At 60.2% G+C, this 95613-nt stretch carries 93 protein-coding genes, 1 pseudogene and 1 riboswitch (1 of these 95 cut by a window edge); of the genes and pseudogenes, 49 read left to right on the top strand and 45 right to left on the bottom strand.

Annotation, left to right across the window (positions count from 1 at the left end):
- Positions 1 to 144: 144 nt before the first annotated feature.
- The 4 genes from AC2LD7_RS07580 to AC2LD7_RS07565 all read right to left on the bottom strand — a co-directional run bounded on the left by AC2LD7_RS07580 (position 145) and on the right by AC2LD7_RS07565 (position 4338).
- Positions 145 to 921, bottom strand: a complete 777-nt coding sequence (locus AC2LD7_RS07580) for an amino acid ABC transporter ATP-binding protein (protein ID WP_484597143.1) — start codon at positions 919 to 921, stop codon at positions 145 to 147.
- An 8-nt stretch (positions 922 to 929) separates the two neighbouring features.
- Complete coding sequence (locus AC2LD7_RS07575; RefSeq protein ID WP_484597142.1) at positions 930 to 2027, bottom strand: amino acid ABC transporter permease; 1098 nt, start codon at positions 2025 to 2027, stop codon at positions 930 to 932.
- A 10-nt stretch (positions 2028 to 2037) separates the two neighbouring features.
- On the bottom strand, positions 2038 to 3222 hold the full coding sequence (locus AC2LD7_RS07570; RefSeq protein ID WP_484597141.1) for an amino acid ABC transporter permease: 1185 nt from the start codon (positions 3220 to 3222) through the stop codon (positions 2038 to 2040).
- An 87-nt stretch (positions 3223 to 3309) separates the two neighbouring features.
- On the bottom strand, positions 3310 to 4338 hold the full coding sequence (locus AC2LD7_RS07565) for an amino acid ABC transporter substrate-binding protein (RefSeq protein WP_484597140.1): 1029 nt from the start codon (positions 4336 to 4338) through the stop codon (positions 3310 to 3312).
- A gap of 348 nt (positions 4339 to 4686) precedes the next feature.
- On the opposite strand from AC2LD7_RS07565, the gene AC2LD7_RS07560 reads away from it, so the two are divergent.
- The 4 genes from AC2LD7_RS07560 to AC2LD7_RS07545 all read left to right on the top strand — a co-directional run bounded on the left by AC2LD7_RS07560 (position 4687) and on the right by AC2LD7_RS07545 (position 8363).
- Positions 4687 to 5343, top strand: a complete 657-nt coding sequence (locus tag AC2LD7_RS07560; protein ID WP_484597139.1) for an alpha/beta hydrolase — start codon at positions 4687 to 4689, stop codon at positions 5341 to 5343.
- Positions 5344 to 5559: 216 nt separating this feature from the next.
- Positions 5560 to 6495, top strand: coding sequence for a GGDEF domain-containing protein (locus tag AC2LD7_RS07555; protein WP_484597138.1), 936 nt, complete (start codon positions 5560 to 5562; stop codon positions 6493 to 6495).
- Between the two features lie 123 nt (positions 6496 to 6618).
- Positions 6619 to 8037, top strand: a complete 1419-nt coding sequence (gene rhlB, locus AC2LD7_RS07550; protein WP_484597137.1) for an ATP-dependent RNA helicase RhlB — start codon at positions 6619 to 6621, stop codon at positions 8035 to 8037.
- Positions 8038 to 8198: 161 nt separating this feature from the next.
- Positions 8199 to 8363 (top strand): hypothetical protein, encoded by a 165-nt coding sequence (locus AC2LD7_RS07545; RefSeq protein WP_484597136.1) that lies wholly within the window; start codon positions 8199 to 8201, stop codon positions 8361 to 8363.
- 5 nt (positions 8364 to 8368) lie between these two features.
- Here the strand turns inward: AC2LD7_RS07545 and moaE are convergent, their stop codons facing one another.
- The 5 genes from moaE to dmeF all read right to left on the bottom strand — a co-directional run bounded on the left by moaE (position 8369) and on the right by dmeF (position 12263).
- Positions 8369 to 8824: a molybdopterin synthase catalytic subunit MoaE gene (gene moaE / locus AC2LD7_RS07540; RefSeq protein WP_484597135.1), complete on the bottom strand. Its 456-nt coding sequence runs from the start codon at positions 8822 to 8824 to the stop codon at positions 8369 to 8371.
- A gap of 2 nt (positions 8825 to 8826) precedes the next feature.
- Positions 8827 to 9075, bottom strand: a complete 249-nt coding sequence (locus tag AC2LD7_RS07535) for a MoaD/ThiS family protein (protein ID WP_484597134.1) — start codon at positions 9073 to 9075, stop codon at positions 8827 to 8829.
- A complete protein-coding gene (gene moaC / locus AC2LD7_RS07530) occupies positions 9072 to 9542 on the bottom strand; it encodes a cyclic pyranopterin monophosphate synthase MoaC (protein WP_484597133.1) in 471 nt (156 codons plus the stop codon). The genes AC2LD7_RS07535 and moaC overlap by 4 nt, the downstream gene beginning before the upstream one ends.
- 121 nt (positions 9543 to 9663) lie before the next feature.
- Positions 9664 to 11049, bottom strand: coding sequence for a PhoH family protein (locus tag AC2LD7_RS07525; RefSeq protein WP_484597132.1), 1386 nt, complete (start codon positions 11047 to 11049; stop codon positions 9664 to 9666).
- Between the two features lie 275 nt (positions 11050 to 11324).
- Entirely contained in the window at positions 11325 to 12263 is a 939-nt protein-coding gene (dmeF, locus tag AC2LD7_RS07520) for a CDF family Co(II)/Ni(II) efflux transporter DmeF (protein WP_484597131.1), read from the bottom strand.
- Between the two features lie 134 nt (positions 12264 to 12397).
- On the opposite strand from dmeF, the gene yaaA reads away from it, so the two are divergent.
- From yaaA to AC2LD7_RS07500, 4 genes are all read left to right on the top strand, one after another.
- Positions 12398 to 13174 carry a peroxide stress protein YaaA gene (gene yaaA / locus AC2LD7_RS07515; protein WP_484597130.1) on the top strand — a complete coding sequence of 259 codons (777 nt, stop codon included), beginning with the start codon at positions 12398 to 12400 and terminating at the stop codon, positions 13172 to 13174.
- 267 nt (positions 13175 to 13441) lie between these two features.
- Positions 13442 to 13882, top strand: a complete 441-nt coding sequence (locus tag AC2LD7_RS07510) for a hypothetical protein (protein ID WP_484597129.1) — start codon at positions 13442 to 13444, stop codon at positions 13880 to 13882.
- Positions 13879 to 15324 carry a mannose-1-phosphate guanylyltransferase/mannose-6-phosphate isomerase gene (locus AC2LD7_RS07505; RefSeq protein ID WP_484597128.1) on the top strand — a complete coding sequence of 482 codons (1446 nt, stop codon included), beginning with the start codon at positions 13879 to 13881 and terminating at the stop codon, positions 15322 to 15324. Before AC2LD7_RS07510 ends, AC2LD7_RS07505 begins: the two co-directional genes overlap by 4 nt.
- A gap of 290 nt (positions 15325 to 15614) precedes the next feature.
- Entirely contained in the window at positions 15615 to 15824 is a 210-nt protein-coding gene (locus AC2LD7_RS07500) for a hypothetical protein (RefSeq protein WP_484597127.1), read from the top strand.
- Between the two features lie 80 nt (positions 15825 to 15904).
- Here AC2LD7_RS07500 and AC2LD7_RS07495 read toward each other — a convergent pair whose 3' ends face one another.
- Genes AC2LD7_RS07495 through purU form a run of 3 tightly spaced genes read right to left on the bottom strand, consistent with a single transcriptional unit; the run spans position 15905 to position 18521 of the window.
- Complete coding sequence (locus tag AC2LD7_RS07495) at positions 15905 to 17371, bottom strand: helicase HerA-like domain-containing protein (RefSeq protein ID WP_484597126.1); 1467 nt, start codon at positions 17369 to 17371, stop codon at positions 15905 to 15907.
- Between the two features lie 43 nt (positions 17372 to 17414).
- On the bottom strand, positions 17415 to 17642 hold the full coding sequence (locus AC2LD7_RS07490) for a hypothetical protein (protein WP_484597125.1): 228 nt from the start codon (positions 17640 to 17642) through the stop codon (positions 17415 to 17417).
- 27 nt (positions 17643 to 17669) lie between these two features.
- Positions 17670 to 18521 carry a formyltetrahydrofolate deformylase gene (gene purU / locus AC2LD7_RS07485; RefSeq protein ID WP_255981310.1) on the bottom strand — a complete coding sequence of 284 codons (852 nt, stop codon included), beginning with the start codon at positions 18519 to 18521 and terminating at the stop codon, positions 17670 to 17672.
- A gap of 473 nt (positions 18522 to 18994) precedes the next feature.
- Between purU and mvaT the strand changes: the two genes are divergently transcribed.
- Complete coding sequence (mvaT, locus tag AC2LD7_RS07480) at positions 18995 to 19372, top strand: histone-like nucleoid-structuring protein MvaT (protein ID WP_484597124.1); 378 nt, start codon at positions 18995 to 18997, stop codon at positions 19370 to 19372.
- An 87-nt stretch (positions 19373 to 19459) separates the two neighbouring features.
- On the opposite strand, the gene sbcB is transcribed toward mvaT, so the two are convergent.
- Complete coding sequence (sbcB, locus tag AC2LD7_RS07475) at positions 19460 to 20887, bottom strand: exodeoxyribonuclease I (RefSeq protein ID WP_484597123.1); 1428 nt, start codon at positions 20885 to 20887, stop codon at positions 19460 to 19462.
- Between the two features lie 275 nt (positions 20888 to 21162).
- Here sbcB and AC2LD7_RS07470 point away from each other — a divergent pair, with 275 nt between their 5' ends.
- Genes AC2LD7_RS07470 through AC2LD7_RS07445 form a run of 6 tightly spaced genes read left to right on the top strand, consistent with a single transcriptional unit; the run spans position 21163 to position 27902 of the window.
- Positions 21163 to 21840 carry an RDD family protein gene (locus AC2LD7_RS07470; protein ID WP_484597122.1) on the top strand — a complete coding sequence of 226 codons (678 nt, stop codon included), beginning with the start codon at positions 21163 to 21165 and terminating at the stop codon, positions 21838 to 21840.
- Positions 21837 to 22820 carry a stage II sporulation protein M gene (locus AC2LD7_RS07465; protein WP_484597121.1) on the top strand — a complete coding sequence of 328 codons (984 nt, stop codon included), beginning with the start codon at positions 21837 to 21839 and terminating at the stop codon, positions 22818 to 22820. The genes AC2LD7_RS07470 and AC2LD7_RS07465 overlap by 4 nt, the downstream gene beginning before the upstream one ends.
- Positions 22807 to 24369 carry a DUF4129 domain-containing protein gene (locus tag AC2LD7_RS07460; RefSeq protein ID WP_484597120.1) on the top strand — a complete coding sequence of 521 codons (1563 nt, stop codon included), beginning with the start codon at positions 22807 to 22809 and terminating at the stop codon, positions 24367 to 24369. The genes AC2LD7_RS07465 and AC2LD7_RS07460 overlap by 14 nt, the downstream gene beginning before the upstream one ends.
- On the top strand, positions 24366 to 25535 hold the full coding sequence (locus tag AC2LD7_RS07455; protein ID WP_484597119.1) for a DUF4350 domain-containing protein: 1170 nt from the start codon (positions 24366 to 24368) through the stop codon (positions 25533 to 25535). Before AC2LD7_RS07460 ends, AC2LD7_RS07455 begins: the two co-directional genes overlap by 4 nt.
- Complete coding sequence (locus tag AC2LD7_RS07450; protein WP_484597118.1) at positions 25532 to 26545, top strand: AAA family ATPase; 1014 nt, start codon at positions 25532 to 25534, stop codon at positions 26543 to 26545. The genes AC2LD7_RS07455 and AC2LD7_RS07450 overlap by 4 nt, the downstream gene beginning before the upstream one ends.
- Positions 26546 to 26570: 25 nt before the next feature.
- Positions 26571 to 27902, top strand: a complete 1332-nt coding sequence (locus tag AC2LD7_RS07445; RefSeq protein WP_484597117.1) for a DUF58 domain-containing protein — start codon at positions 26571 to 26573, stop codon at positions 27900 to 27902.
- 79 nt (positions 27903 to 27981) lie between these two features.
- Here the strand turns inward: AC2LD7_RS07445 and AC2LD7_RS07440 are convergent, their stop codons facing one another.
- Genes AC2LD7_RS07440 through AC2LD7_RS07430 form a run of 3 tightly spaced genes read right to left on the bottom strand, consistent with a single transcriptional unit; the run spans position 27982 to position 29311 of the window.
- Complete coding sequence (locus AC2LD7_RS07440) at positions 27982 to 28416, bottom strand: PilZ domain-containing protein (protein WP_484597116.1); 435 nt, start codon at positions 28414 to 28416, stop codon at positions 27982 to 27984.
- 50 nt (positions 28417 to 28466) lie between these two features.
- Complete coding sequence (locus AC2LD7_RS07435) at positions 28467 to 28895, bottom strand: DUF4124 domain-containing protein (RefSeq protein WP_484597115.1); 429 nt, start codon at positions 28893 to 28895, stop codon at positions 28467 to 28469.
- 38 nt (positions 28896 to 28933) lie between these two features.
- Positions 28934 to 29311, bottom strand: coding sequence for a tetratricopeptide repeat protein (locus tag AC2LD7_RS07430; protein ID WP_484597114.1), 378 nt, complete (start codon positions 29309 to 29311; stop codon positions 28934 to 28936).
- A gap of 177 nt (positions 29312 to 29488) precedes the next feature.
- Here AC2LD7_RS07430 and pyk point away from each other — a divergent pair, with 177 nt between their 5' ends.
- Positions 29489 to 30940 (top strand): pyruvate kinase, encoded by a 1452-nt coding sequence (gene pyk / locus AC2LD7_RS07425; protein WP_484597113.1) that lies wholly within the window; start codon positions 29489 to 29491, stop codon positions 30938 to 30940.
- A gap of 118 nt (positions 30941 to 31058) precedes the next feature.
- Here pyk and AC2LD7_RS07420 read toward each other — a convergent pair whose 3' ends face one another.
- Together AC2LD7_RS07420 and AC2LD7_RS07415 are read right to left on the bottom strand one after the other, a co-directional pair.
- Complete coding sequence (locus AC2LD7_RS07420; protein WP_484597112.1) at positions 31059 to 31994, bottom strand: iron-sulfur-binding ferredoxin reductase; 936 nt, start codon at positions 31992 to 31994, stop codon at positions 31059 to 31061.
- A complete protein-coding gene (locus tag AC2LD7_RS07415) occupies positions 31987 to 33117 on the bottom strand; it encodes a GGDEF domain-containing protein (protein WP_484597111.1) in 1131 nt (376 codons plus the stop codon). Before AC2LD7_RS07415 ends, AC2LD7_RS07420 begins: the two co-directional genes overlap by 8 nt.
- A 298-nt stretch (positions 33118 to 33415) precedes the next feature.
- On the opposite strand from AC2LD7_RS07415, the gene AC2LD7_RS07410 reads away from it, so the two are divergent.
- Positions 33416 to 34939: a fumarate hydratase gene (locus AC2LD7_RS07410; protein WP_484597110.1), complete on the top strand. Its 1524-nt coding sequence runs from the start codon at positions 33416 to 33418 to the stop codon at positions 34937 to 34939.
- Between the two features lie 211 nt (positions 34940 to 35150).
- Here AC2LD7_RS07410 and AC2LD7_RS07405 read toward each other — a convergent pair whose 3' ends face one another.
- From AC2LD7_RS07405 to AC2LD7_RS07390, 4 genes are all read right to left on the bottom strand, one after another.
- The gene (locus AC2LD7_RS07405; RefSeq protein WP_484597109.1) at positions 35151 to 35366 is read right to left on the bottom strand and encodes a VF530 family protein; all 216 of its coding nucleotides are present in this window, start codon (positions 35364 to 35366) and stop codon (positions 35151 to 35153) included.
- 82 nt (positions 35367 to 35448) lie between these two features.
- On the bottom strand, positions 35449 to 36030 hold the full coding sequence (locus AC2LD7_RS07400; protein WP_484597108.1) for a DJ-1/PfpI family protein: 582 nt from the start codon (positions 36028 to 36030) through the stop codon (positions 35449 to 35451).
- A gap of 51 nt (positions 36031 to 36081) precedes the next feature.
- On the bottom strand, positions 36082 to 37242 hold the full coding sequence (locus tag AC2LD7_RS07395) for a phospholipase D-like domain-containing protein (protein WP_484597149.1): 1161 nt from the start codon (positions 37240 to 37242) through the stop codon (positions 36082 to 36084).
- Between the two features lie 234 nt (positions 37243 to 37476).
- A complete protein-coding gene (locus tag AC2LD7_RS07390) occupies positions 37477 to 38367 on the bottom strand; it encodes an acyl-CoA dehydrogenase middle domain-containing protein (RefSeq protein ID WP_484597107.1) in 891 nt (296 codons plus the stop codon).
- A 193-nt stretch (positions 38368 to 38560) separates the two neighbouring features.
- Here AC2LD7_RS07390 and olsB point away from each other — a divergent pair, with 193 nt between their 5' ends.
- From olsB to AC2LD7_RS07375, 3 genes are read left to right on the top strand one after another with little or no spacing between them, the layout of a single operon-like run.
- The gene (gene olsB / locus AC2LD7_RS07385) at positions 38561 to 39307 is read left to right on the top strand and encodes an L-ornithine N(alpha)-acyltransferase (protein WP_484597106.1); all 747 of its coding nucleotides are present in this window, start codon (positions 38561 to 38563) and stop codon (positions 39305 to 39307) included.
- On the top strand, positions 39307 to 40074 hold the full coding sequence (locus AC2LD7_RS07380; protein WP_484597105.1) for a lysophospholipid acyltransferase family protein: 768 nt from the start codon (positions 39307 to 39309) through the stop codon (positions 40072 to 40074). Before olsB ends, AC2LD7_RS07380 begins: the two co-directional genes overlap by 1 nt.
- 39 nt (positions 40075 to 40113) lie before the next feature.
- A complete protein-coding gene (locus AC2LD7_RS07375; protein WP_484597104.1) occupies positions 40114 to 40716 on the top strand; it encodes an acyl carrier protein phosphodiesterase in 603 nt (200 codons plus the stop codon).
- On the opposite strand, the gene AC2LD7_RS07370 is transcribed toward AC2LD7_RS07375, so the two are convergent.
- Positions 40704 to 41480, bottom strand: coding sequence for a class II aldolase/adducin family protein (locus AC2LD7_RS07370; RefSeq protein WP_484597103.1), 777 nt, complete (start codon positions 41478 to 41480; stop codon positions 40704 to 40706). The genes AC2LD7_RS07375 and AC2LD7_RS07370 overlap by 13 nt on opposite strands.
- A gap of 103 nt (positions 41481 to 41583) precedes the next feature.
- Complete coding sequence (locus AC2LD7_RS07365; RefSeq protein WP_484597102.1) at positions 41584 to 42036, bottom strand: flavodoxin; 453 nt, start codon at positions 42034 to 42036, stop codon at positions 41584 to 41586.
- Positions 42037 to 42295: 259 nt separating this feature from the next.
- On the opposite strand from AC2LD7_RS07365, the gene AC2LD7_RS07360 reads away from it, so the two are divergent.
- From AC2LD7_RS07360 to folX, 3 genes are all read left to right on the top strand, one after another.
- On the top strand, positions 42296 to 42943 hold the full coding sequence (locus tag AC2LD7_RS07360) for a PilZ domain-containing protein (RefSeq protein WP_484597101.1): 648 nt from the start codon (positions 42296 to 42298) through the stop codon (positions 42941 to 42943).
- A 133-nt stretch (positions 42944 to 43076) separates the two neighbouring features.
- Positions 43077 to 43787 (top strand): dihydromonapterin reductase, encoded by a 711-nt coding sequence (gene folM, locus AC2LD7_RS07355; RefSeq protein ID WP_484597100.1) that lies wholly within the window; start codon positions 43077 to 43079, stop codon positions 43785 to 43787.
- A gap of 16 nt (positions 43788 to 43803) precedes the next feature.
- Positions 43804 to 44178 carry a dihydroneopterin triphosphate 2'-epimerase gene (folX, locus tag AC2LD7_RS07350; protein WP_484597099.1) on the top strand — a complete coding sequence of 125 codons (375 nt, stop codon included), beginning with the start codon at positions 43804 to 43806 and terminating at the stop codon, positions 44176 to 44178.
- 13 nt (positions 44179 to 44191) lie between these two features.
- Here folX and AC2LD7_RS07345 read toward each other — a convergent pair whose 3' ends face one another.
- Positions 44192 to 44563: a sensory rhodopsin transducer gene (locus AC2LD7_RS07345; protein WP_484597098.1), complete on the bottom strand. Its 372-nt coding sequence runs from the start codon at positions 44561 to 44563 to the stop codon at positions 44192 to 44194.
- A 148-nt stretch (positions 44564 to 44711) separates the two neighbouring features.
- Between AC2LD7_RS07345 and AC2LD7_RS07340 the strand changes: the two genes are divergently transcribed.
- The 4 genes from AC2LD7_RS07340 to AC2LD7_RS07325 all read left to right on the top strand — a co-directional run bounded on the left by AC2LD7_RS07340 (position 44712) and on the right by AC2LD7_RS07325 (position 46990).
- Positions 44712 to 45005: a DUF1244 domain-containing protein gene (locus tag AC2LD7_RS07340; RefSeq protein WP_484597097.1), complete on the top strand. Its 294-nt coding sequence runs from the start codon at positions 44712 to 44714 to the stop codon at positions 45003 to 45005.
- Positions 45002 to 45361, top strand: coding sequence for a HopJ type III effector protein (locus AC2LD7_RS07335; protein ID WP_484597096.1), 360 nt, complete (start codon positions 45002 to 45004; stop codon positions 45359 to 45361). The genes AC2LD7_RS07340 and AC2LD7_RS07335 overlap by 4 nt, the downstream gene beginning before the upstream one ends.
- 204 nt (positions 45362 to 45565) lie before the next feature.
- On the top strand, positions 45566 to 46324 hold the full coding sequence (gene cysZ / locus AC2LD7_RS07330) for a sulfate transporter CysZ (protein ID WP_484597095.1): 759 nt from the start codon (positions 45566 to 45568) through the stop codon (positions 46322 to 46324).
- 54 nt (positions 46325 to 46378) lie between these two features.
- On the top strand, positions 46379 to 46990 hold the full coding sequence (locus tag AC2LD7_RS07325; protein ID WP_484597094.1) for a flavodoxin family protein: 612 nt from the start codon (positions 46379 to 46381) through the stop codon (positions 46988 to 46990).
- Between the two features lie 164 nt (positions 46991 to 47154).
- Here AC2LD7_RS07325 and AC2LD7_RS07320 read toward each other — a convergent pair whose 3' ends face one another.
- The 4 genes from AC2LD7_RS07320 to AC2LD7_RS07305 all read right to left on the bottom strand — a co-directional run bounded on the left by AC2LD7_RS07320 (position 47155) and on the right by AC2LD7_RS07305 (position 50159).
- The gene (locus AC2LD7_RS07320) at positions 47155 to 48264 is read right to left on the bottom strand and encodes an NADH:flavin oxidoreductase (RefSeq protein WP_484597093.1); all 1110 of its coding nucleotides are present in this window, start codon (positions 48262 to 48264) and stop codon (positions 47155 to 47157) included.
- A 60-nt stretch (positions 48265 to 48324) separates the two neighbouring features.
- Positions 48325 to 48921, bottom strand: a complete 597-nt coding sequence (locus tag AC2LD7_RS07315) for a TetR/AcrR family transcriptional regulator (protein ID WP_484597092.1) — start codon at positions 48919 to 48921, stop codon at positions 48325 to 48327.
- 146 nt (positions 48922 to 49067) lie between these two features.
- Positions 49068 to 49550: a glutathione peroxidase gene (locus AC2LD7_RS07310; RefSeq protein WP_484597091.1), complete on the bottom strand. Its 483-nt coding sequence runs from the start codon at positions 49548 to 49550 to the stop codon at positions 49068 to 49070.
- 123 nt (positions 49551 to 49673) lie between these two features.
- Positions 49674 to 50159 carry an FKBP-type peptidyl-prolyl cis-trans isomerase gene (locus AC2LD7_RS07305; RefSeq protein ID WP_484597090.1) on the bottom strand — a complete coding sequence of 162 codons (486 nt, stop codon included), beginning with the start codon at positions 50157 to 50159 and terminating at the stop codon, positions 49674 to 49676.
- Positions 50160 to 50397: 238 nt separating this feature from the next.
- Here AC2LD7_RS07305 and AC2LD7_RS07300 point away from each other — a divergent pair, with 238 nt between their 5' ends.
- The 3 genes from AC2LD7_RS07300 to AC2LD7_RS07290 all read left to right on the top strand — a co-directional run bounded on the left by AC2LD7_RS07300 (position 50398) and on the right by AC2LD7_RS07290 (position 54889).
- Complete coding sequence (locus AC2LD7_RS07300; protein WP_484597089.1) at positions 50398 to 51585, top strand: acetate kinase; 1188 nt, start codon at positions 50398 to 50400, stop codon at positions 51583 to 51585.
- Positions 51586 to 51675: 90 nt separating this feature from the next.
- On the top strand, positions 51676 to 53772 hold the full coding sequence (gene pta, locus AC2LD7_RS07295; protein ID WP_484597088.1) for a phosphate acetyltransferase: 2097 nt from the start codon (positions 51676 to 51678) through the stop codon (positions 53770 to 53772).
- A 208-nt stretch (positions 53773 to 53980) separates the two neighbouring features.
- Entirely contained in the window at positions 53981 to 54889 is a 909-nt protein-coding gene (locus tag AC2LD7_RS07290; protein WP_484597087.1) for an acyltransferase, read from the top strand.
- A 25-nt stretch (positions 54890 to 54914) separates the two neighbouring features.
- On the opposite strand, the gene AC2LD7_RS07285 is transcribed toward AC2LD7_RS07290, so the two are convergent.
- From AC2LD7_RS07285 to AC2LD7_RS07275, 3 genes are all read right to left on the bottom strand, one after another.
- Positions 54915 to 57056 carry a putative bifunctional diguanylate cyclase/phosphodiesterase gene (locus AC2LD7_RS07285; protein WP_484597086.1) on the bottom strand — a complete coding sequence of 714 codons (2142 nt, stop codon included), beginning with the start codon at positions 57054 to 57056 and terminating at the stop codon, positions 54915 to 54917.
- A 98-nt stretch (positions 57057 to 57154) separates the two neighbouring features.
- On the bottom strand, positions 57155 to 60862 hold the full coding sequence (locus tag AC2LD7_RS07280; protein WP_484597085.1) for a CHASE domain-containing protein: 3708 nt from the start codon (positions 60860 to 60862) through the stop codon (positions 57155 to 57157).
- A gap of 155 nt (positions 60863 to 61017) precedes the next feature.
- Positions 61018 to 61674 (bottom strand): YiaD family glycine zipper/OmpA-like lipoprotein, encoded by a 657-nt coding sequence (locus AC2LD7_RS07275; RefSeq protein ID WP_484597084.1) that lies wholly within the window; start codon positions 61672 to 61674, stop codon positions 61018 to 61020.
- A gap of 363 nt (positions 61675 to 62037) precedes the next feature.
- Between AC2LD7_RS07275 and AC2LD7_RS07270 the strand changes: the two genes are divergently transcribed.
- Positions 62038 to 64083: an ATP-binding protein gene (locus tag AC2LD7_RS07270; protein WP_484597083.1), complete on the top strand. Its 2046-nt coding sequence runs from the start codon at positions 62038 to 62040 to the stop codon at positions 64081 to 64083.
- On the opposite strand, the gene AC2LD7_RS07265 is transcribed toward AC2LD7_RS07270, so the two are convergent.
- Complete coding sequence (locus tag AC2LD7_RS07265; RefSeq protein WP_484597082.1) at positions 64080 to 65762, bottom strand: fatty acid--CoA ligase; 1683 nt, start codon at positions 65760 to 65762, stop codon at positions 64080 to 64082. The two genes, AC2LD7_RS07270 and AC2LD7_RS07265, sit on opposite strands and share 4 nt — an antisense overlap.
- 202 nt (positions 65763 to 65964) lie before the next feature.
- Positions 65965 to 66583: pseudogene (locus tag AC2LD7_RS07260) on the bottom strand (LysE family translocator).
- Between the two features lie 60 nt (positions 66584 to 66643).
- On the opposite strand from AC2LD7_RS07260, the gene AC2LD7_RS07255 reads away from it, so the two are divergent.
- From AC2LD7_RS07255 to AC2LD7_RS07240, 4 genes are all read left to right on the top strand, one after another.
- Positions 66644 to 67606, top strand: a complete 963-nt coding sequence (locus tag AC2LD7_RS07255; protein WP_484597081.1) for a 2-hydroxyacid dehydrogenase — start codon at positions 66644 to 66646, stop codon at positions 67604 to 67606.
- Positions 67607 to 67668: 62 nt separating this feature from the next.
- A complete protein-coding gene (locus AC2LD7_RS07250; RefSeq protein ID WP_484597080.1) occupies positions 67669 to 68667 on the top strand; it encodes a methyltransferase in 999 nt (332 codons plus the stop codon).
- Between the two features lie 39 nt (positions 68668 to 68706).
- Positions 68707 to 68912, top strand: a riboswitch (yybP-ykoY riboswitch).
- Positions 68913 to 68930: 18 nt separating this feature from the next.
- On the top strand, positions 68931 to 69518 hold the full coding sequence (locus AC2LD7_RS07245) for a TMEM165/GDT1 family protein (protein WP_484597148.1): 588 nt from the start codon (positions 68931 to 68933) through the stop codon (positions 69516 to 69518).
- Between the two features lie 85 nt (positions 69519 to 69603).
- Positions 69604 to 70047 (top strand): ester cyclase, encoded by a 444-nt coding sequence (locus tag AC2LD7_RS07240; protein WP_484597079.1) that lies wholly within the window; start codon positions 69604 to 69606, stop codon positions 70045 to 70047.
- Positions 70048 to 70069: 22 nt separating this feature from the next.
- Here the strand turns inward: AC2LD7_RS07240 and AC2LD7_RS07235 are convergent, their stop codons facing one another.
- The 4 genes from AC2LD7_RS07235 to AC2LD7_RS07220 all read right to left on the bottom strand — a co-directional run bounded on the left by AC2LD7_RS07235 (position 70070) and on the right by AC2LD7_RS07220 (position 72232).
- Entirely contained in the window at positions 70070 to 70879 is an 810-nt protein-coding gene (locus AC2LD7_RS07235) for a M48 family metallopeptidase (RefSeq protein ID WP_484597078.1), read from the bottom strand.
- Between the two features lie 209 nt (positions 70880 to 71088).
- Positions 71089 to 71709 carry an SOS response-associated peptidase gene (locus AC2LD7_RS07230; RefSeq protein WP_484597077.1) on the bottom strand — a complete coding sequence of 207 codons (621 nt, stop codon included), beginning with the start codon at positions 71707 to 71709 and terminating at the stop codon, positions 71089 to 71091.
- Positions 71710 to 71789: 80 nt separating this feature from the next.
- Complete coding sequence (locus AC2LD7_RS07225; protein ID WP_484597147.1) at positions 71790 to 72050, bottom strand: putative signal transducing protein; 261 nt, start codon at positions 72048 to 72050, stop codon at positions 71790 to 71792.
- Positions 72050 to 72232 carry a CPXCG motif-containing cysteine-rich protein gene (locus tag AC2LD7_RS07220; RefSeq protein WP_484597076.1) on the bottom strand — a complete coding sequence of 61 codons (183 nt, stop codon included), beginning with the start codon at positions 72230 to 72232 and terminating at the stop codon, positions 72050 to 72052. The genes AC2LD7_RS07225 and AC2LD7_RS07220 overlap by 1 nt, the downstream gene beginning before the upstream one ends.
- A gap of 95 nt (positions 72233 to 72327) precedes the next feature.
- Here AC2LD7_RS07220 and AC2LD7_RS07215 point away from each other — a divergent pair, with 95 nt between their 5' ends.
- Positions 72328 to 73491: a 1-acyl-sn-glycerol-3-phosphate acyltransferase gene (locus AC2LD7_RS07215; protein WP_484597075.1), complete on the top strand. Its 1164-nt coding sequence runs from the start codon at positions 72328 to 72330 to the stop codon at positions 73489 to 73491.
- 19 nt (positions 73492 to 73510) lie between these two features.
- Here the strand turns inward: AC2LD7_RS07215 and AC2LD7_RS07210 are convergent, their stop codons facing one another.
- Positions 73511 to 73789: a hypothetical protein gene (locus AC2LD7_RS07210; RefSeq protein ID WP_484597074.1), complete on the bottom strand. Its 279-nt coding sequence runs from the start codon at positions 73787 to 73789 to the stop codon at positions 73511 to 73513.
- Positions 73790 to 74221: 432 nt separating this feature from the next.
- Between AC2LD7_RS07210 and AC2LD7_RS07205 the strand changes: the two genes are divergently transcribed.
- Positions 74222 to 75598, top strand: coding sequence for a DUF1329 domain-containing protein (locus tag AC2LD7_RS07205; RefSeq protein ID WP_484597073.1), 1377 nt, complete (start codon positions 74222 to 74224; stop codon positions 75596 to 75598).
- 234 nt (positions 75599 to 75832) lie between these two features.
- On the opposite strand, the gene AC2LD7_RS07200 is transcribed toward AC2LD7_RS07205, so the two are convergent.
- From AC2LD7_RS07200 to AC2LD7_RS07185, 4 genes are all read right to left on the bottom strand, one after another.
- Complete coding sequence (locus AC2LD7_RS07200; protein WP_484597072.1) at positions 75833 to 76417, bottom strand: YajG family lipoprotein; 585 nt, start codon at positions 76415 to 76417, stop codon at positions 75833 to 75835.
- 441 nt (positions 76418 to 76858) lie between these two features.
- Positions 76859 to 78370, bottom strand: a complete 1512-nt coding sequence (mqo, locus tag AC2LD7_RS07195) for a malate dehydrogenase (quinone) (protein WP_484597071.1) — start codon at positions 78368 to 78370, stop codon at positions 76859 to 76861.
- Positions 78371 to 78682: 312 nt separating this feature from the next.
- The gene (locus AC2LD7_RS07190; RefSeq protein ID WP_484597070.1) at positions 78683 to 78970 is read right to left on the bottom strand and encodes a PA4642 family protein; all 288 of its coding nucleotides are present in this window, start codon (positions 78968 to 78970) and stop codon (positions 78683 to 78685) included.
- Positions 78971 to 79323: 353 nt separating this feature from the next.
- A complete protein-coding gene (locus AC2LD7_RS07185) occupies positions 79324 to 80235 on the bottom strand; it encodes an SDR family oxidoreductase (RefSeq protein WP_484597069.1) in 912 nt (303 codons plus the stop codon).
- A gap of 735 nt (positions 80236 to 80970) precedes the next feature.
- On the opposite strand from AC2LD7_RS07185, the gene AC2LD7_RS07180 reads away from it, so the two are divergent.
- The 6 genes from AC2LD7_RS07180 to AC2LD7_RS07155 all read left to right on the top strand — a co-directional run bounded on the left by AC2LD7_RS07180 (position 80971) and on the right by AC2LD7_RS07155 (position 86214).
- Positions 80971 to 81558: a cytokinin riboside 5'-monophosphate phosphoribohydrolase gene (locus tag AC2LD7_RS07180; protein ID WP_484597068.1), complete on the top strand. Its 588-nt coding sequence runs from the start codon at positions 80971 to 80973 to the stop codon at positions 81556 to 81558.
- 517 nt (positions 81559 to 82075) lie between these two features.
- On the top strand, positions 82076 to 82561 hold the full coding sequence (locus AC2LD7_RS07175; RefSeq protein WP_484597067.1) for a DUF2726 domain-containing protein: 486 nt from the start codon (positions 82076 to 82078) through the stop codon (positions 82559 to 82561).
- Positions 82562 to 82687: 126 nt separating this feature from the next.
- Positions 82688 to 83194, top strand: coding sequence for a thioesterase family protein (locus AC2LD7_RS07170; protein ID WP_484597066.1), 507 nt, complete (start codon positions 82688 to 82690; stop codon positions 83192 to 83194).
- Between the two features lie 36 nt (positions 83195 to 83230).
- Entirely contained in the window at positions 83231 to 84253 is a 1023-nt protein-coding gene (locus tag AC2LD7_RS07165; RefSeq protein ID WP_484597065.1) for a DUF5924 family protein, read from the top strand.
- 65 nt (positions 84254 to 84318) lie between these two features.
- Positions 84319 to 84846: an MgtC/SapB family protein gene (locus AC2LD7_RS07160; RefSeq protein WP_484597064.1), complete on the top strand. Its 528-nt coding sequence runs from the start codon at positions 84319 to 84321 to the stop codon at positions 84844 to 84846.
- Positions 84847 to 84891: 45 nt separating this feature from the next.
- Entirely contained in the window at positions 84892 to 86214 is a 1323-nt protein-coding gene (locus AC2LD7_RS07155) for a PQQ-dependent sugar dehydrogenase (protein WP_484597063.1), read from the top strand.
- Positions 86215 to 86324: 110 nt separating this feature from the next.
- On the opposite strand, the gene sfsA is transcribed toward AC2LD7_RS07155, so the two are convergent.
- Complete coding sequence (gene sfsA, locus AC2LD7_RS07150; protein WP_484597062.1) at positions 86325 to 87032, bottom strand: DNA/RNA nuclease SfsA; 708 nt, start codon at positions 87030 to 87032, stop codon at positions 86325 to 86327.
- Complete coding sequence (locus AC2LD7_RS07145; protein ID WP_484597061.1) at positions 87032 to 88204, bottom strand: pyridoxal phosphate-dependent aminotransferase; 1173 nt, start codon at positions 88202 to 88204, stop codon at positions 87032 to 87034. The genes sfsA and AC2LD7_RS07145 overlap by 1 nt, the downstream gene beginning before the upstream one ends.
- Positions 88205 to 88396: 192 nt before the next feature.
- Between AC2LD7_RS07145 and dksA the strand changes: the two genes are divergently transcribed.
- From dksA to AC2LD7_RS07115, 6 genes are all read left to right on the top strand, one after another.
- Complete coding sequence (gene dksA / locus AC2LD7_RS07140) at positions 88397 to 88840, top strand: RNA polymerase-binding protein DksA (RefSeq protein WP_019342101.1); 444 nt, start codon at positions 88397 to 88399, stop codon at positions 88838 to 88840.
- Between the two features lie 92 nt (positions 88841 to 88932).
- A complete protein-coding gene (gene gluQRS, locus AC2LD7_RS07135) occupies positions 88933 to 89835 on the top strand; it encodes a tRNA glutamyl-Q(34) synthetase GluQRS (RefSeq protein WP_484597060.1) in 903 nt (300 codons plus the stop codon).
- Between the two features lie 170 nt (positions 89836 to 90005).
- Positions 90006 to 90182 carry a hypothetical protein gene (locus AC2LD7_RS07130; protein WP_003095129.1) on the top strand — a complete coding sequence of 59 codons (177 nt, stop codon included), beginning with the start codon at positions 90006 to 90008 and terminating at the stop codon, positions 90180 to 90182.
- Complete coding sequence (locus AC2LD7_RS07125) at positions 90166 to 93120, top strand: sensor histidine kinase (RefSeq protein WP_484597059.1); 2955 nt, start codon at positions 90166 to 90168, stop codon at positions 93118 to 93120. The genes AC2LD7_RS07130 and AC2LD7_RS07125 overlap by 17 nt, the downstream gene beginning before the upstream one ends.
- Positions 93121 to 93283: 163 nt before the next feature.
- Entirely contained in the window at positions 93284 to 94711 is a 1428-nt protein-coding gene (locus AC2LD7_RS07120) for a sigma-54-dependent transcriptional regulator (protein WP_484597058.1), read from the top strand.
- 655 nt (positions 94712 to 95366) lie between these two features.
- On the top strand, positions 95367 to 95613 hold the start of the coding sequence (locus AC2LD7_RS07115) for a polynucleotide adenylyltransferase PcnB (RefSeq protein WP_484597057.1). It continues 1151 nt past the right edge of the window; only the first 247 of its 1398 coding nucleotides appear in the window; the start codon lies at positions 95367 to 95369; its stop codon lies beyond the right edge, outside the window.

The following is a 95613-nucleotide window of genomic DNA, read 5'->3' as shown; positions in this document are numbered from 1 at the left end:
CAAGCTGCAAGCTGCAAGCTGCAAGCTGCAAGCTGCAAGCTGCAAGCTGCAAGCGAATCAGTATCGGGGCTGTCGCTCAAATGCGGTCAAGCTTTTCTTGCTCTTCGGCTGTTACTTACCGCTTGTGGCTTGGGGCTGCCTTTATCAGTGCAATATCTGACTCAGGAACAGCTTGGTGCGCTCGTTGCTCGGATGGGTGAAGAAGGTTTCCGGATCGGCCTCTTCGACAATTTCGCCCTTGTCCATGAAGATCACCCGATCGGCCACCGTGCGGGCGAAGCCCATCTCGTGGGTCACGCAGAGCATGGTCATTCCGCTCTCAGCGAGCCCCACCATCGTGTCGAGCACTTCTTTGACCATTTCCGGATCCAGCGCCGAGGTCGGCTCGTCGAACAGCATGATCTTCGGCTTCATGCATAGCGCCCGAGCGATGGCGACCCGCTGCTGCTGACCGCCCGAGAGTTGGCCTGGAAACTTGTCGGCCTGTTCAGGAATGCGCACACGCTCCAGATAATGCATGGCAATCTCCTCGGCCTGACGCCGCGGCAGCTTGCGCACCCACATCGGTGCCAGCGTGCAGTTCTGCAGCACGGTGAGATGCGGAAACAGATTGAAGTGCTGGAAGACCATGCCGACCTCGCTGCGGATCGCCTCGATCTGCTTGAGATCGTTGGTCAGCTCGACACCATTGATCACGATGCGGCCTTGCTGATGCTCTTCCAATCTATTGAGGCAGCGAATGGTGGTCGATTTTCCCGACCCGGACGGCCCGCACAACACGATGCGCTCGCCTTGGGTGACATTCAGGTTGATGTCCTTGAGCACGTGAAACTGGCCGAACCATTTGTGCACGCCGTGCATTTGGATGACCGGCTCGCCGACCCGTTCAGGTTGTTCGGGTTGCAGAGATGTATCGTTCATGTGTTCTCCTAATTCCGATGGCCGGTGTCGAGCTTGCGTTCCAGGTGCATGGAATAGCGCGACATGCCAAAACAGAAAATCCAGTAGACCAGCGCTGCGAATACGTAGCCCTCGGTCGACATGCCCAGCCAGGCAGGGTCGGCAGTGGCACGTTTGATGCTGTTGAGGAAATCGAACAAGCCGATAATGATCACCAGACTGGTGTCTTTGAATAAGGCGATAAACGTGTTGACGATGCCAGGAATGACCATCTTCAACGCCTGCGGCAGGATCACCAGGATCATGCTGCGCCAATAGCCCAGCCCCATCGCGGCAGCCGCCTCGTACTGGCCCTTGGGTATCGCTTGTAGCCCGCCGCGCACCACTTCGGCGATATAGGCGGCCTCGAAGAAAATCACCATCACCATGGCCCGCATCAGCTTGTCGAGGTTCATTTCTTCGGGCAGGAATAGCGGCAACATGACCGATGACATGAACAGCACGGTGATCAGTGGCACGCCGCGCCAAAACTCGATGAAGGTCACGCAAAGCACCCGGATCGCCGGCATGTCCGAACGCCGGCCAAGCGCTAGCAGAATACCCAGTGGCAGTGCACCTGCGATGCCCACAGCGGCGATGACGATAGTCAGCATCAATCCGCCCCAACGGCTGGTCGGCACCGTTTCGAGGCCGAGGAAGCCGCCGTGCAACAGCCAGTAGGCAAGCAGCGGATATACCAGCAGATAGGCAATGCCGTAGCGCACCTTGTGCCGCATTTGTTGGAGGAAAAGCGGCGCCGCGCCAATGATCGCGAGCCAGGCCGTCGCGTCCACGCGCCAGCGCAACTCTGATGGATAGAAACCGTACATGAACTGGCTGAAACGCGTTTGAATGAACACCCAGCACGCGCCTTCCCGCGTGCAGTCGGCCCGCGTCTCGCCGGTCCAGTCGGCCTTGATGATTGCCCATTCGATGAGGGGAGGTACGATCAGCCAGATCAGGTAGAGACCGACCAGCGTCAGCAACGTATTGATCCAACTGGAGAACAGATTGGCCCGCATCCAGCCGATCACACCGATGTTGGTGGAAGGTGCCGGCAGGTCCGGTTTGAAAGTATGGGTCGTCATGCGCTCGTCCTTACCGCTCGATCAGCGCAATGCGCTTGTTATACCCGTTCATCAGCAGCGAAATGCTGATACTGATGGCAAGGTAAACGCTCATGGTGATGGCCATGGTTTCAATGGCCTGACCGGTTTGATTGAGCACCGTGCCGGCAAATAGCGACACCATGTCCGGATAGCCGATGGCGGCCGCCAGCGAGGAGTTTTTAGCAAGGTTGAGGTACTGGCTGGTCAGCGGCGGAATGATCACGCGCATTGCTTGGGGGATGATGACCAGGCGCAACACCCGTCCCGGGCGAAGGCCCAACGAAGCAGCGGCTTCGGTCTGACCGTGGCTGACCGACTGGATCCCGGCGCGTACGGTTTCGCCGATAAAGGCAGCGGTATAGATAGACAGCGCCAGCACGATCGACACCAGCTCGGGTATTACCACCCAACCGCCACGGATGTTGAAACGCTGCAGCTCAGGGATTTCCCACAGAAACGGCGTGCCAAGCAGCAGCGAGCAGAGCCCCGGGATCCCGATGAACAGCGCCAGACTTACCCAGAACACCGGAAAGGCCTGCCCGGTGGCGTGGCGCCGCGCGCGCGCCCAGCGATTGAGCATGACGATGGCCGCCAATGCCAAAAACATCGCGATCCAGAACGGCCAGAAGCCTGCCCCGGCGCTGGGCGAAGGCATCTGCACCCCGCGATTATTGACGAAGATGACGTCCCACAAGCTCAGACTGTCTCGCGGGCCGGGCAAAGGACCGAGCACAGCGAAGTAGACGAAGAAAATTTGCAGCAGCGGCGGAATGTTGCGAAAGGTCTCTATATAAACCGTGGCGATCTGACGGATCAGCCAGTTCGGCGATAGCCGCGCCACCCCGAGAATGAACCCGATGATGGTCGCCAGGATGATGCCGATGACACTGACCAGAAGCGTGTTAAGCAAGCCGATCCAGAACACCCGCCCATAGGAGTCGCTTTCGCTGTAGTCGATCAGATGTTGGGAAATGCCGAAGCCGGCAGCATTGTCGAGAAAGCCGAATCCCGACGTGATGCCTCGATGGGCGAGATTGGTCTGGGTGTTATGGAACAGAAACCAGCCGATTCCTACGACCGTTATTACGGCGACAACTTGGAACAACCAGGCACGCGCCTGCGGATCCGTAAGCAGCGAGCCGCGAGCTGCTCCCGTTTTGGCGATGGTTCGCATCAAGAAACCTCATACGACGTTGCCGGTGCAAGGGCACCAGCAACGCTCATCCTTGAAACAAGGCCAGCGTTCGCTGGCCCGGTTCGGTCAACGCACAGGTGGTGCGTACTGCAGGCCTCCGTTGGTCCAGAGCGCATTCAGACCGCGTTCGATCTTCAGGTCGCTACCAGACCCAATGTTGCGCTCGAACACTTCGCCATAGTTGCCGACCTGCTTGACGATCTGCACCGCCCAGTCTTTCGGCAGATTCAGATCCTTGCCGTATTCCCCCTCTGCGCCGAGCAGACGCGCGACGTCGGGATTCTTGGTGGACTTGGCTGTCTCTTCGACATTAGCCGCGGTTATCCCCAGCTCCTCGGCGTTGATCATCGCCAGCAGCGACCAGCGCACGATGTCGAACCACTCTTCGTCGCCCTGACGCACGGCAGGGCCGAGTGGCTCCTTGGAGATGACCTCAGGCAGCACGATGTAGTCGTCCGGCTTGGCCAGCTTTATGCGTTGCGCGTATAGCTGGGACTGATCGGATGTGAGCACGTCGCAACGACCAGATTCCAGCGACTTGGCGCTTTCGTCGGAGGTGTCGTAGGTGATCGGGGTGTACTTGAGGTTGTTGGCGCGAAAGTAGTCAGAGAGGTTCAGCTCCGTCGTGGTACCAGCCTGGATACAGACCGTGGCGCCATCGAGCTCCTTGGCGCTGGATACGCCGACTGACTTGTTTACCAGGAAGCCCTGGCCGTCGTAGTAGGTAACGCCGGTGAAATTCAGCCCCATCGCCGCGTCACGCGAGCTGGTCCAAGTGGTGTTTCGCGACAGCACATCGACTTCACCTGATTGCAACGCGGTGAAGCGCTCCTTGGCAGTCAGCGGGCTGAACTTGACCTTGCTAGCGTCGCCAAATACTGCCGCCGCTACTGCGCGGCATACATCCACATCGATTCCCTTGTACTCGCCCTTGGCGTCGGTGTAAGAGAAACCCGGCAGCCCGTCGCTGACGCCGCACTGCACGAAGCCTTTGCTCTTCACCGCATCCAGGGTCGCCCCTGCCTGCACCAAGCCGCTGGTGCCCAAAAGTGTCGCGGCACCAAGCACGGCCAGTGTGGATTTAACCCTTATCATCGAAACCTCCAGTTTGCTTTTATTCTTACGGGGTCGGGGCCTTCTACCTGCATCACAGGTTGCCAATCGACACGCATCAACCGGCACGACAGAAGTACCTGACCTGAGTCTAGTCGCCGATGGGTTATCGGCAACTCCTCCCTATGCGCTCGTCTGCAGGAGCACTGACGACATCGGCGCATTAGGTACCAGCGGCAAAGCAAGCGGCGTACCAGATCGCAACAGCGTCTCCTGGCGCTGCCGCGCGCTTCATTGCCAGGCTGTATGCAGGTACCCTCGCTGCATATTGCTGCAATTTTTTTCTGCGCTCGCCCCAACTTGGCGCGAACCGCCCGAATGGAGCCTGACATGAGCGACCCTCTGATCATCGAACCCGCAACAACCGCCGATTCCTGTGTTATCTGGCTGCATGGCCTCGGCGCTGATCGCTACGACTTCCTCCCGGTGGCCGAAGCCTTGCAGCAGAGTCTATTGAGCACCCGCTTCGTACTGCCTCAGGCACCGACCCGAGCGGTAACGATCAATGGCGGCTGGGCGATGCCGAGCTGGTACGACATTCTGGCCATGAGCCCTGCGCGCGCGATCGATCAGGCGCAGCTCGAGCAATCGACGCAGAGTGTGATCGAACTGATCGAAGCGCAGCGCGATAGCGGCATCGACCCCAAACGAATTTTCCTGGCCGGATTTTCTCAAGGTGGCGCGGTGGTCTATCACACCGCATTTCTGCGCTGGCCCGGCCCGCTGGGTGGAGTCCTGGCGTTATCCACCTATGCGCCGACTTTCAATGCCGATTTGAGACTGTCACCGCTGCAAACCGGCCTGCCGGTGCTTTGTTTGCACGGTTCGAGGGATGACGTTGTACTGCCCTCAATGGGGCGCGCCGCCCATGAATGTCTGGTACAGAACCAGGTGCAAGCGGCCTGGAAGGATTATTCGATGGGCCATGAAGTGGTACCGGACGAGATCCGCGATATCGGCGAATGGCTAGCGGCCCGGCTGGGTTGAACTGCGTTTGGACAGCAGCCCACCGACAAGGAAAATTTGTGACGCTGCGCGCCTGTCCGAATGAGCAAATAAAGCTACGCTTGGCATGGGTAGAACAAAACTTGATGCGCCTGCAATTGTAGCGCTCATCGCGGCCAGACGAAGCCGACCAGCCAGCAGTTACGGGGCGCTAGCGATAGCCATGCCAGAGACGCCATCCAACCGGATGTTGCAGTCATGAAGCTTGCCGAATGGCGGGCCGAAATGCAGCACCTGAAACAGGCGCGATTGCTAGATCATGTCGACGAGCCCTGCCTGCGTCTGCTGCAGGAGTTTTTCGAGCCGTGCCTGATCGAGGCTGGCGAGGCCCTGCTTTCACCACTCGAACACAATTACTACCTTTATCTGGTCCTAGACGGCGAGCTGTCCGTTCACCTGGATTCGCTCGACAGCCATCAAGTGCGCACTATCGGCCCGGGCGATTGCGCCGGCGAAATCAGCTTCATGGATGACCTGCCGCCATCAGCCTACGTCGTCGCACTCGAGCCTTCGGTACTGCTGCGCCTGCATCGCCGTTCGATGCCACTGCTTACCCGCTCACCCAAGCTGATGCAAAACCTTGCCGAGCTGCTCTGCCAGCGCGTTCGCTTGAGCGATCGGCTGATCATCAACAGCGAACAGAACGCCAACATCGACACCCTCACCGGCTCATTCAACCGCCGCTGGCTGGAACATATTTATAGTCGCGAGAGCACCCGCTGCGCCTTCAGCGGGCAACCACTATCAATCCTTATGCTCGATGTAGACCGCTTCAAGGATTACAACGACAGGCACGGCCATCTGGCAGGCGATCATGCGTTGTGCCTCGTCGTCGACACACTCGGCAAGCTGCTGCGCCCCGCAGACAGCCTGGTGCGCTACGGCGGCGAGGAGTTCGTGATCTTGCTTCCCGACATGTCACTCGAAGATGCCCGCAACGTTGGCGAACGCCTGCGCCAGAGTCTCGAAGAGATAACCTCGTTCCGCTCACCGATAGGCATTCTGCCTGGCGTGACGATTTCTATCGGCGTCGCACCGATGCAACCGAAGGACGACTTGAAAACGCTAATTCACGTCGCCGATCAAGCGCTTTATCAGGCCAAGGAGCGGGGGCGAAACCGCATTTGCGGTTGAGCGACCACCGCGCAGACAGTTTGCGCCAAGCCAACTCCATGCCAGTTCCGAGCAAGTCTTCGCCGTACCTGCTTCTTGCATTACACTGGCGAACGAACCTTTATAGACACAGACGAGAAGACCGTGCTCGAAGCACTCAAGAAAATGTTTGGCAAAGGCTCGACCGAGCTACCTGCCGCCCTGCCCGCCAGCAACACCGCGAAAAATACCGATAGCCCTCGCTCTGCGCGTCCCGAAGCGCACACTACGCAACCGGGCAATGCGCAAGAGGCGGCAACCAAGCCGCGCCGCGAACGTTCGCGCAAACCCTCCCCGCCGCCAGCACCGGCCTGGAAACTGGAAGATTTCCAGGTCGAGCCGGCTGAAGGTAAGACACGCTTCCATGACTTCAAGCTCGCCCCGGAGCTGATGCATGCCATTCACGACCTGGGCTTTCCTTACTGCACGCCGATCCAGGCCCAAGTGCTGGGATTTACGCTCAAGGGGCGTGACGCTATTGGTCGCGCTCAGACTGGCACCGGCAAGACCGCAGCGTTTCTGATTTCCACCATTACCCAGCTATTGCAGACCCCACCGCCCAGCGACCGCTACATGGGCGAGCCACGCGCGCTGATCATCGCGCCAACGCGGGAATTGGTGGTACAGATTGCCAACGATGCACTGGACCTGACCAAGTACACCGGCCTGAATGTAATGAGCTTCGTCGGCGGCATGGACTTCGACAAGCAGCTCAAGGCGCTCGAATCCCGCTATTGCGACATCCTCGTGGCTACACCGGGGCGTCTGCTGGACTTCAATCAGCGCGGCGAGGTGCACTTGGACATGGTCGAAGTACTGGTCCTTGACGAAGCGGATCGCATGCTCGACATGGGCTTCATTCCGCAGGTCCGCCAGATCATCCGCCAGACCCCACCGAAGAGCGAACGCCAGACGCTGCTGTTCTCCGCGACGTTTACCGAAGACGTGATGAATCTGGCCAAGCAGTGGACAACGGACCCGGCAATCGTCGAGATCGAAGCGGTGAACGTTGCGAGCGACACCGTCGAACAACATGTCTACGCCGTGGCGGGAAGCGACAAATACAAGCTGCTGTACAACCTCATCACCCAGAATGACTGGACCCGCGTGATGGTCTTCGCCAATCGCAAGGACGAGGTGCGCCGCATCGAGGAACGCCTCACTCGCGACGGTATAAGCGCCGTCCAGATGTCCGGTGACGTCCCGCAGCACAAGCGTATTCGTGCACTGGAAGGCTTCCGCGAAGGTAAGATTCGCGTAATGGTGGCGACCGACGTGGCGGGCCGCGGTATCCACGTCGATGGCATCAGCCACGTGATTAATTTCACTCTGCCGGAAGTCCCCGATGATTACGTGCATCGCATAGGCCGCACCGGCCGGGCCGGTGCCAGTGGCACCTCGATCAGCTTTGCCGGGGAAGATGATGCCTTTGCCCTGCCGGCGATCGAAGCGCTGCTGGGGCGCAAGATCAGTTGCGAAATGCCTCCCGCCGAACTGCTGGCTGCGGTTCCGGCCAAGCACTGAACTACCGGCAATGAAAAAAGGCGAGGCCAGTAGTGCTTCGCCTTTTTCATTCCTGATGCCATGGCCTGCCACGCGCCCGAATACATTCCGCTGATACAGGCCAGCCGCCGATCCGAGAAGCACCTAAGGTGAATAAAGCCATTCACGACAGGAGTCGCCTCATGGATCGCCTTAACTTGATGTTACTGCTGATCATCACGAGCTTTATGTTGATGGGTGCCGGCTTTAACTTTCGAGAGCAAAGATGGGGCCTCGCGCTGCTTACGCTAGGCATTCTGTCGATGCTCTCCACGTTGTTCTACAAGTTGCAGATCACCTTTGGCTGACTCCGCTACCCCTGCCGCCACTGCTCTGCTGCGGCTTGATCGCTACCACGCCCCTCAACCCAGCGCGGGCCTGACGGAGTGTCTTCCTTTTTCCAAAACGGCGCGCGGGTTTTCAGATAATCCATGACGAACCGGCAACCGTCGAACGCGGCCTCACGGTGTGCGCTGGCGGCGCCGACGAAGACGATCGGCTCGCCCGGTTCGAGCCGACCGACCCGGTGCAGGATTTCCAGATTGAGCAATGGCCAGCGTACTGCCGCCTCCTCGATGATCTTCTGCAGCGCCTTTTCCGTCATTCCCGGCGCGTGCTCGAGAAACATCCCAGCGACATCATGCCCATCGTTGAAGTCGCGGACGTAGCCGACAAAACCGGTTACCGCGCCGATGCCAAGATTGGCCGCATGCAGGGCATTAAGCTCGGCGCCTGGGTCGAACGGGGTCTGTTGGACGCGCACACTCATGTTCAGCCTCCGGTCACGGTGGGAAAGAATGCTACTTCGTCCCCGTCGGCCAGCGGCTCGTCGAGGCCGCACAACTCTTGATTGCGCGCGCACATCAGGTTCTGCTCGCCCAGCACCGTCCATTCGTTGCCACGCGCCAGTAGCTTCAGCCTAAGAGCATCGACCTGCCGAAGTGACGGGTCCCACTCCAGCTGTTCGGTATCGAGGCCAAGCGCTTCACGATAACGCGCGAAATATTGCACCTGGATCATGCTGGCACCTGCCAATGACCGCTTTTCCCGCCCAGCTTCTCTAGCAGCCGGACACTCTCCACGACCATGCCCTTGTCGACCGCCTTGCACATGTCATAGATCGTCAATGCCGCGATGCTCGCCGCGGTCAGCGCTTCCATTTCCACACCGGTCTGACCGGCCAGCTTGCAGCGTGCCTGAATCCGCACGCAGTCGTCCCCTTCCGGTTGCAGTTCCACCTTGATGCTGGTCAACAGCAATGGGTGGCAGAGCGGAATCAGTTCATGAGTCTTCTTCGCCGCCTGGATGCCGGCGATACGGGCGACTGCGAACACATCGCCCTTGGGATGGCCGCCCTGCTGGATCAATTGCAGGGTTTCAGGGCGCATGCGGACCTTCGCCTCCGCCACCGCTTCACGTGCCGTAACGGCCTTGGCGGTGACGTCGACCATGTTGGCGCGCCCCTGGGAATCGAGATGGGTGAGCATTACTAAACTTCGTCGTTAATGGGACAGGCCGCAGTTTAACCGATGGAGGCTGGAGGCCGGACGAAATGAAGAATGGTCATCGTCCAGCTTTCCAGCGTCGTTATCGGCTTTCCGGTCTTTGTTACATATGCGCCTCGGCGTATTCCGCCAGTACCGAGCGAGGGACGCCTTGCAAGGTTATGTGCATGCCGTGCGGGAAGTCTTTGAAGCGCTCCGTAAGATAGGTTAATCCCGAACTGGTGGCGGACAGGTAAGGCGTGTCGATCTGAGCTAGATTGCCCAAGCAAACCACCTTCGACCCGCTGCCGGCCCGAGTGATGATGGTTTTCATCTGATGCGGTGTGAGGTTCTGGCATTCATCGATCAAAATCAGGCTCTGCTGGAAGCTGCGGCCGCGAATGTAATTGAGGGATTTGAACTGCAACGGCACCTTTTGCAGGATGTAGTCCACGCTGCCATGAGTGCTTTCGTCATCCATATGTAGCGCTTCGAGGTTATCGGTGATTGCGCCGAGCCAGGGCTCCATCTTTTCCGCTTCGGTGCCCGGCAAAAAGCCAATGTCCTCATCCAGGCCCTGCACGCTACGCGTCGCGATTATTCGGCGGTAGCGCTTGCTCACCACGGTCTGCTCAATGGCAGCGGCCAACGCCAGGATGGTCTTGCCGGAGCCAGCGGCACCCGACAGATTGACCAGATGAATGTCCGGATCGAGTAAAGCGAATAGCGCCAGCGCCTGATGAATGTCCCGTGGGCGCAGCCCCCAGGCTTCCTGATGCAGCAGAGGTTCCTGGTGCATGTCGAGTAGCAGTAGCTCGTCAGCCTTGATGCCCTTGATCCAGCCGACAAAGCCCTGCTCATCGAGGATGAATTCGTTTACATGCACAGCCGGAAGATTATCGATCAGTTGAACTCGATGCCAGGTCCGCCCGTGTCCTTGATGAGTATCGACCTTGCTGACACGATCCCAGAACGACCCACTCAGGCTGTGATAACCGCGCGACAGCTGGCCTACGTCGTCCACCAGCTTGTCGGTGTGGTAATCCTCCGAGGCAACGCCGCAGGCACGTGCCTTCAGGCGCATGTTGATGTCGTTGGTGACCAGCACCACAGGCACGGTGCTGCGCCGCTGCAGATCCACGACCTGATTGATGATCTTGTTGTCGTTGAGATCCTCTGGAAGCGCACTGGAATCGGCGCCTTTGCTCATCAAGATCGACAAGCTGCCACAGGACCCGCTCTTCTCGCGCTGGATCGGTACGCCCAGCTCGACTTCCTCAGGGGTGGCGTCACCGAGCACCTTGTCGATCAGGCGGATGGCTTGTCGGCACTCGGCCGCCACGCTGTGCTTGCCGGCTTTGAGCTGATCCAGTTCCTCCAGCACGGTCATCGGTATGGCGACCTGATGCTCCTGGAAATTCAATAATGCGTTGGGATCGTGAATCAGAACGTTGGTATCAAGAACGTAGAGGGTGGGCTGAGTTGCGCGGGGCCTGCCATAGTCATCCATACGCGATCACCTTTTCGGAGCCGGACGACGGAGGGCCGAATGCGCTCCGCCGTAGAGAAAACCACCGTGCGCAAGGTGAGCGGACTTGGGTGGCAGGGGTCTGGGGCCACCCAGAGGCCGCCACCTGTGAGTGCAGGTTTCGGCGGTCTTGATAAAGGTAATACCGCAAAATGGATGACAGTAAAAAGTCTTTTTCTGCCAGACGACATTTTTTTATCGGAACGACGAAGTGCGCTTGGCGGGCTCCAGATGGACAGCTAGGCTCAACGGTCAATCTATGCGTTTTCGCCGCATTGATTCACCTCCGCCGTGATGTGTACCAGCTCTGAGAAACCCTTCAGCTCGGCCTTGTAGTGGTCTGCCGAGCGCGTCTGGTGGGTAACGATGCTGACGATGCAGCTGTATTGCGCCCGACCGACTCTCCATAGATGCAGATCGGTCACCTCGGTGTCCGGCACGGCCTCCAGCTGCTCTCGGACACGCTGCACCAGCGGATCGTCCATTTCTCGGTCTAGCAACGCTTTCGCGGTATCGCGCAGCAGGCTCTTGGCCCATATCAGGATGACGATCGCACCGACGATGCCCATCAGCGGGTCCAACCAGTTCCAGCCGAAATACTTACCTCCCAGCAAGGCAGCGATGGCGGCAATCGAAGTCAGCCCGTCGGTTAGCACGTGAATGAAGGCGGCATGGCGATTGAGATCACGCCCGGGCGCTGCGGTGTCCAAGTGGTCATGGCCGTGACCGTGGTCATGGCCATGCTGATCACGCAGTAGCCAAGCCGATAGCAGGTTCACCGACAGCCCAATCACCGCCACCCATAGCGCTTCATCGAATCCAATTTGCGCAGGCGACCAGAAGCGCGACAGCGACTCGCCGATCATCATCAGCGCTACCACTACCAGCAGCACCGCACTAGCGAAGCCCGCCAGCACCTCGATCTTCCAGGTTCCGAATGCGAAGCGCCGATCGTGGGCGTAGCGGCGAGCCAGAAGATAGGCAATCGCCGCCATGCCGATAGCCACCATATGCGATGCCATATGCCAGCCATCGGCCAGAAGCGCCATGGAGTTGAACAGGTAGCCGGCGAATATCTCGGCCACCATGGTCAACCCGGTCAGCACCACGACAGCCCAGGTCTGCCGCTCCGCGCCTTGCTCGAGCGGCCGGTAATCATGGGAGGGTTCCCAGTGCGAATGATTGCAATCGTTCATAAGCGCTCCTTTCGATAAAGCAAGCTTGCTCCTTTACACCGGGGCAAGGTCAACCTGCCGGCTAATCGAAGTCATAGGTGGAGCCCAGGCCGGCATACCGCCTAGAATCAGCCCACATCAAAGGAGACCGATGCATGCTGATGGTGATTTCGCCGGCCAAGACTCTGGATTACGACACCCCACCGACGACCAAACGCTTCACCCAACCCGAACATCTCGACCACACCCAGCAACTGATCGATCAATTACGCGACCTGTCGCCCCAGCAGGTGAGCGAATTGATGCACCTTTCGGACAAGCTCGCCGCGCTGAACGTCGCTCGCTACGGCAGCTGGACAGCGGACTTCACCCCAGACAATGCCAAGCAGGCGCTGCTTGCGTTCAAGGGAGACGTTTATACCGGGCTGAACGCCAGCGATTTTTCCGAGCAGGACCTCGATTTCGCTCAGAAACACCTGCGGATGCTGTCCGGGCTTTACGGCATCCTGCGCCCACTCGACCTGATGCAGCCCTACCGGCTGGAAATGGGAACCAAACTAGCCAATGCACGCGGCAAGGATCTCTATGCATTCTGGGGCGAACGTATCAGCGGCTGGCTTAACGAAGCGCTGGAAGCGCAAGGCGACGACGTGCTGCTCAATCTGGCATCCAACGAATACTTCGGCGCAGTCAAACGCAAGGCCCTGAACGCGCGGATAATCGATGTCGACTTCAAGGACTTGAAGAACGGTCAGTACAAGATCATCAGTTTCTACGCCAAGAAAGCGCGCGGCCTGATGAGCCGCTACGTGATCAAGGAGCGCATCGAGCACCCCGAGCAGTTGAAAGACTTCGCTTGCGACGGCTATCGCTACAGCCCGGATGATTCATCGACCGATCACTTGGTGTTCCTGCGCGACACTCAGTCCTAAAGCGCATCGCCCTTACCCGCTTCGCTCTACGGCAAGCAGGCGGGGGCGCCCTTCTCCTTCGTTGCGTCACCGCATCGAGGCATACGTCATTCATCATCGAAACGCCGTGGCGGCAGCCGCCGTTGCCGTCTGTAACGCGGCCTGACGGGCACCACTCCCCGATATCGAAAAACTCTCCGATCAGCGGCACCCCTGCAGGGAACTATACGAAGGCACCGGCAATCATAAGCGCGTACCGGCAATTCCAGATGGAAAAGGACGTCGCACATGAACGTGCAGTGGAATTCAAAACCATACTTTCAAGCTGTCAGCCGTGATCGCTCTTCAGGGTTATCAGGCGAGACAAATCGAGGCCAAACCGGCCGAACCAAGACAGTGTCGGTAATCACCGCACGGTGCCAAACGCGCCAAAATCAGTTAGGCAGCGTGCGCCAGTTCGATAGAGAGCATCTAGCCACTCATTTCAGAACGGTGATCGGTACCGCGACTTCAAATCTGGCTGCGATCAACAACCAGGCAACACCCCCACATTCAGGCTCGGAGCGCGCAGTTCGCCCCGACGGTAGTTTTCTTGCGAGAAAACATAGCTTGACGGCGCGCGGCATCCTGAAGGCCGGGCCAAGAAGCATACGGCGAGCACAAGCCTCTGGCCGCCTATATGGACAAGAAGAACTCCCCCTTCTCAACGATTCAGGAGAAACAACATGATCCCGGTCATCCTCTCAGGCGGCAGCGGTTCCCGGCTCTGGCCACTTTCTCGCAAGATGTTTCCCAAACAATTCCTCGCTCTGACAGCTGAGCAGACGCTGTTCCAGCAGACTATCGAGCGTCTCGCCTTCGACGGCATGCAGCCGCCCCTACTGGTCTGCAACAAGGAGCATCGCTTCATCGTCAAAGAGCAATTGGCGGCACGCAAACTGGGCATTCAAGGCCTTATGCTCGAGCCATTCGGTCGCAACACCGCGCCTGCGATCGCCATCGCGGCGATGAAGTTGCTCGAGGATGGCCGTGACGAGCTGTTGCTGGTCCTGCCAGCGGATCATGTGATCGAAGACCACAAGGCCTTCCAGCGCTCGCTGGCGCTAGCCACGAATGCAGCTGAAAACGGTGAGATGGTGCTGTTCGGCATCCCCGCGACCAGCCCGGAGATCGGTTACGGCTATATCAAGTGCGACCACAACGAGCGCAATGGCCTGCCGGAAGGCGTCAACCGCGTCACTAACTTCGTCGAGAAACCTGATGAAGCGCGTGCCCAGCAATACGTCGATTCAGGCGACTATTATTGGAACAGCGGCATGTTTCTGTTCCGCGCCAGCGTGTTCCTGGAAGAACTGAAGAAGCATGACCCGGACATCTACGACACCTGCATGGCCGCGCTGGAGCGCAGCGCCAAAAACGGTGACGAAGTATTGATCGATCCGGAAACATTCGCCTGCTGCCCGGACAACTCGATCGACTATGCGGTAATGGAAAAGACCGAACTGGCCTGCGTGGTGCCCATGTCGGCAGGCTGGAGCGATGTTGGCTCCTGGTCCTCGCTCTGGGACGTGCTGGAAAAAGACGAAAACGGCAACGTAACCCGAGGGGATGTGATCGTCGAAGACAGCCGTAATTGCCTGGTTCACGGCAACGGCAAGCTGGTGACCGTGGTCGGCCTGGACAATATCGTTGTGGTCGAAACCAAGGACGCGACCATGATTGCGCACAAGGACAAAGTCCAGGACGTCAAAAAGCTGGTAAACAAGCTCGATGCCATGAAGCGCTCCGAAACGCAGAACCACTGCGCGGTCTATCGCCCCTGGGGCTGGTACGACTCAGTAGATATGGGCGGCCGCTTCCAGGTCAAAAGGATCTGCGTCAATCCGGGCGCGCAGCTCTCGCTGCAGATGCATCACCATCGCGCCGAGCATTGGATCGTTGTTTCGGGCACTGCCCAGGTCACATGCAACGACAAGACGTTCCTGCTTACCGAGAACCAGTCGACCTATATCCCGGTGACCTCCATCCACCGTTTGGCTAACCCCGGCAAGATCCCGCTGGAAATCATCGAAGTGCAATCGGGCAGCTATCTCGGTGAAGACGACATCGAGCGGCTGGATGACGTCTACGGTCGCGCCCACGATAATGTGGCGAGGCAAGCAGCACGCTGAACGGATGTAACATGAAAACCGCGCCTAGTTCAGGCGCGGTTTTTTCATTCTGGAAGCGTCAGAAATAACCGACTGACCGACGCAGGTCTTAAGCGGATTAATAGCGGTTGCTACAAGAATCACTCAATTTCCGCAAACACTTTTTCGCCGTCCACTTGCAATAGCGTCAGCCAACCCATTAAATAAACCAACCGCCGAGCCAGACCCCGCATCTGCCGACCTACTGCTTCCGGCGCCTCAGCTTGCTTGCAGGTTGATATTTGAATTATCGAAAAAGGACAGATCAAGAAGTGACAAAAGAAGAACTACGCGCCGAACTGGAACGGCAGGCCAACCGCTTCCAGGCCGTATACGGAGGCGAGATAACCACTTACGCTGCGCAACCCGATCCTGAACGAAAGCCCTGGCGCAAAAAGCCAACAATTCACGATCAGGTTTTTAAGGAAGAATTGAAAAAGATTGAAAAAGAGCTGTCGCAACAGCCTTCTCAGTCCAAATAAAAGCGACCTCTAAGACTTACACTGCCATGCCACGCCACAACGAGCGGGACGAGTGACCAACGCAGCATTGCCGTCCCGAATCAGCGTTTGCCACCGAGTAGCGAGCCCATCAACCCTCGCACCAATTGCCGGCCTAGCTGGGTGGCCGCCTGACGCACAGCGCTCTTGAACACTCGCCCGGCGAGATCACCGAAAGCATCGCCTACATTATTTTTCGACGTCGCCGCTTTCGCTTGCGGTTCGGCATCTGTCGCCTGTTTGGCCCGTTCGATCAAGATTTCGTAGGCGGATTCGCGATCGCTCGCTTTATCGTAGCGAGCTCGTAACGGCGAGCTGACGATCAGTGCGCGTCTTTCATGATCATCGAGCGGCCCTACACGCGACTGCGGCGGCGCGATAGCCACGCGTTGCACCATGGCAGGCGTACCCTTGTCCTCGAGCCCGCCGACCAGGGCTTCGCCAATTCCCAGGTCGACCAGCGAATCCAGCGTAGAGAATGCAGGATTGGCTCGGAACCCTTCTGCCACCGCACGCAAGGCCTTCTGTTCCTTGATCGTATAAGCACGTAAGCCGTGCTGAATGCGCAGGCCCAACTGAGCCAACACTTCATCCGGCAAATCTGACGGCGACTGGGTGACGAAATAGACGCCAACGCCTTTCGAGCGAATCAATCGAACGACCTGTACCAGTCTGTCCTGCAAAGCTTTCGGGGTGTCGTTGAACAGCAGGTGCGCCTCGTCGAAGAACAGCGCCAGCAGTGGACGATCCGCATCGCCGCGCTCGGGTAACTGCTCGAATAACTCAGCCAGCAACCACAACAGGAACGTCGCGTACACCTTGGGCGCCTGGTGCACGAGCTGACTGGCGTCTAGCAGATGAATCCGGCCGCGGCCGTCGTGATCAAGCTGCAGCACATCTTCCAAAGCCAATGCCGGTTCGCCGAACAGCGCCTCTGCGCCCTGCTGTTCCAGTGTCGCCAACCGCCGTAACAGCGCCTGTGACGAGGCGTTGGTCAGCAAGGCGGCGTCGTCACCCAGCACCTCGGGATTCTGCTTGAGGTAGGCGAGCAACGCTTTGAGGTCCTTCAGGTCCAGAAGCAATAGTGACTCACGATCGGCCACCTTGAACGCGGCGTAGAGAGCCGCTTGCTGGCTATCCGTCAGCTCGAGCAAATTGCCCAGCAAAAGCGGCCCCATCTCGGTCAAGGTGGTGCGCAACGGGTGACCGCTCACACCGTGTACGTCCCACAAGGTGACGGGGTAAGCCTGCGGCTGATGCTTGAGCCAGGGCATGCTGGCGATACGCTCGGCGATCTTTCCTTGTGGTACCCCAGCGGCGCCCAGCCCACACAAGTCGCCTTTGATATCTGCCGCAAACACCGCGATACCTGCATCGCTGAATTGCTCTGCGAGCCGCTGCAAGGTAACGGTCTTGCCAGTGCCCGTCGCGCCAGCGATCAAACCGTGACGGTTGGCCAGGCGTAGCGGGTGCATATTGGGATCGCCTGTAGCATCAGCGCCCAACACCAAGCGATCGTTGTGGTCCATCTGGCGTCTCCAGAACGGGAAGCTGCGGATGGACGAGGCAGCGCTAGCGCTGCCTCGTCGATGTTTTGGCCCGATCGCTATCCGGGACAGTGGAAGCAATGCCAACAACAGCCACTTCGGCATCGAGTTGGTGACGCTTCCACAGCGCTTCGGCACCGGGAAAATCGGTGCCGAGTTCCAGCCCGAGGTGTTCGGGATCGTAGCGCTGCGTACAACCGCTACCGATGATCGGTGGTGCTGTTGCGCCTGCTTTTTTCAATGGATCGGTCATGCACGCTCCCGCGCCGATGACGACGGGTCAGTTGAAAACCATAGTCTTGTTGCTATGGACCAGCACGCGTTCCTGCAAGTGATAGCGCAGACCGCGCGATAGCACCATTTTTTCTACGTCTTTACCCAGACGAACCATGTCTTCAACACTGTCGCGGTGGCTGATGCGCACCACGTCTTGCTCGATTATCGGGCCGGCGTCCAGTTCTTCGGTAACGTAATGACAAGTCGCACCAATCAGCTTGACGCCCCGCAGCGATGCCTGATGGTACGGTTTGGCCCCGACGAACGAGGGCAGGAAACTGTGGTGAATATTGATCACGCGTTGAGCGAACTCTTCGCACAACTCGGACGGCAGAATCTGCATATAACGCGCAAGCACAATCACATCGGCCTGCTGCTCACGCACCAGACGCGACACCTCGGCAAACGCTTGCTCCTTGCGCCCCGGTTCGACGGGCACGTGGAAGTAAGGGATGCCATGCCACTCGACCATGCTGCGCAAGTCGTTGTGATTGGAGATGACGCAAGGAATTTCACAATCCAGCTCACCGCTATGCCAGCGGTGCAACAGATCGGCGAGGCAATGCGATTCCCGACTGGCCATCAACACGACTCGCTTACGCTGTTCCGAGTCGGTAATACGCCATTCCATAGAAAATTCGCGCGCTATAGGGGCAAATGCCTGACGGAAACCTTCAAGATCGAAAGGCAGCGAGTCGGCGCGAATTTCATGGCGCATGAAAAACCAGCCACTCTGATGGTCGGAGTGGTGATTGGCTTCCGTGATCCAGCCATTGTAAGTAGCCAGGAAATTGCTGACCTTGGCGACAATGCCAACGCCATCGGGGCAGGCAATAACCAGCCTGAATGTGCGCATTAAAAATAACTCCGGCTTAAAAAGGTCCGCATTCTAGCGCAGCGAAGAAAACTGCAACCACATTATCGAGCAGGTGCAGCGCACCAGCACCCGCTACTTGAGTGTTAGGTGATATTGCTCGGATATGCGGCAGCAAGCGGCTCAATCCCTTGGTAAAAATGGAAAATTACTTTGGCCCTGCGTCAAAGCCGAACACTGCGTTGTGCCAACTATGCGAACGGCTTCGCAGAGGTATGGCGATGCACCGCCTCTATTGCAGAAAACCTGCTGTCGATAACAACAGTGCGCTCGTTCAAGCGCTATTTTTTGTGACAAGTTCTATCTATGACCCGCGCAAACTAACTGAACGCGCTTGGCAACCGCAGCAAATCCAGGGGTAACGCGGCTAACTTTATTCAAAGAATATTTACTTGTGCATTGCAGCTGTCTATGATTACCAACACTTGCGTTCAAACCTATACCAAGGAAGTGACATGTCGCTGATCAACGAATACCGCGCCACTGAAGAAGCTATCAAGGAACTTCAGGAACGCCTGAAGTCTCTTTCTGCAGACGACAAGCTGAAAAAGGAGCTTGAGTTCGAAGGCAAATTGCGTGAGCTGATGGGCGAGTACCAAAAATCGCTTCGCGATATCATCGCCCTGCTCGATCCGGACGCCAGAAGCAGCAAGGCACAGCGCGCAGCCAAAGCACCGGCTACAGCCAAACGTGCCCGCCGAGTAAAGCAATATAAGAACCCGCATAACGGCGAAGTGATTGAAACCAAAGGTGGCAATCACAAGACCTTGAAAGAGTGGAAAGCACAGTGGGGCTCCAACGAAGTTGAAGGCTGGGCCACCCTGCTCGGTTAATCGGCGCGTTACGCCTAAAAGCCATCTGACGCTTCATGCCGGGCATGCTGCGTCAGATGGCTTTTTTGTACCTGTCGTTAGCCGAAATCAGCGAATGTAACGCTCACGCAAGCCGTCAGCATGCAGTGTCCACTGGCGTAGCAACTGCGCTTGTTCCGGGCTCGCTGATGCTAGCAGTGCCTGAAGGCATGTTTCGAACTGCGCTAAGGTATTGGGCGCTCCAAACTCGGGAGCGGTTAAGCGTTGCCGGCAAAATTCTTCCCATTGCAGTTTTTCTGTTGCCGAAAGGCACTCGGGAAAGTTACGGGCACGATAACGAAAATGCAGTTCAGGCAAACGGGCATCGTCAAATGGGAACACCCCGCCCGAACTTTGCGACGGCACCAGACTTCTGACTTGATCGCACAGCCGTCGGTCTCGCTCGCCTAGGAAGCCATCGTACAGTTGCTGTTCCGGATCCGCCGAACCTGCGAAAGCCTCTTCCTGATAGATGTCGGCGAGCTTCGCGTCCCAGTCTGCCTTTCTGCTGCGCAGATCGCGTGCTCTGGACTCGTAACATTGCAGATCCAGCCCCAAGCGATCGATATCGGACTCACGCAGCACATTCATTGGTGCAAGCACCGGGCACCGATTCACATGCACCAGCTTCAGCGGAGTCGGAAGTTTCTCGCCAAGATCTTCACGACGCGTATAAAGCCGTGCACGAAGATCCTCGGCTGTTTCTTCCCACAAGGGTGCGCACTCGGCATTTAGATCGCAAACGATCAGTGCATTGCGATTGCGTGGATGCCAGGCGAGCGGCAATACCACCGACAAGTAATGCCGAGCAGCAGAGAAGCGCCCAGAAACATGCACCATCGGCTTCAGAAGTTCGATCTGCTCGACCACCGCATTCTTTCGGCGCAGCTTGTATAAATAGTCGTAGAGCCTCGGTTGACGCTCACGTATCAACCGCGCCAGGGCGATGGTTGCACGCACATCCGACAAGGCATCGTGCGCCTGCAAATGCTCGAGCCCATTGGCCACGCTCAGCCGCTCCAGCTTGAGCGTCACGCGGCCGTCTTCTTCCGGCCAGACCAGCCCTTCCGGACGCAGCGCATAAGCCGTGCGGACCAGATCGATCAGATCCCAACGGCTGTTACCGCCCTGCCACTCGCGCGCATAAGGGTCGAAGAAATTGCGGTACAGGCTGTAGCGCAGCACTTCGTCATCGAAACGCAAACTGTTGTAACCCGATCCGCAAGTGCCTGGCAGCGCCAGTTGCTGATGCAGCCGACCAATGAATTCGGCTTCGCATAGTCCCTTCTCCGCCAACGTCGCCGGGGTTATGCCGGTCACCAGACATGCAGCGGGATGCGGCAGGATGTCATCGCTGAGACGGCAATAGATGTTCAGCGGCTCGCCAATTTCCTCCAACGCCTCGTTGGTCCGGATCCCGGCGACCTGGAGAGGCCGGTCGCAACGCGGAGAAATACCGGTGGTTTCAAAGTCGTACCAGAAGATGCTGGATGTCACGGGAGATTCCTTCTCGGTCGTCTGGCGCCAAGTCTAGCGCGCCCGAGTACGCGACGGGCTGCTCACAATGGCGCCGCAGTCGTATATAGGTACTAGATCCAAAATTCTCCGCGGACCTCTGGTCGAACGATCCGTTCGATGCTTTCATGCCTGCCACAACCGCTGCTCCAGCCCTAAGTTCGATCAATTGTTCAAACCACGATGGCCGCGTCAGGTCCACCGATACCGTTAAACGAGCAAAGTCATTGCCTCCCGCCTCAACATCCGAAGCGCCGTTGGACAACACACACCGGGTCGAAACGCCGGAAGGTATCGACTTGCTGCTCCGTCCAGCCGGCCTGGTGCCGCGAGCGCTGGCGTTTGCGCTGGATCTGCTGATTCGCGGTGCCGTACTGGCTCTGCTGGGAACGGGTTTTGCGCTGTTGGGCAAATTCGGTATGGGCGTCGGCGCGTTGCTGCTGTTCCTGGTGCAATGGTGGTACATGGTGCTGTTCGAAGTGCTCAATCAAGGCAGGACGCCGGGCAAATACTGGCTGGGCCTGAAGGTGGTCCACGATGACGGCACGCCGATTGGCTGGGCGTCGTCACTGACGCGCAATTTGCTGCGTTTCGTCGACATGCTGCCTTTCGGCTATTTCCTCGGGGCGCTCTGCTGCCTCTGGCACCCGTCATTCAAACGGCTTGGCGATTTGGCCGCCGGCACGCTGGTGGTCTATCGCGAGCGGAGCATTCCTGCACCGACGCTTCCAGCAGTCGAAGCCATCGCAGCGCCCTTCCCGCTGGAACTGCCCGAACAGCGTGCACTGATCAGCTTCGCCGAACGCCAATCGAGCCTATCGCCGGAACGGTGTCAGGAGCTGGCTGCAATTCTCGCCACGCCACTGCAAATCCCTCAAGAGCAGGCGCAAGCGCACATTTCCGGCATTGCCCGCGGCCTGGTAGGCCCTGTATGAAACAGAGCCAATTTGAAAGCCGGCACCAGGTCGAATGGCGAACGTTCAGCGAAACGCTCGATGCGTTCGAACGCGGCAAGAAGCCCTCGCCTACCTTAAGCGCTGAGTTTCCGGCGGCCTATCGGCGACTCTGCCAGCAGCTCGCATTGGCTCAGGCGCGTGGTTACAGCACCCATACGATCGATAACCTGCAGTTGCTGGTGCAGCGCGGGCACCAACAGCTATACCGCCATCGCAGCCCGCTGGCGGGTCGTGTGCTCGGTTTTTTCCTGGGTGGCTTCGGCAGGCTGGTTCGCGAGGAATGGCGCTACGTGGCGGTCGCAAGCCTGCTGTTCTATATCAGCCTGCTGGGCATGGGCGTGCTGGTGCTGGCGTTCCCTGATCTGGTCTACAGTTTGATCACCCCGGAACAAGTCGCCCAGATGGAAGCGATGTACGACCCCGACGCCAGCCGCCTTGGCCGCTTCGGCGAGCGTGGGTCCGGTGACGACTGGGTGATGTTCGGCTACTACGTCATGCATAACATCGGGATCGCATTCCAGACGTTTGCCGGCGGCTTGCTGTTCGGCCTCGGCAGTCTGTTCTACCTGCTTTTCAACGGACTGACGATAGGAGCTGTCGCGGGACACCTGACCGGGATTGGCTATCATCAGCCGTTCTGGTCGTTCGTCATTGGTCACGGTGCCTTCGAGCTGACAGCCATCACGCTGGCCGGCGCAGCTGGGTTGAAACTGGGCGCCGCGCTCATTGCGCCCGGTCGCCTCACACGCGGCGAGGCGTTGCGGCTGGCCGCGGCCACGGCGGTGCGATTGATAGCCGGCGCCACTGTGCTGTTGCTGATCGCCGCGTTCATCGAAGCCTACTGGTCGTCGATGACCTACCCTTCCGCGCCGATAAAATATGCTGTGGGGACATTACTTTGGCTGCTGGTCGGCCTGTATTTCGTGTTGAGCGGCAGGAGCACCCATGCGCCTGACTGACGCAAGCATGGAAATTCGCCCACGCAGCGCCTGGGAAGCGCTGGACCTCGGCATTCTACTGGCGCGCCGACAAGCCGGATTGCTGATGCTCAGTTGGGCGCTGCTGACGCTGCCGCTGTTCGGGCTATTCAGTGTGTTGTTCTGGCAGCACCCTACCCTTTCGTTGTTCCTGTTCTGGTGGTTCAAGCCGCTCTACGAACGCTTGCCGCTTTTCATCGTCTCCCGCTCGCTGTTCGGCGACATCCCGACAGTGCGCCGCAGCTTCCAGGCGCTACCTGGATTGCTGCGCTCGCAGTGGTTTTCCAGCATCACCTGGCGCCGCTTCAGCCTGACCCGCAGTTTCGACCTGCCGGTACTGCAGCTCGAAGAGCTGTCCGGCTCCGCCCGCCGGCAACGGCTGGACGTATTGAAACAACGTGACACCCGTGCAGCACGCTGGTTGACCATTGTCGGCGTACATCTAGAGAGTGGCTTGTGGCTGGGAGCGCTGGCATTGCTCTACATGTTGATACCGGCGCAACTGTTGGCCGACTGGACCTGGCAGGACCTGCTGAAACTGGACGGTGACTGGCTCTGGTTCGAGCACCTGTCCAACCTGCTATACGTCTTGGCACTGGTAATCTGGGAGCCGATTTACGTCGCCAGCGGTTTCAGCCTTTATCTCAACCGACGCACCATACTCGAGGCCTGGGATATAGAGTTGAGCTTCCGTCGATTGCAGGCACGCCTGAAATCCGTACTACCGGCACTTTTGCTCGGCCTGAGCCTGCTGCTAGTCCCGCCAGTCAATGACGCCCAGGCAGCGCCTCCTGTTGCTCAAGCTGAGCAGAAGGCAACCGAGCCGAGCCCGGAAAGCAGCCGATTGCTCAACCAGCCATTGACCAGTCAGGCCGCCAGCGAGCGGATCGCCGAGTTGCTGGACCAACCGCCGTTCAGAAACCGCGAAACGGTTACTCGCTGGCGCTTTGGTGAGGAGCAGACCGATACGGAGCCTGGCTGGCTGGCGCGTTTTCTCGAGCGGTTGCTGCACGGCAATTTACAACGCGGTTTCGAACATGTCGCAACGGGCATCGAGGTTCTGCTCTGGGCCGCTCTGTTCGGTCTGATCGTGTTTGGGCTTTGGCGGTATCGGGAGTGGATCAGACTCTACGTCGGACGACTCCGCCCGCCATCCGACAATCCTCGCCCGCCAGAGCCGGCCATGTTGTTCGGTCTCGACGTGCTGCCCGAAAGCCTTCCGCAGGACGTTGTCGGCGAAGTGGAACGACTGTGGGACAAACAGCCACGGGAGGCCCTCGGTTTGCTCTACCGAGCCTTCCTCAGCCGATTGCTGCACGAGCGCAACCTGCCGTTGAAGAGCGCCCACACCGAAGGCGAAGTGCTAGAACTGCTGCGCCAGGACCAGCAACCGGGGCTTATGCGCTATGCCGAAATGCTCACCGGCCATTGGCTGAGTCTTGCCTATGGACATCGCTTGCCGCCGGATGCCGCCAGGCACGAGCTATGCGCTCAGTGGCGCGAGCTATTCGGGACAGGGGCCCGCGCATGATCCACCGTCGCGCGATCTGTTGGGCGTTGGCAGCCGTGCTACTCGTTGCCTTGCTGTTGTTCGCGGCGAGCAAGGCGACGCCCTACGAAGAAGTCATCGAGCACGGGCCCGCACCGCAGGTCCGCAGCAACCCTTATCTGGCAGCCGAGCACTTCCTCACCGACCAAGGCAGAGCGGTTACCCACGCGGAAAGCGTCACGGGGTTAGGTGGACTGCAACCGGATCAGCAGGTTCTGCTGCTGTTGGGTGATCGCAGCGAGATGACGCCGCGCCAGTCAAGACACTTTCTTGAGTGGGTCGCAGAAGGTGGCCACCTGGTGTTCGTCGCCGAGCGTCTCTGGAATGAACGCACAGCCAAAAGCGGCGATCTGCTACTGGATGCCTTGAATCTGCAGCAGTACGAAACTACCGAGGGCGGCAACAACGATGCTGCCGACCAGATAGCCAGCGCCGAGAAGCATCCATCGCTGACCAGGCTTTATCTGGAGAATGAAGACGCACCGGCCTACCTCGCCTTCGATACCAACTATCACCTCTACGACGCCGGGAAAAAATCACATGCCTGGGCCAACAGCGCCGGTGCCACGCATATGCTGCAGCTACAGCACGGCAGCGGCCTGATCACCGCGCTTACCGACAGCTGGATCTGGCAGAACGACAACATCGCCAGGTATGACCACGCGTGGCTGCTGTGGTATCTCACCCAAGACCGCGACGTGACGCTGGCTTATCGCACCGAGCACGACAGCCTGCTGCAACAACTGCTGCGTTATTTCCCCGAAGCGCTGGTCGCCCTGCTACTGACGCTGCTGTTCGCAACCTGGCACCTGGCCCAGCGGCAGGGCCCGCTGTTCGAGCCAACCGAGCGCGGCCGCCGGCAGTTGCAGGAACACCTGCGTGGCAGCGCTGATTTTCTCTATCGGCACGCGGGGCAGCGCCACCTGCTGAGCAATCTGCAACGCGACATACAGCGCCAGGCGCGCCGCCGCCATCCCGGTTTCGAAACGCTGGAGCACGCCGAACGATGTCAGATACTGGCGAAACTCAGTGGCATTCCCAGCGATTTGATCGATCAGGCACTACGCTCACCTGCCGCAAAGCCTGCCAGCACCGCCGAATTCACCACCCAGGTTGCCCGCCTTCAAAGCCTCAGGAATGCCTTATGAGCGACGCCACAAGCGAACCGAACAATGCCGCGCCCGCTGCTGGCGCGAGTACCCAACGGCAGCGCGCCAGCCAGCTGGCACAAGCGCTGCGCCAGGAACTGCACAAGGCCGTCATTGGCCAACAGGAAGTTGTCGATGGCGTACTCACCGCACTGATCGCCGGTGGCCACGTACTGGTCGAGGGTGTTCCGGGCTTGGGCAAGACGCTGCTGGTGCGCGCGCTGGCACGCTGCTTCGGCGGGGAGTTTTCACGTATCCAGTTCACGCCCGACCTGATGCCTAGCGATATTACCGGCCACGCCGTCTACGACCTTGCCAGCGAACAGTTCAAGTTGCGCAAGGGCCCGGTGTTCACCAACCTGCTGCTCGCCGATGAGATCAACCGCGCGCCAGCCAAAACTCAGGCAGCGCTGCTGGAAGTCATGCAGGAGCGTCAGGTCACGCTCGAAGGACGTGCGCTGGCAGCCCCGCTGCCTTTCCTTGTGATGGCCACGCAAAATCCGATCGAGCAGGAAGGCACCTATCCGCTACCGGAAGCCGAGCTGGACCGCTTCATGCTGATGCTGCGCATGGACTATCCGCAGGCCGACGAAGAGCTGGAATTGGTCCGCCAGGTCACTCGCTCGGCTCGCACCGATATTCTCGACGTCAGCGGGCTGCGAGTTCTGCTGCAAGCGAAGGACGTCCAGGCCCTGCAAAAAATTGCCAGCGACATGCCGCTCGACGAGCAGGTACTCGACTATGCGGTGCGTCTGGCTCGCTCGACGCGTCATTGGCCGGGTCTGGCACTAGGCGCAGGTCCACGTGCTTCTATCGCCCTGGTTCGCTGCGCGCGCGCGCGTGCCTTGTTACGCGGCGGTGAGTTCGTCACCCCGGACGATGTAAAAGGGTGCGTGCTGGCCGTTTTACGGCACCGTGTCAGGCTCTCGCCCGAACTGGATATCGAAGGCATTTCGGTGGATCAGCTGCTGCAACAGCTGCTCGACCAAGTCGCGGCGCCGCGCCAGTGACCCAGCCCAACGCGTTGGACCTTCGATGAATCCATCACGACGGCTGATCTACGCGCTGGTTGCTTTGCTCGGCCTAGCACTACCGCTGGGGATATCGCCTGCGCTCGACGTCGCCCTGCCCGAAGCAATGCACACGGCCTGGTGGGGATTGCTGCTGTGCCTGGGCCTGCTGTCGGCATTCGACGCGTTGTCCCTGCACCGCCTGCCCTCACCAGATCTGCGACGCGACCTCACCGGCAATCTGGCGCTGGGCCGCTGGCATGACGTGCAGCTTCAGGTTCGACATTCACTGAACCGGCCCTTGCGCCTGGAAATCTTCGACCATGCGCCTGCAGGTATGGAGCTCGAGCACCTGCCCCGTTCGTTGATCATTACACCAGGCCAGCACTGCGATTTCACCTACCGAGTGCGCGCGGAGCGCCGTGGCGATTTCCGATTCAATCAATGCGAGATCCGCCTGCACAGCCCGCTGGGGCTGTGGCGCGAGCGCCGCCTGCTGCCGCTGGAATCGCAAACACGCGTCTATCCGGACTTCACTCGCCTGCACGGCGCGCCGCTGATGGCCGTCGACAGCTGGTTGAGCCGCCTGGGTGTGCGTCAGCAGCCCCGCCGCGGGTTGGGCCTGGATTTTCACCAACTGCGCGAATTCCGCGAAGGCGACACCCTGCGACAGATCGACTGGAAGGCCACGGCGCGCAAGCGCATGCCCATCGCTCGTGAGTATCAGGATGACCGTGATCAGCAGATCCTGCTGATGCTCGATTGCGGCCGGCGGATGCGTAGCAAGGATGGCGCGCTCTCGCATTTCGACCATGCACTCAACGCAAGCCTGCTGCTGGGTTATGTCGCCTTGCGCCAGGGCGATGCGCTGGGACTCTACACGTTCGCCACCGAACAACGCCGCTTCTTCGCGCCTGCCAAAGGCCAGGTACAGCTGAACGCATTGCTTAACGGCGTCTATGACCTGGTCAATACCCAGCAGCCGGCCGACTTCGCGCTGGCTACGAGCGATGTTCTGGCGCTGCAGAAACGTCGGGCACTGGTGATCGTCCTGAGCAACCTGCGCGACGAGGACGACGCGGATCTGCTCAGCGCGGTCCGTCGCCTCTCGCGCCGACATCGAGTATTGGTGGTGAGCTTGCGCGAGCAGGTGCTCGATGATCTGCGCCAGCAACCGGTGAGCAGTTTCCAGAATGCGCTGGCCTACTGCGGCACTCTGGACTACCTGAACGCGCGCAGCAGCCTGCATGAGCGGCTGCTGGCTCACGGCGTGCCGGTACTCGATGCGCGGCCGCACGAACTCGGGCCGGCGTTGATCAGCCGCTATCTAACCTGGAAGAAAGCTGGCGTGCTATAGCGGAAGCGGACCGGCGTCGTAGCGAGGCATATAAGCGCGACTGAGCGGGGCCGAATAAGTTTTTCCGATGCCGGGCCGCTCAGGTTCCGTGGCAACGATCCTGGTCGGTGGCCTTACTGGATGTCGCATCGGCGCCTAACAGACGAGCAGGTGGAAAATGCAGCGTGGGGCGGAAGCTGAAGTAGTGATGCAGCGCGTCGATCATGTCCCTGATCTCGCTGGGTGGCGAGATCAGGACGAAGCCCGAATCGAAGCTGCCAGGTGTGACATCTTCACGCGACCAGCGACAGATCGCGCTGAAATCGATGTACCGCAACTGGCCGTGCTGGCCAGGTATCTTCAAGCGCATATCGAAGCGCGCATCCGTCATCATCGGGTAAGGACTGATAAGCATCAGGCCCGATTCTGACAAGTTGCCGATGAAGCCCAAGGGCTTCTCAGTGAAGCGGTTGAACACGTTGAGGTAGTACGGCAACTGGTGCCGCTCGATGCTGCGTTGATTGAGCATGTTCATCGGTTCCGGGCCTGCCGCCAAGTTTGGTCGCTGCCGCCGTTACCGGCGGCTCAGCTGCAGTTTTGACTGATACGACTGGCCAACTGCCGCCGCGCCGCCCCTATTTCTTCATCACTGTAGTAGACCCGCTCACCCTTTGCATCGGCACGAAAGTAGCGCCCGCCACGGGAAAGGCGCGACAGCTCCTCACGCAACTGACGGCACTCCTGATCGCGCCGCGCATACCGCTCGCTGGCGGCCTGATCGGCTGCCAGCTGCTCTTGCCGGCGAGCCTCGAAGAACCGTTCGGTCCGCGCTTCACGCTCGCGGGTCGCTTCGTCTCGCTCGACGATTTGCGGCCTGACTTCGACCTGCTCGGCGCCGGGACGCGATCGTTCATCGAAATGTACATTTCCCTGCGGATCGACCCAACGGTAAATCTCGGCAGTCGCCAACGGCGAAAACAACAAGGCGACAAACACGATCGTTACAACGCGCATGGGTTCCTTCCCGGCCGGTCACTGATACCAGCTTCGCTTCACGGTTTGACGGCGTGGATGACCAGCCGCTCCTCCGGCTGATAGTGCCCCAACTGGCGCAACGTCTCCAGCCTGGCGCGACCACGAAAGGCATATTCGCTGGCCGGATAACGAGCCTGAATGAAGCGATAGGTTTCTACCGCATCGACAAACAATCCCTGCCTCTCAAGACATTGACCACGCAGCAGCGAGATTTCCGGCTGAACATTGTCGCGCGGGCGGCTGCGGCGTTCAGCCTGGGAGAGTTCTAGCATCACCTTGTCGCAATCGCCGCTTTCGTATTGCCTGTAAGCATCGTCAAGATGCCGATCGAGTGCGTTTCTGCTGCTGCAGCCTACGCTGAGGGTTGCCAGAAAAAGAATGAAAAGGGTGCGCATGGGTAAATCCTCCGATGCTGGCTTATCGACCACGGCGAAAAAAACTGCAGCCCTGTTCAACGGCCGAACCGGCGCCTTCTAAATGCGCGCGGCCCGTCCAAAGAGTAGTGCACCCCAACGATGACTACAGCCGCACGGCATAGTAGCCTCCTGACCATTCTGAAAAAGGAGCATTGAATGATCTCGCGCCGTACCAAAATCGTCGCCACCCTGGGCCCGGCTAGCAGTTCACCGGAAGTGCTGGAAAAAATGATCGTGGCCGGACTCGATGTCGCGCGCCTGAACTTCTCCCACGGCACTCCGGACGAGCACCGCGCCCGGGCCCAACTGGTACGGGACATCGCCGCGCGACATGGCCGCTTCGTCGCGCTGCTCGGCGATCTTCAAGGACCGAAGATCCGCATCGCCAAGTTCACCAACAAGCGCATCGAGCTAGCCGAAGGCGACAGCTTCCGCTTCTCTGTCACCCATCCACGCGATGCAGGCACCCAGGACGTGGTGGGCATCGATTACCCGGATCTGGTCAAGGATTGCAGCGTTGGCGATGAGCTGCTGCTCGACGATGGCCGCGTGGTCATGCGCGTCGACAGTACGACTGCCGATGAGCTGCACTGCACCGTGCTGATCGGCGGCCCACTGTCGGACAACAAAGGTATCAACCGTCGCGGAGGCGGTCTGACCGCGCCAGCGCTGACCGCCAAGGACAAAGCTGACATCAAGCTGGCCGCCGAAATGGACCTGGACTATCTCGCCGTTTCCTTCCCGCGCGATGCCGCCGACATGGAGCTCGCCCGCCGTCTGCGCGACGAAGCCGGCTCCAGCGCCTGGCTGATCGCCAAGATCGAGCGCGCTGAAGCGGTAGCCGATGACGAAGCGCTTGATGGTTTGATTCGCGCCAGCGACGGTGTGATGGTCGCGCGTGGCGATCTTGGTGTGGAAATCGGCGATGCCGAACTGGTAGGCATCCAGAAAAAGATCATTCTCCACGCGCGCCGCAACAATAAAGTGGTGATCACCGCGACCCAGATGATGGAGTCGATGATCCAGAATCCGATGCCGACCCGCGCCGAGGTGTCCGATGTAGCCAACGCCGTTCTGGACTACACCGATGCGGTCATGCTCTCGGCCGAAAGTGCCGCTGGCGAATACCCGATCGAGGCGATCAAAGCGATGGCACGCGTCTGCGTCGGCGCCGAAAAACACCCGACCAGCATCAAGTCCGGCCACCGCCTCGGCCAGCGGTTCGAACGCAGCGACGAGAGCACCGCGCTGGCAGCGATGTATACCGCCAACCATTTCCCAGGCATCAAGGCAATCATCAGCCTGACCGAAAGCGGCTATACCCCGCTGATCATGTCGCGTATCCGCTCGTCAGTGCCGATCTTCGCGTATTCACCTCACCGCGAAACCCAGGCGCGTGTCGCCATGTTCCGCGGCGTGCAAACCGTTCCGTTCGATCCGGCTGCGCTACCCGCCGACAAGGTCAGCCAGGCGGCCGTAGACGAGTTGCTCAAGCGCAACATCGTGAACGTCGGCGACTGGGTGATCCTGACCAAAGGCGACACCTACCACGGCACCGGTGGCACCAATACCATGAAGATCCTGCGTGTGGGTGATTCGCTGAGCTGATGTCGCGAGCCGGAAGGCATCGGCCAGCTTTTGGCTGATGCCTTCCAGGAGCCGCTCCCATTCAATATGAGCTGACCCTGTCTAACAGCCCCTCATCCAGCATCTGCTACATCCGCTATCAGACCTGCCGCATGACGAAGGTATCGCTGAGTACCTGTCCTCTTGGTATGCCTGCCAGAAACATTCGCTTGGCACAGTCTTCGACGAAAGCGCTCCCACCGCAAATCAACGCAATTTCTTGACGCGACGTCGCGCGAATGGTCTGCAGACGGCTTTGCGTCTGCCTTCCATCGATCAATTCGAAGCTTAGATTGCCATGCAACCTGGCAAGCTCTCCGAGCGGGTCTCGCAAGTAGGACTGCCCCCGACAGAAGTGCAGCAGCCGAATCGGCCCGACGTGCCCCTGACGCAGGGCTTCACGCAAGATACCCCAGAGCGGCGCAAGCCCAGTCCCCGCAGCCAGCAGCAATAGCGGACGTGTCTGCCATTCCGACTCGTAGCGCAGAGCACCTCCATGCAGTGGGCCAAGGCGCAAACTGTCGCCAACAATCAACTCACGTGCGCCATCGCAGAACGCACCGGGCTGACGACAATCGAGGTGGAACTCGAGCCAGGAATCCTCGCCCGGAAGGCTCGCCATAGAATAAGGCCGGGCGACGCCACTGACGCTCCACAGCAGCACATGTTGTCCGGCGCGATAGCGCAACGGTCGCTCGGGCGTCAGCCGTAGTCGCAGCACCTGGTCGCCGAGCCATTCGAGCCCGTCGACTCGCGCCGCCAATCCCTCTCGCGCCGGATCGAATACCGCCACGCTGAGGTCTTCGGCCACGCAGCATTGACAGGCGAGCCTCCAACCTTGCAGACGCCTGCTGGCATCGAGCGCATCGGGGCGGGCGTCCAGCGGTTCACCTTGCAGACAGCGCACCATGCAGGCATGGCAACTGCCTGCGCGGCAGCTATAAGGCACGTTCAGGCCCGCGGCGTTGAGCGCATCGAGCAGATTGCTATCCTCGGCCACGGTCCAGGTTCGCGAGCCGCAGGTAAGTTCAGGCATCGACGGTCGTCCAGCTTGCCTCGCAGCAGTTGCGGCCGTTGTCTTTCGCCCGATACAGCGCTTCGTCGGCCCGTTGCAGGGACTCGTCGAGATCATCGCCGGCGTTGAGCAGCGTCAGTCCTACCGACAGACTGAGATGCCCCGCCTGCAGATGAACGTCCAGCGGCTGGGCAGTGGCGAAGGCTTCACGCAAGCGCTCGCAACAGGCACTGAACTGCTCGGCATCGGTGTGCGGCAACAGCAGGACGAACTCTTCGCCCCCGTAACGGGCGAGGATATCGCCATCGCGCAGGCAAGAGCGCGCCACCGAGGCAAAGGTCTGCAGCACCCGATCACCCATGGCATGTCCGTGAAGGTCATTGATCCGTTTGAAATGGTCCAGGTCGATCAACGCCAGACCGGATTGATGTCCAACGCGCAATCGACTCAACTCCGCTTCGGCTCGCCGGAGGAAATGCCGACGGTTATACAGTCCGGTCAGCTCGTCGGTGGAGGCCAAATCCTCCAGTTGCCGCATCATCCCTCGTAGCGTCTCTTGGTGCGCCTGCAGGGCGAAACGGCGTTGCCGCATGCGTTGGCGCAGCTTGTAGACATAGCCGACGAACAGGCACATCCAGATTAGCGTTACCAGCAGCACGCTGGCCTGCAGCAGCGCAACCTGAGGGTCGTCCAGACGATTGAGCTGCAGATCGAGTAGCGACATGCCGACGAAGCTAAAGAGCGCCAGCACGGCGTAGCGGATAAAGACTTTCGGTGGAAGGAATACCGCAAACATCAGCACCAGCACGTAAAGCACTAACAACGAGCCGCGATGATCACCGAAGTGGAACAGGAAGAAAGTCAGCCAGACCAATGCAACCAACACCTGTGGCTCCGTCAGGCTAGGGTCGCGAAAGCGCAGGTTGTGGCCTCGGTAGAAAATCCAGAAGAACACCAACTGGCTGGCCAGAATCATCACCGAGCCGGCTACCGCCGTGTCTATCGGTGCTTGGTAGAAGCCACCAACAACGGAAATCCAGGTTAAAAGCAGAGCGAGACCATAAGTTCCAGCGGCCATGCCAAACCGCTTGGTTACCAATTGCTGAAGCGCCTGCTGTTCGCTCTCGTCACGAAATGCGCGCATGGAATCCATCCCATAGTGGCAATTCGACATACTTTACGCTGGCCAGTCGAAAAAGCCTACACGCTGTACTGGCAGAGCCAGGGCGAAATGCGGGCAGTCCCGATTGCGACCGTTTTGTCGCCTCCTGCCAGCTCATATTCGATAGCTTCGCCATGCCAGTTCCGATGTGCATCCCTTCACCTTGAGTCCGTCTGTGTACCCGTCCGGTCGGCGGGTTATACTGCTACGCCTTTTTATCCCGCGCGTGTCGGTATCGCTCCTCGACACGCCCCGTCGCCCCGCCAAGAGGACGCGCTGCATGACCGTGATCAAGCAAGACGACCTGATTCAAAGCGTTGCAGACGCTTTGCAGTTCATTTCCTACTACCATCCCGTCGACTTCATTCAGGCGATGCACGAAGCCTATCTGCGTGAAGAATCGTCGGCCGCGCGCGACTCCATGGCGCAGATTCTGATCAATTCGCGGATGTGCGCCACCGGCCATCGGCCAATCTGCCAGGACACCGGCATCGTCACCGTATTCGTGCGCGTGGGTATGGACGTGCGCTGGGATGGCGCCACCATGGGCCTGGACGACATGATCAACGAGGGCGTTCGCCGCGCCTACAATCTGCCGGAAAACGTTCTGCGTGCTTCGATCCTCGCGGACCCAGCTGGTTCCCGGAAGAACACCAAAGACAACACCCCAGCAGTGATTCACTACTCCATCGTCCCTGGCGACAAGGTCGAAGTGGATGTTGCAGCCAAGGGCGGCGGTTCCGAGAACAAATCGAAGATGGCCATGCTTAACCCGTCCGACTCCATCGTCGACTGGGTGCTCAAGACCGTGCCGACCATGGGCGCCGGCTGGTGCCCGCCGGGCATGCTCGGCATCGGCATCGGCGGCACCGCCGAAAAAGCCGCGGTGATGGCCAAGGAAGTGTTGATGGAATCCATCGATATCCACGAGCTCAAGGCCCGAGGCCCGCAGAACCGCATCGAAGAGATGCGTCTGGAGCTGTTCGAGAAGGTCAACCAACTGGGCATCGGTGCACAGGGCCTGGGCGGCCTGACGACTGTGCTCGATGTGAAGATCATGGACTACCCGACCCACGCCGCCTCGCTGCCGGTGTGCATGATTCCCAACTGCGCCGCCACCCGCCACGCCCATTTCGTGCTCGATGGCTCTGGTCCAGCCGAACTGACACCGCCGCCACTTGATGCCTACCCGGAAATCGTCTGGGAAGCCGGCCCGAGCGCGCGCCGTGTCAACCTCGACACCATCACGCCGGAAGAAGTACAGAGCTGGAAGCCGGGCGAAACCGTGCTGCTCAACGGCAAGATGCTCACCGGCCGCGACGCTGCGCACAAGCGCATGGTCGACATGCTGAACAAGGGTGAAGAACTGCCGGTGGACCTCAAGGGCCGCTTCATCTATTACGTCGGCCCAGTCGATCCAGTCGGCGATGAAGTGGTTGGCCCGGCAGGCCCGACCACCGCGACGCGCATGGACAAATTCACTCGCCAGATTCTGGAAAGCACCGGCCTGCTGGGCATGATCGGCAAGTCCGAGCGCGGCCCGACCGCAATAGAGGCGATCAAGGACAACAAGGCCGTATACCTGATGGCCGTTGGCGGCGCCGCCTATCTGGTTGCTCAGGCGATCAAGAAGTCCAAGGTGCTGGCCTTTGCCGAAATGGGCATGGAAGCGATCTACGAGTTCGAAGTGAAAGACATGCCGGTCACTGTCGCGGTGGACACCAACGGCGAATCGGTACACATCACCGGCCCGGCGATCTGGCAGAAGAAGATCGCCGAGAACCTGGCGGTCGAAGTGCAATAGGCAGAGCCCCAAAATGCCGGTTAATGCCGGCTCAGTGATGACGAACCCCGCGATTTCGCGGGGTTTCGTTTTTGGGGGCATGGCGTTTTTTAGCGACCTACCCTGGAAGACTCCATGAGTATCGGCGGGTCCCCCTGGAAGAACTTCGCCGCGAGGCGCGCCTCCCACCGAAACGGGACGGTGCAGACCTCGCAGCAACGCAACGTCACTATCAGGCTCGCTGCAGTTGAATGAACAGCGCCTCGATTTTCACCCGCGCCCACGGTGTCTTGCGCAGGAAGGTCAGGCTCGACTTGATGCTGGGGTCGCTCTTGAAGCAGCGAATATCGACCCGCTCGGCCAGGCCATCCCAACCATAGTGCGCCTGCAGCGCAACCAAAATGGATTCCAGCGTCATGCCGTGCAGCGGATCTTTCGGTTGAGTCATCACGGTCTCGGCATTGAGCAGCAATGCTGCGGATTGAAACGAAAAGGCCCGCCAGAGCGGGCTTCGTAAGCGGAGCCGTATATTACAGGCTGATACGCGTACCGAGCAGCTCTAGAAACGCCGCCAGCCAGGCGGGATGCGCCGGCCACGCCGGGGCGGTGACCAGGTTGCCTTGGGTATGCGCCTGATCGACCGGGATGTCGACGAACTCGCCACCCGCCAGCTTCACCTCCGGCGCGCAGGCCGGATAAGCGCTGCAGGCGCGTCCTTTGAGCACATCGGCAGCGGCGAGCAGCTGCGCCCCATGGCAAACGGCCGCGATGGGCTTTTGCGCTTCGTTGAAGGCGCGCACCAGGCTCAGCACCTTGTCGTTTAGTCGCAAATATTCCGGCGAACGTCCGCCAGGCACCACCAGCGCGTCATAGTCTTCGGCGCGCACTGCGTCGAAATCGAAGTTAAGCGCAAAGTTGTGGCCAGGCTTCTCGCTATAGGTCTGATCCCCTTCGAAATCATGAATCGCGGTACGCACCGTATCGCCTGCCTTTTTGTCCGGGCAGACGGCATGCACCGTGTGACCGACCATTTGCAGCGCCTGAAACGGCACCATGGTTTCGTAATCTTCGACGTAATCGCCGACCAGCATCAGAATCTTCTTCGCAGCCATCGAAACGTTCTCCAGTCAGGTGGTCATTTACGGCTAGTTCAGCGAAGCCGATCAGCCGCTTCGGTTGAAAATGTTGATCGTCAGTCGATCGAGCAGACCCCACATGCGCTGATAGATACGCTGGAGCAGTGGACGCGAGTGCCACTGCTGCAGATCGACTTCGAGACTGTGAGAAAAGTCATGCTCGAAGCTCTTCGCCACCGAGGCACTGAGCTGCGTGTCGATCGCTTCCAGATTGGCTTCCAGATTCCAGCGCAAGTTCCAGTGATCGAAATTACATGAGCCGACGCTTACCCAGTCATCGACCAGCACCATTTTCAGATGCAGGAAGTGTGGCTGATATTCGTGAATCCGCACGCCAGCGCGCAGCAGACGCGGGTAATAGCGCTGCCCCGCGTAGCGAATCGAGGGATGATCGGTATTGCGGCTGGTAAGCAACAGTTGCACATCGACGCCGCGTCTCGCGGCGCGCATCAGCTCACGCCTAACGCGGCCGGTGGGCAGGAAATAAGGCGTCGCCAGCCAGATGCGCTGCTGCGCGCGCTGTAGGTTTCTCAACAAACTATGAAGGATGTCGCGGTGCTGACGCGCGGCCGAATAGGCGACCCGCCCCATTCCATCACCGGCCTGGGGGTTGGCTGGAATCTTCGGCAGCCGCTGCGGCAACGGTAGTTGCCAGATGCGGCGTTTCAGGCACAGCGCCCATTGCGTGTCGAACAGACGGCGCCAGTCCTCCATCAATGGGCCGGTGATTTCAACCATCACCTCGTGCCAATGCTCTTCCGGCTTGTCAGGATTCCAGAACTCGTCGGTCGCCCCGGTACCGCCAACGAAGCAGCAGGCGTCGTCGATCAGGATCAGCTTGCGGTGGTCGCGGTGCAAGTTGCGAAACTTCAGTCGCAACTTCAGCGGGTTGTACTGACGTAGATCGGCGCCCGCATCGGACAGCCGCTGCCGCGCCTTCTGCCCCAACTTCAGGCACCCGAAACCATCGAGCAAGCAGCGCACCCGCACACCGCGTTCTGCCGCAGCCACCAGCGCATCGATCAGGCGATCGGCGCATAGACCGTCTTCCACCAGATAGAGCTCGACGTCTACCCGCCGCTCGGCCGCATCGATGCGCTGCAGAATGTGCGGAAAAAACTGTGGGCCATCGATCAGCAACCGAAAGCGGCTACCGTCGCGCCAGGGAAATACCTCCCCGGCGAGCATCACCATAGACGCCTCCGGGCGGGCGAAGCGGCGCTCTGCACGAGGGTATCGATACAGCTGATAGACATTGGATTCCTTGTCCGTGTGAATGCTCAGGGGTTTCGCCGGCAGCGGAAGTCACCAAATGCAGAGAACCGGCCAGTGTCGTTGCGACACGCTTGTTATAGGTCCGTACAGCGACTCAGAGTTCCCATGCCGATCGCCTTTGCGTTGCGCTCAACCAGAGCGCGCTTCTCATTTGGGCGTCAGAGAAAAGACGGCGGCAGCCTGGGCTAGCCGCTTGGCCTGCGCGCTGCGTGCCAGCTGCAATATGCCGCGGTCACGCTGCCACAAGCGCCACCATTGTTCCGGCCCGTTCATCAGCGCAGCATCCAGTTCTGTTGCCGTGGCCTCGAACTGTGCGTTCAGTGAAGCCAGCAACAGGTGCGTGGCAGGTTCAGTTGGAGGCAGCCGCGACACTTCGGCCGCACCGGCCAGTATGCCCAGCAGTAAAAGTTGCAGCCGTTGCGGCCAACCGCATTCCAGGCCGACGCCGTGGAGCCAGCTGACAAGCGCCACCAGCACGTGCAAGTCCTCGAAGGTGCGGAAGGGTTTGACGTAGTCGTCCCAGCCATCTCCAGCCAGACGTCGACAAGGGGCGCGCTCCAGGCGCAGACGGCCGTGTGGAATATCCGGCACCAGCGGCAACCGTGGCCCTTCTTCGATGAACACGCCACGCTCACCACAGCCGACTATGCAGAGGCTCAACCGGGGCCGATCACCCGGAGTCTCGTCGCGAGCCGGTACCAACAGCCATGCCGCGGCCGAGCCGGCAGTGACGAAGTCCTTGCTGCCGGTCAATGACAGCTCGTCCAAGCGGGTCTGCATGTCGGCCGGACGCAGCTTGCGGTTCTCGGTGGCGCACAGCGCGCCAAGGCCACCGGGCGCAGCGGGCCAGAGCCGGCGCAGCGCGGCCTGATAGCCAGCCAGAAAAGCCAGCCCGGGCGTCGCTGCCAGGCGCCCGCCAAGTATCGCCAGCTCAACAGTGCCGTCCGTGCCACGCGACTGTAACTCGGCGAACCAGTCGTCCAGCGCAGTTGGCTGGGGTAGGCGTTGCAGCGGACCAAGCAGCTCCTGCCAGGGCATAGACCAATCTCCTGCAAATTTTGAGCGGTTACGGCGAAAGCAACGGCCGTCATCCAAGCATCACCGATCCGTAACAGTGGTGACACCGCCTCTGCCTAGCCTGAGCCGGCATCACTGATTGACGGAACGCCAACCATAACAATCACGCGCTCCGAATGCATTGCCACTGCCAAGGCTGACCAGGAGACAGAGCATGACCACCATCGCTTTCCCTCGCACCAAGCGGCGCCTGCAGGCAGGGCGCCTGCACGGACCAGTTGCACTGCACGAAGCCCAGACCTTGCGGTACCGGGTATTCAGCAGCGAATTCGGCGCCCTGCTGCAAGGTGCAGAAGCTGGGTTGGACCACGATGACTTCGACGCTCACTGCAGCCATATCGGCGTACGTGATCTCGACAGTGGGGAGTTGGTCGCCACGACGCGCCTGCTCGATAACCAGACGGCAGATCGTTTGGGACGCTTCTACAGCGAAAACGAGTTCAACCTGCAAGGCCTGACGGAGCTGGACGCGCCAATCCTGGAAATCGGTCGTACCTGCGTTCATCCGGCCTACCGCAACGGGGCGACCATCGCCGTGCTCTGGGGCGAGCTGGCCGAGGTGCTGAACCAGGGCGGTTATCGCTATCTGATGGGTTGCGCGAGCATATCCATGCGCGATGGTGGTATCCAGGCGCAGGCGATCATGCAGCGGCTGCGCGAACATTATTTATGCACCGAACTGCTGCATGCCAGACCGAAGAATCCGCTGCCCTCGCTGGAGCTGCCAGACAATGTCATCGCAGAAATACCGGCGCTGCTCAAAGCCTACATGCGACTTGGGGCGAAGATCTGCGGCGAGCCCTGCTGGGACCCGGATTTTCAGGTGGCCGACGTGTTTATTCTGCTCAAGCGAGACGAACTGTGCCCGCGCTATGCAAGGCACTTCAAGGCTGCGGTTTGATGAGCAGGCGGCGGTTTTATATGCGGATCGCGCGACTGAGCGTGGTGATTGCCGTCGGCCTGCTGTTCGCGAGCGGGCTGAAACTCCAGGCGTTGCTCGGGCTCAAGCCTTCACCCGCCTCACGTCAGCGGCTCTGTTGCTGGTTTCTCGCGCGGCTGGCCGCGGCCCTGCCGTACGAGGTTCGACTGACCGGCAATCGTCCTGATCAGCCAATGCTGTGGCTCGCCAACCATCTTTCCTGGACTGACATTCCGCTGCTCGGGATGCTGCAGCCGATGACCTTTCTGGCGAAATCCGAGGTGCGGCAGTGGCCGCTGTTCGGCTGGCTCGCCGCCGAAGCGGGGACTCGATTCATTCGGCGTGGCGGCGGCGACAGCGGCTCGCTCACTCAGCAACTAGTCGCCGAGCTGCAGCAGGGCCGCAACTTGCTGATCTTCCCAGAAGGCACCACGACGAATGGTGCCGCGCTACGCACCTTTCATTCGAGGCTGCTGGCTTGCGCGATCGAAACAGGCACGCCAATTCAGCCGGTGGCGATCCGCTATTTGCGCGAGGGCCATGCCGATCCCATCGCGCCGTTCATTGGCGACGACGATCTGCTTTCGCATCTGTTCAGATTGTTGGCAACGGATGTCGCTGTGGTGGAAATCCAGCTACTGCAGCCAATCGAAAGCCGAGACATGGATCGAAACCGACTCGCCCGCCTTTGCCACAGCGCCATTGCCGAAGCGCTATATGGTCCGCCAAGGTGCGCGGCCGCGGCCTGATGCAAGCTGAACGCAAGGAAGCGCTGCTAGACTCACCAAATGAACTATCTCGCACACCTCCATCTCGGCGGCCCGCGGCCCGGCGAGCTGCTCGGCAGCCTGTACGGCGATTTCGTCAAAGGCCCGTTGCAAGGCCGCTGGCCCGCCGACATCGAAGCCGGCATTCGCCTGCATCGGCAGATAGATGCCTATACCGATAGCCATCCGTTGGTGCTTCAGGCCAAGCAGCGTTTTCCCAGCGAGCGACGGCGTTATGCGGGGATATTGATCGATCTCTTTTTCGATCACTGCCTCGCCGCGCGCTGGCATGACTATGCCGCAGAGCCGCTGCAGCAGTTCACCGCACGGGTTTATCGAGTGTTGAGCGAGGAAGCTGAGCTACCCGGCAAGCTGGCCTTGATAGCGCCACGCATGGCGGCCCAAGACTGGCTCGGCAGCTATCGGGATTTCGCGGTCATGGAGCAGGTAGTGGCGGGCATGAGTCGACGGCTGTCGCGCCCGGAAGGGTTGGCCGGCGGGGTGGTAGAGCTGGAGCGACTGTACGTGCCGCTCCAACAGGACTTTCGCGAGTTCTACCCACAACTGCAGGCCTTCGCCCAGCGCAGCGGCGCCGAGCTGACGGACCGCGATCAGCTGTCGTAACCGGGGCTTTGCTGATCGAGTTTGCGCAGCAGCGCGGGCCAGGCCAGCGCACCGCCCATCCCTCCTTTGCTGCGCGTGACGCCTGCCGCCATGGCTTTGGCTCCGGCGAGAATCTGCTCGGGAATCGGAATCAGCTCGGCACCCCCGGTGTGCGCCATCACCTGTATCTCACAGGCGCGCTGGAAGATGAACATCATCAGGAAGGTATCGGCAATGCTCGCACCGCAGGTCATCAGCCCGTGGTTGTGCAGCAGCATAAACGCGGTTTCGCCGAGATCGGCCTGCAACCGGGCCTTCTCCTCGTGGTTGAGCGCCACGCCCTCATAGCCATGGGTGGAAAGACTGGAAAGTACGAACAGCGATTGCTGGCTGATCGGCAACAGCCCTTGCTTCTGCGCCGACACCGCCACGCCTGCCGCAGTATGGGTATGCATCACGCAGGCCACGTCATGGCGGACCTCATGCACGGCACTGTGAATGGTGTAGCCGGCCGGGTTGATGTCGTACGGACTGTCCAGCAACTTGTTGCCGGCCAGATCGATCTTCACCAGGCTGGACGCCGTGATCTCGTGAAACATCAGCCCGTAAGGGTTGATCAGAAATTCGTCCGCGTCGGGAATCTTCGCCGAGAGGTGAGTGAATATCAGGTCGTCCCAGCCATGCAGCGCGACCAATCGATAGCAGGCGGCGAGATCGACACGCGTCTGCCATTCGGCGGCGCTGACTTGGTTCTTGAGCGAGTGAATTGAATGCAGAGCGGTCACGAGGCACCTCTTCTTGTTGTTTTCGGTGCCTTGATTCTAGCGAGCGTGAAACGGGTCGGAAGTCGCCTATCCAGCCAGCGTGATGACCGCAGAAGACATTCGCTCAAGCACGCAGGGCTGCAGCGAAGCGTTCCAGCCAAGGCTCGGCATCACTTTCGGGGGTAACCGTTTCACTGGCATCGAGGCGCAGCATGTCCTGAACCTCGCGCACACCGAGTTCGGCATAAAGCTCTCTTACCTGTTCGCCAGCGCCACAGAAGGTGTCGCCGTAGCTGGCATCGCCAAGCGCAATGACGCCGCCTGGTAGCCCCTGCCAGGCCGGAGATTGGTCGCGAATGGCTGAATACAGCGGGATGAAGTTGTCCGGTAGCTCGCCCATGCCGGTCGTTGCGGTTACCACCAGCAGCGCCTGCGGCGCGAATTCGATGATCTGTGGAAGTTGCGCGCGCGGGTCATGCCAAGTATCGAAACCGGCTGCCTTCAATGTACTGGCGGCGTGGCGGGCGACGTCTTCGGCTGTGCCGTAGACCGTACCGGAGAGGATGGCAACTTTCATGATGGGCTCCGCTGCGAATTGAAGCTGAGCATTATGCCGTATTCGACACATCCAACCCGCTTGAGCGTATCTACACTTGATCGTTGAGAACCAAGGCTTATGGCAAGGCCTGGGCGACAGGAGGGAACTCGTCGCTGAAAGCACTGTCGCAAAGCGGTCTGGCAGAGGCGCCTGCCGGGCGCAGGCACCGATCGGAAAGCACCGGAGCGACGGAAGCATGGGATTGCCTGCCCCTGCTGCCCTTGAGAGGGATATCAGAATGCCGAAAAAGACCGTACTCACCCGCGCCGAGCTGGCGTACATAAACAAGCTCGTCAGCAGCTCGCGGGCCGAGCCGGGCGAGACGCGGGCCGGCTTTCGCGTAGACGGCGGTGAGCATGCCAATGGCTTACTGTTGCAGCTGGCCGCAAAGGCCAACCTGACGCTCGAAGCGGAACTCGAAGACTATTGCATGTCCTTCCCGGTGCAACTGAGCGAAGACGAATTCCACACGATCCAGCTGCAACTGGCACCGCCGACCATCTACGAACGCGGGCCGGTTCTTCGTGCCTGGCGTTTGCATCTGGACGAGCCGCTGCCGCTGCTCTCCGATAATGGCGACGAAACCGCGCTGAGCGTCCACGAGCTGTCGCCCAACGGCCTGTTGGTGGACACCGGACCGAAAAAGAAGGCGCCCAACCATCTTCATCTGCGCCTGGCTCTGCCGGGCGAGGACTCATTCAAGATCGACGCACACCGGATCCGTGATACTGAAAGCGGAATGACCGCGTATGAAGTCGAATATCCGCAGGACAAGGATGCCGAACGCATTCGTTCCTATCTTTATGAGCAACATCAGCGCCTGCATCCGGAACTGCAGCCGGAGCTCCCGACCGAAATGCTCACCGAAGACAGCGACCGTTCATAAATCCTCGCCTTGCCGCCGCTTCGCGAGCCATGGCAGAGCCGCAGCGTTCACTGGTGTAAGCTGGCCGACCGCGCGTGGCGTCGTAGTCGGCCATGCGAGACCATCCGCCAACCATAGCCAGGTTCAGTGAGCGATGACCCAGCCTACGGCCCCAATTCTGATTACTGGCGCCAGCCAGCGCATAGGCCTGCATTGCGCCGAGCGCCTGCTCGACGAAGGGCAAGCAGTGATCGTCAGCTACCGCACGCCCCGGGCAAGCCTCGACGGGCTGCGCGAACGCGGCGCCATCACACTGCAGGCGGATTTTTCCGGCGCAGCGGGCATCCACGCCTTTATCACCACGCTGAAACAACAGACCCGCTCGCTGCGCGCCATTGTCCATAACGCCTCGGATTGGCACGTCGAGACACCCGGCGAGGAAGCGGACGTGTTCAAGCGAATGTTCGAGGTGCATATGCTTGCACCCTACCTGATCAATCTTCACTGCGCCGAGCTGCTGCAGCACGGCGGTCCGGCCGACATCGTCCATATCGGCGATGATGTCACCCGTACCGGCAGCAAAAAACACATCGCCTATGCCGCCAGCAAAGCCGGACTGGACAATCTCACCTTGTCGTTCGCGGCCAGCCTGGCACCCGCCATCAAGGTCAACGGCATCGCCCCGGCCCTGATACAGTTCAACGAAGGCGATGACGAGACCTACCGACGCAAAGCGCTGGCAAAATCCGCGCTGGGTATCGAGCCCGGCGCCGAAGTGATCTACCAGAGCCTGCGTTACCTGCTCGACAACCCCTATGTCACCGGCACCACAATGACCGTCAATGGTGGCCGCCATTTGATTTGATACGCCAAGGAATCCCATGCCCCGACTGGAACCCGCAATGGCGCGCATCCGCGTCAAAGACCTGCGACTACGCACCTTCATCGGCATCAAGGAAGAGGAAATCCTCAACAAGCAGGATGTGTTGATCAATCTGACGATGCTCTATCCAGCGGCCAATGCGGTGCGTGACAACGACATCGAGCATGCGCTGAATTACCGAACCATCACCAAGGCGATCATTCAGCACGTCGAGGACAACCGCTTCGCCCTCCTCGAGCGGCTCACTCAGGAAATCCTCGACCTGATCATGCAGCACCCGCAAGTGCGTTACGCCGAGGTAGAGGTGGACAAGCCGCATGCTCTGCGCTTCGCCGAGTCGGTATCGATCACGCTCGCCGCGCATCGCGATTGACAGGCGGCGTCAGTCAATCGCTGCCGTAGGCCATGGTGGTCATCAGCGCGCGGTCACCGCTGCGAGCGTCCAGCCGCGTGTGCTGAATGACCACGGGCACGCTGGAGACGAACACGCTGGCGTAATCGGTCTCGCGCGGCACCGCCTCGGGCGCTTTCAGATCATCGAAGCGAAGGTGCAGGGTTCGTCTCGCAGGCACCCGTATTTCGAACGGGCCGACGGGCTCGCGATCGGCGAAATACAGCGTCAGCTCGATCACCGCTTCCAGCGGGCCGGTATTAAGGATGCAGGCTGTTTCATGACTGCGCAGCGCGGGCTCTTCAGGCTTCGGCCCTAGCGCCGGCAAATAGCCTTCGGCAATCACCCAGTGTCTTTTTCCGATCACGCCTCAGACTCCTCTGCGGTGGATAGCCGGCTCAGCCATCCTCACTAAAGCGGAGGCGAATCGGCGCGCTAAGTTCCCCGTCGGCAACTGGCCCCGGCATTCACCCGAGGTTATGATCCTGCCCACATGCAACGCCGAGACCTATGACATGAATGACCAAGAACGCACCGAACTCGAAGCCGCCGCCTTTCGCCGCCTGGTACAGCACCTGCGCAGCCGCCCGGACGCGCAGAACATCGACCTGATGAACTTGGCGGGCTTTTGCCGTAACTGCCTGTCGAAATGGTACAAGGCGGCCGCTGACGATCTGGACATTGAGGTCAGCATCGACCAGGCGCGCGAAGAGGTTTATGGCATGCCGTACGCCGAGTGGAAGAAGCGCTACCAGAAAGAAGCGACCGCCGAGCAGCAAGCCGCCTTCGAAAAAGGCCAGAAACCATGACCAGCCTTCGCGATTTTCGCGCCAGCCTGCGCAACCGCAATCATTCCTTCAGCGAGACGCTGGCCTTCATTGCCAGCGCCTATGATTACCAGCCAAGCCGCTTTCTCAATGGCAGCGTGGAAAACGCCGCCGGAGAGAACGAAGGTTCGTGCAAGACACTCGCAATAGCGGTTCTGGAGGGCTTCACTACAGAGGAAGCATTGCTGGCTTTCGGCGAGCATTACCAGTCGGTATTGGCCACGCCCACTGGAAACGACCACCGCAACATTCGCGCACTGATGGACACCGGATTACCAGGTGTGCGCTTCGATCAGCTGCCGCTCACGCGCAAAGCGGGCGGGTTCGAGGCGGATTAAAAAAGGGCCGGCCAGGCACTTGGGAAGGCTTGAAAGCGGACGGCCCTGAAAACCAAAGAGGCGTTTCGAGGCAAAGTCTGACGGCCAGGCGCAACGCCGGCCATTGGCTAAATCTGATCGGCTGCATAGTCGGTCGCTATCAGGCTTTTCCGGCCGGTGCAAAGCCGGTAAGGTCCGGACCGATTTCTTCAGGAGTATTGCCCCATGCCCATCGCCGCCCTTTCCGGCCCGCAATACCTGCGTGAAGGCCTGAAGCTGATCCTGAGTCCAGGACTGCGGCTGTTCGTCATTCTGCCGCTGTCAGTGAATCTATTGTTGTTCAGTGGCCTCATTTATCTGGCGATACGACAGTTCGGCAGCTGGGTCGACGCTTTCATGCCGAGCCTGCCCGAGTGGCTGATGTTTCTGGAGTACATTCTCTGGCCGCTGTTCGTGGTCATGGTCGTGCTGATGGTGTTTTTCACATTCACCATGCTGGCCAACATTATTGCCGCCCCGTTCAATGGCTTCCTCGCCGAGAAAGTCGAAACGGTGGCGCGTGGCGAAGACAGCTCGCCACCCTTCAGTTGGGCCGAACTGCTGGCCATGCTGCCGCGCACCATCGCCCGCGAAGCACGTAAGCTGGCTTATTTCGCACCCCGTGCGCTTGCATTACTGATTCTTTCATTCATCCCCGTGCTCAATCTCGTTGCCGCACCGCTGTGGCTGCTGTTCGGCGTCTGGATGATGGCGGTGCAGTACATCGACTACCCGGCGGATAACAACAAGATGAGCTGGATGGAAATGATGGCCTGGCTGCGCCAAAGACGCTGGAAAAGCCTGAGCTTTGGCGCGGTGACCTATGCCGCACTGCTGGTACCGGTGCTGAATCTGCTGATCATGCCGGCCGCCGTCGCGGGCGCGACGCTGTTCTGGGTACGCGAGGGAGGCAAGGGACAACGAACGCCTGTCGCCAGCAAGTGAACTGCAATCCGAGCAAGTGTCTAGATTTAAACACTTCAATTCGGGAGATCTGCAATGGCGCTTTCCGCCCTGGCCATCAACTGCACACTCAAGGCATCCCCAAACGAATCGTCCTGCAGCCTGTTGCTGAGCCAGGCCGAACGCGAACTCGAAAAGCTCGGAGTGACCTGCGAACAACTGCGGGCCGTGGATTTCAACATCAAACCGGGCGTGACGTCTGACGAAGGTCCTGGCGACGATTGGCCGATGATTCGTGAAAAAATTCTGGCCGCCGACATTTTGTTGCTTGGCACACCGATCTGGCTCGGGCATCCAGCAAGCGTTTGTCAGCGTGTATTGGAGCGCCTCGATGCCTTCCTCGGCGAGGTGGACGACCAACAGCGGATGGTTTCCTACGGCCGAGTGGCCTGTGTTGCGGTCGTTGGCAACGAGGATGGTGCTCACCATGTAATAGCCGATCTATATCAAGGGCTAAATGACGTGGGCTTCACCATTCCTGCCAACGGCTGCACTTACTGGGTCGGTGAGGCGATGGGCTCGACGGATTACAAAGACCTAGACGCCCCTAGCGAAAAGGTTTCCAAGACCAACGCGATGCTTGCACGCAACGCCGTACATCTGGCGACGCTGCTTAAGCAGTCAGGCTATCCCGGCGCCTCGGAGTAACGCGTAGGTCAGCACCGTATACGGAGTGCCACATTCGTCAGCGATAGCTGATAGGTTTCACCTACCGATCCGTCCTACAGATGCGTATCTGTAGGATGGGTGAAACCATCAAGCTCACTGGTTGCAAATGATCGTGCAACAACCCGCGCAGGTGCTTAACCGACTCAAGCCAAGGTATTCAGCGCTTCCCGACTGAACGGTAGGATGTCCTGCATACGTCCCTCGCGCACCTTCAACGCCCAGTCCGGGTCGCAAATCAGTGCGCGACCCACCGCAACCAGATCGAACTCCTGCTTGTTCAAGCGTTCCAGCAGGCCTTCAATATTGGCCGGCTGGGCGACCTTGTCTGTCTCGACCATAAACTGCAGAAACTCGCCGTCGAGGCCCACGCTGCCCACGGTGATGGTTGGCTTGCTGGTCAACTGACGGGTCCAACCCGCCAGATTGAGCTCGGACCCTTCGAATTCGGGCTCCCAGAACCGACGCGTCGAACAATGGAAGATATCCACGCCAGCCGCCGACAGCGGCGCAAGAAACTCGCCAAGCGCTTCCGGCGTAGTCACCAAACGCGCGGTGTAGTCCTGCTGCTTCCATTGCGAGAAGCGGAAGATGATGGGGAAATCCGCACCCACTGCTGCGCGAACGGCCTCGATCAACTCGATGGCGAAACGCGAGCGATTGGCCAGACTGCCGCCGTATTCATCGGTGCGCTGATTGCTGCGCTCCCAGAAGAACTGGTCGATCAAGTAACCGTGAGCGCCGTGAATTTCAACTCCATCCATGCCGGTGTCTTTGGCATCAGCCGCAGCCTGAGCGAAGGCCGCGATGACGTCCTGGATGTCCTGCTTGGTCATGCCATGCACGACGACCCGACCGTCCTTGAGCTTCTCCATCGGACCGTAACCGGGCACTTCAAGCTCCGGCTCGGTGCCCTTTTGACGCACATTGCCGACATGCCAGAGCTGCGGAACGATCTTGCCGCCTGCCGCGTGTACCGCCTCGACGACCGCCTTCCAGCCGGCCAAGGCGTCTTTGCCGTAGAAGCGCGGCACTTGTGGATAGCCGTTGGAAGCCCGATGGCCCACCGTGGTGCCCTCGGTGATGATCAACCCTACACCCGATGCGGCGCGGCGACGGTAGTACTCGACCACCTCTGCGGTCGGCACGCCGTTTGGCGAGAAGGAACGAGTCATTGGCGCCATCACCACGCGCGTCGGCAATTGCAGGCTGCCAAGCTGGAACGGCTGAAACAGGGCATTCACGGCTGCGGTCATCGTTGTCTCCTTGATCAAGAACAAAAGCGACCGGTCGTCTCACCGCTCGCACAAAAAAAATCACCGAAGCGTCAGTAGACGCTCCAACTGGATCAGAAAAATATTCAACGGCGCGACTTTGCGTCCTACCTTCATGCGCAGCAGCGCACCTTCCCAGGCATTGCCGATAAACTCAGCCAACGCCTCGCAATCCGTATTCGTATCGATTTCGCCGGCTTTGCGGGCCTGCTCGATGCAGCCCGCCAGCAGCTCTACGGAGCGCCGCAGAATGGTCTCGACCTGTTGTCCGATCGGCTGCGACAGCTCGGCCATCTCGAAACTCAGGCTACCGATGAAGCAGTGATATTCCGGGCTTTCCTGACGAGCAAAATGAGCAACCAGTTCAGCGTAATAAGCGAGGACTCGCTCACGCGGGCTCAACGACGAGTGAGCCAGCGCGGCCTGGTAGCGCTCCAGCCGAGGCTGATAAAGGTATTCCAGCGCCTGCAGAGCGAAATCTTCCTTGCTGGCGAAGTAGTGGTAGAAAGACCCCTTGGGAATTCCAGCCGCTTGAACGATTTCCAGCACACCGGTGCCGTGATAGCCACGACGGGTCATCACCTGCGCGCCTTTGGACAGGATCAGTTCGCGTTTGTCGATTCGGGTTTGGCTGTTCATGGACCGAGCATATGACCGGTCGTCTCGTGCGAACAGCATCATCTATGGCGCTTATTTCACCGCCACGGGTACGGCGATAGCGTTTCGAAAATGTCAGCGAGGCTTGCGGCAAATGCAGCGGCGGGCGCCGCTGCATAGGGGGATCGTCAGGCGAGTGCGTTTTCGATCGCCTGAATCAAGGCCGGATCGTCGGGAGCGGTTCGTGGAGAGAAACGCGCCAGCACGCGGCCGTCCTGGTCGACGAGAAACTTCTCGAAGTTCCAGCTGATATCGCCGGGGAAGTCCGCCCCTTCGCCGGCCAGCAGACGGTACAGCGGATGACGTTGCGGGCCGTTGACTTCGAGCTTGCTGCTCAGCGGAAAGCTGATGCCGTAGTTTTCGTTGCAGAACTGCAGAATCTCCGCATCGCTGCCGGGTTCCTGCGCTGCAAACTGATTGCAGGGAATGCCAAGCACGCCGAAACCACGATCCTGATAGCGCTGATGCAACGCCTGCAGCCCCGCATATTGTGGGGTTAGCCCACACTCGGAAGCCACATTGACCACCAACGTCAGCTGAGTTTTCAGCGGCGCAAGGGGCAACTCCTGGCCAGCAAGGCCGGGCAGAATCAACTCGTGGAACGCGCTCATTCTCTCTTCTCCATGGTTCTGCGAAGAACCTAAAAAAAGTGCCCCGGTGATACCGAAGCACTTCCATCGCCCAATCACTTCGATCGAGCTTTATCGCCGCTCACTCGCCTTGCAGCAAGAGAGTCAGTGCTGATGACCACCTTCGCCATGCACGTGACCATGGGCGACTTCTTCTTCGCTGGCGTCGCGCACATCGACGATCTTGACGTCGAAATTCAAACGCTGTCCGGCCAGGGGATGATTACCGTCGACAATTACATCGTCGCCCTCGACATCGCGAATGGTGACGATCTGCATCCCGCCGTCCGGACCGGAGGCATGAAACTGCATACCGACTTCCAGCTCGTCGACGCCTTCGAACATCGCGCGGTTGAGGGTTGCGACCAGCTCCGGGCTGTACTCGCCATAAGCATCCTGCGGCTCGATGGCGACCTTCACTTCGTCACCGCCCTGCTTGCCTTCGAGAGCCTTTTCCAGACCCGCGATGATGTTACCCGCACCGTGCAGGTAGACCAGCGGCGTGCCGCCGGCCGAGCTGTCGATCACCTCACCGGCGTCGTTGGTGAGTGTGTAGTCGATTGACACAGCCTTATTAGCGGCAATCTGCATGAGGCAAAACCTTTGCTGGGGAATGTGATGCCAAAGTTTAACCGCGAGCTGCGTCGATTGCGAACCGAGCCCAGATAAACGGGACCATCCGCCGTACTGACAATCCCTTTGTAGGCGCTGCCTCGGGCGGTATCGCATACAACCTTTGGAGAACATCAGTCCATTGGGAGCTATGAAAGAATCCTCGCTGAAATCTAGGTGACGTATTCCAACAATTATTCGCATCCAAGGAGCACCGATGTCGGCTCGAAACATCCTGGTGATTAACTGCGGCAGCTCGTCGATCAAGTTCGCGCTGGTCAACGAAACGCAAGCGACCTTTCCCCTGCAGGGCCTGGCCGAGCGTCTCGGCAGCCCTGAAGCAGTGCTTCACTGGCAGTTGGGAGACACCAAGCAGAGCCTGGACATTCCCGGTGCAGATCATCGCGCCGCGCTGGAGCAACTGTTGCCGCTCGCGCAGGAGGCTGCCGGCGGCAAGCTCGACGGTATCGGTCATCGTGTAGTCCATGGCGGCGAGCATTTCACCGGTTCGAGCCTGATCGACGAAGCGGTGCTCCAGGCCATCCGCGACAGTGCCCAACTAGCACCCTTGCACAATCCAGCCAACCTGGTTGGCATCGATGCGGCCATCGCCCTCTTTCCCGGTCTGCCGCAGGTGAGTGTATTCGACACCGCTTTTCACCAGACCATGCCCGAGCACGCGTTCCGCTACGCCGTGCCGGAATTTCTCTATAAGGAACACAGCGTCCGCCGCTACGGCTTCCACGGCACCAGCCACAACTACGTCAGCAAGCGCGCCGCTGAAATGACCAACCTTCCGGTGAAAGACAGCTGCTGGCTGACGGCGCATCTGGGCAATGGTTGCTCCACCTGCGCCATCGTCAATGGCGAAAGCCGCGACACCAGCATGGGCCTGACGCCGCTGGAAGGTCTGGTCATGGGTACACGCAGCGGCGACGTCGATCCCAATCTGCACAGCTACCTGAACCGCACTCTGGGTTGGAGCCTCGAGCAGATCGATCGCGTGCTCAACCATGACAGCGGCCTGAAGGGATTGTCGGGCTTGTCCAACGACATGCGTACCCTTTACGAAGCTCGCGTTGCCGGGCATCCGGGCGCCAACCTGGCCTTTGAAGTGTTCTGCTACCGCCTGGCCAAATCCCTGGCGAGCATGGCTTGCGCCCTGCCGAAGCTCGACGGCCTGATCTTTACTGGCGGCATCGGCGAAAACTCGGTTGCCGTACGCAGCCGTACCCTGGAACACCTCAAGCTCTTCAACTTCAAGCTCGACGAAGACGCCAACGCCCATTGCACCCGCGGCGTCGGTGGCGAGATCCAGGCCGCGGGCAGCCCGCGCGTGCTGGTGGTCCCCACCAACGAAGAGCGTCAAATCGCCCTGGACACGCTCGCGCTGCTCGACGCCTGACCACGCCCGCACCTGCACAAGCCCAGCGACTCATTCAGGCGTCGGGTTTTGTGCTCAGCATCGCCATCGCTTGCTCGACAGGAGATCTCCATGCATACGCTCTTTCTCGCCCCCTGCGGTTTCGGTGGCGGCCTCAACTCCATAAGCCTCGGTCTGATCCGCTCGCTTGAGCGTGCGGGGTTGAAGGTCGGCTTCTTCAAGCCAATCGCCCAGCCGTTCCCGCTCGACCAAGGCCGCGGGCGCTCCTGCGTGCTGGTGGAAAACACGCTGGGCATTTCTTCGCCCGAACCGCTGCCGCTGGAGCAGGTGGAGCGCCAACTGGCCGACGGCGAACTCGACCTTCTGCTCGAAGACGTCGTTAGCCGCTATCAGAAAGTCGCGGCGGGCAACGATGTAGTGATTGTCGAAGGCATGGTGCCGACGCGGGAATTCAACCACACCTCGCAAATCAATACCCATCTGGCCAAGAGCCTCGACGCGGAAGTCATCCTGATTTCCGCACAGGGCGGCGACACCCTCAAGCGTATGGCCGAACGTATCGAGATCCAGGCGCAGCTGTTCGGGGGTGCCAAGGACCCGAAGGTGCTTGGCGTGATTCTCAACAAGGTCAAGAGCGACGATGGCGTAGCGGCCTTCATTGAACGCATGAAGGAACAGCTTCCGCTGCTCGGCACCCAGGATTTCCAATTGCTCGGCACGATTCCCTTCGCCGAGGAGCTCAATGCCCTGCGTACTCGCGACATTGCCCAGCTGCTAGATGCCAACGTGCTTCACGCTGGCGGGGCCGAGCAGCGCCGCGTCAGCAATATCGTGCTTTGCGCCCGCGCCGTCCCCAACACCGTGCAACTGCTGCAACCGGGCGTGCTGGTCGTCACCCCCGGCGACCGCGACGACATCATTCTTGCGGCGAGCCTGGCCTCGCTCAATGGCGTCGAGCTCGCCGGTCTGCTGCTGTGCAGCGACTTCGCCCCGGACCCACGCATCCTTGAATTGTGTAAGGCGGCGCTCGATGGCGGCCTGCCGGTGATGACCGTGCAGACCGGCTCTTACGATACCGCGACCAGCCTGTTCGGCCTGAACAAGGAAACGCCGGTAGACGACATCGAGCGCGCCCGCCAGGTGACCGACTTCATCGCCAAGCATCTGCAATCCGAACTGCTCCATACGCGCCTCAGCGTACCCCGCAGCGAGCTGCGGCTGTCGCCGCCAGCGTTCCGCTATCAATTGGTCAAGCGCGCCCAGCAAGCGAACAAGCGCATCGTTTTGCCTGAAGGCAACGAGCCGCGCACCATTCGCGCTGCCGCCATTTGTCAGGAGCGCGGTATTGCCCGCTGCGTACTGCTGGCCAAGCCGGAAGACGTTCAGGCAGTTGCCCGTGAGCAGGGCATCAACCTGCCGGCCAACCTAGAAATTCTTGACCCCGAGCTGATCATCAACCACTACGTCGAACCCATGTGCGAAATGCGCAAGGCGAAGGGCCTGACCCCGGACGATGCGCGTGAACAGCTCAAGGACACCGTGGTGCTCGGCACCATGATGCTGGCGCTGGATGAAGTGGACGGCCTGGTTTCCGGCGCGGTGCATACCACCGCCAATACCATCCGCCCTGCGCTGCAGCTGATCAAGACCGCGCCGGGCTACAGCCTGGTGTCCTCGGTGTTCTTCATGCTGTTGCCGGACCAGGTATTGGTCTATGGCGACTGCGCGGTCAATCCCAACCCGAGCGCCACCGAACTGGCCGAAATCGCGCTGCAGAGTGCCGAGTCCGCCGTAGCGCTTGGCGTCAACCCGCGCGTGGCGATGATCAGCTACTCCACCGGGACCTCCGGGAGCGGCGCCGAGGTGGAAAAGGTCGCCGAAGCCACACGCATCGCTCAGGAGCGCGCACCCAGCTTGCCCATCGACGGCCCGCTGCAATATGACGCCGCATCGGTCGCCAGCGTCGGTAAACAAAAAGCGCCGAACAGCCTGGTTGCAGGTCAAGCCACTGTGTTTATCTTCCCCGACCTGAACACCGGAAACACAACCTACAAAGCGGTTCAGCGCAGCGCCAACGTGATCAGCGTCGGGCCGATGCTGCAAGGCCTGCGCAAGCCGGTAAACGACCTGTCCCGCGGTGCGCTGGTGGATGACATCGTCTTCACCATCGCGCTCACCGCGCTACAGGCGGACAACCAGAAAGGTTGAGCTGACCAAAGCCTGGGGCCTGGAGCTGGTGGGGCTTCAGGCTTCAGGCTTCAAGTGTGCGCGGCAGTCCCGAAACGCTGACACGGACTTTTAAGCTTTTTACGTATTTCCTTGCAGCCCGCAGACTGTCGCCTGCCACCCGCTTCTTGCAGTTCCACGCGCAATCGTTACCCTTGCCGCCTGAACTGATGCGTATACGGGCCAATCGATGTTGAGCTTCCTTCCCGCCCCGCTCCGGGGACTCCTTGCCGGCCTGACCCTGGCGTTGAACACGCTGTTCTGGTGCTGGCCGCTTTTCGCCCTTTCGCTGCTCAAGCTGGCGCTGCCGATCCCGCGCGTCCAGCGTGCGCTGCGCTTCGGCATGCATTGGATCGCCGAATCCTGGATGGCCGTGAACGGCTTCTGGATGGATCAGGTGCGACACACACAATGGGACGTGCAGGGCCTGGAAAAGGTCGACATGCGGCACTCCTACCTGGTCACCAGCAACCATCAGAGCTGGGCCGACATCCTGATGCTGCAGTATCAGCTGAGCCGGCGTATGCCGATCCTGAAGTTCTTTCTCAAGCAGGAGTTGATCTGGGTGCCGGTGATCGGCCTGTGCTGGTGGGCGTTGGAGTTTCCCTTCATGAAGCGCTTCACCAAGGAATACCTGACCAAGTATCCGGAAAAGCGTGGCGAAGATCTGGCCACGACCCGCAAGGCCTGCGAGCGCTACCGGACCAACCCTGTTTCGGTATTCAACTTTCTCGAAGGCACGCGCTTCACTCAGGATAAGCACGACGAGCAAGCCTCGCCCTATCGCTACCTGCTCAAACCCAGAGCCGGCGGTATCGCGTTCGTGATCGACGCCATGGGCGAGCAGCTGACCTCGCTAATCAACGTCACCATTCACTACCCGGACGGCAACCCGAGCTTCTGGGATTTGCTCTGCGGCCGAATCGGCCAGGTGGTGATGCGCATCGATTCGCTGCCGATTCCCGCCGAATTTCTGCATCGCAGTTACGATCAGGACGAGCGCTATCGATTGAGCTTCCAGGAGTGGGTCAACGAACTCTGGAGCGACAAGGACGCCAAGCTCGAGGCGCTGCATCGCCAATTCCCGCCGAGTCGGTAGCTTTCGCTGGCCGTACGGGCCGGTATCATCCGGCCGTTTGGTAATTCAGCTGCAGCCAATCGACTTTGCGGGGAAATGCGAGAGCGTCGTCGACCGTCAGTCCTGGTGCCACCAGGAAGCCTTGCATCACCTGGCAACCATGAGCAATCAGCCAATCGCGCTGAGCGAGCGTTTCGACGCCTTCCGCAATGACTTCGAGCTCCAGGTTCCGCCCCAGATCGATGATGGTGCTGACCACCGCCGCATCGCGCGGCGAGTCGAGCATATTGGCGATGAACAGCCGGTCGATCTTCAGCGTATCCAGGTCGAAATGTCGTAGGTAGGCCAGTGACGAATAACCGGTGCCGAAATCGTCCACGGCTACCCGCACACCCAGTTCGCGCAATTGCCGGAGCTTGTCGCAGCTCTGTTCGAGGTCCTGCATCAGCGCACCCTCGGTGACCTCCAGTTCCAACTGGCGGGGGTCGAGCTGATATTCGTCGAGTAGGCCGCGCAATTCATCGAGCAATCCGGCCCGACTGAACTGCACCGGGCTGACGTTGAAACTCAGGATCAGCTTGTCGCCAAATCGCTCACGCCAATCGCGACATTGCGCCAGGCCCTCGCGCAGCGCCCATTCGCCGACACGGTCGATCAGCCGGGTTTCTTCCAGTAATGGGATAAAGACGTTCGGCTCGACCATGCCGCGGCCGGCAAAATCCCAACGCAGCAAAGCCTCGAAGCCGCGTAGCTCGCCCGTCTCGAGAATTACCTGCGGCTGATACGCCAGAGCGAAGCCATTGCGCTCGATGGTGCTGCGCAGGTTTTCTTCCATCATCAGCCGCGCATGGGCACGGCCGTTCATTTCCTTGGAGAAGAAGCGGTATTGCTGCCGTCCGGCGCGCTTGGCTTCGTACATGGCCATATCCGCCGAGCGCAGCAGCTCTTCCACGCTCTGCCCACAGTCGGGGAAATGCGCGATGCCGATGCTGGCGCCAAGGGTGACCTCGGTTCCGTCGATGGTATGCCGAACCGAAATCAGTTCGATGAGCTTCTCGGCTACCTTGGCGGCATCTTCCGGATGATCGAGAGAATCCAGCAGCGCAGTGAACTCGTCGCCGCCCATGCGCGCAATGATGTCGTAGGGGCGCATGCAGGTTTCCAGCACCCGCGCTACGCGGCAGAGAATCTCGTCGCCGGCGTCGTGCCCCAGCGAATCGTTGATCCGCTTGAAACCGTCAAGATCGATATAGAGGATGGCCATGCGCTTGCCATTCCGGTCGACCCTCGCCAATGCCGAGTCCAGCGCTTGATGGAAGCCTCGACGATTCAACAGACCGGTCAGCGAATCGGTGACCGCCTGGGTTTCCAACTGAACATGGAGGTTGCGCACCACTGACATGTCCAGCGCGATGACGACCATCGAGCGCTGCTGGCGCGGCAACGGTGACGACGACAGGGCCACCGGCAGCGTGGTGCCACGGGTGGTATTCAGCTGCGCCTCGTGCAGGCGATAGGTATCGCCGCTGCGCCAATGCTTGTAGAAATCGGTGTCGCGCCAGGCGTCGGGCATCTGCGGAGAGGCCAGATGATCGACCAGCGCAGTGCCCTGCAGGGCATCGACGCTGGTATGCAGCATCTGCGCGATCGCCGGGTTGGCGAAATTGATGTAGCCGTCTTCGCCCACCACAAGGATGCCTTCGGCGGCATTGCTCAATACCGATGCATTGAACGCCCGAGCGCTGTCGAGCTGCTGGGTGAGCAGTTGCAGATCGCGACGATTGTGCTCGTGGCTCAACAGCGTATTGATCTTGTGCTTGAGCACCTGTGGGTCGAAGGGTTTCAGAATGAAATCCACCGCACCCGTGGCGTAACCACGCAGCACCGAATCGCGGGTATGTGCGATGGCCGAGACGAAGATGATCGGGGTGTAGCGGGTATGTGGGCTGCCACGCATCAGTCGCGCAACTTCGAAGCCATCCATGCCCGGCATCTGTACATCCAGCAGCACCAGTTCGACGTCTAGATCAAGCAGCGCCTGCAGGGCTGCTTCACCGGAGTTCACGGTATGAACCTGCCAGTCGCCGTCGCCCAGCAAGGCTTCCATCGCGACCAGATTCGCCTCACGATCATCGACCACCAGCAGCGTGCGGGTACGTGGCTGTGCTTTGGCTTGCACCCGCGGCATTACCCGGCGCCCCTGCTCAACACGCGGTTGATTCCGACTTCGGCGGCGTCAGCAATGACACCAGCCCGGCATAAACGATGCGTCACACGCTTTCTCCTCTATGGACTCTCGCGAAGGTCATCAGCGCGCCCTAGACAGCGGCGCAGCAACTCGGCCAACTTGGCGCCATCGATCGGCTTGAACAGAAAATCATCGGCACCGGCCGCGATGCCCTGCTCGCGAACGGCCGGATCGGCGCCAGCTGCCAAGGCCACGATCGGTACCTGACAACCATAGTCGTTTCTAAGCTGGCGGATCAGTGCAACGCCGTCATTATTCGGCAACGCCATGTCCACCAATGCCAGATCAAAGGCATCGTCATCGAACCGTTCGAGCGCCTCGGTACTGGTCGTGGCCGGAACCACCTGCAACCCCTGCTCGTCGAGCATGGCGCTGATGGCGTAGATCGCCCGCACATCGGGATCCACCAGCAGCACACGCTGCCCCAGCAAGGGGTGCCCCATCTCGTTTATGTCCAGGGCCGCTGACTCGACTGCGGCGGGTTTCAATGCATCATCCATATGCTCCAATCCCTCTGTTTTTGACAACGCAACCGACGAATAGCGCCGAAGCCGCCCCAGATTCTTCTCCGAGAGCGATTCACGACTGTTCAATACAACGCGTACATCTTTCAGCGAGCGCAGACGATCGAGCGCCTCGAGAAGGTCCAGGCCATCCTCATCGGGAAGGTCGAAATCGATGATCAGCACGGTAAACGGATGCTCCGCGTAGGCTAGTCGCGCATCCTCGCTACGCTGGCAATCGGTGACTCGATATCCGAGGCTTTCGAAATGCTCGCGCAGTTGCCGGCGCCGCTCTGAATCGGTCTCGACCAGCAGCAACCATGTCGGATTGGCTTCGTGACGCACCAGTTCGATGAACAGGCGCTCCAACTCCGACTGCGCCACTGGCTTGAGCAGATAGCGCGAACTGTCATCCGACCAGCCATGCGGCTGTGGCACACAAGAAATGATATATACCGGGGTGCCCTGATGCCGCGAATCGGCTCGCAACATCCGATGCACCTGCCAGCCGCTGATATCCGGCAGCAGAATATCCAGGATTACCGCAGCGAAACGGTCTCGCTCGAGGGCATCAAGCCCCTCCTGGCCGGTTCCGCAGATCACACTGGAAAAACCATGGGATTGCCCGACTTCCGCTACCACCGAGGCGAAATCGGCATCGTCTTCGACGATCAATAGACCGCGCCCCTGGCCACGACGCTGAGATGGCCGCAACGTCCTGATCTCCGTGGTCGCCGCCGGCCTCAGCGGCAACTCGACGGTAAAACAAGAGCCCTGGCCCGGCGCGCTTGTGAGACGGATGCCGCCGCCGAGGACCTCGGCCAGTTGCCGCGCAATCGCGAGACCAAGTCCCGTGCCGCCGTACTGCCGACTGATCGAGCCGTCGATCTGCTGGAACGCTTGGAAGATGCGCTCGTGCTGGTCTTCAGCGATACCGATACCGGTATCGCTGACAAAAATCTGCAGCACATCTTCGTCGGTTGGATTCTCGGCCGGCTTGCATGCGACATAGATTTCCACGGAGCCTTGCTCGGTGAACTTCAGGGCGTTGGTTACCAGGTTGCGCAGAATCTGCTGCAGGCGCGCACGGTCGCCGATGACAGATACCGGCACATCCGGGTCGATCCGCGTGTTCAGCGCCAGCCCCTTCTGCTCGGCCATGGGGCCGAGCCCGGCAGTCAGCTCCACCAACAGCTCGGCCAGGTCCAGCGGTTCCGGCTTGATCTGCATGTGGCCAGCCTCGATCTTGGCCAGATCGAGCACGTCGTTGATCAACTGCAGCAGATCGTGCCCGGCGCGATGGATGATGTCGGCATGCCGGACCTGCTTCTCGGTAAGGTTGCCACCAGCGTTCTGCCTGAGCTGATCGCTCAGGATCAGGATGCTATTGAGCGGCGTACGCAGCTCATGGGACATGTTTGCGAGGAATTCTGACTTGTAGCGATTGGCGATGACCAGCTCGTTGGCCTGGTCGCGCAAACGCCGTTCGGCCGCTTTGCGATGACTGATATCGATCACGACCGCCTGCACCAGTTGCTCTTCACCACTGCGTAGCGGCGACAAGCCGACTTCAACGGGCAACAGCCGTCCATCCCGATGGCGGCCGAATAGCTCGCGGTTATCGCCCAGGCGACGCAGTTCGGGCTCGTGCATAAAGCGATGGCGCACTTCCAGGTAAGTCTTGCGCATCGATTCGGGTATCAGCAGCTCGACCAGCTGGCCCAGCAGCTCCTGCCGGCCATAACCGAACAGCAGTTCGGTCTGGCGGTTGACCATGACGATCCGCCCGTCGTAATCGAACAGTAAAAATGCATTCGGCGACGCCTCGACCACGTTACGGAAACGCTCTTCATCGCGCTTGCGCTGTTGCAGATCGACCAGGTTGAGCAGGTAGTGAAGACCGTCGTCTCGGCTGAAACTGGTCAGGCTCAGCGAAACCGGTATCGGCGTGCCGTCCTCGCGCAGCGCCTGGCTTTCCTGATGATTGGCCTCAGGCTGCTCACGCGAGGTTTCTTCCAACGCGCCGGGGACGTAGCGGCTCAGACGTTCTCCCGCCAGCAGATCAGCATTGCTGCCAAGCAGCACCGCGGCGCTCTGGTTCGCCAGTTCTATTCGCCCTTGGGAATTGCATAGCAGGGTCGCCACTGGCAACTGCTCGATCAGTTGGCGAAACCGTGCTTCGCGCTCTTGAAGCCGGGCACTGAGGATCTGGCTATTGCGCAGCGCACGCTCGCGCACGTACAGGTAGCCGCCGATCAGCAGAGCAAACAGCACCGCCGCAGTCATCGCCGCAGCCAGGCTGAAAGTCCGCCCGGAGCTGCGCAGGATGGCCTCGTATTCCGGTGTGCTGGCTATTTCCAGCTGCCAGCTGCGGCCGTACATATAGATATTGCGGGTGCGATGAAAGCTTGCATCGCTGCTAACCGGCGCACGCCCCACCAGCAACGGCTCATCCGGCGCAGCAGCATCGAACAGTTGCAGCTGGAACAACTTGCTGCGAGAGCCCAGCACACCTTCCATCAGGTCGGTCAGCCGGAACGCGCCATGCAGGGTGCCGGTGAAGGCGCTCTGTCGCTCGTCGAGCGTCGTGATCGGCGCGCCGGTTCGATACAGCGGCAGGAATAACAGGATGCCGACCTGCGCGTTCTGCTCGGTTTCCTGCTTGAGGCGCAAGGGCCCGGTGAGCATTGGCATGCCAATATTACGCGCGCCGATGATGGCTTCTCGGCGGGTTTCCTCACTGAACATGTCGAAGCCGACCACCCGGCGGTTACGCCAGTCGAGCGGATGAATGTATTCGGCGATCAGATATTCGTCGCGCTTGCCAGGCGGGTACATACGGAAATCGGTACGGTCATTCCCGCGGATCCGGGTGAGAACGGATTGAAGATTGTCGCCGCGCGCGTAACGCGCCAGCGCGAGGGCCTGGATGCCGGGATAGAAATCCTGAAGTTGAAGTTGGTCCGATGCACGGTTCCAATCGTTCAGCGAGACGCTATCGCTGCCAACGAAAAGACCTGCGAGACCGCGCAAAACCATTTCATAGGCGCGCATACGCTCACGCAGCGTGTTTTCGACATCATTGACGGCCAGGTTGAATCGCTGCGCCTGCTCGGCGCGGATCCGCATTTCCTGAACATGCCATTGCCAGCCGACCCATCCTCCGAGCCCCACCATCAAGGCCAATGTCACCGCCAACGGCAACCAAGGCTTGCGAGAATGGAGAGCGGTACGATCATCCATTCGACCTCCTCAGTGCCACTACTGGCTCGCTGTCACGAGCTTCAGAGTCACGGATTACCGAGAGGTTCAATGCTAGACGCAAATAAGCTAAAACAATGACGCCACTTAAATGACACAGGCGAGCCCGTTGCGGGTCTCGCCTGGTTTGGAGCGGTTTACAGCGGCCGCAGGTTGATTTCTACGCGGCGGTTCTGCGCCCGCCCCGAAGCGGTGCCGTTGCTGGCGATCGGCTGGCTCGGGCCGGCGCCATAGGACGAGATTCGCGAAGCGGCAACGCCGTTGCCTTCAAGATAGGCGGCAACGCTACGCGCGCGGCGATTCGACAGGTCCTGATTGAGTTGTTGCGAGCCGGTGCTATCGGTATGGCCGACAATGTCGATGCCGTTCTTGTTGAATTCCTTGAACACCTGAACCAGCGAATTCAGCGTTGGATAGAAACCGCTGGAAATATCCGCCGAGCTGCTCGCAAACGTAATGTTGCCCGGCATGATCAGCGTCAGATTATCGCCGTCGCGCTGGACCTGAACGCCAGTGCCTTGCAGCGTCTGGCGCAGCTTGGCTTCTTGGGTATCGACGTAGTATCCGTAGCCGCCACCGGCTGCGCCACCCACCGCGGCGCCGATCAGCGCGCCCTTGGCACGGTCTTTCTTACTGGACGTGGCGGCGCCGATCACCGCGCCGCTGATCGCACCGATGCCCCCATAGATGCCTGCCTTACCCGCCTCTCGATCGCCGGTATAGGGATTGTTGGTACAGCCCGCCAACAGAACGATGGTCGCGGCGAGTGCAGTCAGGTTACTCAGCTTTTTCATGGTTGCTTCCTTTAGCTCCGGGACGTCAGCCTGCCGGAGGAAGGTCCGCCACAGGCTGAAAATGCGCCGCTAGGTTAACACCCAGCAAGGTGCCGAACCGGAACGTACCGACGAACCTGTCGCAACGGAGCACCCGGCTGAAAATAAACACGATTTATATATATGAAACCTGCCGTTCCTGAGCTATAGCCACCGTAGACGGTGGAGCTATCCGACAACGAACCGCGAATCAGCGATTGAACGTGTCGGCGGCCCGACTCCTCGAAATGGATCGGAATTATTTCCGAAAATCGGCAACTACTAGGTTATAGAGAACGCACGGGCCTGCATTTGGCCGGGAGCTGAGCCATCGACATACAGGATATGCTGCGCATTTTCGACGCTCTGCCAGGCGTCGTGCTGGTAGTTGCGAACGACGCCGATTACACCATGGTCGCCGCAAGCGACCAGCGTTTACGAGTCACCATGACGCGTCGCGAAAATGTGATCGGCGAGCCGCTATTCAAAATCTTCGATGGCGGAGGCGCATCTGGCCCTGGCGCCGAGGGCGTCGGCCTGTTGCGTACGTCGTTGGCAGAGGTGGCGCGCACCGGCGAACCACAGCAACTGAAACAGGTGAGCTATGCGCTGCGTCGCCCGGACGAAGCCGGCGGCGGTTATGAAAATCGTTACTGGGACGTCATCAACTCGCCGGTATTCGATGAACAGGGCCGGGTAAGTCACATCATTCATCAGGCCGAAGATGTCACCGAAACCCTGCTGGAGCAGGAGTCGGTGGCACTGCGCTTGCGTGAGAGCAGCGAACGCCTGAACGCGGCGCTGCTGGCCTCCGGCACCGGCACCTTTTACTTGGATTTGCACAACAATCGCTTGGACATGGACCTGCCCATGCAGCGGCTGCTCGGGCTGGAAGGCATGGCCTCGGGCTGGCTCAGCGATTTTCTTGAGAAGGTTCACTCCGACGACAGGACAGGAATCGTCCAGCAATGCGAGCTCTGCGCACGCTACGGCGACGACTTCGAGATGCAGTTTCGGGTGATTCTGCCAGACGGTAGCGAGCGCTGGATTTTCGACAAAGGACAGACGTTCGCCGATGCCGACGGCAAGCCTTCCTACATGGTCGGGGCCTGCCTCGATATCACCCAGCACAAACGCACCGAGCATGCGCTGCATCGTCTCAACGAAACCCTTGAGCAACGCGTCAATGCCGAGGTCGCGGCGCGCGCCAAGACCGAGGCGGCATTACGCCAGTCGCAGAAAATGGAGGCCGTGGGCCAACTGACCGGTGGCCTGGCGCACGATTTCAATAATCTGCTGGCCGGCGTGATCGGTTCGCTGGAGCTATTGTCGTTGCGCCTGCAGCAGGGTCGAGTCGACGATCTGCAGCGCGATGTCGATAGCGCACTGAGCTCGGCCACCCGAGCGACGGCCTTGACCCATCGCCTGCTGGCGTTTTCGCGCCGTCAAACACTGGACCCCAGCCCCACCGATCTGAATGCGCTGGTCGAAGGCATGATGGAGTTACTGCAGCGCACCACCGGTCCGCTGGTGGATTATTCGACCCGGCTGTCCAATGATCTCTGGCTTACGCTCTGCGACACCAACCAGTTGGAAAACGCGCTGCTTAACCTGACCATCAATGCCCGCGACGCCATGCCTGATGGGGGTCAGCTGACGTTGATCAGCGAAAATCTCAGGCTGGACGAGCCGGCCGCCCAAGAGCTCGGGCTTCAGCCAGGCGAATACGTGGCGCTCGGCGTTCGCGACACAGGTGTTGGCATCCCGCCGGAGAAGCTCGGCTACGTCTTCGATCCGTTCTTCACTACCAAACCATTGGGTGAAGGCACAGGGCTCGGGTTATCCATGGTCTATGGCTTCGCCAGACAATCAGGCGGCGGCGTGCGCATCGAAAGCACCGTGGGCGAAGGCACCAGCGTCTGGATTTACCTGCCGCGCCATCACGGCCAGCTTGTTAGTCAGGATACTCAGACGGCGGCGAGCCTGGTGCCCGCCCCGGTCGAGGGCCGGACCGTTCTGGTGGTCGATGACGAACCCAACGTTCGCACGCTGGTGTCTGAGGTGCTGCAAGAAATGGGACTCAAGACCCTCGAAGCCGCCGATGGCCCCAACGGACTGCGCATCCTCGACAGTGATACGCACTTGGATTTGCTGATTTCGGATATTGGCCTGCCCGGCGGCATGAACGGACGCCAACTCGCCGATGTGGCACGAGAAAAGCGGCCCTCGCTGCGCGTGCTGTTCATCACCGGCTATGCCGAGAAATCGGTACTGCACCGCAGCAACGCCTTGCACGATTACGAAGTCCTGACCAAACCCTTCAACATTGCGGTTCTCGAAGACAAGGTCCGCAGAATGCTGGGGCCTGGCCAGGGTAGCGGTTCGAACTAGATCGACGAGATGGCGCTGCTGCCCTCTTCCAGCCAGCGGGCGATGTCTACCCGAATACGTTTCTTGTCCAGCTTGCCGACGCTGGTCTTGGGGATATCGGCGACCACCGCGATCTGCTGCGGGATCGCCCATTTGTTGATATGGCCCTGCTCCACCGCAGGTTCGAGGAAACCCTGAAGGGTCCACGCATCGAGCTGCTTGCCCTCGCATAGCACCAGCAAGGCGAACGGGCGTTCGCCCCAGCGCTCGTCCGGCACGCCGACCACCGCCACGTCGCGTACGGCCTCGTGGCGACTGATCAGCCCTTCCAATGCCAAGGAAGAAATCCACTCGCCGCCGGTCTTGATCACATCCTTGATGCGGTCGCGAATGTCGATATTGCCCATCTCGTCGATGGTTGCGACGTCACCGGTATGCAGCCACCCCCCAGCCCATAGCTCCTCGCTCTTTTCCGGATTGCCGGCGTAGCCCTGGGTCAGCCACGGCGCTCGCAGTACCAGCTCGCCCTGGGATGCACCGTCAGCAGGCAGAAAGCTGCCGTCCGGTGCCTGGATCGCCGCGTCGACCAGCACAACCGGAATGCCGGCCTTGAGCCGGTAGCTGGTTTGCTCGTCCTCACTGGCTTGACGCAGTTCATCATTGATATGGGCACCGGAAATCAACGGGCAGGTTTCCGACATGCCGTAGGCGGCCACCAGTTGCATGCCGCAGGCTCGGGCCGATTCGTAGAGGCCGCGGGTCAGCGCGCTGCCGCCGATGGTGATTTTCCAGCCGTTGAAATCCACGCCTTGCGCGGCCTTGGCGTTGAGCAGCATCTGCACAATAGTCGGTACGCAATGGGAGAAGGTCACCTTCTCGCGGCGCCATAGGTCAATCAGCAACTCCGGGTCGTAACGTCCCGGATAGACCTGTTTGAGTCCCAGCATCGTTGCCACGTACGGCAAGCCCCAGGCGTGTACGTGGAACATCGGCGTGATTGGCATGTAGGCATCGCCCGCCGCCATCAGCTGCGGATTGTCCCGGCAGCCGACAGTAATCGCCCCTGCAAGCGTATGCAGAACCAACTGGCGATGGGTGAAGTAAACGCCCTTGGGATCCCCTGTAGTGCCGGTGGTATAGAAGGTGGTGGCAACCGAATCTTCATCGAAATCGGGAAAATCATAGTGCGGCTCCGCGGCCGCCAGCAGACTTTCGTACTCCCCGACGCAATTCGGTAAATCGCAGCTTTTGTCTCGCGCATCGGTGATCAGCAGGGTCTTGTCGACGCTGGTGAGCTGGCCGGCGATCGCCTGATACAGGGGCGCGAATTCACTATTGACGAGAACGAAGCGATCCTCGGCATGGTTCATGGTGTAAAGAATCTGCTCGGGAGACAGGCGCACATTGATGGTATGCACGACCGCGCCGATCATGGGAATCGCGAACATGCATTCGAGGTAGCGGTGGCTGTCCCAGTCCATCACCGCCACGGTGTCGCCGGCCTTGACCCCAGCGGCCGTCAGTACGTTGGCCAACCGTGCGATGCGCTGATTGAGGGTGCGATAGTCGAAACGTAGCTGGTCGCGGTAAACGATCTCACGAGTGCGCTCGTAACGCTGGCCCGACAGCAGCAGACTTTTGATCAGCAGGGGGTATTGGTAGGCGTTCGTGGCGGGTTTGATCACACGGGTCTGCAGCATAGGGGCTTCCTTGTTATTGATGTTATGAGATGCGCTCTACAACTTTCGGCCTGGCGCCGGATCTTCGCGGCGGAACCCACCGCGCAACTTCGACAGTCTGCATCGCAGCCGTTCAGCTCGCAGACTGGCTGTGCAACAGAACGTTGCAGCCGCCTGCGCAGCTACAGCTGCCGGCTAATCGGTCGTTTTTGCAAACTACCCACTAAGCGATCTCGCTTGCCGCCAAGCGCACACCGAGGCCGATCAGCACCGCGCCGGTCACCCGGTCGAACCAGTGCGAAACCGGCCCGCACGCGCTCGCGGCTGAACAGCCAAGCCACCAGGCAGAACCACAGACCAGTGGCGAACGCCAGATATAACCCATAGCCAGCCTGAACGGCGAGAGGGGTATGGGGGTCAATAACCACGGTGAATAACGACAGAAAAAATAGCGTAGCCTTGGGGTTCAAACCGTTGGTGACGAAACCAATGGTAAAAGCACGCCTGGCGGAACGTGCCTCCCCCGGGCAGGGCGGAGCCAGATCACCGACCGCGACAGGCTTTGCGCGCAGCGCCTGAAAGCCGAGATAGAACAGATAACCGGCCGCTAGCCATTTGAAGAGGTTGAACAGCACGATCGACTGCGAGACGATCAGACCAATCCCGAGCAACGAATAACCCACGTGCAGCAGGATGCCGCTGCCGACACCGATGGCCGTCCAACTGCCGCTTCGCTGACCGCGGGTCACGCTTTCACGCACGACTACTGCGAAATCCGGACCGGGGCTGGCCACGGCAAGCAGGTGCACCAGCGCCACGGTAAGAAATTCCATCCAGTACATCTAATCGACTCCGCTATTCCGGGGCGGGACGTCCGCCCGCTGATCATACGAGTAAAGTCCATGAGCAATCGCCGCGCAGTATTCCTCGACCTCTCCCCGCTCGATCAGGGGGACCTGGATCTGGCTCCGCTGCAGTCAGCCTTCGATGAACTGATTTGTCACGCACAGACCAGCGATACGCAGATCATCGAACGGCTGCAAGGTGCCCAGGTCGCCATCGTCAACAAGATCGCGCTGAACGATGCAGTATTCGCCGCCTGCCCTGATCTGAAGCTGATTCTGGTCGCTGCGACCGGTGTCAACAACATCGATCTGACGGCAGCCAGGCAGCGCGGCATCGCCGTTAGCAATTGCCAGGCCTATGGCACCGCCACCGTTGCCCAGCACACCTTGATGCTGTTGTTGGCGCTTGCCACGCGACTTCCCGATTACCAAGGTGCCGTGGCCCGCGGACGCTGGCAGGAAAGCGGCCAATTTTGCCTGCTCGACTTCCCCATCGTCGAACTGGCCGGCAAGACTCTTGGCGTGCTCGGCCATGGCGAGCTGGGTAGCGCCGTGGCCAGGCTGGCCGAGGCGCTTGGAATGCGCGTGCTGACGGGCAACCTGCCCGGCCGCCCACCGCGCCCGGATCGTCTGGAGCTCAACGAGTTGCTGCCTCAGGTCGACGCCCTGACCCTGCATTGCCCGCTGACCGAGCACACGCGCAACCTCATCGGCGCACGCGAATTGCAGCTGATGAAGCCATCGGCGTTCATCATCAATACCGCCCGCGGCGGCCTGATCGATGAGCAGGCGCTGGCGGACACCCTGCGCCAAGGCCATCTGGGCGGCGCCGCCACCGATGTACTGATCAGCGAGCCGCCAAGCGCTGACAACCCGCTATTGGCCGCAGATGTACCGCGCCTGATCGTAACGCCGCATAGCGCCTGGGGCAGCCGCGAGGCGCGCCAACGCATCGTCGGTCAGCTATGCGAGAACGCCGAGGCGTTTTTTGCCGGCACGCCGAAGCGCCAAGTGGGTTGACGCGTCGCTTCTGCAGCCAGGGATAAGACTGCTAAGCTCGTCCGCTTTTGCCGGAGGCACCAATGGATCCGCGAAGCGAAGTGTTGCTGCGCCAGGCCGAACTCTTCCGCGGCGACGTGCTGCTCGCCGGCTTGCCGGCCGACGACCTGCTCGGCCAACTGCGCGGGGCGACAGGCTGGAGTTGGCACGCCGGTGAGCACAAAACCCTGCAAGCTCGTTTCAGCGGCCGCTGCGCTTTCGGCGTGCAAGTGCCAGCAGCCGCTCTCGATGCCGCCGTTCTGTTTCTACCCAAATCCCGCGAGCTGACCGACTATCTGCTTAACGCACTGGCGGCCAGGCTGCCAGGCCGTTTGCTGTATCTGGTCGGGGAAAAGCGCGCCGGCGTGGAGCGAGCAGCCAAACAACTCGCGCCGTTCGGCGAGGCGCGCAAGCTCGACAGCGCCCGGCATTGCCAGCTCTGGCAGGTCAAGGTGGACAACGCCCCGCCTGCTCCCGATCTGCAACTGCTTGCGCAGCGCTTCAGTCTCGAACTGGCGGACGGCCCATTGCAAATCGTCAGCCTGCCGGGCGTATTCAGTCATGGCCGGCTCGATCGCGGCACCGCGCTGCTATTGGAACACCTCGATGGATTACCGACGGGCCAGTTGCTAGATTTCGGCTGCGGCGCTGGCATTATCGGCGCGTCGCTGAAAAGGCGTTATCCACACAGCGACTTGGTGCTGCTGGATGTGGATGCGTTTGCCGTCGAAAGCAGCCGCATGACTTTGGCAGCCAACGGGCTGGACGCCGACGTCATTGCCGGTGATGGCATCGATGCCGCACCGGGAGACTGCGCCGCGATCATCAGCAATCCGCCGTTCCATCAAGGCGTGCATACCCATTACGAGGCCAGCGAGGCACTCCTGCAGCGCGCTGCCAGCCACCTGCGAAGCGGTGGTGAGCTGCGCCTGGTAGCCAACGCTTTTCTCAGGTATCCGCCCTTGATCGAGGCCCATCTGGGTCACTGCGAAACCCTCGTCAATGCGGACGGCTTTCGCATCTATCGCGCCAAACGCGGCTGACTATCGGCGTTCCGACTTGCGCATCGCGCCATGCTTGGGCAAACTCGCGCCCGTCCTGGGGGAGTAGTCTCCGGTGAGCGCCCTGCTCGCCTGGCATGCGTCAACATACTTGGTCCACAGACCATGGTGCATGCGACCCGCGCGGCCTGCTTCGGCAGCCACGCCCGGTTTGACAAGACCCATGACACGTACACCTGACCCGGGGCGGGCAGGCGATGCGTGTCATGGTGATTTCGTCGACCCGCCCCCGCAAGGAAGTCTGCTTGGAATCGTTCTATATCCCCACATTGGTCGTGGCGCTCGCTGAGATCGGCGACAAAACCCAGCTTCTCGCTCTGCTACTGGCGGCCCGCTATCGGCGTCCGTTGCCCATCATCTGGGGCATCGTCATCGCCACCCTGGCCAACCATGCGGCTGCCGGCGCGGTTGGCAATTGGGTCTCTTCGCTGGTCTCCCCCGCCATCCTCAGCTGGGTTCTGGCTGCTTCCTTTGCCGCGGTGGCGTTGTGGACTCTAGTGCCGGACAAACTCGAAGAGGACGAAGCCTCGCGCGGGCGTCGCTTCGGCCCCTTCGTCGCAACCTTGATCGCATTCTTCCTCGCGGAAATGGGCGACAAGACTCAAGTCGCGACCGTCATGCTGGCCGCGCAATATCCCGACTTCATCCTGGTCATCATCGGCACCACACTGGGCATGCTGCTCGCCAACGTACCGGTGGTACTGGCCGGCAACTTCGCCGCCGATCGCATGCCGCTCACGCTGATCCGCAGAATCGCAGCCATCTGCTTCGCCGCATTGGCCCTATATGCGGCCTACCAGGCGCTGAGCTTGAGCGGTACGCTTCCAGTCTGATACGCAGCGCAAGTTGCCACGCCCACGGGGCTGCTAGAGTGCGTGTTCACCGCGTTCTGGCGGCATTTCAGGGGGAGCAGGCTGCATGTCACCGGAGGAACGAAAACGGCGGGTTCGGCAGCATATCGACCTGAGCTGGAGCAAGGGCCGACTGGCGCTGGCCGAACAGTTGCAGAGTCGCTATTTCAGTTACAAAAGCTCATTCATTACGCAGCCGGTCAACAGTGCTGGCTTCGGCCTGATCGTGCGGGAAATCCGCCAGGCGATGCCGGATCTCGAAGTGGTAGTGGATGAGTGCCTCAGTGAGGGTAACCGCGTCGTCACCTCCAGCACCCTGTTCGGCACGCTGGAGAAAACGGTGTTCGGACATGCCCCGAGCGGCAAGATCCTCACGGTCGCCGCCATGTCGATATGGACGCTCAACCCGGGCGGCGATATCGAAGAAATCAATACGCTGTTCGACCTGGAGAGCGCCCGGCAACAGCTCGGCATGGATAGCCCAATCCCGATTACGCTGCCGCCGACCTGAACCGGACGGTGGCAGCCATGCTTCAGCGATTCTTCTGGTACAGCGGCATCACCTTCGGAATGTTCTCCTGCAAGGCCTGCGTGCGGCTGCTCGACGAAGGGTGCGTGCTGAGGAATTCCGGCGGTGCAGAGCCGCCCGCGGCCGCCATCTTCTGCCACAGACTGACCGCCGCGTTCGGGTTGTAGCCCGCACGCGCCGCCAATTCCAACCCGATCAGATCAGCCTCGTTCTCGTTGCTACGGCTGTTCGGCAGCGTCATCAGATATTCGACGCCCATGTTGGCCAATTGCAGACTGCCATCGCCGACGCCGAATGCCGAACCGATCTGCGTCGCCATCTGTACGCCATAAGCCTTGGACATCGCCTCGCGGCCATGTTCGCGCAAAGCATGGGCGATTTCGTGGCCCATCACCGCAGCGATCTCGTCGTCGGTCAGGTTCAGTTTTTCGATAAGCCCGGTGTAGAAAATGATCTTGCCGCCCGGGCCGCAGTTGGCGTTCAGTTCCGGACTGTCGATGACGTTGACTTCCCAGTTCCACTGCGCCGCATCCGGACGGAACGCCGGCACCTCGGCAATCAGGCGCTGGGCAATGCCGTTGACGCGCTTGGTGATCGCGCTGCTTTTCTCGAGCACACCCTTCTGCGAGGCCTCACTCAGCGTTTGCTGATAAGACTGCGCATACATCTGGTTGACCTGTTCGGTCGACAACATGCTGAACATGTACTGCTTGCGGTCGACGCCAACGGCACCGCCACTGGTGGTATTGACCGCCTGGCAGCCGGCGAGCACGGAGGCTGCAAGGAAAAGAGTAAATGGATGCGGCTTGAGCATGTCGCGTCTCCCGTGGATTCTGCGCCGTATGCTAGAGCGAGCCCGCCCGCCGGGCAACCGGATCAGGCGTCGGGCGGGTTGCTGTCTCGTCCATCAAGATCGATCTGGTTGCGATGACGCCAAGAACCCAGTCAGTTCAGCGCCAGACTGATGCAGCTGGCCGGGCAGCAGCAGCGCTTGATCAACAGTCCGCGGTTTGAGCCAAGCGGCTAATTGACCGGCGTCAGGCATTCCGGCGCATCCAGCTTGGGGTCGTTGACAAAAGTCGCCAACGGCCGCTCGCGTAGCGCTGGCTGCGGCGCCACGAGCAAAGCTTGAAGCGCTTCGAGCGGGGTTTCGGGATTGAGCCAGGCGGCCATACCTGTTTGGTCCAGCATCAGCGGCCTCCGCTGGTTCGCCGCCGGGAGCGTTACCACTGCCGCGCTGAAGTAAGTGTGGCCCTGCACCGGATAGGCTTCCCAGATCGCGGCAAAATACATCAGCGAATCTTCAGTGGTCATCCAATAGGGGCGTTTGCGCGCGGTACCGCGCCATTCATAAAAGCCGTTGGCCGGCAGCACGCCACGGCGGTGGCGGAAGGCATCGCGAAACATTGGCTGCTCGGCCAGCGTTTCCGCCCGCGCCTGGGCCGGGGTCCGGGTGAAGTCGGTCAGCCAGGCCGGTGTCAGGCCCCAGCGCACGCTGCTGACCTGCAGCTCGTCGTCGATCTGTCGTAACAGCAATACCGATGTCCCCGGCGCCAGACTCCAGTGCGGTTGCTGATCAGCGGGAAAACCCGGCAGCGCGGCGAAGGCCGGACTCCAGCGGAACAGGGCATAGCGGCCACACATGAACGGGACTCTTGGGCTGAGAATCGTGGGCGCCGAAATATCGGCTTGGGCTTGGATGGCAGACGACCTTGCGTCGGCGACTAGCAGATGAGCTCGCCCGGATAGCTTTCGGGCTCGTCACCGGGCAGCGGTTCGGCGCCATTGTACTCAGCGATCAGCTGTCGCGCGCGCTCGGCATGTTCATCCGCCACCATCAACCCGAGCAGGCCGGCAACCGGCAGCTCACCCAGTGCACCGATCAGATGCCGACCGGTAAGAAACACCTCGATGCCCTCTGCTGCCAGCATTCCGCAAAGCATCTCGGCCTCGAGCAGATCGCGGGGTTCGTAAATACGTTGCATCATTCATCCTCCCGCAGTACGTCGAGCTGCCAATCGCTGCCATCGGTCCGCAGATCGAAAATGATTGGCCGACAGCAGACCGAGCAATCTTCGATGTAGCGCTGATCGCCGCCACTCAGATCGAGCAGCGCCTCCACCACTTCGCCGCAATAGGGGCATTGGTAATCCTGTGTTTCGAGCATCAGCGTCTCCTGCATGACTTGCCGCTATAATCGCCGTCCAGTTTCGACCTCAAGACAGTTGGGGTCATTCAGTCGTTTCCCTTACAGAGAGCATGATGGACGAATTCGAAGCCATCCGACCCTATGCCGACGCCGAAGTCCCTGCCGTGATGGCACGGCTGTTCGCCGACCGGGAGTTCCTCGACATCTTGGTGCACTTTCGCTTTCCGCGACTGGCCGGCCCGATGGGCTGGATGCTTAAACCACTTATAGCGCAACGACTGCGTCGCGAGTTCGCCAGCATCCATTCAATCGACACGCTTCAAGCGCGGATCGAGATGTACGTCGACCGCACCATCGAGCGCGCCACCGATGGCATCACCTATTCCGGGCTGGAGAAATTGCAACCCGGCTGCGCCTATCTGTTCCTGGCCAACCATCGCGATATCGTGATGGACCCGGCGTTCGTCAATTACGCGGTGTTCCAGGCGAAGATGCGCACACCGCGCATCGCCATCGGTGACAACCTGCTGCAACGGCCCTTCGTCAGTGACCTGATGCGGCTGAACAAGAGTTTCATCGTGCGCCGTTCGGTCACCGGCCGGCGCGAAAAGCTCGCCGCCTACCAACTGCTCTCCGCCTATATCAACCACTCGATCCGCAACGATGGCGAATCGATCTGGATCGCCCAAGCTGAAGGCCGCGCCAAGGACGGTGACGATCGCACCGATTCGGCGATCCTGAAAATGCTGCACATGAGCCGCAAAGACGAGTCGTTCGCCAGCGTACTGACAGGGCTGCGCCCAACGCCTGTGTCGATCAGCTACGAGTACGACCCCTGCGATCAAGCCAAGGCGCGCGAACTCTACATCCGTGCCACGACCGGCACCTACGCCAAGGCGCCCGGCGAAGACGACACCAGTATCGCGCTCGGAATCACCGGCTACAAAGGCCGTGTGCATGTGAGTTTCGGCACACCGATCACCGAGGTTCCGGAGGATGCCAAGCAGCTGGCCGCAAGGATCGACCAGCAGATCCTTTGCGACTACCGCCTGTTTCCAGTGAACTATCTGGCGTACCGGATTTGGGATGGACGCGATTCGGAGTTATCGATCCCTAGCATCGCCGAACTGTTCAAGCCTGAGGAAATCGCCCGTGCCGAGGCCGAATGGAGCAAGCGTCTGGCCTCCTGCCCAAGCGTGCAGCAGCCCTACCTGATCCAGCAATACGCCACGCCGGTGCGCAATCAGCACCGGTTGAAGGCAGGTCTGAGTCTTTAGATGATGCCCGGCTGGCGGCTCATACCAACCGGGTGAGCGAGGACAACAGCCAGGCCAAGCCCAGGCTGCCGAAACCGAAGCAATAGAAGAAGCGGTCAATGCGCTGGGTCGCCAGCGTTCTGACCTGTTCGACCGCCTGCGCACTGGACCCAGCCAGATAGGAGGTGTTGACCGCCAGTTGCTGGCGCCAGCGCGTCGCCAACAGCAGCCAGGCGCCACCGACCGCAATCAACAGCGCCATTGAATTGAGCAACAAGGCCAGACTGGCCAAACCCGATACGTCGAACTGCAGTGACAACCGAACCTCCCCGGCACGCCGAAAAACATAAGCCCAGGGCATCCTGGGTGCGACGGCGAAGTCTACCGAAGCGCAGCCTGCGGTTCAGCCGGCTTCCGACCAAACGAGACGCGACCAAGGGATGGCAATTTGCCGGGTATTTGCGCCATTTATGCAGATAGTCCGTGCCTCGATCGTTGACTTATAGTCCCGCGCAGCTTCACCCTCACTTCGTCTCGAACAACCGAAATAGAGCGTGCGCCTGGCTTGAGCAACCAGACGGGACTGCCACGGAGTCGAGCAAACGGCAACTTGTAATCGCTGCGTCTCTGACGCCATTACCGGGCCTGTACCGGCCCGCTACCTCTCACGTGGAAGTCGCCACCTTCGAGCGCCGCGCTTACGGCTGCACCTCGTAGGGAATCAGCTACTCAGGATCAACAGGACAGAATAATGAACAAGAAGATACTGAAAACGGGGGCACTCACTCTCACTTTGCTGGCGAGCGCCGTGCTGGCAAATGGAGCCATGGCTGCGGTATCCGAATCGGAAGCAGCCAAGCTGGGTAACAGCCTGACGCCTCTCGGCGCCGAGAAAGCCGGCAACGCCGCCGGCACCATTCCCGCGTGGACCGGAGGCCTGCCAACCGACGCGGCCGCCGTCAGCGCAGATGGCTTCGTCAGCGATCCTTACCCGAACGACAAGCCCAAGTTCACCATCACCGCGCAGAACTTCGAGCAGTACAAGGACAACCTGAGCCCTGGCCAGATTGCCATGCTCAAGCGCTATCCCGAGACCTATCGCCTACCGGTCTTTGAAACCCGCCGCAGCGCTGCCGTGCCTCAGCGGATCTATGACACAGTGAAGAAGAACGCGACCCAGACCAAGCTGGTTCGCGGCGGCAACGGTCTGGAGAACTTCGATACGGCGGTAGCCTTCCCGATTCCCCAGGACGGCCTGGAAGTGATCTGGAACCACATCACCCGCTATCGCGGTGGCTCGGCCCGCCGCGTCGTGGCACAGGCCACGCCGCAGGTGAACGGCAGCTACAGCCTGGTCAAATTCGTCGATGAAGTGGTCTACACCGACACCCTGACCGACTACGATCCGGAAAAGCACGGCAACATTCTTTTCTACTTCAAGCAACAGGTCACAGACCCGTCGCGCCTGGCCGGCAACGTCCTGCTGGTGCATGAAACCTTGGACCAGGTGAAAGAGCCGCGCATGGCGTGGATCTACAACGCCGGCCAACGCCGCGTTCGCCGCGCACCTCAAGTCGCCTACGACGGCCCGGGCACGGCAGCCGATGGCCTGCGCACTTCCGACAACCTGGACATGTTCAACGGCGCCCCGGATCGCTATGACTGGAAGCTGGTGGGCAAGAAGGAAATGTACATCCCCTACAACTCCTACCGCCTGGATTCGCCGAAGCTCAAGTACGACGACATCATCAAGCCCGGTCACATCAACCAGGACCTGACCCGCTACGAACTTCACCGCGTGTGGGAAGTCGAGGCGACCCTGAAGACCGGCGAGCGCCACATCTACGCCAAGCGCCACTTCTTCATCGACGAGGATACCTGGCAGGCCGCAGTCATCGATCACTACGACGGCCGCAACATGCTCTGGCGCGTCGCCGAGGCGCATGCCGAGTACATCTACAACGATCAGGTTCCGCTGTACGCCATGGAAACCCTGTATGACCTGGTCTCCGGTCGTTACCTGGTGATGGGCATGAAGAACGAGGAAAAGAACCCCTACACCTATAACTACAAGGCCAACTCCAATCAGTACACCCCGGCGGCCCTGCGCAACTCTGGCGTGCGCTGATCCCTGCGTAGCTGTCATGTGAACGACAAGCGCCCCGACTGGTTCGGGGCGTTTTGTTTTCGATATTTTTTGCCTACCGGCGGCCTGAAAAGTCAGCGGTAGGCACGACAATTATCGTCACGCCTGCAAATCGCTGTCTCTCGCCCCGGTAACCCGCGCTAAAAACGAAGAACCCGCATCGAGATGCGGGTTCTCAGTCCCGGCGCAAGGCCGGAAGATCGTTGCGCTGAAGCGTTACTGAGCCAACACCTGGCTGATGCTCTGATCGCGGAACACACGGGTCAATGCATCGCTCAGCACTTCGCTGACCAGCTTTGTGTTGGTCTGCTCGTTCGGCGCCATGCCGAAGCGCTGATTCAGCGAGGCGCCGTAGCGTCCAGTGTAGCGGCGACCACCGTTCTGCACCTCGATACGGAAGGTCGCGCCGACGTTCGCCTCGGTCACGTACAACCCTTCTTTCGGCGACTGGTATTTCAGCTCGGCCAAGGTCAACGTCAACTGCGGAGCGTTATAGGCGTTGGCCGAGGGCGTGAAGCCAAGCAGACGGACTGCAGCTTCAGCCTGAGCCTGGAGCTTGGGTATGATCTTGTCCTTCGGCACGATTACCGCGCTGGTTTCCGGATACAGACCGCCACGAGTGCCGAGGGTCGGTGATGAGCGGCCATCCACTACCCGCACCGCCACCGGCTGGCCCTGGCCGACCGGGTTGATGGTTTCGTTGAGTTTCGGGGTCGGATCGAGCTGTTGCGGGCTGTGCGCACAGCCGGCAAGAGCCAGTGCAGACACGGCGACAAGACTGAACAACAGGCGTTGCAGCATGCTGTTTTCTCCAGTTAGGGGATGAATGGCGCGCAGTATAACCAGCACCGCAACCGTTCGACAGTGATGCGCTAAAGACCCGTACGGCGCGAGCAATGTTCCCTTCATCGCGCTGTCATGCAGATGCTGCGATAGAAGCATCGACGCCCTTGGACCCCATCAGATTTCTCTTTTGATCACCCTTCTGCCACGCCCCGTGTGACGCCGCCAGGTCTTGATCAATCCAATGGGCCTTGCTCAAAGACGATCACCGTTTCCGCATGCTGCTGACTGCTGCAGAGCAACCTTAAGGTGACCGCTGGCGAGCGGTACGCCTCGGATGGATCGGCAAACACTTGACGCAGGCGGAGCTTCCATATCCTGATGGTTGCTCGACGCATAAAAAAGCCGCACTGCTCATGACGAACAGCGCGGCTTCAGGTAACGCGCGTCGAGCCGAACTTACTCAGCCAGACCCAGACGCTTATCGACCACTGCGACGACTTCGCGGTAGGCCGCAGCGTCGGTTTCCAGAACCTTCTCGCGGGCCGGGAAAATCTCGCCGAGCTTGCTGCTCCACGCCGCGCTCTTCGCCTGCTCGGGGAAGCAGCGTTCGATCAGATCGAGCATGATCGAAACAGTCACCGAAGCACCTGGGGACGCACCCAGCAACGCTGCGATGGAACCGTCCCGAGCCGACACCAGTTCGGTACCGAACTGCAGAATGCCGCCTTTCTTTGGATCTTTCTTGATGATCTGAACGCGCTGGCCCGCCACTTCCAGGCGCCAGTCTTCAGCCTTGGCCTCCGGATAGAAGCCGCGCAGGGTTTCCAGGCGATCGGTCATGGATTGCCGCACTTCCTTGATCAGGTAGCGAGTGAGATCCATGTTGTCGCGCGCCACGGCCAGCATCGGCTTGAGGTTTCCTGGACGGATCGACATTGGCAGGTCGAGCGGCGAACCATGCTTTAGAAACTTCGTGGTAAAGCCCGCGTACGGTCCGAACAGCAGCGACTTTTTGCCATCCACCACACGCGTATCCAGATGCGGTACGGACATCGGCGGCGCCCCGACGGCCGCCAGGCTGTAGACCTTGGCTTGGTGCTGCTTGACGATTTCCGGGTTGTCGCAGCGCAGCCACTGGCCGCTGACCGGGAAGCCGCCGTAACCCTTGCCTTCCTCAATATCCGACATCTGCAGTAGCGGCAATGCCGCGCCTCCTGCGCCGAGGAAGACGAAACCGGCATCAAGTTCACGACTGCTGCCATCACGGGTGTTCTTGATTTCCACGCGCCAGCCTTTGCCATTGCGCGCAAGGCCGGTGACCTTCTGGAAATAAGACATTTTCACGCCCGGCTTGGCCGCCAGGTACACCAGCATCTGCCGGGTTAGCTCACCGAAGTTGACATCGGTACCGTTCATGGCGCGAGTCGCGGCAATCGGCTCGTCGGCAGCGCGGCCCGGCATCATCAGCGGCATCCACTCTTCCATCGTGGCGCGGTCTTCGCTGTAGACCATGTCTTCGAACGCGTGATGAGCCTTCAACGCCTCGAAGCGGCGCTTGAGGAACTCAATGTTCTTGCTGCCGCGAACGAAGCTTAGATGAGGCACGGCATTGAGAAAATCCTTGGGGCTGCCGAAGCCTTCGCGACCGGTCAGGTAGGCCCAGAATTGCTTCGAAACCTCGAACTGGCTATTGATGGTGACGGCTTTCTTGATGTCGATGGGGCCGTTCTTGTTGTCCGGGGTGTAATTCAGTTCACACAGCCCGGCGTGGCCGGTCCCGGCGTTGTTCCAGGGATTCGAGCTTTCGACGGCTCCGGATTCCTGCAATTCGACGATCTCCAGCTTGATGCTAGGATCGAGCTCCTTGAGCAGGACTGCCAGGGTCGCACTCATGATGCCGGCTCCCACCAGCACCATATCCACGGCTTCGCTATCGTGTTGCGTCATTAACGCGTTCTCCAGAATCACAGCATTAAACTGTCACGACCGCAGTACGCGATCGTGTAGAACCACCAGCCAGGCGACTAGAAACGGAGGAGGGTTTCTAGACCGCTGCTCGGGCTTGTGCCCAAAGGCAGGCACCCTAAGGTGTCTGCCCGCTGTCGGAAGAACGGCTTTTGGCCTTCCTCCCTCTCGCTCCGAAGTTCCCGGAGCAGGGCAAAAAGCCTGGGCTCTACGGGACACGTGCAGCGAGAAAAACGAGTATGGCTGCCGATTGCTCAGCCAGGTCCAAATGGTGTCGCTTGCACTGGCAGCAATAAGCCAATGCGGGTGTAGCCGTCAGCCGCGGGCGGCCCGGATCAGCTCGATATAAGGCCCGGCCTGACGCTGATCGGCGATCAGGGCGATAAAGTCCTGCCCCTTGGCATCCTTCGCGTTTAGGTCGTACCCGGCTTCGACAAAGAAACCAAGAAAGCGCTCGAAATCATCGACGCGCAAACCGCGATAGGCCTTGATCAGCTTGTGCAACGCTGGCGGCGTATCGTCCGTAGGCTCAGGCTCGAGAAACAATTTGATCGACTCGTCGGCGATCTCTTCACCGACCACCTTTTTCTTGTCTTTGCGCATGTCCACTCCAATCGACGAGCCTTACGGGGGCGGCAGTTTACTCCGCGACAACTGCGCACTCAACGCACCAGAGGCCGTTGCGACCATGGTCGTACACGATAATGGCCGATTTGCAGGCTATGTCTGCCCGGAACAGCGCTGTGCCGTTCGGCCTGAGCTTGTACTGGCGCTCTGCGCATATGGAGTTTGGGCGCCTCGCCACAGCATGGCCTGTATACCGTGCTGATCCGCCGCCTCGCTGATCGCATTGGCGGCTCGAGGCTCAACATATCCGGACCGACAGCGCGGCCTTCGTGATGATTCTGTTGCCGCTCGGGACGCCCCGCTGCGTTATCTCGCAGCGCCCGCCGAGCTTAGCCGGCGTATTTCTGCAGATTGGCCATCACCTCCTTCAGCGCTTCCATGTTGTCGGCCGGATGCGTAGCGTTTTCGAAGTTGCAGATCTGCGCCCAGTTGGCGGCTACATCTTCGGCATCGAAGCCTGTCTTCGGATCGAAACCGGCACCCAGGCTGCGCTCCCAGCGCACCTTGCCCATCCAGCCGCCGCCCACCTCGAACAGGCCGGACGTTTCCTGACATTGCTCGCTGGCCAGGTACACCACCAGCGGGCTCACCAGCTCGGGCTTGAGCTGCTCGAAGACCTGCGGCGGAATCAGCCCTTCGGTCATACGGGTACCGCCGGTAGGCGCGATGGCGTTGACCAGGATGTTGTTCTTGCGGCCTTCCAGCGCCAGAGTTCGGGTCAGGCCATAGAGGCCAAGCTTGGCCATGCCATAGTTCGATTGGCCGAAGTTGCCGTAAATGCCGGATGTGGACGCGGTGAAAATCACCCGACCATACGCCTGCTCGCGCATGTGCGGCCAGGCGGCGCGGGTGACCTTGTAGGCGCCTTCGACATGCACCCGATAGACCAAATCCCAGTCGGCGTCTTCCATCTTATGGAAGGTCTTGTCGCGCAGGATGCCGGCGTTGTTCACCACAACGTCGATTCGGCCGAAGCTGTCCAGTGCGTGTTGCACGATCTTCTCGCCATCGGTGACCGAGTCGTGGTTGGCGACGGCCGTGCCGCCAGCCGCGCGTATTTCTTCCACCACCCGGTCGGCAGCTGAGCTGTTGGCGCCTTCGCCCTGAGCGCTGCCGCCGAGATCGTTGACCACCACCTTGGCGCCGTGACGGGCGAACAGCAACGCATGGGCGCGGCCGAGACCGCCACCAGCGCCGGTCACGATTATCACTTTGTCTTCGAAGCGGATGGCTTCACTCATTTGGATCCTCCAGCGGATTTGTTAGTTGGATGACATTGCAAAGGTGCAGCGAGTGTCGGCGAGGCTAACCCGGCTCACAATCAAACGGCCGCGACTGAATGCCCCGGCATAACGCTGCGGGATGACGGCGCGCGCCGCCAGATTGCCCCGGCGCGACCGCGCGGTCGGTCATGGCCATTTGAATTGGTTACTTTTCGTTCAACGTCCTAATGCGCAGTCGCAGCAGCCCCTGAAGCCCCGTTTCCCCATGTTATGCACAGACCACTCCACAGCTTTTCTGAATAACTAAATAACCAGCTATCAGGCTGTTCTTTTTCTTTAAGCAGCCATATTTAATTGAGATTTCAACGATTTATAACCCAACAGCCGAACCCTGATCAAAAAACGCACAGCGGCCGCAACCTCAGTGACGGCGCGGCTTAAGACTGGTTCTAAAGAGGTTATCCACAAAGCTTTGCACAATCATTGGGGATAAATTAATTCTGGCTGAACGCTATCGCCTCCATGCTTAAAAGCTAAAAGCCACAGGCGATGCACAGGCATAACCTGTCGCTTGTTCAAATCAGCACAGGAGTGCCGAAATGCCCAGCTTCGATTTGTTCCAGATGTTATTTGCCAATTACGCCCTGGCGGCAGGGGTGCTTGTATGGAACGCCTCGAATACTGACCCGATCTGCTTGGCCGTCGACCGCGCCGGGAGGTAACCTTCCGGCCACTCAACTGACGGAGTAGACGATGTCCCTACGATCGATTTGCGTATTCTGCGGCGCCAGCAAAGGCGTCAATCCAGTCTATCAGGAAGCGGCCATTGCGCTTGGCCAGACCCTGGCGGCGAATAACATCAGGCTGATATACGGCGGCGGAGCAGTTGGGCTGATGGGTGTGGTTGCAGACGCCTCCATGGCCGCTGGTGGCGAAGTGATCGGTATTATTCCGCAGAGCCTGAAGAATTCGGAGATTGGCCATCAAGGACTAACCCGGCTGGAAGTGGTCAACGGCATGCACGCCCGCAAGGCGCGAATGGCCGAACTCTCCGATGCTTTTATCGCATTGCCAGGTGGCCTCGGCACCCTTGAGGAACTGTTTGAAGTCTGGACCTGGGGACAACTTGGTTATCACCGCAAACCGCTCGGCCTGCTCGATATCAATCACTTCTACAGCAAGCTCAGCCACTTCCTCGACCACCTCGTCGACGAAGGCTTCGTACGGGCACAACACCGCGGCATGCTCCAGCGCAGCGAATCACCGCAAGCGCTGCTACAGCTGCTGAACGACTGGCAGCCCAGCGCCGAGACCCGATGGGGCGTGCGCCCTTCAGCTTGAAAAACGACCTATTCAGGCCTGGCAAATACCAATCGGTCGGCTGGATGAAAACTGTACAGCTGACCGCAGCCCAACGTCTACGGCGCTCGCCGGAGGTTCGCCCACGGTTATCCACAGGACTCTCCACAGCAATCTTGGATAACTATGCGGCGCACTGCCAACGTCATAAAAATTCTTTTAAATCAGCAAGTAACGCCTTGCATGAGGTGCATCATTATGCCTACAAGCGAAGCAATGCAGGATTGATCAAAGGTTGATCAGGCAACGAAAACCTTAGTGTCGCAAGGGCTCGAACGGTCAGCCCCAAGGTTATCCACAGAACCTTGCACAGATAAACGGGATAACTACGCCTCGTCTATATTCCTGCTCGAACTCGACGGAACAATTCATAGAAAGCGAACTCCCCTTTCTTCCCCGGTTCAAATATCTACGTCCAGCCCTGGAGCAGCCCCATGCTTGTCCAACCCGGCACTATCACGACCCGAGCTCGGCCACTGTCGAGCGGGCAGATTATGAAATGACGGCCTTTCTCGGATTGGTACTTGTGGCTTTTGTCTGCTTCGCGCTGGTCTTCTATATCAAGCAACGGCAATACAACCATCCAGCCCTGCGCATGCCCTATCAGTTGAAACGGCCGTTCTTTCAACCGGCCGAACGTGAACTGCTGGCATTGCTGCAACAGGCGGCGGGAGACGACCATCTGATCCTGAGCAAGGTACGTGTCGCTGATGTGGTCGAGGTCACGGCGATACCTCGGCGAGCGCCTTGGTACCAAGCGGTCAATCGTATCTCGGCGGCGTGTTTCGATTTTCTTCTATGCGACCGGCAGACGCTGGACCTGCTCTGCGCCATCGAAATGGAGCAGGCAACCGAAGCCAACGCCTTCCTCGATGAACTCTGCCAAACCATCGGCCTGCCGCTGGTACGCCTGACGCCCGAAACGGCGCGTTCCTACGCTGAAGTACGCGCTGCAATAGATCGCGCTGCCACAGCCACGCCATAGCAACGCTGCATAAGTCGGTCCGAGCAGAACCGCCTGTCTTGCCGAGTGCTTAATTGGCAAACACCGATCGACACCAACGTGCAGCTGCGCCTTCCGACTGACAGGCACGACAGATAAGGAATCGACATGGCCGGTTTGCTGCGCAATGCGCTGACCTTGCTTCTGGCGCTGCTGAACCGCGAGCGCAAGGCGCCTAACGAGCGATTGTCCGCGCGCTTTCTGGTGACCCCGCTGGATGTCGGCATCGCCAAGCTCAAGAGCGACCGTTATCTGCGCCTGACCGAAGCGGCGCAGATCGACTTCCTTGTCCGTGCCGGCCTCTTCGGCACCCTAATGCGTCGCCGCTATGGCTTCGTCAACGCCTCGGTACTGATTCGCTTCGCCGCGCCAATCAAGCTCTTTAGTCGAGTGACGATCGAGTCCCAGGTGGTCTATCACGACGACCGCTTCACCTACCTTGAACATGTCTTCATCAGCGGCTCCGTCCGTTGCGCCTGTGTGCTGGTAAAGATGAAATTCAAACACGGCCGCCAGACAATCGACCCTGGCAGTTTGCTAGGCCGCGTGGGCTGCACGACCAAACCAGGCTATCTGCAAGCCTGGGACGACATCCTTGCCCAGCCATGGCCATGAACCCTCTCAACCGGAGACAACCTTCGTGAAATCGACATGCTGCTGAAATCACGGCTTTCCGCCCTTTTCGAGCTGGCCTCGCGCTTGATCCGTCGCTATCCGGGCGCCGTCGCGCTGTTCGGCTTCTGTTCGGGCATCGCCAGCTTCGTGCTGGTGGAGCGCCAAGCCGGCTTGGCCAAGGTCATTGCCGCGGTGATGCTGGTCAGCTGGCTCTGGCTGATGCTGGAGAACAGCCTGCGCCGTAGCCTGGAGCGCTGGTTCGGCTGGAAAGTCCCGCGACCGCTGCTGCGCTATGTCACACAGATGGTGCATCAGGAAAGCCTGTTTTTCATCATTCCGTTCTTCTTCATCACCACCACTTGGAACAGCGGTCAATCCGTGTTCACGGTGATGCTAGGAGTCGCCGCGCTGGTCTCGCTGATCGACCCGCTGTACTACAAATGGCTGGCGCCGCGACGCTGGATTTATCTGGCCTTCCATGCGCTGACGTTGTTCGCCGTACTGCTGACGGCACTACCGATCATCTTCCACTTGTCGACGCCACAAAGTTATCTCTGGGCGCTGGGTATCGCCGTGGCGCTGGCGTTACCGAGCCTCAGCGGGCTGTTCCCGACGTGGAACTGGAAGAGCTTGATCGCGGTTCCGCTGTTGGCGGCAGTCGTCGGCCTGGCGGGCTGGATGGGTCGCACCTGGGTACCGCCAGCGACCCTGTGGCTGACCGACGTGGCGGTGACCATGACTCTGAACGATGCTTCGCGCGAACCTGGCAATCGTCTGCGCCAGTTGACCAGCAGCGAGCTACACGCCAACGGACTCTATGCCTTCACCGCGATCAACGCACCGCGCGGCCTGAAGGAACGCATCTACCATGAATGGATGCACAACGGCCGGCGCGTCGACCGCATTGCGCTGGATATCAGCGGCGGACGAGACGCGGGTTATCGCGCCTGGACCCACAAGCGCAACTTCCCCGATAACGCAGAAGGCAGGTGGCGCGTCCGGGTCATGACCGAAGCCGGACAGATGATTGGCATGCTGCGCTTCGAGGTCGCCGAATGAACCGCCAGGCGCGCCATGACTCGAACGCCAGACAGCCGCAATCGCGGGGCTAGCCGGAGGCGATCATGGAATGGTGGGAAATACTGGGCCGCACCGTCGCGTCAGAATTTTCCGACCTTCCCGATCTCGAACATGCGATTCGCGTGTCGGTGCGGCTGTTGTTAGCCGCTGTACTCGGCGGTGTGCTTGGCTACGAGCGCGAATACAAGGGTAAGGCCGCCGGATTGCGGACGCACATGCTGGTGTCGCTGGGCGCCGCGCTGTTCGTGCTGGTGCCGCTTGAAGGAGGCATGCCGCTCGCGGATCTGTCGCGAGTCATGCAAGGCATCATCACCGGCATCGGCTTCCTCGGTGCAGGCACCATACTCAAGGGCAACTCGATTCAGGACGTCAAAGGCCTGACCACAGCCGCCGGCATTTGGCTCACCGCTGCCATCGGCGTCGCTGCCGGGCTCGGCCACGAAGCCACGGCGGTGCTCACAACCTGCTTCGCACTGGTGATATTTCTGCTCATGCCAAGACTGGAACAACACGCCGCCAAGGCTTCGCAGAACGACGACAAACAAGGCCGCGACCGCGAACAGGGTCCCTGATCCGACCGCGACGCCCTCTATTCAGACACAACGCAGGAGCCGCCCATGCCAAGCCGCTACGCCTATCTGATTACCGCGTCGTACCTCATGCTCGGCCTTGCCGGTTGCAGCGATACCGCCAAAGTCCCGGTGGAGGCGGGTTACGGGCCGGACCCTATACTTCCGGCGCCCGACAAGTCCCTGTTCCCAACCGTCAATATCGCCGAAGCCACCGACTGGCCTGACGGAGCAACGCCGCAAGCAGCGCCCGGCCTGCATGTCGAGGCTTTCGCCCGCGATCTCGACCATCCACGCTGGCTCTACGTGCTGCCCAATGGCGACGTCCTGGTCGCCGAAAGCGATGCGCCGCCCAAGCCCGAAGACGGCAAAGGCATCCGCGGCTGGATCATGAAAAAGGTCATGGCCCGCGCCGGCTCCGGCGGTCAGAGCGCTAACCGCATTACCCTGCTGCGCGATAAGGATGGCGACGGTACGCCCGAAGTGCGCACGGCCTTTCTCGAAGGCCTGAATTCCCCCTTTGGCATGGCACTGGTGGGTGACCAGCTCTACGTCGCCAATACCGACGCGCTGATACGTTTCCCTTATGAAGAAGGCACCACTCGCATCGAGCATGAAGGCGAGAAGGTCGTCGACCTGCCAGGTGGGCCGATCAACCATCACTGGACCAAGAACGTGATCGCCAGCCGGGACGGATCGCGCCTGTATGTCACCAGCGGTTCGAACAGCAACGTCGCCGAAAACGGCATGGAAGCCGAGGAGAACCGCGCTGCAATTCTCGAGGTCGATCCGCAGAAAAAGACGCTGCGACTGTTCGCTTCCGGCTTGCGTAACCCCAACGGGCTGGCCTGGCAACCGGACAGCGGTGAACTCTGGACGGCCGTCAATGAGCGCGACGAGATCGGTAGCGACCTTGTGCCCGATTACATGACGTCGGTGCAGGACGGCGGTTTCTACGGCTGGCCCTATAGCTACTACGGCCAGCATGTGGACGACCGCGTCAAACCGCAGCGACCGGATCTGGTCGCCAAAGCACTGGTCCCCGACTACGCCCTCGGCGCCCACACCGCCTCGTTGGGATTGGCGTTTTATGACGGTTCGCTGCTGCCGGAACGCTATCGCAACGGTGCCTTCATCGGGCAGCACGGCTCATGGAACCGCAAACCCCGCAGCGGCTATAAGGTCGTCTTCGTACCGTTCAGGAATGGCGAACCAGACGGCCCTGCGCAGGACGTTCTTACTGGTTTTCTCAATGACGAGGAGCAAGCCATGGGCCGCCCGGTGGGCGTCGCCGTCGACAACGCTGGCGCACTGGTGATCGCCGATGACGTGGGTGATGTGATCTGGCGCGTGACGCCAAGCGATGGCTGAGCGGCCCGTAAGAACAGCTTGCTAGCGACCCGATGGCCATCCATTCATCCGGGCCACCTGATCGCCAGCAAGCTCGCTCCTACGGTACGGCGCTATGATTCCCTGCGTGATCAAACAATCACAGGTAGCCGTCGCACTAATCGGATTTCCTCTGGCGATAGCTCGACCCCGTAAGCCAGCAGCTCGACGCCAGCCTCCTGCGCGTCCCGCAATGCCTCGGCGTAAAGCGGATCGATTTCGCTGGCCGGTCGCACCGCCTCGACCCCCGACAGGTTTACGCAGTAAAGCTGCACCGCTCGCACGCCATCGCGCGCCAAGACCGCCAGCTCCCGCAGATGTCGGGCACCACGAGTAGTCACCGCATCGGGAAAGGCCGCCACAGCGGTATCGCCAAAGCCGAGCGTCACGCTCTTGACCTCGACGAACGCCGGCCCCTCCGGATAATCCAGGCGAAAATCCACCCGGCTGTTTTCTACACCGTAGGCCACCTCCCGCTTGAGCGCGGTGAACCCCGTTAATTCTTCGATCACGCCCGCCAGCAACGCTTCCTCGACCAGTCGGTTGGCCCTCGCCGTGTTGACGCAAGCCAGACGACCCTGTGGCGTTTCGACCAGCTCCCACGTGCCGGGCAGCTTGCGCTTTGGATCACTGTTGCGCTGGAACCAGACCCGCGCGCCCTCGCCCATGCAGTTGAGCATCGAGCCGGTATTCGGGCAATGGATGCACAAATGCTCGCCGGCATCGGTAACGATATCGGCAAGAAAGCGCTTGTAACGCCGGACCAGCCGGCCCGTTTCCAGCGGCGTATCGAAGCGCATCAGCCTTGCCAGCTCTGTAGACCACGGGCGATGCGCTCGACCGCCTGTTCCAGGCGAGGTAGATCCTGTGTATAGGCGAAACGTACATGATGAGCAGCCTGAAACCGGCCGAAATCGAGGCCCGGCGTGATCGCCACGAACTGGGTTTCCAACATGTATTGACAGAAGGCATAGGCATCGCCGCCAAAGGCACTGATATCTGCGTACAAATAGAATGCGCCCTCGGGTTCCACGGCAATACCAAAACCGAGCTCACGCAAGGCCGGCAGCAGGAAATCGCGACGCCGGGCGAACTCGGCCCGGCGCGCCTCGAGAATATCTAGCGTCGCCGGTTCGAAGCAGGCCAGCGCGGCATGCTGGGCCATGGTCGGCGCGCTGATGTAAAGATTTTGCGCCAGTTTTTCCAGCTCCGGCACCGCTTCTGGCGGGGCCACCAGCCAGCCCAGGCGCCAGCCGGTCATGCCGAAGTATTTGGAAAAGCTGTTGAGCACGAAGGCCGCATCGTCGACTTCCAGCACACTCGCCGCATCGGTGCCGTAGGTAAGGCCATGGTAGATCTCGTCCACGACCAGATGCCCGCCGCGCGCCTTCAGCGCCGCAGACAGACCGGCCAGCTCGTCGCGATCGAGTAACGTTCCGGTGGGGTTGGCCGGCGAAGCAACCAGGGCGCCGACGCTGTCCTTGTCCCAGTAACGCGCGACTAGATCGGGTGTCAGTTGGTAGCGGACATCGGGGCCCACCGGCACCAGCTGGGCGGCACCTTCGATCAGCCGTAGGAAATGACGATTACAGGGATAGCCGGGATCCGCCAATAGCCAATGCTTGCCTGGATCGACCAACAAACTGCTGGCGAGCAGCAGAGCGCCGGATCCACCGGGAGTAATCAGTACACGTTCGGGGTCAATACACAGTTGATAGCGCCGAGCGTAGAACCCGGCAATCGCCTCGCGCAGCTGCGGCAACCCACGGGCGGCCGTGTAGCGTGTGTGACCTGCGGCCAGGGCAGCTTGGCCGGCCGCGACGATCGGCTCGGCGGTGGTGAAGTCCGGCTCGCCGATTTCCAGGTGAATGACATCACGCCCCGATGCCTGCAACTCGTTGGCCCGAGCCAGCAATGCCATGACGTGAAAGGGTTCGATTGCACGGCTACGCGCGCTATAAGACGAGGTCATCTGACCTTCCTGATGAGTACAAAACGTGAATTCTACCGAAGGTCTCTCTGACACCGCAGCCACCGTGATACTCGGGAGTAGCGCACCCCGATACGATCTGGTAAGTTCGCCCGCTTGCAGCCGCAGGGCCGGCACGGGCCGGCAGAGGGATTCACTATCCTGCGCAATGGACATAGCGAGAGGCGTTCATCCATGCCCATTACCAAAACGACACCCAGCAACCAATTGATTCGCGCCTTCGTGCCCTACAAGGAATCCAAGGGCGAGGAATACATGAGCGACAACATGCGCGCTCATTTCACCGGCATCCTCAATAAGTGGAAGCTGGAACTGATGGAAGAAGTCGATCGCACCGTGCATCACATGCAGGACGAAGCGGCCAACTTCCCCGATCCAGCCGACCGCGCCAGCCAGGAAGAAGAATTCAGCCTGGAACTGCGCGCCCGTGATCGTGAGCGCAAGCTGATCAAGAAGATCGACGAGACGTTGCAGCTGATCGAAGACAACGAATACGGCTGGTGCGATTCGTGTGGCGTCGAGATCGGCATTCGCCGCCTGGAAGCCCGCCCCACCGCCACGCTGTGCATTGACTGCAAGACGCTGGCAGAGATCAAGGAAAAGCAGATCGGTTCCTGATCCCGAACGGGGCGCTTCGGCGCCCCGCTTCATTTCAGCTCTCGCGTCCCGCAGCATCCCGCCTCGCTGATTTTCACCCGAGCCGGCCCGCCATGCCCCCATCCGATTCCGATACACCACCTTACGTTGGCCGCTTCGCGCCCACCCCAAGCGGATACCTGCATTTCGGCTCGCTGATCGCGGCGCTCGCCTCTTATCTCGATGCTCGCTCTGTCGGTGGCCGCTGGCTGTTGCGCATGGAAGACCTCGATCCGCCACGCGAAATGCCCGGCGCGCAAGACGCCATTCTGCGGGCGCTGGAAGCCTACGGCTTCGAATGGGATGGACAGATGGTCCGCCAGAGCGAACGGCTGGACGCCTACAATGTCGTGATCGATCGGCTCTGGCAGGATGGCCACGCCTATGCCTGCGATTGCTCGCGCAAACAACTGCAACCCTTCGCTGGACTGTATCCCGGATTTTGCCGTGATGCCGGACGTGACCCTAAGGACGCCGCCATTCGCCTGTGCGTACCGGACCGGGAATACGCCTTCTCCGACCGGGTACAGGGTGAGTTCCGTCAGCATCTGGGCCGCGAGGTCGGCGACTTCGTCATCCGCCGTCGCGACGGGCTCATCGCTTATCAGCTGGCGGTGGTGCTCGACGACGCCTGGCAGGGCGTGACGGACGTCGTCCGCGGCGCCGACCTGCTCGATTCCACGCCACGTCAGCTGTATGTGCAGCAATTACTTGGCCTGCCACACCCGCGCTATCTGCACGTGCCGCTGATCATCCAGCCGGACGGTCACAAACTGGGCAAACGTTATCGCTCCCCGCCGCTGCAACCGCACGAGGCCACTCCGCTGTTACTTCGAGCGCTGCGCGCCCTCGGTCAGCCGACCCCGAGCGAGCTGAGCGACGCGCGACCCACTGAAGTGCTGACCTGGGCGATTCCACGATGGGACGCCGAACGCATCCCACATTGCCGCACCCTGGCCGAGGCGCAGCTGCGCTGACAAGCCCCGAAAGACGACAAGAGCGCTGAAGGCCGAAAGGCTGGACGAAAAAAGCCTCAGGCGAATCAGTATGGTGCTGGCGCCTAAACCCGCCGGGCTTTTCCTTGCCACTTGTGGCTTGCCGCTTGGCGCTGCTTTACCATTCCGCTACTTCCGACACGAGTTCCAGAATGTACATTTACCGACTGGTGCTGCTCCTGGTGGTGGGGATCTATCTGTTTTCCCCCGCGATCATGGATTGGTGGATCGATCCCAACGGCGCCTGGTACCGGCCCTACCTGTTGTGGCTGATTCTCATCGTGGTGACCTTTATCCTTCAGAGTCAGCGCGATGCAGACGAGCTTTAGCCTCAGCCAGCTGATTCTGATCAGCGTTGCCTATTTATTGATGTTGTTCGGCGTTGCCTGGGTCAGCGAGCGGGGCCTGATCCCGCGCTGGGTGATCCGTCATCCGCTGACCTACACCCTGTCGCTCGGCGTCTACGCCAGTGCCTGGGCGTTCTATGGCACCGTCGGGCTGGCTTATCAGTACGGCTATGGATTTCTCGCCACCTACCTGGGCGTGTGCGGCGCGTTTTTGCTGGCACCGGTACTCCTTTATCCAATCCTGCGCATCACCCGCACCTACCAGCTGGCTTCGCTGGCGGACTTGTTCGCCTTCCGCTTCCGTAGCACCTGGAGCGGCGCGCTGACCACCATCGTGATGCTGATCGGCATGTTGCCATTGCTGGCCTTGCAGATTCAGGCGGTGGCCGACGCCATCGGCATTCTTACCCTCGAGCCGCTGCAGGAGCGAGTGGCGCTGGGTTATTGCGTGATGATCATGTTGTTCACCATCCTCTTCGGCGCCCGGCATATCGCTACGCGGGAGAAACATGAAGGACTGGTGTTCGCCATCGCTTTCGAGTCGGTAGTCAAACTGCTGACCTTCGGCGCCATTGGCCTGTATGCGCTGTATGCCGTGTTCGGCGGCCCGCATCAGTTGGAGATCTGGCTGCTGCAGAACCAGTCCGCGCTGCAGGCACTGCATACGCCGCTGCAGGAAGGCCCCTGGCGGACCCTGCTGCTGGTGTTCTTCGCCTCGGCGATCGTCATGCCGCACATGTATCACATGACCTTCACCGAGAATCTCAACCCGCGCGCCCTGGTCAGCGCCAGCTGGGGACTGCCGTTGTACCTGCTGCTGATGAGCCTAGCCGTGCCGCTGATTCTCTGGGCCGGCCTCAAGCTCGGCGTCAGTACCAACCCCGAGTACTTCACCCTCGGCCTGGGCCTCACCGCGCAAAGCGATGTGCTGACCTTGGTGGCTTTTGTCGGCGGATTGTCGGCATCCAGCGGGTTAATCATTGTGAGCACCCTGGCGTTATCTGGAATGGCACTCAACCACCTGGTGCTACCGCTCTATCAGCCACCTACCGAAGGCAACATCTATCGCTGGCTGAAATGGACCCGACGCAGCCTGATCCTGGCGATCATCATGGCCGGTTATGGCTTCTATCTGCTGCTGGGTGCGGAACAGGACCTGTCCAACCTGGGCATCGTTGCCTTCGTCGCCACGCTGCAGTTTCTTCCAGGCGTGCTCTCGGTGCTCTACTGGCCGACCGCCAACCGTCGCGGCTATATCGTCGGACTACTGGCGGGAATCGCCGTCTGGGTAGTGACGATGCTATTGCCGCTGGTGGGCAATCTCGACGGCTTCTACATTCCGTTGTTCAACGTCGTCTACGTACTCGACGACACCAGCTGGCACTTGGCGGCGATCGCCTCGCTGGCAATCAATGTTCTGGCGTTTTCGCTATTCTCGCTATTCACCGAAACCAGTGCCGAGGAGCAGGCCGCCGCCGAAGCCTGCGCCGTAGAGAACGTGCGCCGGCCACAACGGCGCGAGCTGGCGGCCGCCTCGCCACAGGAATTTGCCACTCAGCTAGCCAAACCGCTGGGTGCCAAGACCGCCCAACGCGAGGTGGAACAGGCGCTGCGGGACTTGCAGTTGCCCTTCGATGAGCATCGCCCCTATGCCCTGCGCCGGCTGCGCGACCGCATCGAGGCAAATCTGTCGGGTCTCATGGGCCCGAGCGTCGCACAGGATATCGTCGAGAATTTTCTGTCCTACAAGAACGGCGCCGATGGTTACGTCACCGAAGACATCCACTTCATCGAAAGCCGCTTGGAGGAATATCACTCGCGCCTGACCGGGCTTGCCGCGGAACTCGATGCGCTACGCCGTTATCACCGCCAGACGCTGCAGGAGCTGCCGATGGGCGTCTGCTCGCTGGCCAAGGATCAGGAAATCCTGATGTGGAATCGCGCGCTGGAAGAACTCACCGAGATTCCAGCGTTGCAAGTGGTTGGCTCGCGCCTGTCGACCATCGCCGAGCCCTGGCAGAGCCTGCTGATGGATTTCATCGAGCAGAGCGATGAGCATTTGCATAAGCAGCGATTACAGCTGGACGGCCACAGCCGCTGCTTGAATCTGCACAAGGCAGCCATCGCCGAGCCGCTGGCACCTGGCAACAGCGGCCTGGTCCTGTTGATCGAGGACCTCACCGAAACCCAGCAACTGGAAGATCGGCTGGTTCATTCCGAGCGACTGGCGAGCATCGGCCGGCTGGCTGCCGGAGTCGCCCACGAAATCGGCAATCCGATCACCGGCATTGCCTGCCTGGCGCAAAATCTGCGAGAAGAGCGCGAAACCGACAATGAAATCAGTGAGATCAGCAACCAGATCGTCGAACAGACCAAGCGCGTTTCGCGCATCGTCCAATCGCTGATGAGCTTCGCCCATGCCGGTGGCCGGCAGCAGGACATGTACCCGGTAAGTCTGGCCGAGGTCACGCAGGATGCGATCGCCCTGCTCTCACTCAACCGGCACGGCACCGAGGTGCGTTTCTTCAACCTCTGCGATCCCGGCCATCAGGCCGAAGGCGATCCGCAACGCCTCGCCCAGGTTCTGATCAATCTGCTGTCCAACGCCCGCGACGCCTCGGAGCCCGGCGGTGCGATTCGTGTGCGTAGCGAGGTGTCCGAGCAGACCGTTTACCTGATCGTCGAAGACGAAGGCAGCGGCATTCCGCAGTCGATTCAGGACCGTCTGTTCGAGCCTTTTTTCACCACCAAAGACCCCGGCGAAGGCACGGGGCTGGGCCTCGCGCTGGTCTATTCGATCGTGGAAGAGCATTATGGCCAGATCAATATCGACAGCCCGGCAGACCCAGAGACCCAACGCGGCACCCGCTTCCGCATCACCCTGCCGCGGTATGTCGAGGCGACAAATGCCACTGATTGATGAGGCGAGCAGCGTGTTCGCCTGTTATCGGCCGTGAACGACACAGCGTGCAACTGGCCAAGCAGAGAAAGGGTCAGCCCACATGCGCTGGCGCCCCGACAAGCATCGCACGCGCCGTTTCCCACCGGCCTGTAGCCGCCTCCAGACCGTCGAGAGAGTACTGATGTCACATATTCTGATCGTCGAAGACGAAACCATCATCCGCTCCGCCCTGCGCCGACTCCTCGAACGCAACCAGTACGAGGTCAGCGAAGCCGGTTCGGTGCAGGAGGCGCAAGAACGCTTCAGCATTTCTGGTTTCGATCTCATCGTCAGCGATTTGCGGTTGCCCGGTGCGCCCGGCACCGAACTGATCAAGCTTGCCGAAGGCACCCCGGTGCTGATCATGACCAGCTATGCCAGCCTACGCTCAGCGGTGGACTCGATGAAAATGGGCGCGGTGGACTACATCGCCAAGCCCTTCGACCACGACGAGATGCTGCAGACCGTGGCGCGCATCCTCAACGATCGGCAGCAGGCAACCACCGCACCCGCTGCCGCATCGCGCGGCACATCTACCGCCACCGGGACTACGACCCAGGGCAACGCGGGCAACAGCGAGATCGGCATCATCGGCCGCTGCGGCCCGATGCAGGATTTGTTCGGCAAGATTCGCAAGGTCGCACCGACCGACTCCAACGTGTTGATCCAGGGGGAATCGGGCACCGGCAAGGAACTCGTCGCACGTGCTCTGCACAACCTCTCTCGCCGGGCCAGGGCGCCAATGATTTCGGTCAATTGCGCCGCGATTCCGGAAACGCTGATCGAGTCCGAGCTCTTCGGTCATGAAAAAGGTGCGTTCACCGGTGCCAGCGCAGGTCGCGCAGGTTTGGTCGAGGCTGCCGATGGCGGCACATTGTTCCTGGACGAGATCGGCGAGCTGCCGTTGGAAGCACAGGCGCGGCTGTTACGCGTGCTACAGGAGGGCGAGATCCGGCGTGTCGGCTCTACTCAGTCGCAGAAGGTCGACGTGCGCCTGATCGCCGCGACCCACCGCGACCTGAAGACGCTGGCCAAGAATGGGCAGTTCCGCGAAGACCTCTATTACCGGCTGCATGTCATTGCCTTGAAGCTACCGCCTCTACGCGAGCGCGGCAGCGATGTGCTGGAGATCGCCAGGGCTTTCCTGGCGCGACAGTGCGAGCGCATGGGCGGCGACGAGCTGCATTTTTCCCGCGAGGCTGAGCAGGCTGTACGGCTATATACCTGGCCGGGTAACGTGCGCGAGCTGGAGAACGCCATCGAGCGAGCGGCAATCCTTAGCGAGAGCGCGGAGATCAGCGCCGAGCTGCTGGGTATCGACATCGAGATTGATGGTCTAGATGACGACTTCGATGAATCCTGCGCTTCGCTGGGTTCTGCCGTCTCGACGAGCAACGAGCCAACCGAAGACCTGTCGCTGGAAGATTATTTCCAGCATTTCGTCCTTGAGCACCAGGACCACATGACCGAAACCGAACTCGCCCGCAAGCTGGGCATCAGCCGCAAGTGCCTGTGGGAACGTAGGCAGCGCCTGGGCATCCCGCGGCGCAAATCGAGCGCAACCGGGTAGCGGGTTGTTACCGCACGGGAACAACACGTAACAAAAACCGGGTTCATCGGTAACGGGAACCCGGTTTTTCTTGGGCGTCGAAACCTACAAAAAATATCAAGCCATTGAAAACAAAGAACTTTTCAAAACTGGCACGGCAAATGCTTTCTATCTGGCACAACAACAATAACAAGCAGACCCACAATAAGAACAAGACGTACCGGCTCTAGCAGAATAAATACAAGAAGGCGGAGGCGTAGCTAACTGATTCTTTTGGAGAGGAAATGCCGAATGGGGTTTTGCCCCACGACCAGGCTGAGAACAACAAAAACTGCATAAGCAGAGCCTGAACTGGTTGGATCATTGATCGATGGCAAATCAGCGACCAAAGAAATCCGTTTGCTCTTTGCTCCCAACGTAGGAGCGATTCCTGGAAGCGATAGCCGAAAGGAACGGGTGATCAAACAAAAACAACACGCCCGAAATACTATAACAACAAAGCACGCGACATCATTTAAAGGGGGAGCTTCGGCTCCCCCTAGTGCTTTCTGGCTTGGCCGTTGTTTTGACACCTCCCCGCGCTTCGTTCACCATCCCGGTTCCCGGTGCTAGAATCCACGCTCGTTTCGTGGCTATTCCCTTTGCCACCTTGTCATTTCGCCACACAGTGCCTCTCATGCTGAAAAAGCTGTTCCAGTCTTTTCGTTCTCCCCTGCGCCGCTTCCCGCATCCTCGTCGCACACCCGAAATACTGTCCAGCCGGCAGCATTCGCTGCATCGCAACGATCTCAGCCGACACGCCGTCAGCGTCGTCGAGCGACTTCAGCAGGCGGGCTATCAGGCCTATGTAGTCGGTGGTTGTGTGCGTGACTTGCTCTTGCAGCTCGCCCCCAAGGATTACGACGTCGCTACCAGCGCCACTC

The sequence above is a fragment of the Stutzerimonas sp. genome (assembly GCF_982611455.1).
The sequence above is the reverse complement of the archived record's forward strand: the minus strand, read 5'-3'. Positions and strand labels throughout refer to the sequence as shown.

Excerpts from the sequence above, each read along its gene's own strand:
- AC2LD7_RS07545 (WP_484597136.1), top strand. The coding sequence starts at position 8,199 with ATGGATCGCCTTAACTTGATGTTACTGCTGATCATCACGAGCTTTATG.
- AC2LD7_RS07175 (WP_484597067.1), top strand. The coding sequence starts at position 82,076 with ATGACGGCCTTTCTCGGATTGGTACTTGTGGCTTTTGTCTGCTTCGCG.
- AC2LD7_RS07315 (WP_484597092.1), bottom strand. The coding sequence starts at position 48,921 with ATGAACAGCCAAACCCGAATCGACAAACGCGAACTGATCCTGTCCAAA.
- AC2LD7_RS07420 (WP_484597112.1), bottom strand. The coding sequence starts at position 31,994 with ATGCCTGAACTTACCTGCGGCTCGCGAACCTGGACCGTGGCCGAGGAT.
- AC2LD7_RS07300 (WP_484597089.1), top strand. The coding sequence starts at position 50,398 with ATGTCGGCTCGAAACATCCTGGTGATTAACTGCGGCAGCTCGTCGATC.
- AC2LD7_RS07230 (WP_484597077.1), bottom strand. The coding sequence starts at position 71,709 with ATGTGTGGCCGCTATGCCCTGTTCCGCTGGAGTCCGGCCTTCGCCGCG.
- AC2LD7_RS07450 (WP_484597118.1), top strand. The coding sequence starts at position 25,532 with ATGAGCGACGCCACAAGCGAACCGAACAATGCCGCGCCCGCTGCTGGC.
- AC2LD7_RS07430 (WP_484597114.1), bottom strand. The coding sequence starts at position 29,311 with ATGCGCACCCTTTTCATTCTTTTTCTGGCAACCCTCAGCGTAGGCTGC.
- AC2LD7_RS07495 (WP_484597126.1), bottom strand. The coding sequence starts at position 17,371 with ATGGACCACAACGATCGCTTGGTGTTGGGCGCTGATGCTACAGGCGAT.
- AC2LD7_RS07250 (WP_484597080.1), top strand. The coding sequence starts at position 67,669 with ATGGATCCGCGAAGCGAAGTGTTGCTGCGCCAGGCCGAACTCTTCCGC.
- cysZ (WP_484597095.1), top strand. The coding sequence starts at position 45,566 with ATGCCCATCGCCGCCCTTTCCGGCCCGCAATACCTGCGTGAAGGCCTG.
- AC2LD7_RS07340 (WP_484597097.1), top strand. The coding sequence starts at position 44,712 with ATGAATGACCAAGAACGCACCGAACTCGAAGCCGCCGCCTTTCGCCGC.
- pyk (WP_484597113.1), top strand. The coding sequence starts at position 29,489 with ATGATCTCGCGCCGTACCAAAATCGTCGCCACCCTGGGCCCGGCTAGC.
- AC2LD7_RS07170 (WP_484597066.1), top strand. The coding sequence starts at position 82,688 with ATGGCCGGTTTGCTGCGCAATGCGCTGACCTTGCTTCTGGCGCTGCTG.
- AC2LD7_RS07400 (WP_484597108.1), bottom strand. The coding sequence starts at position 36,030 with ATGGCTGCGAAGAAGATTCTGATGCTGGTCGGCGATTACGTCGAAGAT.
- pta (WP_484597088.1), top strand. The coding sequence starts at position 51,676 with ATGCATACGCTCTTTCTCGCCCCCTGCGGTTTCGGTGGCGGCCTCAAC.
- folX (WP_484597099.1), top strand. The coding sequence starts at position 43,804 with ATGCCCCGACTGGAACCCGCAATGGCGCGCATCCGCGTCAAAGACCTG.
- AC2LD7_RS07285 (WP_484597086.1), bottom strand. The coding sequence starts at position 57,056 with ATGCCGCGGGTGCAAGCCAAAGCACAGCCACGTACCCGCACGCTGCTG.
- AC2LD7_RS07510 (WP_484597129.1), top strand. The coding sequence starts at position 13,442 with ATGAACGTGCAGTGGAATTCAAAACCATACTTTCAAGCTGTCAGCCGT.
- AC2LD7_RS07565 (WP_484597140.1), bottom strand. The coding sequence starts at position 4,338 with ATGATAAGGGTTAAATCCACACTGGCCGTGCTTGGTGCCGCGACACTT.
- AC2LD7_RS07180 (WP_484597068.1), top strand. The coding sequence starts at position 80,971 with ATGTCCCTACGATCGATTTGCGTATTCTGCGGCGCCAGCAAAGGCGTC.
- AC2LD7_RS07490 (WP_484597125.1), bottom strand. The coding sequence starts at position 17,642 with ATGACCGATCCATTGAAAAAAGCAGGCGCAACAGCACCACCGATCATC.
- AC2LD7_RS07145 (WP_484597061.1), bottom strand. The coding sequence starts at position 88,204 with ATGACCTCGTCTTATAGCGCGCGTAGCCGTGCAATCGAACCCTTTCAC.
- AC2LD7_RS07320 (WP_484597093.1), bottom strand. The coding sequence starts at position 48,264 with ATGACCGCAGCCGTGAATGCCCTGTTTCAGCCGTTCCAGCTTGGCAGC.
- AC2LD7_RS07460 (WP_484597120.1), top strand. The coding sequence starts at position 22,807 with ATGCGCCTGACTGACGCAAGCATGGAAATTCGCCCACGCAGCGCCTGG.
- AC2LD7_RS07310 (WP_484597091.1), bottom strand. The coding sequence starts at position 49,550 with ATGAGCGCGTTCCACGAGTTGATTCTGCCCGGCCTTGCTGGCCAGGAG.
- yaaA (WP_484597130.1), top strand. The coding sequence starts at position 12,398 with ATGCTGATGGTGATTTCGCCGGCCAAGACTCTGGATTACGACACCCCA.
- AC2LD7_RS07265 (WP_484597082.1), bottom strand. The coding sequence starts at position 65,762 with ATGCTGCAGACCCGTGTGATCAAACCCGCCACGAACGCCTACCAATAC.
- AC2LD7_RS07560 (WP_484597139.1), top strand. The coding sequence starts at position 4,687 with ATGAGCGACCCTCTGATCATCGAACCCGCAACAACCGCCGATTCCTGT.
- AC2LD7_RS07120 (WP_484597058.1), top strand. The coding sequence starts at position 93,284 with ATGTCACATATTCTGATCGTCGAAGACGAAACCATCATCCGCTCCGCC.
- AC2LD7_RS07555 (WP_484597138.1), top strand. The coding sequence starts at position 5,560 with ATGAAGCTTGCCGAATGGCGGGCCGAAATGCAGCACCTGAAACAGGCG.
- AC2LD7_RS07570 (WP_484597141.1), bottom strand. The coding sequence starts at position 3,222 with ATGCGAACCATCGCCAAAACGGGAGCAGCTCGCGGCTCGCTGCTTACG.
- AC2LD7_RS07375 (WP_484597104.1), top strand. The coding sequence starts at position 40,114 with ATGAACTATCTCGCACACCTCCATCTCGGCGGCCCGCGGCCCGGCGAG.
- AC2LD7_RS07130 (WP_003095129.1), top strand. The coding sequence starts at position 90,006 with ATGTACATTTACCGACTGGTGCTGCTCCTGGTGGTGGGGATCTATCTG.
- AC2LD7_RS07535 (WP_484597134.1), bottom strand. The coding sequence starts at position 9,075 with ATGATCCAGGTGCAATATTTCGCGCGTTATCGTGAAGCGCTTGGCCTC.
- AC2LD7_RS07440 (WP_484597116.1), bottom strand. The coding sequence starts at position 28,416 with ATGAACATGCTCAATCAACGCAGCATCGAGCGGCACCAGTTGCCGTAC.
- AC2LD7_RS07275 (WP_484597084.1), bottom strand. The coding sequence starts at position 61,674 with ATGAAAAAGCTGAGTAACCTGACTGCACTCGCCGCGACCATCGTTCTG.
- AC2LD7_RS07445 (WP_484597117.1), top strand. The coding sequence starts at position 26,571 with ATGAATCCATCACGACGGCTGATCTACGCGCTGGTTGCTTTGCTCGGC.
- olsB (WP_484597106.1), top strand. The coding sequence starts at position 38,561 with ATGACCACCATCGCTTTCCCTCGCACCAAGCGGCGCCTGCAGGCAGGG.
- folM (WP_484597100.1), top strand. The coding sequence starts at position 43,077 with ATGACCCAGCCTACGGCCCCAATTCTGATTACTGGCGCCAGCCAGCGC.
- AC2LD7_RS07235 (WP_484597078.1), bottom strand. The coding sequence starts at position 70,879 with ATGCTCAAGCCGCATCCATTTACTCTTTTCCTTGCAGCCTCCGTGCTC.
- AC2LD7_RS07365 (WP_484597102.1), bottom strand. The coding sequence starts at position 42,036 with ATGAAAGTTGCCATCCTCTCCGGTACGGTCTACGGCACAGCCGAAGAC.
- dmeF (WP_484597131.1), bottom strand. The coding sequence starts at position 12,263 with ATGAACGATTGCAATCATTCGCACTGGGAACCCTCCCATGATTACCGG.
- AC2LD7_RS07270 (WP_484597083.1), top strand. The coding sequence starts at position 62,038 with ATGCTGCGCATTTTCGACGCTCTGCCAGGCGTCGTGCTGGTAGTTGCG.
- AC2LD7_RS07575 (WP_484597142.1), bottom strand. The coding sequence starts at position 2,027 with ATGACGACCCATACTTTCAAACCGGACCTGCCGGCACCTTCCACCAAC.
- AC2LD7_RS07200 (WP_484597072.1), bottom strand. The coding sequence starts at position 76,417 with ATGCTGCAACGCCTGTTGTTCAGTCTTGTCGCCGTGTCTGCACTGGCT.
- AC2LD7_RS07155 (WP_484597063.1), top strand. The coding sequence starts at position 84,892 with ATGCCAAGCCGCTACGCCTATCTGATTACCGCGTCGTACCTCATGCTC.
- AC2LD7_RS07255 (WP_484597081.1), top strand. The coding sequence starts at position 66,644 with ATGAGCAATCGCCGCGCAGTATTCCTCGACCTCTCCCCGCTCGATCAG.
- AC2LD7_RS07280 (WP_484597085.1), bottom strand. The coding sequence starts at position 60,862 with ATGGATGATCGTACCGCTCTCCATTCTCGCAAGCCTTGGTTGCCGTTG.
- AC2LD7_RS07580 (WP_484597143.1), bottom strand. The coding sequence starts at position 921 with ATGAACGATACATCTCTGCAACCCGAACAACCTGAACGGGTCGGCGAG.
- AC2LD7_RS07390 (WP_484597107.1), bottom strand. The coding sequence starts at position 38,367 with ATGCCCTGGCAGGAGCTGCTTGGTCCGCTGCAACGCCTACCCCAGCCA.
- AC2LD7_RS07465 (WP_484597121.1), top strand. The coding sequence starts at position 21,837 with ATGAAACAGAGCCAATTTGAAAGCCGGCACCAGGTCGAATGGCGAACG.
- gluQRS (WP_484597060.1), top strand. The coding sequence starts at position 88,933 with ATGCCCCCATCCGATTCCGATACACCACCTTACGTTGGCCGCTTCGCG.
- AC2LD7_RS07220 (WP_484597076.1), bottom strand. The coding sequence starts at position 72,232 with ATGCTCGAAACACAGGATTACCAATGCCCCTATTGCGGCGAAGTGGTG.
- AC2LD7_RS07410 (WP_484597110.1), top strand. The coding sequence starts at position 33,416 with ATGACCGTGATCAAGCAAGACGACCTGATTCAAAGCGTTGCAGACGCT.
- AC2LD7_RS07185 (WP_484597069.1), bottom strand. The coding sequence starts at position 80,235 with ATGAGTGAAGCCATCCGCTTCGAAGACAAAGTGATAATCGTGACCGGC.
- dksA (WP_019342101.1), top strand. The coding sequence starts at position 88,397 with ATGCCCATTACCAAAACGACACCCAGCAACCAATTGATTCGCGCCTTC.
- AC2LD7_RS07160 (WP_484597064.1), top strand. The coding sequence starts at position 84,319 with ATGGAATGGTGGGAAATACTGGGCCGCACCGTCGCGTCAGAATTTTCC.
- AC2LD7_RS07190 (WP_484597070.1), bottom strand. The coding sequence starts at position 78,970 with ATGCGCAAAGACAAGAAAAAGGTGGTCGGTGAAGAGATCGCCGACGAG.
- AC2LD7_RS07525 (WP_484597132.1), bottom strand. The coding sequence starts at position 11,049 with ATGGATGACTATGGCAGGCCCCGCGCAACTCAGCCCACCCTCTACGTT.
- AC2LD7_RS07335 (WP_484597096.1), top strand. The coding sequence starts at position 45,002 with ATGACCAGCCTTCGCGATTTTCGCGCCAGCCTGCGCAACCGCAATCAT.
- AC2LD7_RS07435 (WP_484597115.1), bottom strand. The coding sequence starts at position 28,895 with ATGCGCGTTGTAACGATCGTGTTTGTCGCCTTGTTGTTTTCGCCGTTG.
- AC2LD7_RS07395 (WP_484597149.1), bottom strand. The coding sequence starts at position 37,242 with ATGCTCGCCGGGGAGGTATTTCCCTGGCGCGACGGTAGCCGCTTTCGG.
- AC2LD7_RS07380 (WP_484597105.1), top strand. The coding sequence starts at position 39,307 with ATGAGCAGGCGGCGGTTTTATATGCGGATCGCGCGACTGAGCGTGGTG.
- AC2LD7_RS07240 (WP_484597079.1), top strand. The coding sequence starts at position 69,604 with ATGTCACCGGAGGAACGAAAACGGCGGGTTCGGCAGCATATCGACCTG.
- AC2LD7_RS07415 (WP_484597111.1), bottom strand. The coding sequence starts at position 33,117 with ATGCGCGCATTTCGTGACGAGAGCGAACAGCAGGCGCTTCAGCAATTG.
- AC2LD7_RS07125 (WP_484597059.1), top strand. The coding sequence starts at position 90,166 with ATGCAGACGAGCTTTAGCCTCAGCCAGCTGATTCTGATCAGCGTTGCC.
- AC2LD7_RS07290 (WP_484597087.1), top strand. The coding sequence starts at position 53,981 with ATGTTGAGCTTCCTTCCCGCCCCGCTCCGGGGACTCCTTGCCGGCCTG.
- AC2LD7_RS07205 (WP_484597073.1), top strand. The coding sequence starts at position 74,222 with ATGAACAAGAAGATACTGAAAACGGGGGCACTCACTCTCACTTTGCTG.
- sfsA (WP_484597062.1), bottom strand. The coding sequence starts at position 87,032 with ATGCGCTTCGATACGCCGCTGGAAACGGGCCGGCTGGTCCGGCGTTAC.
- AC2LD7_RS07165 (WP_484597065.1), top strand. The coding sequence starts at position 83,231 with ATGCTGCTGAAATCACGGCTTTCCGCCCTTTTCGAGCTGGCCTCGCGC.
- mvaT (WP_484597124.1), top strand. The coding sequence starts at position 18,995 with ATGTCGCTGATCAACGAATACCGCGCCACTGAAGAAGCTATCAAGGAA.
- AC2LD7_RS07505 (WP_484597128.1), top strand. The coding sequence starts at position 13,879 with ATGATCCCGGTCATCCTCTCAGGCGGCAGCGGTTCCCGGCTCTGGCCA.
- AC2LD7_RS07405 (WP_484597109.1), bottom strand. The coding sequence starts at position 35,366 with ATGACTCAACCGAAAGATCCGCTGCACGGCATGACGCTGGAATCCATT.
- purU (WP_255981310.1), bottom strand. The coding sequence starts at position 18,521 with ATGCGCACATTCAGGCTGGTTATTGCCTGCCCCGATGGCGTTGGCATT.
- AC2LD7_RS07325 (WP_484597094.1), top strand. The coding sequence starts at position 46,379 with ATGGCGCTTTCCGCCCTGGCCATCAACTGCACACTCAAGGCATCCCCA.
- AC2LD7_RS07305 (WP_484597090.1), bottom strand. The coding sequence starts at position 50,159 with ATGCAGATTGCCGCTAATAAGGCTGTGTCAATCGACTACACACTCACC.
- moaC (WP_484597133.1), bottom strand. The coding sequence starts at position 9,542 with ATGCTCACCCATCTCGATTCCCAGGGGCGCGCCAACATGGTCGACGTC.
- AC2LD7_RS07215 (WP_484597075.1), top strand. The coding sequence starts at position 72,328 with ATGGACGAATTCGAAGCCATCCGACCCTATGCCGACGCCGAAGTCCCT.
- AC2LD7_RS07360 (WP_484597101.1), top strand. The coding sequence starts at position 42,296 with ATGCCGAAAAAGACCGTACTCACCCGCGCCGAGCTGGCGTACATAAAC.
- moaE (WP_484597135.1), bottom strand. The coding sequence starts at position 8,824 with ATGAGTGTGCGCGTCCAACAGACCCCGTTCGACCCAGGCGCCGAGCTT.
- AC2LD7_RS07225 (WP_484597147.1), bottom strand. The coding sequence starts at position 72,050 with ATGCAACGTATTTACGAACCCCGCGATCTGCTCGAGGCCGAGATGCTT.
- AC2LD7_RS07455 (WP_484597119.1), top strand. The coding sequence starts at position 24,366 with ATGATCCACCGTCGCGCGATCTGTTGGGCGTTGGCAGCCGTGCTACTC.